A 115,343-nucleotide genomic window follows, 5' to 3' on the forward strand; every position below is an offset into this window, starting at 1 on the left:
GGTGTGGCGCTTTTGCCGCCGCCTATTTATTTCTTCACAGGAGAACGTTAATATAGACATACCCAAATCCATTCAGAAGGATGTTCAACAAGTGATGCCCAAGCTGAAGAAATATATGCCTTTCACCTACAAAATGATGATTCCCTATCTGCTGCTGGTGCTCCTGACCGATGTAATCATCGGCTATATCTCTTATTCCATGCTGACCGATTCGCGGACGGAGATGGCCGAGTCGAACATCCGGACGGGAATGGGGCAGGCCAGGAACAATATCCGCTACCAAATGGATGAAATTCAGCGGATGTCGGATAATTTGTTTAGCAGCCAGCCTTTTCAGCGCGCCCTTGAGCTGAAGGGGACGCCGTTTGAAATATATCTGGCCATGCTGGATGAGATCGTTCCCCAGATTACCGCGCCGCTGCAGCTGTTCGGGAACAAGATCCGCTTCATGCTCTATACGCCGAACAGTGACCTCAACATTGTATCCGGAGACAATCTGGATGAGCCGATCCACGACAGCGACTATTACATTCTGCCGCTTGCGGATATTGCGGGCAGCGAGTGGTATCATTCCCTTAAGGATTCGAAACGGGACAACCTGTGGCTGCAGATTGATACAGACCAGAAGCTGGATAACCTTTCGCATGTCCGCAGACTGGTCAACTTCAGCGATTACAAAACCGTGATTGGCTATGTGCGTATTACGGTATCCCTTGAGGATCTGTTCGGCGGATTTGACACCTTTCCTCTTGAAGAGGGAATAACGCTCCGGCTTGTCGAAGAGACTACGGGCAATATTCTGTTTCAGCGCGGCAGGGTGAATGATGCTGCTGCAGACGGTGATTTTCTCAGTCTTCATGAGAAGATCCCCGGCAGCAGCTTTGTCATCGAATCGTTGGTGCCCTATACCTATCTGACAAAGGACGCCGGCAGGCTGCGCCGTGTGATTGTTGCGGTATGTGCGCTCAGCTTCCTGGTAATGACGGTTATCGGTTTTGTCGTAGCACGGTTGTCCGGGCGCAAAATGAGCCGGATCGTGGGGCTGGTGCGTTCCTTCCAGGAGGGGAATTTTCAGAAGCGCATCCGTTTCTCCGGCAATGATGAATTCGTGCAGATTGCGGATTCGTTCAATGTGATGGCAACCCATATCCAGGAGCTGATCAACAGCGTGTATGTGCAGGGCATCCAGAAAAAGCAGGCGGAGCTGGAAGCGCTGCAGGCGCAGATTAATCCGCACTTTCTGTATAATACACTTTCAACGATAAGCAGCCTGGCCAATCTAGGGGAGATCGAGAAGGTCACCGGCATGGTGCAGGGACTTTCACGTTTCTACCGGTTGACCCTGAATCAGGGCAACGTCTACATTGAGCTTGAAAAGGAGCTGGAGCAGGTCGCCACATACCTTGAAATCCAGCGGGTGAAATATGCCGATGCGTTCACGGTATATGTGGATGTGGAGCAGGAAATTCTCCACATGCAGGTCATCAAGCTGGTTCTTCAGCCTTTTGTGGAAAATGTGTTCAAGCATGCCTGGTTTGGCGAGACCATTGCCATCCGTCTGACCGGCAGGCAGGTGGGCAACAATATTGAGCTGAAGATCATCGACAACGGAATCGGCATGCGGCCTGAGGACATGAAGCGAATGATGCAAGGACCAAGCCAGGCCGGGGGTTATGGAGTGAAGAATGTGAACGAGCGGATTAAGCTCAGATACGGGGACGACTACGGAGTAACTATTGCGAGCTTTTTTGGGGCAGGCACAACCGTGCAGCTCCTGCTCCCCGCCGGGATGAAGGACAACGAAGAAATGGATGAAGGGTTTGCCCCGTAATCTGCAACCCGCAAGGACACAGGAGGAACATTACGATATGAGCATCAATGTATTGCTGGTAGACGATGAAGCAGTGGATCTGGAGTGGATGCGCCGAAGAGTGCTGGCCAGCGGACTAAATATTGCTGTAGTGGGCACGGCGAGCAGCGGGTTTGGTGCGCTGAAAATTATGGAGGAAGCGCAGGTTGATCTTATATTATCCGACATCCGGATGCCGATCATGACCGGAACCGAATTTGCGCGCAGGGCGAAGGTGCTGAGTCCGAAGACCAAAATTGTGTTTATCAGCGGCCATGAGGATTTCAGCTACGCCAAGGAGGCGATTGAGATCAATGCCTCCGGCTATTTGCTGAAGCCCGTTCAGGATAAGGACTTATATGAAATGCTGGGCTCACTCTGCGCCCAAATGGAGCAGGACAGAGAGCAGGACCGCTCCTTCAGCGAAGCTCTGTCCCTGGTGAACAAGGAGCTCCTGCTCCGCTGGCTCGATGAAGCATCTCCGGATTCAGCGGAGCCGCATCTGCACAGCGTCCTGACCCCCCTGCTGCAGAACGGCGCGGCGGTAGCGATCGTGGAGATCGATGATCTGGAGTGGAAAATGCGCAATTTGTCCGGGGAAGACACCCGCAATATCACGCGGCAGATTGCCGGTGTGATTAAAGCCTTTGTCGAGGATGCCAAGCTGGGCACCTGGATTGCAGTTCACCATACCCGGTTTGTGATCCTGTCTCCCCTTCCGCAGGACAGCTTTCTGAGTCTGCTGGAGGAGCTGATCCGCAAGGTGGCGGATTCTTCTCCCTGCACGGTGACCATAGGTGTCGGAAGGTACGCAGCTGAAGAGTCAGGACTGCACGAGTCCTACCGGCAGGCACAGGCTGCGCTCAGCGCCAAATGGCTGCTCGGCAAGAACCGCCTGATCCGGGATACTACACAGTCGTCACCACGGGGCACACCCGGGGCGCAGATTGAACTAACGGTAGAGCGGCTGCTTGAGGCTATCATCCAGTATGATCTTGTATCGATCGACGACCATCTGCTGGAGCTGTTCACGAAGGATCTCCCGTCCGGGGGAAGAAAAGAGGTCTATGAGCTAATCATCCGCATTACCTCCAAGCTCCATGCGGATCTTCAGCAGCAGAACGAGAATCTGTATGAGCTGCTCCAATGGGAATCCCATCAGCCGGATATCCTGTTCCAGTTCGAGACGATCCATGACATCCTCTCCTGGCTGCGGCGCAGATTCTTTGAGCTTTCGGAGCTGCTCTATGTGAAGCGGCAGCGGCAGAAGCGCAAGCTGATCGATGAAATCATGCGTTATGTGGAGGAGCATCTGGAGCAGAAGATTACATTAAAAGAGGTGGCCGCCCACTTCGACTTCACACCGAATTATCTGGGCTATCTGTTCAAGGAAGAATACGGGCTGCCTTTCAGTGAATATGTGAATGAGCGCAAGACCAGCCGGGTATCGGAGCTGCTGAGGGACCCCACCCTCAAAATCTATGAGATTGCCGAGCGCATGGGCTACAAGAACATTATCTATTTCAACCGGCAGTTCAAGCAGAATACAGGCATGACCCCGGGAGAATACCGTAAAAAACACAAAATATAGCCAATCCAAACGTTGTCGGGCCGGTTTCCAGGCTGCAGGCAACGTTTTTTGCATTCCGGGGAAGCATATGTTTTAATCGATCGTTGAAAAAGTATTAGTTTTAGTTGATGGGCTGAATCCTCACCAAGGAAGCGCTTCTCTATAATAAAAACATAGAGAAATAGTGAGATGGAAAGGGGATTCGAGATGAAACAGAAACAACACGGATTCTGGGATGATGTTAAGAAGTATAGAACCCTGCTTTTTATGCTGACACCGGCAGTATTGTTTTTCCTGGTGTTTGCATACGTGCCGATGGCGGGAATTGTGCTGGCGTTTAAGCAATACAACTACACCGACGGTATTATTCACAGCCCATGGAACGGACTGGACAACTTTAGATTTTTCTTTGGTTCCGGTGACGCCTGGCGCGTAACCCGAAACACGGCGCTGTACAACATTGCTTTTATTATTGTGAACAACGTGCTTCAGATCTTTGCCGGCATTTTGCTGTTCGAGGTTGCCGGCAAATGGTTCCGGAAAATTACGCAAACGATACTGTTCCTGCCTTACTTTATTTCCTGGGTAGTGGTTGGGGCCATTGCCTATAACCTGTTCAACTTCGATGTGGGTACCGTCAATGTATTGCTGAAGGGGCTGGGCATGCAGCCGGTCGACATTTACAATACTTCAGCCTACTGGCCGGTTATTCTCGTGGTGGTGTCCGCCTGGAAGGCGCTGGGCTACGGAACGATCATGTATCTGGCGGCAATCACCAGCATTGATACCGAAATGTATGAAGCAGCCGAAATTGACGGTGCGAATATTTTCCAGCGCATTATGAAGATTACCGTTCCGAACCTGATCCCTACAGTGATCATTCTGGTTCTGCTGGCCATCGGCAACATCTTCCGCGGCGATTTCGGGATGTTCTACAATATGGTCGGCAACAACGGCCTGCTGTTCTCGTCCACCGACGTTATTGATACCTTTGTATTCCGGTCCCTCACAACCTCGAATGAGATCGGGATGTCCGCTGCGGCAGGCTTCTATCAATCACTGCTGGGCTTTGTAACAATCATGCTGGCCAACTACGCTGTACGCAAATACGATAAAGACCGTGCGCTGTTCTAGGAAAAGGAGGTAATGCCATGAGTACAACTACTGCAAAAATCCAAACCACAAAGGTGCGCAAGCGGGTTAACAAGGACCGTCTGACCCTGTCAATCATCGGATACGTGACCCTTATAGTGCTCGCTATATTCTGCATCGTACCCTTCCTGCTGGTGGTGTCCGCCTCACTAAGCGAGGAGAGCTCCATCATCGAGAAAGGCTTCCAGCTGATCCCGTCTACCTTTTCCACAGAAGCCTACGGCTTGTTGTTCAAGTATCCGGCTGATATGCTCAGAGCTTACGGTGTAACGATCACCGTTACCCTAATCGGCACCGTGCTTGGATTGTTCCTGACTTCCATGACGGCTTACGTGCTGTCCCGGAGAGACTTTAAATGGCGCGGACGTTTCTCGTTTTTCTTCTTCTTCACTACGCTGTTCAGCGGTGGTCTGGTACCTTCTTATCTGTTGATTATAAACTTCCTGCATCTCAAAGATACACTGCTTGTGCTGATTCTGCCCATGCTGATGAACGTGTTCTACATTATCGTCATGAAGTCGTTCATGAGCAGCATCCCGGATGCAATCACAGAATCCGCCAAGATTGACGGAGCAGGCGATTTCCGGATCTTTTTGCAGCTGATTGTGCCTTTGTCCAAGCCTGCACTGGCTACGATCGGCCTGTTCATAGCCTTGGCTTACTGGAACGACTGGTATAACGCGCTGCTCTATATTTCCAAGTCCGAATTGATGCCGCTTCAATACTATTTATATAAAATGCTTGGTAATATGGATGGTATGCGCAAGGCGATGATGGCCTCGGGTGCAGTGGTGAATACCGATCTGCCTACCGAAAGCCTGAAGATGGCCATGACCATCGTGGCTACAGGACCTATCCTGCTGGCTTATCCGTTTATTCAAAAGTATTTTGTGCAAGGTCTCACGATAGGCGCTGTCAAAGGATAAATCCGGGGAAACCCGGTTATCAATATATCACCCAACCAACTTTTCGATTAGGGGGAAACAAAGGTCATGACTAACAAGAAAAAGAAACTCACAGTTACGCTGGCAACGATGATGACACTGGGGACAATCCTCAGTGCATGCGGTGGCGGAAACAACAACAATACAGCTACAGAAGCAACGAACGCCGGAGCAACCGCGGCAACAGAAGGAGCAGCCACGAATTCCGGGGCTCCTGACACCTCCAAAGAGGTCAAGCTCAAAATGCTGCTGATCGGCGGCCAGCCGGGCGATTACGACAAGGTATTCGGAGAGCTCAACACCAAATTAAAAGAAAAAATCAATGCCACCGTGGAAACGGAATTTCTTGACTGGTCGGACTGGACCCAGAAGTATCCGCTGAAATTTGCCGCCAATGAGGATTTTGACCTCGTGTACACAGCTAACTGGGCTTTTTATAACGATCAGGCACTGAAAGGCGGATTTTTGGAGCTGACCGATGATATGCTGCAAAAATACATGCCAAAAACCTGGGAAGCTATGCCTAAGGTGAACTGGGAGCAAGCGAAAGTGGACGGCAAGCTCTACATGGTCCCTAACAACAATGTTGAGGTTACCGACAAGGTAGTGCTGTACCGCGAGGATCTGCGCAAAAAGTATAATCTTCCAGAAATCAACAGTCCTGAAACCTATGCCAATTACTTGAAAACGGTTGCTAAAGAAGAAAAAGGCCTTACCGCTTACGGGGCCAAACCTGCCGACGGCTGGAAATGGCATGAGCTTGATCAAACCTTGCTGGAGCAGAACAACGACTTCAACCTGGTGGATGCCAACCTGCTGCCGCTGGCTTACAAGCTAGATGATGCTTCAGGCAAAATATTCAACATCTATGACACTCCTGAGTTCACATCGCTGCTGAAATATTATAAGGATCTGGCCGACAATGGCGCCTGGTCCAAAAACGTAGTCAGCAACAAAAATGATGTATGGCAGGATATCAAAGCCGAGAAGGTGTCCTCTTATGCCCATAACCTGGGTACGGTAGCGGCTAACCTTGCCGAAATGCGCCGCGACAAACCGGATGTGGAGCTGGGGATTGCCGACCTCACACCGGATCACAAAAAAATCGCCGCGATCGCGACACAAAACGGGATGTCCATTCATGCAACTTCAAAGAACGCTGAACGTTCCCTGATGTTGATTGATCTGCTGCAGAACGATAAGGAAATTCACGATCTGACCATGTACGGCATTGCCGGAACCAACTATAACCCTGAGGGGGACGACAAGTACACTGCCGGTCCTGCGGCGGCTAATTACACGGGTTTCTCGAACTGGGGCTGGAATTCCCCGCTGAACCGCCAGGATGCGGCTTATCCGAAGGAAGCAGACGATATGTTCAACAGCTGGCAGGCCAGCATCTACCATTTCCCGCTGGAAACCTTTGTTTTCGACTCCGCCAAAGTGAAGAATGAAGTGGCTAATATCGGAAACGTAATGCTGCGTTATGCTATCCCGCTGGAATACGGATTGATCGATGATATTGGGAAAGGCCAGGCTGACCTGATCAAGCAGCTGAAAGCAGCCGGCATTGACAAAGTCCAGACTGAAATGCAAGCCCAAATCGATGCCTTCCTGGCAGCACAAAAAAAATAGCTGAAAAGAGAGAAGCTTCTGTAACGGCTTCCGGGCTGCTCCAAAGCATAAGCTTTGGGGCTGCTTTTTTACTGTAGAGGAAATTAGCCCTTGCGAAGACGCAGGCGAGCAATGCTAAGTGGAAAAAGGGAGCTTAATTGGATCATATTACTCCGGTAAGAGCGAAATGGGCTGAATTAGTTAACCTTTTTCCACTTAGCCTGCGGAGAACAGAGTGCTGGGGCAAATTAGTTAACCTTTTTCCACTTAGAATCGCCGAAGGATGGATAAAGGGTTCTCCAGGCGTAGCAAAACTATAAATCTATTCAGTCAAGGATGGCATAGCTGTTTTGTTCCTGTAAATCAAGGAGGAATTAATTATGACATACATTGTTCATGCGGGCATTGCCCCAAAAGATATCTATCCGGCATCCCTGAAGCTGGGCGGAACCAATCCGCAGGGAGACCGGATCAGCTTCACCAATTACTATATGGAGCTGAACGGCAAGCCGTATTTTGCCGTCTGCGGGGAATTCCACTATTCCCGTTACCCGGAAGACTGCTGGGAAACCGAAATCCGCAAGATAAGATATCCGGGATCAATATTGTAGCCACTTATATTTTCTGGAATCATCATGAGGAAATCGAAGGGGAATTTGAATGGCAGGGTAACCGCAATCTGCGGAGATTCGTAGATGTGTGCGCACGGAATGGGATGTATGTCATCCTGCGCGTGGGTCCCTTCTGCCACGGTGAGGTCCGCAACGGCGGACTGCCGGACTGGCTGTTCGGGCGTACTTTCGATGTGCGTTCCAATGACGAAGGTTACCTGCGGTATGTCCGCCGGCTGTTCCGCGAGATTGGAGCGCAGACAGCGGGACAGATGTTCAAGGATGGAGGCCCCGTGATCGGCATTCAGCTGGAGAACGAATTCAATGCCGCTGCTGCTCTGTGGGAACTGACTGCGAAGCAAGGGGACGAGTACCTGGGCGGCGGAACCGGGGGCGAGGCAGGGACCGAGCATATGCGTCTGCTTAAGCAGTATGCTGTAGAGGCTGGAATGGTTGCCCCCATATACACCAGTACTGGCTGGGGTGCTGCGCCACTTTTGGAAGATGAGGTGCTTCCGCTGTACGGCGGATACGCCTATACGCCTTGGAGCATCAGCGAGCAGAATCCTGACCAGAAGCCGACCCCGGAATATGTATTCGTGAATTATCACAATGAAACGGCCCAAAGCGGCGAATTTAATCCCCCATATGCCAAAACCAAATATCCCTTTGCCTGCTGTGAGATGGGCGGAGGCATGCAGACCTGGTATCTGTCGCGGTTCCAGGTTGAGCCGGAGAGCGTGATGGCGATGAGCCTGATGAAGATTGCGGGCGGGTGCAATTTTGTCGGCTACTATATGTTCCATGGCGGTACGAATCCAGTGGGGAAAACAGGCTATCTGAATGAGAGCACCACGCCCAGAATTACCTACGATTTTCAGGCTCCTCTCGGTGAATTTGGCCAGATCCGTGATTCGGCCCACCTGCTGCGGCCGCTGCATTATTTCCTCCGCCGGTTCGGGGAGCGGCTGGCGCCGATGGCAACAGTCCTGCCGCAAGGCGCGGAGGCCATCACTCCTGAAGATGCCCATACGCTGCGGTATGCGGTCCGCACAGACGGCAGCGCGGGGTTCCTGTTCGTCAATAACTACCAGGACCACGTAGAGATGGATAGGCATGAGGATGTCCGGTTTGCCGTCCGGCTGGCTGAGGAAACGATTGAATTCCCAACAAAAAGCGGACTTACCGTCCACAGAAATGCCTCGTTCATTCTGCCATTCAATTTTGCGCTGGACGGGCTGAACCTGCGCTATGCTACGGCCCAGCCGGTGACACGGGTGGAGTCTGCGGAGGCGGCCACCTACTTCTTCTCCATGCCGAAGGGTGTGGACGGGGAGTTTCGGATTGATGCCCATGAGGGCATTGCCAGAGTGTCCGCAGACGCCGGAACGGTGGAGAGGGATACCGGGAACCATTACACGGTTCTGATCCCGCATGACCGCTCGGGAATGATCCGGATCACACAGAAAGGAGCGCGGGAAATCCGCATTTATGCTATGAATGCCCAAGAAGCCTCCATGCTGTGGGAGATGGACGATGAAGGGCTGCCGCGGATGATGTTCTCGGAAATTCCGCCTGTACAGACCGGGGAAGGCATCGAATTCTTCAGCAGCGGCCAGAGCAGCTTCTCTTTCCGGGAATATGCCGGAGGTCCGGCAGCTCCGGCCAAGTGGAGAACCGCGCATACGGCATGCTCCATTGCGCAGCACCGGGGCGGATGGTTCCACAGCTATGACCTGGAGCTTCCCGCGAAGGAGGTCCGGCTGGAGACACGGAAGATCCACGACCACAAACTGGCGCTTAAGTTTGCTTCAAGGATGCTGGAAGGTGTGGAAGAGGTACTGCTGAGCATCGATTACACAGGAAATGTAGGGTATGCGTTTGCCGGAGGCCGGCTCTTCCATGATCATTTCCATAACGGCGCGCCATGGGAGATCGGCTTGTCCCGCTTCCGGGATACGCTGCTGAGCGGGGAGATTATCCTCGAGACCACACCGCTGCGCCGGGGTGTAATGACCGTAACCGCAGATGCAGCCATGGCGGTCGAGAAGCAGTTTACCGGAGAAGCGGCGGCTGTGTTCCACAGCGTTACAGCGGTTCCGGTGTACCGGGTGGCGTTGATCCGGCAGGCGGACTGATAGAGGATGCTTAAGTCATCTGAGTCCGCATCACCGCGGCAAAACGGCCTGAGGAGTTGAAGGATGAAGCTGAGGAACGATTGGCGGCTGAAGTGTAGCCCTATCGAATCCCAAAAAGCACGGTCCAAGCAGAAAACTGCTCCGGCCGTGCTTTTTTCTGAAATATAAGACCTTAGATCAGCCTTTCACCGCTCCGGCCACTACGCCTTTGACGATATACTTCTGCAGGAAGATGAACACGATAATGGAAGGCAGTACGGCCATTACCATTGCGGTCATCGCATACTGCCAGTCGGAGGTGTATTGCCCGACGAAAGTATAGGCAGCCAAAGTCAGCGTTTTGGTATCCGGTGATCCGTTGACCATTAAGAGCGGGAGCAGGAAGTCGTTCCAGATCCACATGACGTCGATGATGACAATGGTCGTCGTGACCGATTTCAGCAGCGGGAAAATAACACTGAAGAACAGCCGGAAGCTTGAAGCCCCGTCGATTGTGGCGCTCTCGTCGATCTCTGTCGGGATGCCTTTTACAAATCCATGATAGATGAACACAGCCAGCGGTGCGCCGAATCCCCAATACAGCAGCCCCAGTCCCCAGGTGCTCTCGGAGAGGTTCAAGTTCTTGGCCGTTTGCAGCACGGTCAGCATGATCGATTGGAACGGAATCAGCATCGGCATAATGCACAGGAAGTAGATGATTCCGCTTAGTCTGGATTTGGTCCGAGCCAGCTTATAGGCGGCAATGGACGAGATGAACACGATGCCCAGCAGTCCAAGGCCGGTAATGATGAAGTTGTTCAGGAACAATCTCGGATAGTTGATGAATTTCCACACATACGAGTAGTTGCTGAGCGCCAGATGTTTTGGCAGAGCGATGACATCCGTCATGACCTCGCTGAAGCTTTTTAACGAGTTGATGATCGTCAGGAACAGCGGATAGAGAAACAGAAGAGAGAGGATAACCAGAACCACTTCGAGAATGATCCGGCCTGCTTTGTTGTTGTTTGTTTTCATTATGCCTCGACCTCTCTTCGTTTGAAGACTGTCAGCTGGATGATCGTTACGACCAGCACAGCCACGAACAGGATAAGCGCTTTCGCGGTTCCGTATCCGTATAGATTATTCTGGAAGGTATCCCGGTAGATATCATAAGCGATACTGTAGGTAGTTCCTCCGGGACCGCCGCCGGTCAGCGACAGAATCACGTCGAATACCTTGATCGAGTTGGTCAGTGCCATAAAGACCGAGATCGTAATGGATGGTGCAAGCAGCGGCAGCGTGATGCTGAAGAATCTTCTCATGGCTCCGGCACCGTCTACCGTGGCAGCTTCCTTAAGATCGTCAGGTACAGACTGCAGGCCCGCGATATAGATAACCAGGTAGAATCCGATTGACTGCCAGATGGAAACTCCCAGAATCGAGATGAATGCCAGCCCCGGCGTTCCCAGCCAGCTTAGTCCGAAGAACGACCAGCCTGTGCTTTCCCCGAGAGAGTTGAAGCCCTGCATGAAGATGAATTTCCAGATGAAGCCGACAATCACAAGGCTGAGAATGTAAGGGATGAAGAAGGCCGCTCTCAGCCAGGAGGTAGACTTCAGCTTCATATCGAGCAGGACGGCCAGCAGAATGGCCAGCACGTTGACGATTACAATGTAGAGCACCGCGTATTTGATCGTGAACCATGCGGAGCTGGAAAAGTTACTGTCTCCGGTAAAGATCTGCTGGAAATTATCCAGGCCGACGAATTTGGGATGTTTGGAGATTCCGTTCCACTTGGTCATGGAATACCGGATGGTCATGACAAAAGGAATGTAGAACGCAACAGCGATACAGATTAGAACGGGGAGTGTGAACAGCCCGAAATCTAATTTCTCGCGCCATCTTCTGCCGAGTGTTTTTAACATGGATGCACCTCTTTTGGATTTATAGGGTGGAATCTGGTACTGGCTTGCCACACATAACCATTCCGGTTAGTCTATATTGTGTATTATAGAGCAGGCCCCTATACTCAAAAATGGATTTAAGAGTACAGTTAGGGGTAAAAAGGTGAACTGAACATTTACGTGTAATTTTTTGCTATAAGGAGGCCGGCATCATCAAAAGAACCCTGTACAAGCTGTTTGAGCCTTTGCTGGAGCGGATTTCACGCCGTCTGGCGAACAAGCTGATTCTATTGTTCACGATCATTATTATTCTGGTCGTTGCCTCACTGACGTTCATTTCCTACGGGATGCTGCGCAAGGAATCGGTGAACAGCAGTATATCCAGCACACGCAGCAACCTGCTTTTGGTCGGCCGCAATCTGGAGAGTTATCTGGACGGGATCGCCCAGCTGTCGCTGCCGCAAATCTCGTATGACGAGTTCAATTACGCGATCCTGCATGAATCCGGGGACTATGCGTCCAAGATGTATGTGGAGGATTATTTGAAGAATCTCTATTATTCCCGCAAGGATCTGGAAGCGGTTTATCTGTATGTAATCAAGGAGCACAAATACTATTTTGTCACCAAGGAGAACTATAATATTACCGTCCGGGTGGCCGAGCATCCGCCGATTGAGAATTTACCGTGGTATAAGCGGGCATTGGCCAGTCCCTTCAGCCGCTCGTATCAATCCTTTGTGAAGGAGCGCACTCCTGAGGAGCGCCAAGGCGATTACCCTATCAATACCGGCAAAAGCTTCATGGGCTATCACCGGCTACTGCGTTCAATTGTGACCCGGGAGCCGCAGGCAGTACTGTCCCTATACTTTAATTCCAGTGTGACCGATGAGATTATGAAGGATATTCCCTTTAGTGACGGGGAGCATCTAATGTATATCAGTCCGGACAATGAGCCGTTTGCGGTCGATGACCGCGAATTTTACCGGAAGAGTGAAGAAGCGGGGCTGCTGGAGCAGCTGACCCCGGCCCAAGGCGGCCGCCTGACCTGGTCGGACAGTGAGCAGAAGTATCTGGTGATGTATGACATCAGCCAAAAAGAGGGCTGGAAACTTGTCAAGCCAATTCCCTACAAGCAGATTTATGAAGCGGCGACGACAACGCGCAAATGGAGCTATTCGGTCGGCCTGCTGTTCCTGATAGTGTCCGTGATTCTCGTCAGCTTCACCTCTAACCGAATTACCAGTCCCCTGAAGAATCTGTCGCTGCAGATGAAGCGCTTCAGTACCGGCAGCTTCGATGCCGAAGCCGCCGTAGAGGGCAATGACGAGATCGCCTACCTGTCCAGGCACTTCAACAAGATGGTAGAGAAGACGAACGAACTGATTAATGAACGGTACAAAATGAAGATTGTCGAGAAAAACGCTGTACTAAAAGCGCTGGAGGCGGAGATCAATCCGCATTTTCTCTATAATGCGCTGCAGGCGATTTCCACCAAAGCACTCAAAAACAACAATGATGATATTGTTGAGATGGTGGACAATCTGGCACTCACCCTGAGGTACTGCATCAGCGGGAGGGATGTGGTGCAGGCCCGGGAGGAGCTGAAGCATATCGAACGTTATCTGGCGCTGCAAAAAGCCCGCTTCGGCAGCCGTATGCAAGTGGAATACAACTGGAATGACAGTCTGCTGGAGCTGAGGATTCCCAAGCTGTCGATTCAGACCCTGGTGGAAAACTGCATCAAGCACGCGCTGGAGAAGGTGTCCAGTACGGTTACCATCCGGATTGAAGCTCATATTACGCCTGCACACAGCGTCATTTCCGTGCTGGATGACGGGCCGGGGATTACGGAGGAACGGCTTCAGCAGGTGCTCAGTTCACTTGAGATCCAGTGGGAGGACCGCGGCGGAGGGGAGGCGGAAGAAGGGGACAGCGAGAGCATTGGACTGAAGAATCTGAATACACGCCTGAAGCTTTTATACGGAGAAGAAGCGGGGCTTATGATAACCAGCAATGAGCATGGAACACAAATGGATATGCGGTTACCGCGGGGAGGGCTGGGACAACATGTATAAAGTACTGATCATTGACGATGAAGAGCCGCTGCGCGAGGCCATTAATATCTTAGGCGATTGGGAGGGCCTGGGCGTTGACCAGGTGCTGGAGGCGACAGACGGCAAGATGGGGCTGGAGATGCTCCGGAAGCATAAGATTGATCTGGCGCTGGTAGATATGAAGATGCCCGAGCTGAACGGAAGCCAGCTGCTGCAGATTGCGGAACGTGAATTTCCCGATCTGCTGCTGATTGTGATCAGCGGCTACAATGATTTTGAATATACCCGGCAGGCCATCCGCTCCAAGGTGGTGGATTATTTGCTGAAGCCGGTGAACCGGAGTGATCTTAACAGTGCGCTGCGCAAAGCAGTCGATGTGCTGGAGGCCAAACGCAAGCGGGAAAGCGAGTTCATCAACCGGAACATCACCCTGAACATGTCCCTTCCGAAGCTGAAGGAGAAGATGTACCTGTCGATTATTGAACGCAGCTTCAAGAATCAGTCCAATGAAGCATTCCTTCCGCTGATTGGTGCGGACAAGCCGGGGAACCATTTCGCGGTAGGCGTTCTGCGGATGCTTAATTTGGAGCAGGTTCGCCGGGACCGGTTTCATGAGGACCGGGACTTGCTGCATTTTGCCGTCACCAATGTGATCAACGAGAACAGCGACGGCCATTTTGAGTCGTTCAGCTTTGCCAGTCCGAGAAGCGAGCGGGAATTTATCGCTATTTTTACCTTGAAGGGCAGCTACGGGGAAGATGCGGCGTTTCTCTCGCTTCATCATATGAAGAAGACGGCCTCAACCCTGAAGGAGCTGTTCGGCATTCTTTGCGCGGGCGGTCTTGGACAACCGTACAGCGATGTTACGGAGATTGCGCAGTCCTACGAGCTGGCTACAGCCACATTGGACGGGATTGATCTGCTGAGCCTGAAGGGCAGCACGGTTTCGAACAGCGGATATACGAAATCCGCAGCCAAGGACAGCCCTACCCTGACAGGGCGGATGCCGCTGATCCGCAGCAGCCTGGAGAGCGGCAACGCAGGCCATGCCAAGAGCATTCTCAGTGATTTTACCCGCAAATGGAAATCCTCGGAGCATTTTAGCCTGGGTGAAGCAGACCGTACGATTCAGGAGTTTATTATTTTGCTGGGAGACATCGCTTTAGAGCTGGATGCGGTCCCGGAACGGCTGCGCCGCGGAAAAAGCAAAGGGCTGCGGGGGCTGGGCATCAGCAGTGATTTTGCCTCCTTTGGTGAGTTTGAGGCGGTGCTCAGCAGCATTCTGGATGTCTATGCGGGAGAAATCAGCAGATCGCTTGCCGGTGACCGGAGCAGTGTGCTGGAAAATATTAAAGCATACATTGATAACCATTATTTCGAGAATATTAAAATATCGATGTTCACGGATAAATATTTCCTGAGCAGAGAATACTTGATGAAGCTGTTCAAGGGCCAGTACGGGTATGGCATTCATGAGTATGTGCAAAAGGTTAGAATGGACAAGGCCAAGGAGCTGCTGTCGGACCCGGCCCTCAAAATCCAGGATATTTCCGAGAGGCTGGGATATAAGGACAAGAACTATTTCAGCAAGGCGTTCCGCAACTACTATGACTGTTCGCCTTCTGAATTTCGGCTGCTGCTGACAGAGGGAGGAAAGTGAAACGGTTACATCAGCCCACTTTTTTACCCTCAGAAGATCACTTATGTACATTCTTATCCTTTTTCTTTTTATTTAAAATAACACCAAGACCACAAGAAACATAAGGAAAAGGGGGCAACATCATGAAGGGAAAAAGAATTATGGCTCTATCCGCGAGCCTGCTGCTCGCAGGAGGGCTGCTGGCAGGATGTGGCGGGAATAACAGCAATAATGCCGCTAACAACGCAGGCGGAACAAATGGAGGGACCAATACAGCTGCTCCGGCTACTGATTCAACCAAACCTGTTACGATTAATATGTTCACGGCGTCTCCCGAGTACACCGATGCTTTTAACGCATATATTGCCGAATACAAAAAGGTTAAGCCGAATGTGACCATCAACCTGGAAATTATGCAGGCCGACTACAATACAGTGCTGAAATCCAAAATTGCGGCCGGCAGCACCCCTGATGTTTTTCAGACTACGGCCGGCGGAGATATTGACACCTTTGCCGAATACAGTGCCGACCTGACCAATGAGCCGCTGGCAGCAGCGATGACGGATGCGGTCCGTTCCAATATGAGCTCCTCCGACGGCAAGGTGCTTGGACTTCCGGTCAAAGGCAACCTGTTCGTATTGATGTACAACAAGAAGCTGCTTGCCGATGCGGGCATTACCAGCATTCCAAAAACCACAGCCGAAATGGACGATGCCATTACCAAGCTGGAAGCCAAGGGAATTACACCGTTCGCCAATGCCTATAAAGAGTGGTGGGTCTGGAAGCACATCTTCCAGCACTTCGTGGATGCAGCCGCTACGGACGCCGGAATTGACGCCAAGACACTTGTAGGCAAATTTATCGCCGGAGATACTACCTTCAAGGATCATCCGGTGCTGTACAACAATTTCTTCAACTTCATTGACACTACAGTAAAACACGGAACAGACAAGCCGCTGGAACGTGACAGCAATGCTGAAGTCAGCGACTTTGCCCTGGGCAAAGCGGCATTTATGACCGGTAAAGGCGCATGGGATGAAGAAGCCATCAAAAAAATCACCCCTGACTTCGATCTCGGCATCGCCGGATATCCGGTCAGCGACAAGCCGGAGCAATCGCAGATTATTACCGGTGCCGATCAGGCGCTGCGCATTAACAAGGATTCCGCTGTAGCCGCACAGACCATTGAATTCTTCAACTGGCTGTATACTTCCGAATACGGAAAAAACTGGTTCTCCACGGTGGCCAAAGTCATTCCGCCAATCAAGGATGCTCCAATGCCTGACCTGCAAATGCCTAAGGAAATGGAAGAAATCCTCAAAACCGAGAAATCCGGCGACCTGTCGGTCAACTATTCTCTGGATACCTTCCACCAGAAATTCGGCGAGCTGATGCAGGCATACATCGGCGGCAGCAAAACCAAGGATCAGGCCATCGACGAAATCCAAAAAGCCTGGATTCAATTCGGTTCCGCTGAACAATAAACCTGAATAGTTTCCATCCGGGACGGTCTCGAGGGTAAGATTCTTTTACCGGAGGGGCCGTCCTTTGTATGTAACTATGGTTTTAATGGCCGTTGGCTCGTGAATGGTCGTAACTGCGTGGAATGTTTGGATTTCCGGCCGCTGTTTCTGCAGATTTACTGATTATACCGCCGTCCGCGGTTGAAATCCGCAGACAGCTTATGCTTTCGATGCGAGCTTTCCTGCGGAAAGCTTTCCGGCGGACGTGTTCGCTCCTCCAATTCCAAACTTCCCCTCCATTACTTCTTCCATTACGCAAAAGCTTTAAAATGTTCAATTACGAATACAAAAGACGCCTTATAATCAGGAGAGACACCAACATTTGTCAGGAGGCCATAAAATGATGGACAGCAAGCTCATTGAAATTGCCGAAAATGGACTTTATCTTACAATTGAAATTACAGGGGAGCACGACGTCCGGCTGCTGCATTTTGGAGCAGCGCCTTTGCAGGACGGGGTGATCGCGGAGAAGAATAAACCGGGATTCCGGCTGCTGGAGCTGCAGCTCTCGGGAGAGGACCGGGATGAATATCACGGGCGTACGCACCGGGCCTCCTATCCGGGGCTGCGGATGGAATATGCAGGCCATAAGGACAGCAGAAATGCCCTTGGCCGCAAGCTGGAGATCTGTCTGGTTGATCCGGTCACCGGAATAAGAGCAGAGCAGCATCTGCAGTTCTATACGGGTGTGCAGACGGTCCGCTGCTGGACGGTGCTGAAGAATACAGGCACTGACGAAGCTGCCGTGGAATATGTATCGACCTTTGCGCTTACCGGAGTAGACAAAGAGGGCAGCGGCGGCCGCAACGACAAAATCGAGGTCACCATCGCCCACAGCGGCTGGCAAAGCGAGCTGCAATGGCGGACCTACCGACTGCCGGAGCTGGGCATGTCTCATCTGGCAGACCGCGGCTCCAAGCGTATCGCCGCCAGCAACACCGGCTCCTGGTCGGCGGCAGAGCTGCTGCCGATGGCGGTGCTGCACAACAAGGAGAGCGGGACAAGCTTATTCTGGCAGATTGAGCACAACGGCTCCTGGCACTGGGAGCTGACGGATCAGTATGACCAGCTTACCCTGTTGGTTAGCGGGCCGACAGAGCATGACAACCACTGGTGGCTGAAGCTGGCGCCTGGAGAGGAGTTCACCACGGTTCCGGTGGCTGTCGGCGCCGTGCAGGGCGGCTTCCAGGGCGCGGCTGAGCAGCTTACGGCCTACCGGCGGCTGATCCGCCGTCCTAATGAGGATAATGAGCTGCTGCGGATTATTTTCAACGACTATATGAACTGTCTGTGGGGCAGTCCCACGACCGGGAAGCTGCTGCCCCTGATTGATGCCGCCGCCGATGTGGGCTGCGAATATTTCTGCATCGACGCCGGCTGGTATGCGCCTGGAGAGTGGTGGGACGGCGTAGGGCAGTGGGAGCCATCTGCCGAGCGTTTCCCCGAGGGAATTAAATATGTGCTGGATTATATCCGCAGCAAAGGGATGATTCCCGGGCTCTGGCTGGAGCTGGAGGTCATGGGGATCAACAGTCCGAAGCTGGCCGAGACCGATGACAGCTGGTTCTTCATGCGCCACGGCAAGCGGGTCAAGGACCGCAGCCGCTATCAGCTGGATTACCGCAATCCCCGGGTGATCGCCCATGCGGACGGAGTGATTTCAAGATTGGTGGAGCAGTATGGTGTGGGCTATATTAAAATGGACTACAACATCAACGCGGGCATCGGGACGGAAACGGATGCAGATAGTTTCGGAGACGGGCTGCTGCAGCATAACCGGGCATATCTGGCCTGGCTGGACAGTATTTTTGCCCGTTACCCGAATCTCGTAATCGAGAACTGCTCCAGCGGCGGCATGCGCATGGACTATGCCATGCTCAGCCGGCACAGCATCCAGTCCACCAGCGACCAGGAGGATTACGTGCAGTATGCGGCGATTGCCGCAGCTTCTCCGGCGGCTCTGACGCCGGAGCAATCGGCGGTGTGGTCCTACCCGCTGCGCGAGGGTGATGATGAAGAGGTTATCTTCAACATGGTCAATGCGCTGCTGCTCCGTGTGCACCAGAGCGGCCATCTCGCCGAGCTTGAGCCCCGGCGCAGGGAACTGGTGAAGGAAGCGCTGGATTATTACAAATCTATTCGTGCACATATCCCGCAGGCAACCGCCTTCTGGCCCTTGGGCCTGCCGGACAGTGAAGGCGAGTGGGTGAGCTTTGGCCTACGCCATGGCAATACCCGCTACCTGGCGGTCTGGCGGATTTCCGGAGAAGCAGCAGCAGTCAAGCTGCCGATTCCTGAGCTGCAAGGCCAGGGAGCAGAAGTGAGCTGCGCATATCCACAGCAGCATCATTCGGAATGGAGCTGGAGCCCGTCCGAGGGTGTGCTGACCGTCTCGATCCCGCAGGGCAAGACGGCCCGGCTGTTTGAGCTTCACGCTTAACATGCTGCTGGCAGGGCCAAACCAAATATTGAATTGCCGAATCCCCCCTCCATCAGCAGAGAGATAGTCTTTGCTGATGGAGGGGTTTCTTATTCTGTAAATATGTCTATTTAGCTTTGTAACCTCAATATTAATTTTATAAAAATAAAAACTGTTAATTGAAGCGGATTTTGGATAAAATAATGGTTGAATTTAATAATTTGTCGAATTTGCTCTAATCATCGTCGAATATTTTGTCGATAAATATCAAAAGATGTAGAAATAAAATTGACAGGAAAGAACTAGCACTTTACAATGCAGATATAGGTTAATCATTTCTACTAATTAGAAGCATTGATAGCTTTTAACACCAAAGATTATTTAAGGGTTATTTCAAGGGAGGATGCATAGTGATGAAAGCAACAGGAATAGTAAGAAAAGTGGATGAACTGGGACGTATCGTGATTCCGATTGAACTGCGCAGAACGATGGGAATTGACATAAAAGACCCTCTCGAAATTTTTGTCGACGGTGAAAAAATTATTCTCAGAAAATATGAGCCTACCTGCATCTTCTCCGGCAGTGCAGAAAATCTCATTAACTTCAAAGGCAAAATGGTCAGCAAAGACGTGCTGGACGAATTGATTGCCAGCTTCGATCACGTATAATCTCACCGGCATCCAGCGTTTTCTGACAGCGGGGACCCGAGGACGGACACCTTAACGGTGCTGCTCTCTGGTCCCTTTTATGTTTTGCCGTAAAAGACGGTACATAGACAATACCTGCCAAAATCCTATATCATAGGGCTTATGATCAACGCATGCTGCCGGCAAGGCAGACATACAGAACACTACAGAAGGGCTGGGTCATTCCATGAGCATGAAATTGAAGAAGCCGGAAGCGATTATATTTGATATGGACGGAACGTTGTTTCAGACAGAAAGTCTGCTGTTGCCCGCTTATCATAAAATGTTTGACATTTTGCGGGCGGAGGGCCTGTACACGGGACCAACTCCGCCAGAGGAGCGGATTCTAAGCAGTCTGGGTATGCTGCTGTCTCAAATCTGGAAGAATGTAATGCCGGATGCCGATGAGGCTGTCCACCGCCGCGCTGATGAGCTGCTGCTGCAGCTGGAAGTCGAGGGATTGGAGGCAGGCGGCACACTGCTGTACCCTAAGGTGACCGAGACACTTGCTGCGCTTCATGAGCGTGGAGTCAAGCTGTTCGTAGCAAGCAACGGGCTGGAAGACTACATTCACAGCATTGTAGTGGTGCATGAGCTGAAAGAGCTGTTCGCTGGCCTGTACAGCGCAGGCGGGCAGGGCACTGCCACCAAAACCGAACTGCTGCGCATCCTGCTGGATGAGCACGGCATCAAGGAGGCTTGGATGGTCGGTGACCGTTCGTCCGATGTGGAGGCCGGCAAAGGCAACGGGCAGACGGTAATCGGCTGTGCCTATGCAGGCTTTGGACGCCAGGATGAGCTGAAAGGGTCGGATGTCATCATTTCCGCTTTTGATGAGCTCATTGGGCTCTACGACAACAGCACGGTGTAAGAGCGTACAGCAATCGAAACGCTCTCCGTAATTCCTGCTAGGCTCTAGTCCAGGTTGAATTGTCCATATATTCAAAAGCAAGTCCACACGGGTGCCACTACCGCCGCATAATCCGGCGTTAAGGGCACCCGTGTTGGCGTCTGGGTATAGAGCCAGGGATAATTCAGGAGCGGATAGTGAAAACTGAGGTTATGGTATTTAACTATCTGGAAAAGGGGTGACAAGCTTGAGTTCCTCTAATGATCAGCATATCTGTCTCCGAATGAAGGAAGAATCAGGATATATTGTGAGCGCTGCTGCTCCTCCCATCTATGAAACTGCGCCTTTCTTCTTCAATAGTTACGATCATTATTCCGAGGCAGCCAATGATGAAAAGACCCATTATGTCTATTCGCGGGGGAAAAATCCCACCGTTCAGATCGTAGAAGAAATGCTCGCCGGACTGGAAGGGGGGGAAGCCTGTAAATGTTTTGCCTCTGGAATGGCCGCTGTCAGTGCCGCTTTAATGTGCAGCTTGGCTGCAGGGGACCATGTTATTCTGGTCGGGCATATTTATGAAACCACCGTAAGTCTGATCAAATACTTGACTAAGTTCAATATAAGTTACACCATCGTGCATTCCACGTCCATATCATCAGTTGCCGGTGCTTTGAAACCTCAGACACGGGTTATCCTTATGGAATCCCCTACCTCATTTACATTCGACATTGTGAATATTCCGGAAGTAGCAGAGCTTGCAAAGTCCAAAGGGATTCGTACCATAATAGATAATTCATGGGCCACTCCGCTTTTCCTAAAGCCTTTGGAATATGGGGTCGATATCGTTGTTCATTCTGCCTCCAAGTACTTGGGTGGACATAATGATTTGGTTGCCGGGGCAGTGATTTCTTCCCAACACATTATGGATCGTATATATGAAGAAGAATATGAATTAATTGGCGGGTCGTTGGGGCCCTTCGAAGCCTGGCTCCTGATAAGGGGTCTTCGGACACTCCCTCTCCGCATGGACGCCCACCAAAAAAACGGTCTGGCAGCAGCCCGGTTTCTATCCGAGCATCCGGCGGTTGCCAAAGTCAATCATCCCGGACTTCCTTCGCATCCACAACATGAATTGGCAAGCACACAGTTCAAAGGCTATTCCGGCCTGTTCAGCTTCGAACTGAAGGATTCGGGGTACGAGGAAATCCGTCAAATGGTCAACAAATTGCAATTGATCCGGATCGGCGTATCCTGGGGAAGCGCAGAAAGTCAAATTATCTCTCCAAACTATGGCTATAATCAGCAGGATCTGAAAAAGCAGCACATGCCTGAGTCACTGATCCGTTTGGCTGTAGGCCATGAGCCTGCCGAGTTGCTGATTCAAGATTTGAATAACGCATTGAGTTAACCCGAGCCGTTACAGGATCTGAAGCATTTATTATAAAAATGGAATATTTTAATACTTGCTGCTCCTGTGGTTACAGTGTAAAGTAATAAATCTAGCAAGCAGAACTTAAGAGTTCAAATGAGTTCAAAGCTAGCTGGAAAATATTATGACTTGTTTGATAGAGTCAAACATGATATATTATTATTCCGGCCAAGTTGAATGGCTGGTAAGCTTGATCTTTGAAAACTGAACAACGAGTGAGTGGGATTTCACGCAAGTGAGATCCAAAAATAGAGAATATTTTATTCTCGTCAGATGTTTCAAAATGAGCAATCGCTCTTTTCAATATCTTTTTCGGATGGTTATTTTCTCGGAGTAATTCGGGTGAAGCAACCGCTCGAAAAAACCTATTTGGAGAGTTTGATCCTGGCTCAGGACGAACGCTGGCGGCGTGCCTAATACATGCAAGTCGAGCGGATTTACTGGAGTGCTTGCACTCCAGTAGGTTAGCGGCGGACGGGTGAGTAACACGTAGGCAACCTACCCTCTAGACTGGGATAACTACCGGAAACGGTAGCTAATACCGGATAATTCCCTGACCCCCCTGGGCTAGGGATGAAAGGCGGAGCAATCTGCTGCTAGAGGATGGGCCTGCGGCGCATTAGCTAGTTGGTGGGGTAACGGCCTACCAAGGCGACGATGCGTAGCCGACCTGAGAGGGTGAACGGCCACACTGGGACTGAGACACGGCCCAGACTCCTACGGGAGGCAGCAGTAGGGAATCTTCCGCAATGGGCGAAAGCCTGACGGAGCAACGCCGCGTGAGTGATGAAGGTTTTCGGATCGTAAAGCTCTGTTGCCAGGGAAGAACGTCCGGTAGAGTAACTGCTGCCGGAGTGACGGTACCTGAGAAGAAAGCCCCGGCTAACTACGTGCCAGCAGCCGCGGTAATACGTAGGGGGCAAGCGTTGTCCGGAATTATTGGGCGTAAAGCGCGCGCAGGCGGCTATTTAAGTCTGGTGTTTAAACCTTGGGCTCAACCTGGGGTCGCACTGGAAACTGGGTGGCTTGAGTACAGAAGAGGAAAGTGGAATTCCACGTGTAGCGGTGAAATGCGTAGAGATGTGGAGGAACACCAGTGGCGAAGGCGACTTTCTGGGCTGTAACTGACGCTGAGGCGCGAAAGCGTGGGGAGCAAACAGGATTAGATACCCTGGTAGTCCACGCCGTAAACGATGAGTGCTAGGTGTTAGGGGTTTCGATACCCTTGGTGCCGAAGTTAACACAGTAAGCACTCCGCCTGGGGAGTACGGTCGCAAGACTGAAACTCAAAGGAATTGACGGGGACCCGCACAAGCAGTGGAGTATGTGGTTTAATTCGAAGCAACGCGAAGAACCTTACCAGGTCTTGACATCCAACTAACGAAGCAGAGATGCATTAGGTGCCCTTCGGGGAAAGTTGAGACAGGTGGTGCATGGTTGTCGTCAGCTCGTGTCGTGAGATGTTGGGTTAAGTCCCGCAACGAGCGCAACCCTTGACTTTAGTTGCCAGCAGGTAAGGCTGGGCACTCTAGAGTGACTGCCGGTGACAAACCGGAGGAAGGTGGGGATGACGTCAAATCATCATGCCCCTTATGACCTGGGCTACACACGTACTACAATGGCCGGTACAACGGGAAGCGAAGCCGCGAGGTGGAGCCAATCCCAGCAAAGCCGGTCTCAGTTCGGATTGCAGGCTGCAACTCGCCTGCATGAAGTCGGAATTGCTAGTAATCGCGGATCAGCATGCCGCGGTGAATACGTTCCCGGGTCTTGTACACACCGCCCGTCACACCACGAGAGTTTACAACACCCGAAGTCGGTGGGGTAACCCGCAAGGGGGCCAGCCGCCGAAGGTGGGGTAGATGATTGGGGTGAAGTCGTAACAAGGTAGCCGTATCGGAAGGTGCGGCTGGATCACCTCCTTTCTATGGAGAATCGTTTCCTGCAATGGAAACATTCAAATCGGAAGCTTGACTTCCATTAGAACCCTTGGGTTCGAACACTCACTCGTTGCTCAGTTTTGAGAGTCCAAACTCTCAAGCAAGTCCCTTGATCCTTGAAAACTGGATACCGAAACGAAAATGCGTTTTAGAACATCTTTTAGCTGAAACTTGTGGAAGCAAGTTGAAATAGTTATTAGTTGATACAGCGGTTTCCCCTACGGGAAAACGCATGGTTAAGCTAATAAGAGCACACGGAGGATGCCTAGGCGCCAGGAGCCGACGAAGGACGTGGCGAACAACGAAACTGCCTCGGGGAGCTGTAAGCAAGCTTTGATCCGGGGGTGTCCGAATGGGGAAACCCAGCTGTGGTAATTCGCAGTTACTCATACCTGAATACATAGGGTATGCAGAGGCAGACCAGGGGAACTGAAACATCTAAGTACCCTGAGGAAGAGAAAACAATAGTGATTCCGTCAGTAGCGGCGAGCGAACGCGGAACAGCCTAAACCAGGAGGCTTGCCTCCTGGGGTTGTGGGACGTCTCACATGGAGTTACAAAGGAATAGGGTAGGTGAAGAGGTCTGGAAAGGCCCGCGATAGAGGTAAAAGCCCTGTAACCTAAACCCTGTTCCCTCCGAGACGGATCCCGAGTAGTGCGGGGCACGTGAAACCCCGTATGAATCCGGCAGGACCATCTGCTAAGGCTAAATACTACCTGGCGACCGATAGTGAAACAGTACCGTGAGGGAAAGGTGAAAAGCACCCCGGAAGGGGAGTGAAATAGAACCTGAAACCGTGTGCTTACAAAAAGTCAGAGCCCGATCTATGGGTGATGGCGTGCCTTTTGTAGAATGAACCGGCGAGTTACGTTTAACATGCAAGGTTAAGGTGAGAAGCCGGAGCCGCAGCGAAAGCGAGTCTGAATAGGGCGACTGAGTATGTGGACGTAGACCCGAAACCGTGTGATCTACCCCTGTCCAGGGTGAAGGTGCGGTAACACGCACTGGAGGCCCGAACCCACGTATGTTGAAAAATGCGGGGATGAGGTGGGGGTAGCGGAGAAATTCCAATCGAACTCGGAGATAGCTGGTTCTCCCCGAAATAGCTTTAGGGCTAGCCTCGGTGAATGGAGTCGTGGAGGTAGAGCACTGATTGGGTGCGGGGCCCGCAAGGGTTACCAAGCTCAGTCAAACTCCGAATGCCATGGACTTCTTGCCGGGAGTCAGACAGTGAGTGCTAAGATCCATTGTCAAAAGGGAAACAGCCCAGACCATCAGCTAAGGTCCCCAAGTGTGTGTTAAGTGGGAAAGGATGTGGAGTTGCACAGACAACCAGGATGTTGGCTTAGAAGCAGCCACCATTGAAAGAGTGCGTAATAGCTCACTGGTCGAGTGACTCTGCGCCGAAAATGTAACGGGGCTAAACACACCACCGAAGCTATGGCTAGATACGTATGTATCTGGGGTAGGGGAGCGTTGTATGTAGATTGAAGGTGTACCGTAAGGAGCGCTGGACCGCATACAAGTGAGAATGCCGGTATGAGTAACGAAAAGATCAGTGAGAATCTGATCCGCCGAAAGCCCAAGGTTTCCTGAGGAAGGCTCGTCCGCTCAGGGTAAGTCGGGACCTAAGGCGAGGCCGACAGGCGTAGTCGAAGGACAACAGTTTGAAATTACTGTACCACCGTAATCCGCTATGAGCGATGGGGTGACGCAGGAGGGTAGTGACGCGGACTGATGGATGTCCGTCTAAGCAGTGAGGCTGGTGTGCAGGCAAATCCGCACACCGTAAGGCTGGGCTGTGATGGGGAGCGAAAATTACAGTAGCGAAGGTCATGATCTCACACTGCCAAGAAAAGCCTCTAGCCAGGAGAAGGTGCCCGTACCGCAAACCGACACAGGTAGGCGAGAAGAGAATTCTAAGGCGCGCGGAAGAACTCTCGTTAAGGAACTCGGCAAAATGACCCCGTAACTTCGGGAGAAGGGGTGCCTCGGTAGGGTGAATAGCCCGAGGGGGCCGCAGTGAAAAGGCCCAAGCGACTGTTTAGCAAAAACACAGGTCTGTGCGAAGCCGCAAGGCGAAGTATACGGGCTGACGCCTGCCCGGTGCTGGAAGGTTAAGGGGAGCGGTTAGGGGCAACCCGAAGCTGTGAACCGAAGCCCCAGTAAACGGCGGCCGTAACTATAACGGTCCTAAGGTAGCGAAATTCCTTGTCAGGTAAATTCTGACCCGCACGAATGGCGTAACGACTTGGGCGCTGTCTCAACGAGAGATCCGGTGAAATTTTAATACCTGTGAAGATGCAGGTTACCCGCGACAAGACGGAAAGACCCCATGGAGCTTTACTGCAGCTTGATATTGAATTTGGGTACGATCTGTACAGGATAGGTGGGAGCCGTAGAAGCCGGAGCGCAAGCTTCGGTGGAGGCGCCGTTGGGATACCACCCTGATCGTATCTAGGTTCTAACCTGGTACCCTAAGCGGGTACGGGGACCGTGTCAGGCGGGCAGTTTGACTGGGGCGGTCGCCTCCTAAAGAGTAACGGAGGCGTTCAAAGGTTCCCTCAGAATGGTTGGAAATCATTCGAAGAGTGCAAAGGCAGAAGGGAGCTTGACTGCGAGACCTACAAGTCGAGCAGGGACGAAAGTCGGACTTAGTGATCCGGTGGTACCGCATGGAAGGGCCATCGCTCAACGGATAAAAGCTACCCTGGGGATAACAGGCTTATCTCCCCCAAGAGTCCACATCGACGGGGAGGTTTGGCACCTCGATGTCGGCTCATCGCATCCTGGGGCTGAAGTAGGTCCCAAGGGTTGGGCTGTTCGCCCATTAAAGCGGTACGCGAGCTGGGTTCAGAACGTCGTGAGACAGTTCGGTCCCTATCTGTCGTGGGCGCAGGAAATTTGAGAGGAGCTGTCCTTAGTACGAGAGGACCGGGATGGACGTACCGCTGGTGCACCAGTTGTTCCGCCAGGAGCATGGCTGGGTAGCTACGTACGGACGGGATAAGCGCTGAAAGCATCTAAGCGTGAAGCCCCCCTCAAGATGAGATTTCCCAATTAGTAAGACCCCTTGAAGACGACGAGGTAGATAGGTTGGAGGTGGAAGTGCAGCAATGCATGGAGCTGACCAATACTAATCGGTCGAGGGCTTATCCAAAAAGTAAAACGCAGATTCGTTTCGGATTCAGTTTTCAGGCGATCAAGACCTGAACGATTTTAAGCTGCATGTCCTTTATAAGGACGGATATTTTGCGGAAGCGAATACGCGGAAGTGAAATCAGCGCAAAAATCATGTTTGGTGGCGATAGCGGAGGGGTTCCACGCGTACCCATCCCGAACACGACCGTTAAGCCCTCCAGCGCCGATGGTACTTGGACCGAAGGGTCCTGGGAGAGTAGGACGCCGCCAAGCACACTAGAAGTATGGTCAAATCGGACCATACTTTTTTTAATGCCATTTAGAAGCACAAAGACATCTTCCGCACAGACGCACGTGGAGGATGTCTTTTTGATTTCTTATGCAATAGTTATTGATTAGAATTGAAGAGAATGATCACCCACTACTCCTCAACCACCTTCGCCGCACTCGGTGTATTCTTGTTCTTATACACCCACATCGCATACTCCAGCGGGCGCATCAGCGCCTTGCGGTAGGTGCCGCTGTCGCCGGAGCGGGCGAAGACCTCGCGGGCGGGCTTGGGGTTGACCTCCAGCACGTAGATCTGGCCCTCGCGGTTAATGGCGAGGTCCAGGGCCAGCTCGCAGAGGGTACCGAAGCTGTCCTCCAGATAGGCTGCGGCATCGAGGCCCAGCTTCTCGGCCGTCTTCATGGCTTTCGCAGCCTTCTCCTGGCTGCCGAGCCATTGCTTCAGAAGAATCTCTGCGCGGATGGCGTGGCCGCCGCCGTGCAGATTAGAGGTGACGCTGCGGGCGGCGCCTACGCGGCCGGCCATGCCGGTCAGCTCCCACACGCCCTGACCGTTTTTTTGCACAAGCATACGGTAGTCGTGGTAGCGTCCGCTGGGCAGGCGCAGCGGGATGCCCTGCTGTACCAGGAACCGCCCGCCGAGGCACCACTGGCGCACAATGGACTCTAGGCGGGTGAGCGAAACCTTACGGGGGGCGATGATCTGCCGGCTCTGACGGCGTCCCTGGATATCGTAGAGGGACTTGCCTTCCTTCAGCCGCTCAATCCGCAGGATGCCGCGCCCGCCTGTTCCGCTGGCCGGCTTGACATAGACGACCGGACTGGATTTCAGTATCCGGTGCAGATCAGCGGAAGACTGATATAACAAGGTTTCCGGCATATGCTGCCGGAACCGGCTTTTTTGCGAGAAGGTCTGGTACACGGTCCATTTATTGCGCAGCGGCCGGTTCAGGAAGGTCAGGTGGCCGTACCGCGCGCGGAAGCGCAGCAGCTGCTCGAACCGCTTGCTGCGCTGAATCCGGCAGCGGTCATAGATCATATTTGGAAAAGGGCGCCATTTGCGCGACCATGTTCCGCTTTTAACGTCATACACAAGTGCATGAATCTGATCTTTGCTGACGTGCACATCGGCGGGGGTAAATACAATAACACATTCGTCATAGACGTGCGTGCAGGAACAGCATTTCCACAAGTCTTATTTCAGGATTCCTCAGTTTGTAGGCCTTCGTAGGATATTAGTTTGAACTAAATATTATCTTTTCTGTATAATTTCGTTTTATTTTCTTCAATTGTATACGCTCCCATCTTTCTTTGCCAATTCATAGTTATAAACTTTTTAATACGGTTGTTCAAAACGCTGTCGATTGGTGCCCACTCCAGATTTGTTTTACTGCATAGTTTATTGTATTCCTGGTCTTTTATCCTGTGGAGCAACTAAATCACAAGTTCGGATGAAGTTACACATTCCTCCTTTAAAAGAAATGAACTCATAAATATTCACGGATTTATCTGAAGTAAAAGCTGGAGGGGATTACTTTTGTATGAAAAAGCCGTTCCGAAAAGTAGAAAGTTAACCATCGCACAAGTGATTTCGAATTATCCAAAGGCACAGCCGGTGCCTTCCATCAAAGGAGGGACTGAAAAAATTGTTTATGAGCTGACGGAAGAACTGGTTAGGCGAGGGCATAAGGTCTATTTATTTGCAGCTCTAGGGAGCAGGAGCAGGGCAAAGCTTATCCCCTATCCTAAAGGACTCCGCCACGAAAGCATAGCAAGATTTGTGTTGAAAAAATTACCTGAGCGGGTTGATATTATCCATGACCATACTTTTCGTTCCGCGCTCGGCGTAACTAATCCTAAGATTCCAACGGTATGCACTGTGCATATCCCGGTTAAACGGCGGGTTAAATACCCTGTATACGTAAGTAAACGTGCCCGCCGGCTGATGGGGAACAACAAAGGTTTCTGCGTTTACAATGGGATTAATACGCATGAATATGAATTCAGTGCGGAGAAACATTTATATCTGTTGTATATAGGCAGGATTATCCGGAATAAGGGTATTATGCAAGCTATACAAGTTGCCGAAAGGACTGGTAAGAGGCTCATTATCGCGGGTCCCGTGAAAGCCTCCAGATTTTTTGAGAGAGAGGTTAAGCCGCGCATCCGGAACAATCCCAATATCCGTTATGTTGGACCTGTGGGCGGGAAAATGAAGCAGCAACTAATCAAGCATGCGGAATGTGTGCTGTTCCCGGCATTATGGGAAGAGCCATTCGGTCTGGTCTTGGTTGAAAGTTTAGTTTGCGGTACTCCGGTGCTGGCGCTCAGAAACGGTGCAGTACCGGAAGTATTATCCGGATTTCCTAACCTGATTTGTAATAATGTAAGTGAGATGGCAGTTAAGGTCCGGCAGAAGAAATATCCTTCGCCGCACATATTGAGAGCGTATGTTCAGAAACACTTCACCAATAAGAAGATGACTGACAGTTATTTAAGAATCTACCATGAAGTTATTCAAAGAGAATCCGGTATGACGAAATTCTAAGCTGCCAAAGGCTGCGTTGAACGGGGAGAAGTTTAGATTTTTTTTGCACGGGAGGCAGACAATCTATGGGACAAAAAAAGCGTGCCTCCCTTGAGGAGCCACGCTTCTTTAGTGCCCTTACGGTAATTTCTGTGATATTACTTACTGCTGCTTGGCGTACCATGCTGAAAATTGTTTCTGATATTCAGCGATGTATTTATCAATCCCCGCTGCTTTAAGCCTGTCCAGCGCTTTGGGGAAGGCGGTGTCATAGTCGCTGAAGCCGCTGCCGATGGGTGCGAGGTATTCCGTGAACACGCCGTTCAGTTTCGTTTCTTCATTCTTGACGGGTGTATTGTCAAAGTTGAAGCCGGCACCCTTGGAAATGATGGCCCCATCGTCCCAAGCCTTGTATTCAGCGATGAATTCGTCCGGAACGGTGTTGTCAAAACGGATGAAGTTTTTGTTCATCAGCAGCCAGTCCGGGATCAGTGAATCGGTGTTTATTCGGGTCAGACGCCCGTTTTCGTCCAGCGTATAATCGGTTCCTTTTATCCCGTAGGCAAATAAGTCGTACAGCTCCTGGTTTTTTTGCAGCAGATTGAAGAACATGACATAGCGTTCAGGGTCTTTGGCTGCGGTAGAGACGAAGAAGGCGGTGCTGTACGTGCCGCGGCTGATTTTTGGCCGGCCGCTGCCGAGGAAATAATTGACCAGCTTGGCCTCAGGCACTGCTTGTGAGATCGTTGCCGCCCCTTCAAAAGGGCGTGCCGCTGTGCCGGCCCAGAACATCGCTTTGCCGGAGTTCCAGTCAGACTGCAGCTGCGGCACATTGGTGGCGGCATATTTCGGGATGATTCCTTTTTCATACCAGCCGCGCATCAGGTTCGCATACTTCTTGAACTCTTCGGTTTCAAACCAGCTGATGATTTTATCATCTTTAGCAGACTCGTCCAGGGCAATAAAATCATTTTGCCAATACAGGTTTTTGTCTGTGTAATCATACTGCAGGATCCGGCGGGCATCGGTGTTGGCGTACCCGATCAGTTCGGGATGAATGGCATGCACCTTATCATAGAACTGCTCCAGTTCCTTCAGCGAGGTGACCTGCGTCATACCGGCTTCCTCCAGCAAATCCTGTCTGACCAGCGCGCTGTAGAATTCCGCAGAATTCGGCTTGTTGCCGACTGGAATGGCATACTGCTTGCCATCTAGTTGAAAGGCCTTGAAGGAGGCCTCGTCTACATTTTTACTCAAATCAGCTGCAACACTGACATATGGGGTAAGGTCGGCATAAAGCCCTTTAGCCACAGATTTCACCATGTAATTGGCATCGGTATAGGTGGCGAAGTCCTCTCCCGTAGACAGCATCAGGTCGGTTTTACCGCCGCCATATTCTGTCCAGGGAAGAAACTGAAATTCAACCTCAGCGTTGATTTCTTTCTTGATTACGTTGTAGAACTCCGTCTTCGCCAGTTCCTTCATCCGGTTTGACTCATCCCCGTACAGCACAATTTTCAGTTTGGCGGGAGCCAAGGTGCTGCCGTCTTTACTGCCGTTATCCGTAACAGAAGCTGTACCTTCATTTCCGTTTCCGGAACTAGGGGCAGCGCTTTCATTGTTGCCCTGAGCACAGCCGCTTACCAAGAACACTGCTGCAAGGAGCAAGCTTAACCAACCTTTTTTCTTTTTCATGATGAACCCTCCTGTAATGTAATAGAATCATAATGTTGAGGCATCTATTGCAAAGGTCGTGCTCCCTTAAGTCTTATTGTACATCAAGAAGCAGGGGAGCATAAACCCGGTGCAACCGGACATAACAGGGCATTTTGCTGGGAACTAGCCTTTGACCGAACCCACGATAATGCCTTTGACAAAAAAGCGCTGGAGAAAAGGATATAAGATGGCGATTGGCAAAACAGTCAGGCAGGTCATCGCCATTTTGGCTGTCTCCAGTGGTGGTGCGATGATCGCTCCGCCGACCTGAGCCGCATTGCCGGAGGCCAGGAACTGAATGTTCGCCATCATGTTGTACATTAAATATTGGATCGTATAGAGATTCTGATCCGATACCAGCATTAGCGGCAAGTAGAAATCATTCCAGAACTGCAGGGCGTAAAAAAGCGAGATTGTGACCAGTCCGACCCGGCCCAGCGGAATCATAATGCTGAAGAAGATCCGCAGATGCCCGGCGCCGTCGATTTGCGCAGATTCTACAATTTCATGCGGGATGCTGCGGAAATAGTTGGCCATAAGAAACATCAGAAAAACACTTAGCACATAAGGGATGAACAGGCCGATAAGCGTATCGCCCAAATGATAGTATTTGGTGCTGAGCAGATACCATGGCAGTGTCCCCCCGCTGAACAACATCGTGAAATAGGCAAAGAAAGCGAAGAAATTTTTGAGGCGGAAGCTTTTAACGGATATGACATAGGCGTAAGCGGTGGTCACCAGTACGGCTGACACGGTACCCAGCATCGTAACGATCACGGACATGGAATACGCCCGCAGAATCTGCTGCGCCTTGGAGCCAAACAGGAATTCATACGTTTCAAAGGTGAAGCCTCTGGGCCAGAACGAATATCCTTCCGCAGCGATCCGGGATTCGGTGGATAATGAGCCGGATACGGCCAGTATAAAAGGCACTAGACAGATGATTGAAAATACGGCTATACAGCAATAAAAGAAAATGAGCAGGCCTTTGTTTTCGGTGGTTTGCATCTTATCAGTCTCCTAGAATAGTTTGCTGTCTTTGTCATACCAGCCGGCCAGTTTGTTGGCTACCAGTACCAGAATGAAGCCAAAGACGGATTGATAGAGCGTGATGGCTGAAGCAAAGCCGAATTCTCCGGAACGGATGGCTGTGCGGTATACATACACATCGATAATATCGGTAGTAGGCAGAAGCAGCGGATTCAGAAAGGTTACTCCCATAATCATGCTGAGATCGCCTTTCAGCATGCCCCCAATGCCCAGCAGCGTCATTAGAATGATCGACGGAATAAGCATGGGCACGGTAATCTTAGTAATAATCTGCCACCTGGAGGCACCATCGATTTTTGCGGCTTCATAATAGGAAGTGTCGATGCCCTGCAGGACCGCATAATAGATGATGGCGCCGTAGCCGGCGCTTTTCCAGATATTCGCCAGCACCAGAATGATTACGAACAGCCAGGGGCTGGAATACCAGTCGACCTGGGAGAAGCCAAGCGTCTGGAGCAGCTGGTTCATAATGCCTTTGTCGTAATCCAGCAGGGAGAACAGAATGGCTCCGATAATAATCCAAGAAATAAAATACGGGAAAAACATGACGCTCTGCGTGATTTTGATAAACCATTTGCTGCGCAGCTCATTCAGGATAATGGCGATGGCTACTGAAAAAAAAGTGCCGGTCAGCATATAAAGCGCATTTAGCATCACTGTGTTGCGTGTAGCCCTAAGAGAGTCTTCCATACTGGAGAAGAAAAACTCGAAATTGGAGAAACCGGCCCACGGGCTGCCGAAGATTCCGTCGTTGAAGTTGTAATTCTTAAAAACAAGAATCAGACCGCTCATCGGCAGATAAGCAAAAAGAATTAGAATGATGATTCCCGGAAGAGCGAGCAGGTATAGGGTGCTGTCCTTCCTTAGGGATTTACGGAAGCTTTTGGCTCTGGCCGTCCTGATCCCCGGACTTAGCCGTCCCTGTGTCTCCGGTGTAGCCTCTTGCATCATTAACAGTCCACTCCTTTATACTAGCGTTGTCATTGCTGTCCCTTGTTTCAGGAAAACGCTTTACATGGAAAATCATAAATCGGCCAAGGATGTAAACGCTATCATAATAAACGGAAAAAAGTTAAAAAAGCGGGAAAGAGCAGGTTAAAAAAACGAAAAAGATATCACTTTTTTGTTCTTTAGGCATGTAAAAGCCCTCTTTATGGGGGAATTCCACAGAATATGCGAGGTGAAGGTGTAACATTAAAAGTGACAAAAGGGGATGTCCCCGGCTGTAAAAATGCTGCCGGGACATCCCCTTCGTTCCTTGCTTATGGGTCAATCAGGACGATTCCTGTTGCTGCAGAATATGATTCATTCTCCATTTGGAGGGTGTAACCCCAAAACGCTTCTTAAACTGGGTTGTAAAATAGGTACTGCTATTGTAGCCTACTTTCTCGGCAATTTCCCGGATATCTAAGCCAAGCTCAGTGACTAATAACATCTGTGCCTGCTCCAGGCGCAGCAGGTTGACGAAATCGGGAAAGCTGCAGTTTACTTCGTCGGCAATCAGCCTGCTGAGATAAGCGGGGCTTAGCGACAGCTTGTCGGCAAGCGCATTAAGGGATAGCCTGGAGTCGTCATAATGATCTCTGATATAACAAATGGCTTCTACAGCAATGCTCTTGGTCTGTACAGCCCTCATCCCCGCAATTCGCTCAAGGGCGGTGTAACAGCTATCGACAATCCAATGCAGCAGCTTGTCATAGCTTTGGATCTGCCAGATGCGCTGGTAATTATCGAGAAAGCCGGATTGCTGAACGTCCGCATTAAGCTCGGCCGTGCGGCTGAGCTCAAAGGCCAGTCTCGACAAGGCGATAGTGGCAGACTCGGCGCGGTAACTGCAGGCTACTGCCAGCAATCGTTCCACCGCCTGCGGAATATGGCCCGAAAGCTCCGTCTGCCTAACGGCTTGCAGCACCGGTTCAAGGGCGCTGTCAGGCATGGGGCTGCTGTTGAGATGAATGGTATCATCCGCAAAGATGATGTTCTGCTGCACATGGAATTTAATATACTGCAGGCTGTCCGCAGCTTCATTATATTTAGCCCTCAGCAGGTTCAAATCATCCGTCAGCCCGCTGATGCCTAAGGCGCAGCAGACACCCGAATCCTGAAGCTGGGCTGCAATGCCTTCCCATTTGCCGCGGAACAAGGCGTAATCGTCGAAGCTGCCGCTTCTCAGCTCGCTTAGAATAAGCACGGCAGTTCCCTGATGCGGACGGAAGGATTGAACCGCCGCAAGTTCGAAGAAGGCAAGTTCAACCTGCTTAATGCCCTCCCCGAAGGTCTGCCCGGAGCCTTCAGATTGTTCGGACTCCAGCAAAGTCAGTACGCATACACAAAACGCTCCTCCGGAGGCGGCTATGCTCATCAGCGGCGTACTGCTGTTCTCCGGTGCTCCCCGGGGGGACAGCAGCCACCGCATCAAGGCGCTGTCATCGCTTTCTTTCTTGAGCTGTTCCAGCTTCACGCCAATCTGCTCCAGTTCCTGGCTCACGGTATCGAAATCACCGCCTGTCTTCAGCACCTCTTCATTGCCGGATAGGTGAATGATATTGCCGAACAGCCGGCCAATCGGCTTATACATCTGCCGCGAGATTAGGTTAGCGGTTATGGAAGCGGCGATAATCAATGCTAAGCACAGACCGGTCATCAGATTGCGGGCATTGGAGATATCGCGGATGCTGTCCTTGTAGGAAGTCTCTGACACAAACCACAGCTTGTCCGCAGCAGAATATACATAGGTAATCAGCTGCGGCTCTCCGCTTCCCCTATAGACAAAGGAGCCTCTTTCCGAGGAGGAAGCTGCCACCTGCTTCAGCATGCCCTCTTCCAGCGGGGTGCCGGACAGTGCACTGTGCATGAGCACGGATGCGCTCCCGTCCAGCACCGCGTAACGGGTGGCTTCTCCTTCTTTTTGCGTGAACAGATTGTTCTGCAGCTTGCCCAGATTGACGGTCAGTGCTACCGCCCCGTTATATTCACTGTCTGCAAACGCCCGGTCATTATAGAACACGGTGAGCAGGGTGATTGGGGTACCGTTATTTAAGGTTGCTTCCCACAGAAACGGAGATTCAACAATCACATTATTCCGCATCCGCGAGAACAGCTCCAGCTTAGATTCCGGGCTTAGCGGCAGGTTCTCAAACATCGCAACGGGTTCTTTTACCCCCATGATGTAGGCGTTCTCCATATACTGGTTAACAACCAGCGCTCCGCGGATTTGGCTTAAGGCACTGTACAGCTGGTCGCTCCAGCTCGTGTCTCCGTTCATCATGAGGGCGTTGATGTTCGGGTTCCTATAGAAATCCATAGCGTAATTCTGGACAATCTCTTTATAGTTAATAAAAACGGTTTCAGTATTCACCAGCACATTCTGATTCGCCTTGTTGACATTATCTATCGTAATATTCCGGTACCAATAAAAGATCACAACGGCCAGTACAAGAATGCAGCAGACGGATATTGCGGTCAGGCTCATAAAAAAGCGGGTGTATAATCTCTTTCTTTTTCCCAAGCTGCTCACCCCTTAAAGGAAAATCCTATTACCCCCATTCTAGAGGGAAAAGCCATTCGCTGACAAGGAGTGAAATATCGGCAATATAGCATGAAAGTATAAAAACGAAGAAATAGAACATAGAAAATACAAGAAAGTTAAACTTATACAAACTATAATTGGTGGTGCTTACATTTGAATTGTTTTGAGGAGGATTACTGTAATGAGAACATTCCGCAATCCGGTGCTGCCGGGATTTTATCCTGACCCTTCCGCGATCCGCGTAGGCGAAGATTATTACCTTGTGACTTCAAGCTTTGAGTTTTTTCCGGGCGTTCCTATCTTCCACAGCAAGGATCTGGTCAACTGGCGCCAGCTCGGCCATGTCCTGGACCGTCCGTCCCAGCTCAATCTGGATCACGCTATCCCCTCCATGGGTATTTGGGCACCGACGCTCCGCTACCATGAAGGAGTCTTTTATATGATTACTACTTATGTTGATAATGACAAAAACCAGCACAATTTCTATGTGACAGCAACCGATCCGGCCGGAGACTGGTCTGACCCCGTATGGCTGGAAGATGCACCAGGCATTGATTCCTCGTTGTTCTTCGATGATGACGGTAAGGTGTATTATACTGGCAACCGGGTTCCGCCGGAAGGACAGGATTATCCGAAGCATATGGATATTTGGCTGCAGGAGATCGATCTTAGCCAAGGCAGGCTGATTGGTCCGAAGCATAGCATATGGCAAGGCGCCCTTAAGGTGGCTCATGCCCAGGAGGGCCCCCATATTTATAAAATCGGCGCCTGGTATTACGTCCTGATTGCCGAAGGCGGCACTGGGCATACTCATGCGATAACGATTGCCAGAAGCAAGAGTGTGACGGGTCCTTATGAGGGCCATAAAGCCAATCCGATTTTGACCCACCGACATCTCGGCAGAGCTTATCCCATCGTCAATGTTGGACATGGGGAGCTTGTGGAGACCCAGCACGGTGACTGGTGGATGTTCTGTCTGGCTTCGCGGACCTGCGGCGGCTATTACCGCAATTTGGGACGCGAAACCTTCCTGACACCGGTCATATGGGAGAATGAATGGCCGGTGGTCAACCCCGGCAAAGGCGTGCTCGAATGGGAGACGGCGGCTCCCGATTTGCCGGAGACCAAGTGGCCGGAGCTGCCTGCACGCGATGAGTTTACGGGCAGTGAGCTTGCGCTGATCTGGAATTTCCTGCGGACACCGCGGGGGGAATTCTGGAGTCTCACCGAGAAGCCTGGATTCCTCCGGCTTCATTTGAAGGCAGAGCGGCTCTCGGAGATTGCCAATCCATCCTATCTCGGCAGACGCCAGCAGCATTTGAGCTTCAGGGCGGCGGCTGACCTGACGTTTCGTCCCGCTGCTGAAGGGGAAGTTGCCGGACTGGTCCTCCTCCAGAATGCAGATTACCACTTCCGGTATGAATTGGGGCTGGAGGCAGGTCAACGTGTGCTGCAGTTGATCCAACGAATGGGCGGCAGCGAACAACTGCTGGTATCTGTTCCATATCCGCAGGATCAGGTGCAGCTTAAGGTGGAAGCCAGAGGACAAGAATACAGCTTCTATTACAGATCCTCTGAAGCCGCCAAGTGGACAGCCTACCTCGAACAGGCTGATGGCAGAGTGCTCAGCACCGATCTGGCCGGAGGTTTTACAGGAGCTTATATCGGGATGTACACAAGCTCCCAAGGCGCGAAGAGCGAAAACTATGCCGATTTTGACTGGTTCAGCTATGAAGGACTTGAATAACAGGGGAGGTAAAGTTCAATGAGCAGCAATCCGGTAACAATAACTTATCCGGTTCCAGAGCTTCCCCGGATTCCGGAACGGACTTTTGTAATCACGGACTATGGGGCAGAAGAAGGAGGACTTGCCCTGTGCACCCCCGCTATTCAGGCTGCACTGGACGCTTGCGCTGCCATGGGGGGCGGAAAGGTTGTCATTCCAACCGGTATCTGGCGCACGGGACCGCTTACTCTGCACAGCAGGATTCATCTGAGTGTAGACAAGGGGGCATTGGTGCAGTTTGACCCGGACTACACCTTATATCCGCTGCTCTCTTCCCATTACGAGGGGAATGCGGGCTGGCGCTGTCAGGCTCCGCTCGATGGTGAAGGCCTAAGCGATGTGGCAATCACCGGAGAGGGCATATTCGACGGCAGCGGCGAAGGCTGGCGTCCGGTCAAGCGGTTCAAGATGACGGAGAAGCAGTGGAACCACCTGACCGGATCCGGAGGTGTGCTTGATCCGCAGGGTGAAGCATGGTGGCCTTCCCGGGAAGCCATGGAGGGAGAAGACTTCTGCCGGAAGCTGCGGGACGAGGGAGAAACCGGCATGGAGGCGTTTCTTCCCGCCCGTGCATATCTGCGGCCAACGCTGCTTAGCCTCCGCAACTGCCGGCGGGTGCTGCTGGACGGGCCAACCTTTCAAAATTCACCTGCCTGGTGTCTTCATCCTATGGGCTGCGAGCAGATTACCGTGCGGAATGTTCAGGTACGTAATCCCTGGTATTCGCAGAACGGGGATGGCCTCGATTTGGAATCCTGCACTCATGCTCTAGTTGAGCACAGCAGCTTCGATGTAGGGGATGACGCCATCTGTCTCAAGTCGGGCAAGGATGAGGAAGGCCGTAAGCGGGGGATGCCCTGCCGGTATATTACCATCCGGAATTGCACGGTATATCACGGACATGGAGGAGTGGTGATCGGCAGCGAGATGTCCGGAGGGGTGCATGCAGTTCGGGTAAGCGACTGTCTGTTCATCGGCACGGACATTGGCCTGCGGTTCAAAAGCACCCGGGGAAGAGGCGGGGTGGTGGAGGATATTCTAATGGAGAACATCAACATGACCGGAATCATCCACGAGGCCGTATCCTTTCATATGTTCTATGCAGGGGTTGAAGGATCGGAAGGGTATGACGAGCAGGTATTTTCGGTTACAGAGGAAACTCCCCAGTTCCGGAAGATTACACTGAGGAACATTGTGTGCCATGGAGCGGCAACCGCGCTGCTCGTGAATGGGCTGCCGGAGATGCCGCTCGCTGATCTCACCATTGAGAAATTCCACGCAGTGAGTGAACGGGGAATTGTCCTGCGGTATGCCACGGGACTATCGCTGGACCGCATCTGGTTACAGAACGCGGAAATGCCGAAGATAACAGCGCATAGATGCAGCCGAGTCACACTCACCCATTCCGAAGATTTGAGCATTACTGAGAAATAAATTAATGGCTATTGATGATAAAAGTCCGTCTTGACCTTCCGCGAAGGATGTGACCTTGCTTCTTTCCGATATTGGAGCGGGGTCAGACCGGTTGACTTTTTGAATGTTTTATTGAAATGGGAGAGATGTTCAAATCCGACAGCGGAGGCGATCTCTTGAATTTTGCCTGCAGACCCGGCAAGCAGGCGTTCGGCTTCCCTTACGCGGACATGAACGATGTATTCCCGGAAGTGAAAACCTGTCAGCCTGTGAAATACCCGGCTCAAGTATGAAGGGCTAATGTAAAAATTATTCGCAGTCTCCTCCAGGGTAAGGGCTTCACGGTAGTGTTCGCGGATATAGGTGGCGACATCGGTTACCAGATGATGAAGCGGATGTCTGGTCCCGCCGGCCTGTGAGATGTTCTCTGAACGCTGGAGGAGAATCATCAGCTCGGTGAATAAAGTGATTACGCTGGTTTCGTAATAGGACCGCTGCAGCCGGCATTCTTCCAGTATCCGGTTCATCAGGCTTTCCGCTTCGTCCTGCTCGCGCAGGGTCAGCTTGAACAAACGGTACCCGCGGTCTTGAAACCAGATGGCTTCATTCCGCAGGGAAGGCGGCAGAAGGGCGGGATCATAATTAATCAGAATCCGTTCAAATTCGGCGACTTCAGAGCTTGCTGTGGAATGAATTTCCCGGCCGGGAATAAGAATAAGCTCTCCCTTATGAACCGTAATGACCCGGTCGTCCACAAAGTATACGCGCTCCCCCTGCATCAGATAGTACAGCTCGGTTAAATCGTGGCTGTGGGGACGCGGCATTGCGGTGATGCCTTTACGTTTCATATGCTGGATGCTGTAGCGGCCTTCTTCAATATGATATTTGTGATTGGGGCTGGTCAGGCTGGTCATAATTCTCCTCTTCTCTTACGAAGCGTTACGGTTATTATAGAATAAATACAGGTTCATAGGAAAGGAGCCGCAGATGTTAATTACAGTCTCTAAGAGTGTCGATGAAGGATTCAGCAGTCTACAGGCAGCGCTGGATTCCATTCCGCAGGAATATAAGGAAGCAGTAACGATTCGCATCAAACCCGGCATTTACGAGGAAAAGATTACAGTGAAACAGGGAACGCCTCCGGTTCTCCTGCTGGGGGAGGACACGAATTCCACCATCATCACCTGGTCAGACAACGCCCACACTTTAGGTCCGGACGGAGAGCCGCTTGGCACGTTCAAATCCGGCACCCTGAATGTATTTGCTGAGCATTTCACGGCTGAGAATCTGACCATCCGGAATGCATCCGGTCCCGGCACCGGTCAGGCGGTGGCTGCTTTTGTAGATGCAGGCTATGCCGTATTCCGGCGTGTACGCCTGCTGGGTGACCAGGATACTTTGTATACGGGGCAAGGGAAACAATATTATAACGAGTGCTGCATTGAAGGCGATGTGGATTATATTTTTGGCGCTGCTACGGCTTTGTTTGAACGCTGCCGGCTGCATAATAAGCGTTCCAGAGGATATATTACAGCCGCATCAACACCTGAAGGTGCACCGTTTGGGTATGTGTTCCTCGATTGTGAAATTACCAGCGGTGAAGGTGTAAGCGAAGTGTATCTTGGACGCCCTTGGCGGCCTTATGCCCATGTGGCCTTTATCCGCACTGTCATGGACAGTTCGATTATCGGGGAAGGCTGGCATAACTGGGGGCAGCCGGACAGGGAGGAGACCAGCCGCTATGAAGAGTATGGCAGCAGTGGCCCGGGGGCCAATCCTGAAGCCAGAGCTGCCTGGTCGCGGCAGCTGATTCCACAGGAAGCGGCGAAGTATAGGGTGCTGGCCGTGCTTGACGGCTGGCATCCCGAAGGCTATTAAGGGAAGGAGCACTTCGGATGGAGCCTCTGGAACAATACATGCAAAAACTGGCCGGCTCAACACAGCGCAATTCGGCTTTCAGCAAGGACCTCCCATTTCAGGAGTGGCGCGATGGACTTGCCGCAGCCTTTACGGAGCGGCTGGGCGGCTTTCCGGAAATAGCTGAGGAGCTGCAGCCGGTTCTTCTGGAACGTATAGTCTGCTCCGGGTATACCCGCGAACGTATAGAGATCACTACCTATGAAGGACTTCGCATGCCGCTGTATCTTCTGATCCCGGATCAGCCGCTAACTACCCCTGCCCCTGCCGTACTTGCCATTCATGGACATGGCTATGGAAGCCGGGAGATCGTCGGCTTGGATCCGGGCGGTGCGGAGCGGCTGGGAGATCCCGGGCTGCATAAGGACTTCGCCGTTTCACTGGCAGAACAGGGCTTTGTAGTAGCTGCACCGGAACTGCTCGGCTTTGGCGACAGACGTCTGGAAGAAGACCTGACCAGCGGCGAGCCTGGACGTAATTCCTGCTTCCGCCTGTCTTCGGCTCTGCTGATGGCCGGGAAGACGATGGCCGGTTACCGGATCTACGAAACCATGAGAGCTCTGGATTATTTGCAGACAAGGCATGAGGTGAAGGGCGAACGCATTGGAATTATGGGGATTTCCGGCGGCGGACTGGTGGCTGGCTTCACAGCTGCGCTTGACGAGCGGATCGCTTGTGCGGTCGTAAGCGGGTATGCCAATACCTTCGCGGACAGTATTCTGACGCGCAATCATTGCCTCGACAATTATATTCCGGGGATATTGCGGGAAGCGGAGATGCCTGATCTTCTAGGCCTCATTGCCCCGCGCGGCCTGTTCCTCGAATCGGGCGATGCCGATCATCTGTTTGGCCCGCGGGGAGCAAAAATTGCTTTAGCCCGGCTGGAGACTATTTACGGGGCAGCACATCATTCCGGGCAGGTTGAGGCGGACTTCTTCACCGGAGGTCATGAGATTCATGGTGAACCGGCCTTTGCCTGGCTGCGTAAGCAGCTTGCCTGAGCTTGAGATTGACTTAGATGGATGATTAACGAAGGAGGAATAAAAGTGTCTATAACTGAAGCAACAACCGTTCGCTGGTCCGGTAAAATCGCGGATACGATTCTTGGCAGATGCAATAAGCAGGGAGAGGATGAATATGTGCTGGAACGGTGGGCTTATGTTCCGGGCATGCTGCTGATGGCAATGGCCCGCGCGGGTGTCCAGCTCGGCCAGCCTGAGTATGTCTCCTATATGGAGCGGCATATGGACACATTCATTGGCGAAGACGGGTCCATTCGTACCTACAGGCTTGAAGAATACAACCTGGACCAGATTAATGAGGGGAAAAACCTGTTCTTGCTGTACCAGAAAACGGGAGAAGAACGGTATGCTAAAGCAGCCGATCTGCTGGCCGCACAGCTTATTGGGCATCCCCGCACCTCCGAAGGGGGATTGTGGCATAAGAAGGTGTATCCTTTCCAGATGTGGCTGGACGGGCTGTACATGGCATCGCCATTCCTGGCGGAATACGGCAAGGTCTTTCAGCGTCCTGAACTGATCGATGAAGCAGCGCATCAGCTGCTGCTGGTCGAGCGGCGGACCCGCGATCCGCGTACCGGTCTGCTCTACCATGGCTGGGATGAATCCAAAGAGCAGGAATGGGCTGACTCGTCTACCGGATTGTCCTCCCATTTCTGGAGCCGGGCGATGGGCTGGTATGCAATGGCTATGGTTGACTGTTTGGAGCATTTTCCGCTCACCCATCCGAAGCGGGGGACGGTCATCGGTATTTTTCAGCGGATGTGCGGTGCGCTTCTGGAGGTTCAAGACAAGGAGACCGGCCTTTGGTACCAGGTGCTGGATCAAGCGGGGCGAAAAGGCAATTATCTGGAAGCCTCCGGCTCCTGCATGTTTGTATATGCGATGGCCAAAGGGCTAAGACTGGGTTATCTGGAACCGTCTTTTAGCGAGGCGATGCTGAAAGGTTATGCAGGCATTATAGAGCATTTGACTAAAGAGGACGAACATGGTGTTCACTTGCATCACATCTGTCATGGGGCGGGTTTGAGCAAAGACCGTAATGGTTCATATGATTACTATATCTCTGAGGAGGTGCAGTCGGATGTGCCTATGGGAGTAGCTCCATTATTATTAGCTTCCCTTGAAGTGGAACGGTACCAGGCTGCCGGATAACGGTGGGCTGAAGCAAAAAAACAAGATCTGCTCAGAAGACAGACCGCCGGTTCTCAGCCAGCGGTCTGTCTTTATAAGAGAAAGTATGCCATTACAGACGCGGATACAAGAATACCTCAAATTGCTCTTTATACTGGCCAGTTCCCTTTTTATAAACGACTTTGTTCAGTACGGATTTCAATAACGCATTTCTGCTCATGGGATTGTCTGTCTGATAGTACGATTTAACCACTGATTCTGCAATAGGGATGATTTTGCTTCTTGCTTCTTTCCGGGTCAATTCCAGATCCAGCTCTCTTTGTACTTTGTTAATTCCCCAGGTTGTGGCTGTTATCCGCGTTGAGATATCCTGAGACCGTTCCATAAACACCTCTTCGGTATAAATTCCTCTTTCCAGAAAATCGAATAATTTTCCTCTCTGGTTCTCCAGCTCTTTTAATTCGTTTTGCAGTGAGGCCAGTGCCCGTTCTTTTAACCTGAGCCCGTTAAGTGGAGCCGGATGGTTTCTCTTTCCCCATTTAATCTTATAGTCGCTTAACCAAACCTCCAGCCCTTCGATAATCCGGGCCTCAACGGTATCATATCTGCTGCTGCGCGTAGAACAGCCGACTGTGCTGCAGCGAAAATGAGCCGGCTGTTTGGTGTACGACCGGTAAACCATGGTCATTCCGCACTCGGAGCACTTTACAAGTCCGGCCAGTGCCGAGGTCATGCGTGGTTTGCCATTCATATTGAATTGGTATGGGGAATGATGATGCTCTGAGAGCCTCCGGTTTGCCTTCAGAAAGGTTTCGCTGTCAATAATGGGTTCATGCTTTCCTTTGACATCAATCCATTCATCGCGGTTCCTATGGCGTGCAGAGCGGTGTGTGCTTCCGTCCTTGCTCTTCTTAACCTCTTTCTTCCCCCATTGAATTCTTCCAATATACACTTCATTTTTTAAAATAGTTAAGACAGAAGAAGCTGACCAGCTGCCGCCTTTATAAGAGGGGACCTTGAGCCGTTCCAATTCAGCTGCGATTTTATTTCCGCCTTTTTGTTGTCCGGGATCTTCATGGGTATACCAGGCGAAAATTTGTTTTACGATTTCAGCTTGTTCCGGATGGGGCTTCAAAGTACGGCCGCGGCCCTCCGGGAGATTCTCAATCAAGTATCCGAATGGTGGACGGGTACCTATAAAGTTACCTTCTTCCGCAGCACGCTTCCGGCCCCCCTGCATCCGGCGGGTAATGATTTTGAGTTCCTTACGGGCCATAAAGGCTTCAAATTCACTGTATTCCTCATCAAATTCATCCATCAGGTCATAGGTCTTACGCGGAGTTATAATCTTGGTCTTGGCTGAGCGGAACGTCTCCAGGATCAATCCTTGCTCCTGCATGTTGCCGCGTCCAAAACGGTCAATATCCATTACCAGGACAGCATCGTATTCACCGGATTCGACCTCTTGTAACAGCTGCAGCATTTCCGGGCGGTGGACTAAGGTTTCACCACTGACGATCTCTTCGCGGATACGAATGATATTTAATTGTAATTGCTTGGCAAGCTTGAGCAGGGCAGTCTTGTGCTTGGCCAGGGTTTCACCTTCACCGCGGCGTTCCGCATCTTCATCTGCTCTGGATTTTCGCAAGTATAGAGCTACATCCAACATGTACATCCCCTTTGGGTTAAAGGAAAATATTTATGGATGTATTATATGGGGCTGGGTATTAAAAAAACACTACATACTAACTTTCGAATAGGTTAAATTATGGTTGTTTTAGGAGTTGTTGTGACTAAATTCAAGGAGGTGCTTCTGAAAAAGGTTGAGTCGGGTGACGTTACTGCTCGCCGCTGTTTCATGTTAAAGCCAGTCAACTATATCGTGAGTGCCATCTACACGATATTCTCCGTTCTCGCCAGTTCTATCGCTTCTTCGCGGTTGTTGACGTTGAGCTTTGAGTAGAGAATCGAGCAGTAATTGCGGATCGTGCCCTCCGATAAAAATAACTTGGCGGCGATCGACTTGTAGCGCAGTCCGCCCGACAGATGTTCCAGAATCTCCATCTCGCGTTTCGTTAGGCCATACGGGTAGTTTTCCTGACTTGAACCTATCTTTTCCAACTGCTCACGTTGACGTTTCATCTCTTCGAAAACCCGTGTAGCAACCGATTGGTCGATCCAGGTTCCACCGTTATAAATAAGTTTCAAGGCTTCCTTCATCTCCCGCGGATGAATCGACTTTAGCATGTATCCTTCTGCTCCGCGCTCTAATGCAGATGCTGCCTGTAAGGAATCCTCAAACGTCGTCATGAACACAACCTTCATATCAGGCCAGCGTTGTTTTATCTCGAGTAATGTCTCAAGCCCGTCAATTCCCTGCATACGAAAATCCATTAGCACAATATCCGGCCGGGAACGCTCACAATGCTCTAATGCTTCCCGTCCGTTCCCTGCCGTACCAATGACGTTAAAATCAACATGCTGATCCAAAATTTGCTTCAAACTGTCGGTAATGATGACCTGATCATCAGCGATCAGCAAGCGGATCGCGTCATGTACAGGCTCGGTCAGCAACGGAATATTACATATGACGAAAGTACCTTGTCCTGGTCCGGAATGCATGGACAGCGTGCCGTGAAGTAGTTCAATCCTTTCCTTCATCCCATTCAGCTCAAATCCAAATTGGGTTTCTTCCATTCCGATGCCGTTATCTTCGATCTGTAACCGGATCTGCTGACTATCGAAAAGCAGCTGAACGGATATCATGCTCGCCTGTCCGTACCGAACCGCGTTGGTTAGAGACTCTTGAAGGCAGCGATGTAAGCAAAAGTTTATTTTTTGCATCACAAGTGTCTCACTGCCGATCATACGGAATTTAACCGTTGTTCCCGTCGATTTCATGAATTCTTCAGTTAATTGCCGCAGCGACTCACTTAACGAATGGCTGAGCGGAACTTGAGAGAGCTGGTGCAGATGCTTACGGATATCATCCATACTGTGCTGGGCGATACCGACAAGCGAATCGATCTTCTCGATCTGCGAATGCGGTACGGACGATCGCAGCGATTCGACACCGACGATGAGCGAGGTAAGCGAATGGCCAATCGTGTCATGCAGCTCATGTGACATCCGGCTGCGCTCCTCCAGAAGCGTAAGCTCCTCTATCCGCTTAATATGCTGCTCCAGTAATTGCTTCTGCTCTTGAATAATTCGGGCTTGCTGATGGGACTGAATTAAGATATTGAACGCAAAGCCGATAGCAAAACCTAGGCTGCAGCTAAAGATAAACTCAAACGGGAGACGATCTGCGATCCAACCGTTCATTACCGGGAATACGATTCCGCAGAGGATCCCTGTCCACACATAAGTTGTTCGGCTGCTCGACAAGCCGATCGTTATCACAAGCAAAACAAAAGACCATAGCAGTTCCGGAGCTGTGTAGGCTATATAAAGATAAAAAGACCCCGTTGCCGTGACTTCGACAGCGAGATACCTAGCTTCTTTTCGATAGCGGACGATGAATGGAACGAGGTAAACGACGAGAGCAAAAGAAATTACAATCCAAAGCGACCCAGCGATCAAGGACGAATCGACAAAACCAGCGCTTGCGATAATGAACAGCCAAATTGTTCGAGTGGCCACAAGTATCCAATCATACCAGAACCATTTTTTCATGATAGAGAACACGGATTATGTTCACCTGCTTGTATGTTTATGATAATCAATTTCCGATTGATTCAGACCCTTATCATGCACCATTACCTCCTTATTCGTCAAGCGAGAGAGGGGGGACGGTTAGAACTTGGCTGTAGCAAGAATGTCATATGAGACATTGACAATTTGTCATACGGTATATGTGGCAGGTCCAGGCACGATGTCATCAAAAGTTTGGCGGTTTCATCAATATCCGATTTAACAACTTCGGGGGTAGTGTGAAGGAGTGAACCAACACACCATTCCAAAATAATAGGAGCGATGCATTATGAAATTATTTACCATGCAAAGAGGAGTTGCACTTACGTTAACAGCTATATTGGCGGTTACACCGGTATTCCCTGCTTATGGAACACTACACGCAGCGGGTCACACCGCAATCTATCAAGCGATTGATAAAGCTGCTAATAGCGACAATATTCCAGGCGTGATCGTAACCGTTAAGAAAGGAGATGCAAGTTGGTCCTATGCTTCCGGAGAAGGGAATATTGAAAGAAATCATATGGTGGATGCCGACTCTGCTTTCCGGATCGGAAGTACAACGAAGACGTTTGTCGCTACGGTTGCCTTGCAGCTTGCAGGCGAGAAGAAACTGTCCCTTGATGATACGGTGGAGAAGTGGCTGCCAGGACTCGTACAAGGCAATGGGTACGACGGCAATAAAGTTAAGATTCGTCAATTGTTGAATCAAACAAGCGGACTTCCAGACTACTTGACGCCAGAACTTAGAACGAAGTTACTGGCGAATCCAGCTGGGAATTATACAGCCGAGCAGTTAATCGCCATGAGTTTGGAGCAAAAGCCGGTAACGGGGTGGGCATACTCGAACACAAATTACACGATTATGGGTCTCATTATCCAGAAAGCTACCGGGGAAACCTATGCGGAGCAGATTAAGAAACGAATTATTGAACCGCTTCAGCTGAAAGAAACCTTCCTCCCCGGCAATTCGATGGATATTCCGAAAAAAAATGCCCGCGGCTACTTGGACACAGGAAATAAATTAGTAGATGTTACAGTGCTTAACCCATCGTTTGCTAATTCCGGCGGAGAGATGATCTCGACAGGGGAAGACCTGACGACGTTTTTCCGCGCCTTATTGGGCGGAAAGCTGTTGACGCCAGAGATGAAGAAGGAGATGTTGACTAGCACAAGTGATTCCCCATTTGGAAAGTATGGACTTGGCATACATCAAACAAAGCTACCTGACGGCACCATTGTATGGGGACATGGCGGCGGTATTCCCGGATTTACCAACTTTGCGGGCGGAACGGAAGACGGTCAACATGTCATCTCGATCAATATTAATGTACTGGGAGATGCGGCTGGACATATCAACAATATTATAGAGACGGAATTCACAAAAGAACCCAAAAAAGAACTCAACGAGAAGGAAAAGAAAATCAAGCATCGGGAAGACGTCAAACACGTTATGGATGAGGTGATAACGAACAAAAGAGTCCCTAGTGTTATAGCCGGCGGACTACAGGATGGCGAACGCTGGTCCTATGCTACAGGCACAGCTAGCTACGAAGTTCCACGCTCAGTGGAGCCGGATTTTTCATTCCGTATTGGAAGCATCACGAAGACGTTCACTGCTTCCGTTATATTACAATTGGCTGAGGAGAAACAATTGAGTCTGGATGATTCGGTCGAAAAATGGCTGCCAGGGATCATAAAGGGGAACGGGTATGACGGCAACAATATTAAGATTCGTCAATTATTGAACCATACAAGCGGGCTTGCGAGCTATACGGATCCAGATATGCGAGACATTATCTTGCCTCACAATCCATTCCGTTACTATTCCGTCGACGATCTTATCGGCTTGGCCCTTGCAAAGCCGCCTGTATATGCGCCAGGGCAGGGTTGGAACTATTCCAACGTCAATACGATACTCGCCGGCAAAATTATTCAGAAGGTAACCGGGGATACGTATGCGGAACAGATCAGGAAGCGGTTCATCAAACCGCTCGGGCTGACGGAGACATTCGTCATGGAGAATAGTTCTCATATTCCGGGGAAGCATGCCACAGGATACAATATGGACAGATCGGGCCATTTGTATGATTTGACTGAAATGAATCAATCCTGGGCAAATGCAGCCGGAGATATGGTGTCAAACGTCAAAGATTTGACCACCTTCTTCAGTGCGCTTTTAGGTGGAAAGCTACTAAATCAAGAGATGATGGACCAGATGCTCACAACAGTAGATTCACCTTTGGGTAAAGTCGGACTAGGGATTTTTGAAGGGAGAACGCCGGACGGGCAATCCTACTGGGGGCATGCCGGCGGTACTTTCGGATTTGAGACAAGAGCCTTCGGAACTCTAGGTGGGAAGCATATTCTGGTAACGGCCATCAACTCGGTAGGACCGGAAGCCACAGAGGCTCACGATAAATTACTCAACAAGGAGTTTAACCGTTAAGTTTAAAGCCGACATCGCTCTCTTTATTTGAGAGGGGTGTCGGCTTCTGTAACACCAAGCGGTTTTTAATTGGGTAAGCCAATATCCAATAACATCTAAAACTAAAAATAGGAGGTGGAAATCATGGTTGTCCCCCGATCATTCCGGCATACACATAATGCCAGGGGGTGCTGGCATGATTGTTGCAACCTACACATTTGGTGAGACAAAGGTTCATATCTGTGATGAACATCTTGTTACAGACCCGGATGAACGGGAGAGAGTGGAGATTGCTATTGCTGATGCCGCCTGGGCATGCCTGCAAGACAAAGCAGAGCAGGAATGAAGCAAACATTATCATTATCAGAACATTCAACATCAAATAATCCGATTGCTCACTGGGCCGAGGGGAGAAGAACATGAACAAAACATAGCCCCATAAGAGCCCGCGAGGTATTTGATTCAAAGCTTGGCTATGACGTTAGGTCCTAGCCCTTGTGTGTTACATAATAATGAAATTGTGCAATTACTTAAGCGAACGGGCAGGATAACGCGATGATTTCAGGAATATTGAAAGTAGAAACATCAAAGTTGTATGAATAAATATTACAAAGGAGCTAATCCGAATGGAAATTACAATTATAGAATACGACCCTTCCTATGCGTTTCAAACGGTTAAGATGTGGAGAGAGAGCAAGGAACAAGCGATTGAGCAAAAAGCGATGCATTCTTTTGAAGATCATGTATTCTTTCTGAATAACATTTTGCTCAAAAATAATAAGGTGACCCTTGCAATCGAGGCTTCTGGGGAGCAAGTAGTGGGCATACTTGCTTGTAACGAGAATTGGGTTAATCAGTTATACGTTCATACGCAGTATCAAGGGAGAGGAATAGGGAATAGGCTCCTGAACCTCGCCAAACAGCAATCTGAAGGCAGACTATTTTTATACACTTTTGAAGTCAATAAGAAGGCACAGAAATTTTATGAGAGAAACGGATTTAGGATTGTTGGCAGAGGGAATGACAATGAAGAGCAGCTTGAAGATATAAAGTATGAATGGACCAAGCCTTGAAGAAATTGGTGGACACTTACAGTTATCGAGAGGTAGCATGTCTCAACGGGTCAAAGCTTTTTTTGTTCAAACTCTAAATTCATTCAAGCGCGGTTTTGTGGATACCGGAAAAGTTCAATTCTACTTTGAGTAAGTTTCCTATGCGAGGTTTGGTCTTTTATAAGTCTTTTCGTAAGGGAATATCTCTACTCAATAATGCCGGTATCTACAATTTTAACCTCCACTTTAGGATGGAATTGTACTTTACGATAATCTTTTGACCAATTTTTGTCCCTCCAGACATTGTGATGATAAGCAATGAGTTTTCTCCCCACACCAAAGATATCACAGTTCGCCTTTTGAACTTCTTTTATAACCGATTCAGCCTCTTTTGTGAGGATTTCCGAAAATGCTTGATTTACCTTTTGAAGATCTTCCTCTTTTAGCAAATGCTTCCCAGGAAACTCTTCTACGACGGCTCGTAGCTTTAACTCCAAATGGACTTCAACACTTCCGTCAGCAGAAACCGATACCTTGAATTTCCGCTTCACTTTTTTTAAACCTGCATTAATGGTAATGTACTCCTGTATATGATCCGGATAGCCCAGATCAATTTTCTTTGTGAATCTCGCATTTTTGCCCTTTTGCCCCTTTAGCAGGACCAGTAATATGGACTGATCCGGGTTCAGCATCCCGCTATAATACTGATCATGAAAGAGGGCCAATCCTCTTGTGATAATCTCATCTTTATCTAAAGCTATATAGGGAAGAGCAAAGTCCTGCCCGGGATCTTTCAGGAACCGGAACACGGTATCTAACGTTTCTTTTGGAAATAGACTCATTTCCTCAAGGCTTTCAATCTTTTGTGTGATGAATTCGCCAATCTTTAACTCCCCAACCGTTTTTTGTTGAAGAATGTCGGAGGCACTTCCTTCCGCAATAATTACCCTAACGTTGGATGTCGGGTTGCTTGGATCCCTGAAGTTCACATCCAAATTAGAATAAAGGCCTTGCTCTGCCACTGACTTTCCAAGTAACTGAAAACCATTTTTAAGAAATCTGATGTTTCCCCTCACGCGGTTACGCATCTGATTGCTGGAACTGCGCAGGTTATGTCCATAACTTGTATGAATTTCGCTCGTAGTCGATTTTTGCTCAACTTCAGGTGGAATGATTAATTCCACGGTTTCTTTTATCATTCCATTTTCACTTATATCAAACCCCACGCCGTAGGCTAGATGCAAGTCCTTCAAGTATTCCCGGTCCCAGCATCCGGTGAGACTGAGGGAGGAAAGCGTAATCAGCACCGACAATCCAATCGTTCCTAACTTCATGCGGCATCTCATGCAGGGCCACTTCCTTTTCTCTTAATAAATAGAGAAATGATTAACAGTACCAGCGGAAGCCCGCCAATAAAGAGATAGGCAGCATATGTAGAGGCTGTATCCAGTAGATGAATGCCGACAGAGGTTACTGGCGCAAGCGCGATCATGAATGTAGTGATTTTCACAAACGGAGTAAAATTCCGATGGCTTTTTCGTTTCAGTAAAACACTGAGCCCAATGGACGCTGCATAGCAATAGCTTACGATAGAACATACAAGGGTTATGGCCCAGATCGGCAAAAACAAGATATCTGCACGGTCTACAATGAAAAAACTTAGAGATTTCATTAAGTAAATAACCGGTTCGGGTATCATTTTGATTTGCTCGGAGTTAAAGAACATCAGGCAGGTAGAGACCACGAAGACATAGAACAGGGTCACAAACAGGTTAGAGAGACTGACGGTTATCAACTTTTGTTTATCTGTACCTTCAGATAGCGGGTAGATGATCAGCATTAATTCGAAACCGTACATAGATATCGTTGTGTCTTTTGCTCCCTTTACGATATTCCAGACCCCTTTTTCCAATAGGGGTAACATATTTTCCAGATGGGCTTGAGTTAATCCATAGCAGATAAATAAAAATAATGGAATAAAAAGCACGGAGGCCAGTGTATAAAATCTTGCCAATACCGTTAGCTTTTCTCTTGCAAGGTAGAGAGTCATGATAGAAAAAAGAGCCAATACAGCCCATCTTGGCGTAGTTTGCAGCATCCACCTCTGAAGAACTTCTACGGCACTAAGCATAATATTGGAGCCAAGCAGAATAAAGTAACCAATGTACACAATAATCAATAGACTGCCAATAATCGGGCCTCCGAGCTTTATGCAAATATTGTACAGGTTAAGCCCGGGAAATTTCTTCAGCAGGAGCCACAGAAGAATGATGACAAGTTGGGTAATAACCCCTGCAACTAAAACGGAAAGGGCACCTCCGCCTTTGGCGGTTTCGTTAAGTTTGAAGGGGAGAGACAGAATTCCAACACCGATTTGGGCTTGAATAATAAACAGGAAGAGTTGTCCCCTCGTTAGCATTTTTTCCTTTTGAGCCACCGTATCAACTCCTGTAAGTACAGTATAGATTAATGTTCATTTATTCGTTTTTGGGTTGCTTGTCCTCTTTCGGATAGACCAAATTGGAAAGCGTACGAAGGTATCTTTCAGGCCTTGAGAGTTTAACGGACTTAATGGTCTGAAGTAGGGCTGCCCAAAAGACTCTAGCTTGCACAAATGAATAAAAATGAGTGTTAACCCAAAGGATATCCCAATATAGCCGAATAAAGAGGCAGCAATCATCAGGGGAAACCGCATAAACCGGATAGCAGAGCTCATTTCGTTGGAAGGGATAAGAAAAGATGAAATAGCAGTCAACGCTACAACAATAATCATCGTATAAGAAACCAATCCTGCCTTAACAATTGCATCCCCGATGACTAGCCCCCCAACAATCCCGATAGTTTGACCTACACGGCTGGGCAGACGAAGTCCTGCTTCCCGCAGCAGTTCGAAAATAAGCTCCAGCAGCATCGCTTCAATCAGCGGAGGAAAAGGGACCCGGGTCAATGAACCTTGAATCGTAAAGAACAATTGCAAGGGAAGGACATTGGAGTGAAAAGACACGGTGGCAATATAAAGCGCCGGCAACTGAAATGCTGTTACAAAGCCGATTAGACGGATAAAACGGACAAAAGAAGCGATCATCCACCGATTATTGTAGTCGTCCGGTGTCCGATAAAAGCTGAAGAAGCTCGCGGGCACAATCAGAGCTGTGGGGTCCCCGTCCAGCAGGATTACGACATATCCGTCCAGCAAGTAGTTAGAGGTATGGTCCGGACGCTCTGTATTGATTAGTTGTGGAAATATGGAGAAGGGGTTATCCTCCGTTAATTCCTGAATAAAACCTGTGGAGAGTATCCAATCGAGTGAAATCTTCTGGATTCTTGCTTCTACGATTTTCACCAATTCAGGATTGGCGATATTCTCCATATATACTAAGCTAACCTGTTTGGGGACGGTTTTTCCAAGTGTGAAGTAGCGGACCTTAAGGTTTGGGGAAGCTATTTGTTTCCGAATCAAATATAAGTTAACCTTCATCTGTTCAATAAAACCGTTATGAGGTCCCCGAATGACCCCTTCATTCTCAGGTTCGCTAATGCTTCGTTCGTACTTGGCAGGAGTGAGAAGGACATAGAATTCAGACATTCCTTCTAAAAAATAAAGGCAGCTCCCTTCAAGAAGCCCCTGAATGCCTTGGTTTAATTCTGTTTCCAAACTGAAAGTAAGGGTGGTGAAAAGCTCGGAAAGGTCTTTATCCTGATTACGGCTAAAAGGAATAATCACATTTCGTTCAATCAATTCTGTGTCAGTGATGGACTCCAGATAAAGGACCACTCCTTTCCTTCCCTGAAAGGAAATGCTTCTTTTTTTGAGGTCATTTGTATTGAACAATGCCGCTTCGATGTAATCGGAATTTTGATCTACAGAAGGGAATGAGGTCTGAGTTTGGTTTGACATAATAAGGCGCTCGACTTTCGGTTAGTTTTGCTGTTAACCTTCCCGAATGATATGCAGAATATTCCTGACGGGACTAATATAAAAGAGTGAAACTTAAAGCAAAGCTACTAAATATGTGAGAATAACCTGACATGGGTAAAATTCCTTCAACCTTAAGGGGCGGAAATGTTTGACATTTGGGTAATAACTATTATTAAGATGAGGAGGTATATAATGAAAAAAACGCTTTTTACTACAGCTGCTTGCATTCTTCTGTCCGCCTCAATTCTCGGTGCATGCAGTAACAATGAAACAGCAAACGAGGCAAAGCCTGCAGTGTCAAGTACAGCGACTATGCCTGTTATTGAAGCTACAGCCACTCCTGAACCTTCTGCTGCTGCTCCCGCAGCCACGGAGGCACAGGAGCCAGCCAGTCCGGACGATTCTGGTCCTCTGGCATCCGAACGTCCGAAGACCCAGGCATTCGGTGAACAGGAGGGTGGAGTCTCAGGGCAAGAAGGTACACTTGAGCAAGGTGATGGATATTCCCTGTATGTCTTTAAGGATTTCACATTAGATGCACAGTCTGGCCGTTTATCACTCACTGATGACCCTGCCTATTATGCCCAAATTGAACACTTGCCATCCGGTTACGATCTCACTGCCCTGAAGCAGCAGGGACAAACTGAACTTTCTGCAATTGGTAAAGTTAGCGACCATAGCGGGGAACTGTTTGAACATCCTCTGGGTTTTGCAGAATTATATCTGCAGGCTACCGGTGATAAGGGAATAGAAGATTATATGGTGTGGAAGAATCAGGCGGGGGAAGCATTCCTTTTCCGGATACACAATTCTAAGGGTGAACTGTCAAATCAATTTTCTCCGTGGGTAATGGTTTCACTGGCAACGCTTGAAAAGAATTAAGCGTTGAAAGTGATCTGAAAAATACGTCTATAGTAGACGTGGATGCAGGAACAGCTCAAACTGCTCTTTATACTGACCGGGACCTTTTTTATAAACCACTTTGTTCAGCACGGATTTCATTAACGTATTTCTGCTCATCGGATTGTCTGTCTGGCAGTACAACATCCCTACTGATTCTGCAGTAGGGATGATTTTGCTTCTTGCTTCTTTCCTGATCAATTCCAGATATAATCTTAAAGATTTCATTGACCCGTTCGGTTAATAAGGTATGAAATCTAAAACAGGACAAAAGATCATGCTTATGCATAATTTATTGTCCTGTTTTGGTTGAGTTGTATGTGAAAAATATTTCGCTGTATACGTGAGGTGGTTTGGAACAACTGTAAGGGCATGCAGGAATAAACTACCAACCCGTATTGTAACGAGAGGAGTGGCTTATGTGGTGGAAGATCCGGGACGCGGCGAGATCGCTTTTGCCTGGGTGACTCGCTAAGACTGAACCATTCGAGAATGAAGGAGGAGCACTCCACGAAACCAGACAGATGTGTGGCAAATCCCTCGAATTCCATTCAGACTATATGATGATGCGTATCATTGAGAATAGTAGGAAGGGAGGGGAATAAACAGAACGAGCAAAGTGATTGAGGTTTTAGCGAACAGGTTGGTGCTTCTCATAGAGACCTTAGCTTGAACCTTCAATGCAATATAAAATTTATAGACGTCCATAATCAACGTGTAAACACAAAGACATCCAGGCCAATCCGGCTGCCTTCAATAATCATTCTCCGGTATACGCTTTTCTCTTCAAGCTGTTTCGCATCGTTCATATAGAGCGTAAGGATGCCTAAGACGGGTTCTGGCACAGGAGTTCACCTCCTTGTAGAAGATTTGCGGGCAGGCTGGCTGGGTGCTGCGGTGAACGGAGCAGCAGTGTCGGCTTGCCGGTAGGCCCCTCGCTCAATGCCACCGCCACAAGCCCTGTGTTGAAGCACATTTTCAGGCTGGCGGCATTGTCGCTCGCCACGGTGCATTCTAGAGTGCCGAGGCGTTCCAGCTGTGCGGTCAATAGCGCTGTCCCGGTATGCCGATTCCGGTATAAGGGATGGACGGCGACAAGGCAGGCTTCCTTGCCGAAGCCGGACACGAAGCTGACGCCTGCAAGCTGGCGCCCGTTCTGGCCGCGTACAGTGGCGACCAGAAGAGATACGCCGGGCTGTGACAGCTGCTCCGGCGTCAGCCGGGCCAGCACTCTGCATCCGCGAAGTGTAATCCGCTTTTCTCCATATTCCCTCAAGAACTCCAGCAGACCAGCCAGCCTGATTTTCCACCGTTCCGGGTTGCTGTCAAAGAGGGAGGATATCTGCATGGGTGTCACTTCCTTTACTGGGTTTCATGGGCTATTTGCGGTGACGGGACAGATGCTGGCCGAACTGGAAAATCCGTTCCAGCGACAGCTTGCGGATTGCCGGCTCATCAAATTTCATCGGACGGGAGTTGGCCTCAAAAAACCACAGTCCGCCTTCCTCATCCACACCCAGATCCATCGACATCTCTCCAAGCATGGTTTCGGATGCCCGTTCGATCTGCCGGGCGATCAGCAGGGCGGTCATGGGCACATTCTTCAGAATGGCCGCCGCCCGCTCTGCCCCGAAGGTGCCTTCCAGCATGCTGGAAGGCTCTTCGATGCTGCCGCCGCGCGGCACATGGGTCGTTATGCTCCGTGCCCCGGCCAGCCGTGCCCCGATGCCGGTTACCGCCCAGGCCCCCTTGCCGTTCTTCTGCAGCAGCACGCGCAGATCGAAAGGGCGGCCGTGGTGTGCAGCAAGCTCAATCGCTTGCTGCACAATATAACGTGAAGATCCTCTTTCCTTACCGATCCGTGCCCACACACGGTCAAGGGATGCCGCTTTATACGTCACATTTTTTTTGCCGCTCTGAATTTGCAGCCGGTAAGGGAGGCTGGCATCGATGCGGTATCTCAGCCGCATAATCCCTTTGCCCGCCTTGCCGTCCTCCGGCTTGAGGTAGAGGCTGTTATGATTTTTGAGCATCGCAACCAGTGTGTTGACACTGCGCAGACGCCTAGTTTTGGGCACGTGCTTCGAAGTGGCCCGTGACTCCTTTAACCATTCAAACAGATTCCATTTGTTAAAAAAGCTAGGGTTGTAAAGATGGATTTCCGGATGCTCCAGACATTCTGCTATTTTGCGGGCGACCGAGGCTCTTTCCTCTTCTTCGCGGTTGGGAATCCGGTTATAAACGACCTGAGGCAGCGGCATGGGTGTGCTGTACCAAATCCTGCCGCTTGCGGAGGGAACGTAGCCATTTACCACCCGCTCATCCAGCTTCAGATCGCGGACGGTGACGACATACACCAGGTATCCCATTTCCTTGCCGGTACGGATGATATCACGGAAGTTTTCGCGGTTTCCGCGGAACTGCCGCAGTCTGTCACTGGTTGTCAGAATGGCAATCACAGGTTTGCCAGGGTCCGGGATTCGGCTGTTCACAGTTCATCCCTCCTGCGGAATTTGCTGAGGTATAGACAATGCTCCAGGATATGCTCGATGGAAGCTTTGCCCTCAGCGCGCAGGGATGGATGGCGGAAGATCGAGCGTCCCGGTTTGGCATTCGCCTCGAACATCCAGATGTCCTCATCCTGGTCAATTCCAAGGTCAAAGCCAATTTCGCCGAGCAGATGCCGGTGCTGAAGCTCCAGGGATTCGGCCAGTTTCACGGCAGTCGTTTTGGCCCGCTGCAGCACATCGTCGGCTCTGGTCCCGAAGACGCGGCCAAGGGCCTGCTGAGGAGTGAGCAGCGCACCGCCGTTCTTGAGATGGGTGGTGACACTGCCCCGGCCGGCTTTTTTAGCTCCGATACCGACGACAACCCATTGATTGCTGCCGTTCTTGTGCATGTGAAAACGGAAGTCGATCGGGCAGCTGTCGATTTCAATGAGCCGTATGCCCTGCTGCACCACATAGCTCTGCAGGCTTTGGCCATGCCGGCCCCGCAGCATCCGCATCAGGCTGTCGAAGCTGGCAAAGCGCAGCAGCACATTTTTGCCGTTCTTCCGGTATCGGGCAAAGTAGCCCTTCTTCGGGAGATAGGTCAGCCGGTAGATCCCGTGTCCCAGGCTGCCGGCGGAAGGCTTGTAATATACGAAATGATGGCGGTCGAGCATATCGCGCATCTGTTCCGGGCTCGGATTGCTATGTGTTTCGGGGACAAAACGATTAGCCACGCCGTCATTCTCCAGCAGCCGGTATACATCTGATTTATTAAAAAAGCTCCAGTTGAAATAAGGGATCTTCTTCCGTGCGAACCGTTCGCGAAGCTGGTTGATGTAGGGGGAAGTCTCCGCTCTGCGGCTGGGAAGCCGGTTGTAAACGACATCCGGCAGCGGAACAAGCTTACGCTCGAATTTGCCGCTTGCATTCAGGAAATAACCGTTGACCTGCTCCTGCTGCCAGTCAATATCGCGCGGCATGAACGCAAAGATATAACATTTGTTGCTGCCCTCACGCAGCAGCTGCTTGATGAAGCCGGTACGGGAGCCAAAAGGGTTCCCCGACGAAGACGGCCCGTCGGATAACACGCCGACAAGCGGACCCAGCTGAACTTCATCATTCTGCAGGTTGCGGAGGTAGACGCCTCCGGACTTCGGAATTTTGATTGCGCTCTTCACCCCGGAAGCAAGGAACAGATGTTTCCCGGCACGTTTGATCGGCTTGATCATTGCCGGAATCGCATCTTTGCCAAGCCGCAGGCGGATGTTTTTCTTGCCGGACAGTTTGAGGCTTTTCATCAGTTCACCCGAAACGTAGACAACTCTTTGGGGCTGCTTGGTGAAATGCACATTGCAAAAAGTGAGACCCATTTATGAATCCTCCTTAGGAACCATTGATATATCATTCTCCCGTGTATAATGGAGCGGTCCAGCGGCGAACACTCGGGCCCGCCGCAGACGTGAGCAGCAGATGCCGGGCATAGCGCAGCGGATTCTCGGCAGCGAGTCTAGCAGCCCGGCGGTCGCCCGTCAGCCGGAACACTGTGCGCCCTGGCTTGGAATTGGCTTCAAGCAGAAAGATTCTACCGGCGGCATCAAGGCCGAAATCGAGACCCAGCTCTCCAAGTCTGCCGCAGGCTTCCTCCAGCAATGGAGGCAGATAAGCCGCTGCCCCGGCCAGTTCCTGCAGCAGTTCCCCTCCAGACTCCCCATATTCTGCAAGCAGGAAGGGCAGGGGGGCGACTGCGGTTCCTCCACCGTGCAGATTGGAAGTAAGGGAGCTGCGGCTGCCCAGTCGTACGGCCATGCCGGTCAGCGTCCAGACGCCGCGGCCGTTCTTCTGCATAAGCACGCGCACATCGAACGGCTGGCCGCAGCTGTCTGTGAGCTGCAAATAAGGCTGTATAATATAGCGGCGCAAGCCGATGAAGTCGCGGATCCAGTCCAGCCCTTCATCCACCGTGCCGAATACATGGTGAAAAGGGTGATTCGCCCCGTCCCGCCCGCGCAGGTTCATCCCTCCGCCTTGGCTTCGGGGCAATCTAACCGCATGAAGGGTGCGTTTGCCGTGCGAGCCGGCCCTGGGCTTCAGAAACACCCCATGTTCTCTTTCCGCAAGCATGGTTCCCAGCCCCCTGGTATTCTTGTAGAGCCGGGTTTCGGGCAGAATCCCCGCAGCATGGCGGCTTCGCCGGAGAATTTCATAGACCCTCCATTTATCGGGCAGTCCGCGCGACCAGGGAAGAGAGCGGGATAGAGCAGCCAAGGCGGAGGAAGCTGCTCTTTTTTCCTGCGGGCTGGTGAATAGACAGCGATTGTACAGGACGTCGGGGGCTGAGGCCCGGGTAGACTTCCACTCCCCATTCTCCCAGGCGTATCCGCTCACGGTTTGACCGTCGCTGGCTACGCCATCCGGGTGAAACACGATGACCTGGAGATTGTACAGCGGGGCTGCCCGGCATAGCTGGCTGCAGAACTCCCGTTCTGCGATAGGGGGATTCCCATGGCCCCGGCCTGTCATAATGCCCAGGAACCCCATTGCTGTCTCCGTCATGATGTCCTCCTTATAAACCGGCCAGATAACGGCAGTATAAAATCATTTGTTTCACAGATGGCCGGATTTTTTGGTCGTTCAGCGGGGTATTGTCATTCTTAGACGGCTTGGAGTTAACCTCCAGCAGCCAGATTCTGCCCGATTGATCCAGAGCGAGATCGATACCCAGCTCTCCGAAATGTGCGGGGATATACGTTTCCACACCCCTGGCAATGGCCAGCGCGGCCCGCGGAAGCAGAACCTGTGAGTTCTCCTTCACGCCAGAGGGCAAGCTGCTTTTCGCTATAGCCTCCCGTACGGTGCTAAGCGTCCCCCCGCGTGCCAGGTTCGAGACAAAATGGTTGCTGCCTGCAGTCCGGGCGACAATTGAAGTAACACCCCATTTTCCGGTGCCGTTCTTTTGCACAAGGGCCCGGAAATCAACTGGCCGCCGGCCCAGCTCCATCAGGGACAGACCCTGCTGAATCTGGTAGCGGGTAGTTTTCATTTTGGGAGCAACGGATTGGAACAGCTTTGCCAGACTGGGATAGGTTTGTTTGCGCGTGCCCATTGGCGTGGTGGACAACAGCCGGTAACCGCCGCTCTCATCCTTGGAAATGCGCAGAATGCCTTTGCCGAGACTGCCGCGAACCGGCTTGAGAAACACACTGTTATAGGTTCCGCACATTTTCTTAAGTATCGCGAAACCCTTCAGGGCATGGGATTCAGGCAAATACCGCTGCAGGGTGGCGTCTTGGGCGAGCGCTTCAAATACCTCCGTCTTATCAAGAAATTTTTCATTGAAAAAATGTGTCCCATAGCGGGATTTTACATCCGCCAGAAAATGCTGTACGCTAGGTTTGTTCTCCACCTTTCGTGTGGTAAGCCGATTGTTGATGACATCGGCAATAGGCAGACTCAGCTTACGCCAGCCTTCATCGTATACCCAGCCCTGTATGGAAGTGCTGTGCGATTCGAGCGCTTCCGGGGTAAAGAAATATACATAGGCTCCTTGTGCATGGCAGGCATTGGTCAGCTCCCGGCAGAACAGGGTAATCGGGCCGAACAGCCTGTCGGGTTGATCCGGATGGTCACGGCTCACCAGCACTCCGATGATCGGCCCAAGTCGCAAGGTGCGGCTTCCTGAGCTGTAGGAAACATTGAGCGCCAGCCGTTGCCGGAGCCCAAGCCGCCGCGCCAGTCCTTCGCTGACGCGGAGAATGTCGGATTTGGGCACCGGAATGACCGTGACCTCCTGCCGGAAAGATCCGAAGGTGAGCTGGATGGTTCCATGCACCGGTATTTTGAGCTTCTTCATGGATTTGTCGCCAAGCATTACAGCGTTTTCCTGCAGGATGCCCGAGTGGACCGTTTGGACCGGGATCTTGAACTTAGACATCGTGGATCTCCTTCCGGTAGGCAGCATGATGCCGGCTATTTGAATCTTAAGGGTTACATATCATTCATCATATGGAGACATCTGACCCTTGGTGATTGACCTATTTGCTAAAAAGCCGGACTGGGCGGAATTCATCCGCCGGCGGAGGGAACAGCATCAGCAGCAGAATAACTTTTAGGAGGAACTATTATGAACGTTATCGACAAGGCGCATGAATTGGCACGGGCCATTAAGGACAGCAGTGAGGTAGCCGATATCACAAGTGCGATGAGGGTGATTGAAGCAGACCAGGAGAGCAAACGGATGCTGGACAACTTCCGGCAGAGCCAGATCGAGCTGCAGCAGCGGATGATGAACGGAGAAATGCCTCCGCAAGAAGAAATGGAAAAGATGGAGAAGCTGTTCGAGGTGCTTAACCTGAATCTGGGCATCCGCCGTTTATTCGATGCGGAACGCCGCCTAAGCGTGGTTATTGAGGATGTGAACAAAATTATTACGGACAGCCTGTCACAAATGTATGGCGGTGCACAATAAGTTTTACAATCTTTACGGATCACTGGAAATACCCCCAAAAAAGAGGGGCCGTTCCACCAGCCACACGGCTGAAGGAACGGCCCCTCTTTCCTAGCTGCAACCATAACCGCAAGATCCAGCTTAGGCAGCGGATCACGGGTTTGCTTAGCACAATAAGGGTTGCCCGGCAACGCAGTAAAGCTTGCTGCAAGCGCCTTAGTCCTGCTTCCCCTCCACTGCGCAGAGCAGAATCCCGGCAGCCAGCGAAAGGCGGCGGTCTAGCAAACCTTTGCGGTCCTCAGAGAAGTCGGCGATAATCTTCGTGACGAAGGGATTGAAGTTCTGCCGGAAGGCTGGAATGGTGATGTCTCTCAGCTCTATATTATACTTTTGCGGAATAAGTGTAATGAAACGCCGCAGCAATGCCATAAAGGTGCTGTCTTCCTTGATCAGCCCGATCTCGTGATCCCGGCTGTCCAGCAGAACCCATTCATCCTTCACAATGGATTTAAGCCCTTTGCGGCGCAGTGCGCCGAGATGTTCACCGGTCTGGGAATCATGCACATCATAGGTGGCGCTGAAATCAATCACATTGCGCGCCTTAATGCGCAGCAGTTCTGTTTCCATACCCTCATCGGTGAACAAAGCAATGTCCTCCTTCAGCTTGAAGGCCTTCATTTGGGAATACATAACCAGCTCTTCCGAGCTGTTGTAGATATGCAGCTTGGCTCCCATGATGGAAAATACTTTTTTGCGGATTATGTACTCGGAATAGTTAAATGCGTTGTTCAATGGAAATCCCCCCCTGAAATGTTTCCATCATCTCATATCACGGCAGCCCTTTGCTATAAGAAAAAGCTCAGCCCGGCATATTTTTTCCGACTTGTCTCATATTTCAGGCAGCCTGTTCATAGAGTAGAGATATAGAGTCAACTGAACAACCTTGTGGAAGAAGGAGCTGTCTTCAATGAAAAAAAGAAACAAATTTAAGCATGTCATCTACATGCTGGTGGCACTGGCCATGCTGCTCTACGCGCTGCCGCAGCTGTCTTTTCAGAACGGCCCCGGCTGGGTGTTTGGCTTTGGTGTGGTCTGGTGCATTTTTGCTTTTCTGGTCATTGCTGCGCATCTGCATTTCATTATCGGCGTGGATGAAGAGAAGCACAAACAGCTGGAAGCCGTCCGCAGACACAAGCTGGAGCAGTGGCAGGGCAAGTGGAATGAAGAATCAGCCAGAGCGTCACAGAGATCTTAAAACCGGTGTCTTACATTTTGCATCCTCTAAGTCCGCTAGAAGCAGGCGGGAACGGGGGATTTTTTTCATGTAACATACTGAATCTGCTGATTTTTCTATGCCGCAGGGACCGGGAAATCAGAAAACGGAAGAGTAGGATGACAGGGAACCCCCAGGGTGATGTGGAATTAGCAGACTTAAGATTACCGGTTACTATGATCCAGAATGAAGACTACCGATTTCATGTTTTTTTCATGCTTAAAAAATGAGAGTCTACGAAACAAAGACAATCTGCCTGCAGGCCCGTTCATCCTGATCAAATTGCCCCGCAAAGCGGTTGTGCTCCTGCATTCGGACCGTGTATAATGGGTACAGAGTAGTACAGATCGGAGCATGGGGGTGTAACAGTTGGAAGGTCAAGGCGATAACATTACCAAGCATGAGCAACTGCTGCAGCACATCGAGAGCCTGAAGGTAGGGAGCAAAATTTCCGTCCGCAAACTGGCCAGGGAAATGGGGGTCAGCGAGGGCACGGCCTACCGTGCGGTGAAGGAGGCCGAGAATCTCGGCATCGTCATTACGAAGGAGCGCATCGGCACGGTCCGGGTGGAGAAGAAACCACGCAACATCTCCGAACAGCTGACCTTTGGTGATGTGGTGGATATCGTAGAGGGGCATGTGCTGGGCGGAGCGAACGGACTGAACAAGCATCTTCATAAGTATGTCATCGGGGCGATGAAGGTGGACGCCATGATCCGGTATATCGATGCGGACAGCCTGCTGATCGTGGGCAACCGCGAGGATGTACACTCGCTTGCGCTGGAGCAGGGGGCAGGTGTGCTGGTGACCGGGGGCTTTGGGACAAGCCGTGAAGTCAAAATGCTGGCGGATGAACTGGATCTGCCCGTAATCTCCTCCAGGCATGATACGTTTACTGTGGCTTCGATGATTAACCGGGCGATATTTGACCGGCTGATCAAGAAGAAAATTATGCTCGTTGAGGATATTGTGGACAGCAAGCCGCGCCTGAACACACTCAAAATTTCGAGTACGGTTGCCGAACTGCGGCAGCTGTCGCTGGACAGCGGGGAGCAGCGTTTCCCGGTGACGGATGAATGGAACCGGGTCATCGGCATCGTGGGCCGCAGGGACGTGGAGGAGCTGGCCGAAGGCCAGAGCATTGAGAAGGTCATGGTCCGCAGCCCGGTTACTGCTGCGCTTCAGACCTCACTGGCCTCGGCGGCGCAGATTATGATGTGGGAAGGGATTGATTTCCTGCCGATCGTTGACCGCAACCGCAAGCTGGTCGGTTCGCTGACCCGGAGAGAGGTACTGCAAAGCCTGCGGGATGTCAGCAATCAGCCGCAGCTCGGGGAAACCTTTGACCATCTGATCTGGAACGGCTTTGCCGATGAGAGGGACGAAGAGGGGAGACTGTTTTTCCATGGCTTCATTACCCCGCAGATGGCGACGGACCTCGGGACCATTTCCGAAGGCGTATTGTCTACCCTGATGACTCTTTCCGCCTTCAAGGCAGCCAAGGATATCACGGGGAATGATTATGTGCTGGACAATATGTCCACCTATTTCATCCGTCCGGTACAGATCGAGCACGCTATTATTGTGATGCCGAAGCTGCTGGAAATCAGCCGCCGGACCTGCAAGCTGGAGATCGAAATCAGCCACATGGACATTCTGGTCGCCAAAGCGGTGCTGATGCTGCAGTCAATTGACCACGGCTGACGGGGATTCCGGCCGGGAGGCACACCAGTGCGGCAGAAAGCTGCAACCAGCCGGTGCCGTTCAGCTGCCTCTGGGACATTTTCTAAACGGCACCGCTGCTGTCAAATACCAATAAGACTATCCTGCGCTTCTGTACAAGCCCGGGATAGTCTTTTTGCGGTACACCGTATTACAAATATACGATACAGCCGTTGTCCTCCAACTGGTGCAGCCACCCCGGAAGGTTCAGCTTATGATTCCAACGCAGGTCTAAACGCTCCAGCCCTTTGATTTCCAGCAGGGATTCGGGGATTTCCAGGAGATGGTTGCTTCTTAGATCCAGTTCCAATAAATTTGTCAAACTTCCGATCCCCTCGGGAAGCACGGACAGCCGGTTATTCCGCAGATTCAGCCTCCGCAGTCTGGTACACTCGCTTAAAGATTCAGGCACCTGAAGCAGTTCATTATCTTCAGCATCCAGCACGCGGAGCAGCGGCAGTCCGCCAAATATCTCCGGGAGTCCGGAGAGGCGGTTGTTTTTCAAATGAAGCTCTCTAAGATTCCCGAGACCGCCGAAAGCTTCGGGTAAGCCGGTTAATTGATTGTTCATGATCCGCAGTTCGACCATTCCGGCAAGACCGCCAAGCTCGTCCGGCAATTCCGTCAGTGAATTATCGCTGAGATTCAAATATTTCAGCTTCGATAGCTGTCCTATTTCGGGAGGGATGGTATAGAGACGATTGTTGTGGAGATAGAGGTAGTCCTCCAGCTGTGCCAGCTTTCCGATCTCTGCGGGTACCGATTCGATTTGATTATGGCCGAAGTCTATCATTTTGAGTTTGTGGAGTGCTGTGATTCCGGGTGAAATAGTATGCAGCATATTGACCGAGAGATTCAGAATCTCCAGATTATGCATCTGGAGCACCTCTTCAGGGATGCTGCCGAACTGGTTGTCGTAGAGATTCAGTTCTGTCAATTCATGCAAGGGCTGATCATCCAGATCAGGCATTGCTGCCAGCTTACTGTGGGACCAATCAAGGTTCACGGTGTTTCCTCCAGTGTATTTAATGTCGCATATTCTATTCAATGTGTAGTGTTCAATGAAGCGGCGTTTCGTTTTTCCGGTTCCGGCTGTAAAATCCATAGCTGCGCAGCCCGGAGAAGATGTTGAACGACCCGATCAGCAGGAACACCGCCTCGATGATCACATTCACCGTGGAGCCGCGGAACACAAACATGCAGATCAGGGAGAGCGAGACCAGCATGGCGCCTAGCAGAATGTTCATGATGGAGCGTTTGGCTCCTTTTTCGAGCGGGTTCTGCGCTCTGCGGGAAGTGTAGCTGTAGACGGCGGCGCCAATCAAACAGGCCATCATCAGAACGAACAGCACATACTTGATGAACAGAATCATGGACAGGCAGCTCCTTTATAGCCAATTATTATAAAAAGCCGTGTGCCCACTATTGTACCATGATTGTCCTCAACTGCGTCTATAGGGGCTGATTTCAACCCAAATTTGCAGCACACCCTCCATAACAAGCATGGTGCGGATCCGGACAGCGTATTCCTTCTCGCGCACAATGTAGATCTTGCCGTCCAGAAGCAGCCGGGCCAGCTTGCCGTCAGCGTCGATATCGAACATGCTGCGGCCGCGCATCGGCTCCAGGTCTGTGCTCATTTTGCGGATAATTTCCTTTACGGTTACGGGATCGAGTGCGGCAGCGCCTTCCTTTGCTTTGCTGTCTTCCGTGCGCAGTTTGATTTCCCGGATCACGGTAGAGGTATTGTTGTATTTTTTTAGCGTCTGGATATCTTTGCGGTACTGCTCAATCTGGACCCGCAGATCCTGATTGTTCAGCCAGAGCACATTATAGCCCATATGAAAAACGGCATTGTACATGATGCTTCCGACCACCATTCCCAGTACAAATATGGCAGAAAGCTGCGAAAACCGGCGGTATTGCCGAAAAGGAGGAACCCTCATGGCCGGCTCACCCCTTGCCGCACACCCATTTGACCAGCTCGCTGCCCATATGAGCGCCCAGAAACGCAAAGACTAAATAGAGGATTTGCTTGATGGCAGGGGAGAGATTGCCGCCCAGCATATTGCTCTCAATGACCCGCATCGGGTCAATGGTTCCCCCGACGGCGGCGGCAAGCGCCCAGATTTTGATCCGGTCCGCCACATCCAGCATGGTCTGCGTCGGCGGCTGCAGCGAGACTACGGCCCCGATGCCCCCCAGCATGGCGCCTCCCAGCACAATCCCGCAGGCAATGAAAAAATCGAGGACGGCTTTGCTCAGAAAAACGTTCATAACAAGGCTCCTTTCCGAACCAGGCCGTTTTGGACTCAGCCTGTCCTTGTGCTCTTTCTTCATTCTATGGGCGGCTCCCCCTTGAATATGATAAAATAGTTTCATCTTATGTTTTGATTTTGGAACCTGAAGGGAAGTGGGGATATGAGCCCTTTCGTGCATTTGCATGTGCACAGCGAATACAGTTTACTGGACGGGGCGGCGCGCATTACTGATCTTGTGCGCCGGGCCGGCGAATACGGCATGACGACGCTTGCGCTTACGGATCATGGAGTGATGTACGGGGCAATCCCCTTTTATAAAGCATGCATGGCCAGCGGCATCAAGCCGATTATCGGCTGTGAAGCCTATTTGACTGCAGGCTCCCGCCGGGAGCGGGGCAGCCGCAAGGATCAGCCCATCTACCATCTGATCCTGCTCGCGAAGAATGAGACCGGATACAGGAATCTGATGCGCCTGGTGACCATCGGCCATCTGGAGGGCCAGCACTACAAGCCCCGGATCGATATGGAATCCCTGGCTGCGCATGCCGAGGGTATTATCTGCCTCAGCGCCTGTCTTGGCGGCGAGGTGCCGCAGCATCTGCTTCACGGGCGGGAAGAAGAGGCACGCAAGGCTGCGCTGCGTTATAAGGAGATTTTTGGCGGGGACTTCTACCTGGAGCTGCAGGATCACGGCATTCCGGAGCAAAAGCGGGTTAATCCGCAGCTCATCGCCCTCGCCGCCGAATGCGGCATCCCGCTGGTGGCCACGAATGATGTCCATTATCTGGCCAAGGAAGATGCCGAGGTCCAGGATGTGCTGATCTGCATTGGCACCGGCAAGACAGTGGATGACGAGGAACGCCTGAAGATTGGCACAGACCAGCTGTTCCTCAAAAGCGGGGAGCAAATGGCCGCGCTGTTCCCGCATGTGCCCGAGGCTATAGCGAATACGCTGAAGATTGCCGAGAAATGCAATCTGGAGCTGACCTTCGGCGAGCATATCCTGCCTGCCTATTCTCCGCTCCCTGAGGGGATGGATGCAGCCGCTTATCTCCGGGAGCTGTGCTGGAGCGGGCTGGAAGCCCGCTATGCGGATACACCCCGCTGGGCTTCGCCCGACGAGAAGGATGCCGCAGGGAAGCGGCTGGCCTATGAGCTGGGCGTTATCGAGAGCATGGGGTTCAGCGATTATTTTCTGATCGTCTGGGACTTCATCGCCTTCTGCCACCGGCAGGGCATCGTTACCGGTCCGGGAAGAGGCTCCTCCGCAGGCAGCTTGACTGCTTACTGCCTGCGGATCACCGATGTGGACCCGTTGAAATATAATCTGCTCTTTGAACGGTTTCTCAATCCTGAACGCATCACGATGCCGGATATCGACATCGATTTCAGTGATGAACGGCGCGATGAGGTCATCGCCTATGTGGTGGATAAATACGGCAAGCAGCATGTAGCGCAGATCATCACCTTCGGAACCATGGCCGCGAGAGCGGCAGTGCGGGACGTAGGACGTGTGCTGAATCTGCCTTATAACGAGGTGGACAAAGCGGCGAAGCTCATCCCGGGGCAGCTCGGCATCAGCATAAGCCGGGCACTGGAGGGCACTCCGGAGCTGAAGGCGCTGTACGACGGCAATCCGAAGATCAAAGGACTGCTCGACATGGCGATGAAGGTCGAGGGCATGCCCCGCCATGCTTCCACCCACGCGGCAGGTGTCGTGATCTCCAAGGGGCCTCTGACCGATGCTGTGCCGCTGCAGGCGGGCAATGAAAGCACGGCGCTGACCCAGTATTCCATGGAGCATCTGGAGAGCATCGGACTGCTGAAAATGGATTTTCTCGGACTGCGCACGCTGTCCATTATTGAACGCAGCATGAACTGGATCACGGAGATGACCGGGAGCACTCCTGATTTCCGCAGCATTCCGGATGATGATCCGCTCACCTATGAAATGCTGGGCGCAGGCGAAACTACAGGAGTATTCCAGATGGAGTCCGCAGGCGTACGCCGCATCCTTAAGGATATGAAGCCTTCCGGCTTCGAGGATATCGTATCTGTGGTGGCGCTGTACCGTCCGGGTCCGATGGAATTTATTCCTAAATATATTGCAGGCAAACACGGCCAGATCGAAGTGGAGTATCCCCATGCCGATCTGAAGCAGATTCTGGACGATACCTATGGCATTATCGTCTATCAGGAGCAGATCATGCAGATCGCCTCGCTGATGGCCGGTTTCTCGCTCGGTGAAGCGGATCTGCTGCGCCGGGCCGTCTCGAAGAAGAAGCGGGAGACGCTGGACAAGGAACGCGGCCATTTCGTGCAGGGCAGCCTTCAGCAGGGCTACACCGAGACGGATGCCAACGCTGTCTATGACATGATCGTGCGGTTCGCCAACTATGGCTTCCCGCGCGCCCATGCGGCGGCTTATGGTGTGCTGGCTTTCCAGACGGCCTATCTCAAGGCCCATTACCCCGTCCAATTCATGGCAGCCATGCTGACGGCTGTGATGGGCACCCACCGCAAGGTGGCGGAGTATGTGCTGGAATGCCGCCGCAGCGGCATCGGCGTACTGCCGCCGGATGTCAATGAGAGCGGCGTGCTGTTCACTCCTGTTCCGGGTGAAGGCACAGGAGCCATCCGTTTTGGACTGGCAGCAGTCAAGAATGTCGGGACTCTCGCAGTAGAGAACATAATTGAGGTCCGCAAGGAACGCCCGTTTGACAGCCTGCTTGACTTCTGCCGCCGCGTGGATCTCCGTGTCTGCAACAAGCGGGTGGTGGAGTCTCTGCTGCAGGCTGGTGCCTTCGACCAGCTGCCGGGCCACCGCGCGCAGCTGCTTGCGATGCTGGACGAGACGGTGGATGCCGCGCTGAAGTGGCGGAAGGAACGCGATGAGCTGCAGATTCAGCTTTTCGATGATCTGATCGAGACACCCAACTGGGAGATCCGCTACCCGGATATCCCAAACTTCACGGTTACCCAGCAGCTGGAGCTGGAGCGCGAGCTGCTGGGGCTCTATCTGTCCGGGCATCCGCTTGACGATGCCGCCGCGCTGCTGGAGGAGCCGGGCATCCAGCGGCTCATGGACCTGGGCGAAGCGGCGGATGAGAGCCAGACCGTGACCGCGGGCATGGTCGTGTCTGTGAAGGAGATTACGACGAAGGCCGGGAAGGCAATGGCCTTCGTCGAATGGGAAGACCAGATTGAGCGCTGCGAGGTGGTACTCTTCCCCGAGGTCTGGAAACGCAGCCGCACCCAGATCGTGAAGGGTGCGCTGCTGGCCCTGCGCGCCAAGGTGCAGCAGGAGGATGAGGGCTTCAAGCTGCTGGCCGAAGAGGTCGCGCCGCTTGGCGCGGACGCGCTCCGCGGCCTGCTGCAGCGCCGCAGCGCAGCCGCCGCCCGGGCCGGCGGACCGGGCCGGGCTGCTCCAGCCGGAGCCGCCGGCACCGGCGCCTCCCGCAGCGGCGCAGCCGGCGGAGCTGCTGCGCCTGCCTCTGCGCCGCGCGCTGCTGCGCACGCAGCCGCGCCAGCGCCGGAGGCGGCGCGGGCAACCGCCCCGCGCCCGGCCCAGGGAACCGGCGGCCAGCCTGGCCAGGCCGCCGCAGAAGCTGCTGCCCGGGACTCCGGGGCAGCGGACAGCGGGCAGCGTGTCTTCATCAAGATCACGCCGTCCGCCGAGAATCCGGCGCTGTTGTCCCGCCTGCAGGCGCTGCTGCAGCGCCATCCCGGCCCTGCCGCCACATTGCTGTTCTATGAGCGGAACCAGAAGCTGCTGGCGCTTAGCGACGGCTACCGGATCAAGCCCTCGGAGGAACTGGTCACAGCCATTGAGGCTATGCTGGGAAACGGAACGGTAAGAATAAAATAAGAACATTTCCGCCCTTTTCCGCATACATTAGGAAACCACAGGGCAAGGCCCGTGCGGAAAGGGGAATTCCATCATGTCCTATCAAATGGCAGCAGAACTGCTGGAGCGCAGGGGAGTATCGCTGGAGTCCATTGCTGAGATCGTATATATTTTGCAATCGGCTTATTATGCGGATTTAACGGAAGAAGAGTGCCTGTCCAGTGTGAAGGCGGTACTAGGCAAAAGAGAGGTCCAGTACACACTGATGACCGGGGTCGCGCTGGATGAGCTGGCAGAGAAGCGGCTGCTTCCCCAGCCGCTGCAGGCGGTTCTTGAAGCGGACGAATCACTTTACGGCGCAGATGAGACGCTGGCACTCGGCATCACAGGGGTATACGGGATGATCGGACTTACAGGTTTCGGTTATCTCGATAAAATAAAGCTGGGAATTATCGGCAAATTGAACGATGATAGAGGGAGAATTCATGTGTTTCTGGACGATCTGGTTGCCGGAATTGCGGCTGCGGCGTCGGCCAGAATCGCACACCGGCATGAAGGGGCAAAGGTATATCCCCACGTGACCGGAACGGAATAATGGCCTGCCCGGGAATATATGAATGCGTCCCCCTGGTCTGAATTCCTTCACTCTGCTCCTGTTGCGGGAAAAAAGAAAACTGTGTTATCATGATTCCATTATACGGGATACGGCTGGGAATTTAGATTAGGGAGGCTTTGCAGGGCATGTGGACGGTAATCTATATAGCGCCGACCGCCAGAGTGGCGGATATGATTCAGAGCAAGCTTACGGAAGAAGGATTTCTGATAAAATGCCGTCCGGTCAATATGTCCAAGCAGCAGTTTGAGATTCTGGTTCCTTCGGGTGAGCTTGAGGAAGTACAGGAAGTCCTTAATCTGATTCTGCATCCCTAGATAAACATTTAGATGGCATACGCAAATAAACGGCTGAAGAGGTGCGACCCTTGTTCAAAGATTTATTTCAGAAAAAACGGAAGTACGCGACCATTCCTTCAGAACGTGTGGAGCGGACCGGCGGACCGGGTGAAGGCGAACGGCCCAAACGGGAGATTCCCGAAGGGCTCATGAGCAAGTGCACCAAATGCGGAACGATCCAGTACAGCAAGGAGCTGGAGAAGAACCTGAAGGTATGCCCTTCCTGCGGCTACCATATGCGCCTGAACGCTTCTGAACGGATCGCGATGACGCTGGACCCTGAAGGGTTTATTGAATTTGACAGTGAGATGGCCTCGGTGGACCCGCTGCAGTTTCCGGGCTATGCGTCCAAGCTGGAACAGCAGCAGTCCAAAACAGGACAGGTTGAAGCTGTGATCACAGGCCAGGGTACCATTGGCGGACATCCGGTGATTGTTGCCGTGATGAACTTTGAATTTTTTACCGGCAGCATGGGCTCGGTTGTGGGGGAGAAAATTACACGAGCGGTGGAAGAAGCCACTGAGAAGAGACTGCCGCTGCTGATCTTTTCGACTTCGGGCGGAGCCCGGATGCAGGAGAGCATTCTCAGTCTGATGCAGATGGCCAAGACCAGCGCCGCGCTTGCCAGATTTGGCGAGGTTGGCGGGCTGTATATCTCTGTCATTACCGATCCGACCACGGGCGGCGTATCGGCGAGCTTTGCCAGTCTCGGGGATATTATCATCGCCGAGCCGGGAGCCGTCTTTGGTTTTGCCGGACGGATTGTGATTGAGCAGACGATCCGCCAGAAGCTTCCGGAGGATTTCCAGACCGCTGAATTTAACCTTCAGCATGGACAGCTGGATCTGGTGGTGCACCGCAAGGAAATGCGGGCAACCCTTGCCAAGCTGCTGGATCTGCATGATTCGAAAGGGGGATTTTAGGTTGGCGGGAGAGTTGCCTTTTGAAATGCCTCTGTTAGAGATGCGCAAGAAAATCGCCGAGCTAAAACAGTTCGGTGAAGAAAAAGGGATTGATTTCAGCGATGAAACTGCCCGGCTTGAGGAACGATACCGTGTGCTGGAAGATGAAATATATTCCAACATATCGCCGTCCCAGAAGATGCATCTGGCCCGGCATCACGGCCGTCCAACCTCACTCGATCTGATAAGCCTGATGTTTACCGACTTTATCGAGCTGCATGGCGACCGCCATTTCGGGGATGATCTGGCTGTGGTTGGCGGAATTGCCAAGCTAAACGGGACGCCCGTCACAGTGATCGGCCAGCAGCGGGGCAAAGATACGAAGGAAAACATCCTCCGTTTCTTCGGCAGCGCCCATCCGGAAGGATTCCGCAAGGCCCTGCGTCTGATGAAGCAGGCGGAGAAGTTTGGCCGTCCGATCATTACTTTTGTCGATACCAAGGGAGCCTACCCCGGCAATACGGCAGAGGAAAGAGGCCAATCAGAAGCTATTGCCAGAAATCTGTATGAAATGTCGCAGCTGGCCGTACCTGTGGTTTGCGTGATCATAGGCGAAGGCGGCAGCGGCGGTGCGCTGGCTATGGCAGTGGGTAACCGCGTCCTGATGCTGGAGCATGCCATTTATTCGGCCATCTCCCCGAACGGGGCGGCGTCGATTTTGTGGAAGGATGCCACCAAGGCAGAGCAGGCAGCGGAAGCGATGAAGATTACAGCCGCCGATCTGCTGGAGATGGAGGTCATTGAAGAGATCGTTCCGGAACCCCGGGGCGGCGCTCACCGTGACTACGAAGAGACCGCAGCGGCGGTTAAGGCTGCCGTGTGGCACCATTTGCAGGAGTTGTCGGAGCTGGACTCTGCCGAGCTCAAAGAGGACCGCTATCGTAAATTCCGCAAAATTGGCGTTTTTGCCGAAGCTGAGGCTGAACTGGTCAGCGCTGAGGCGGAAGTGCACAGCGTCGACTAAAGACTGTTTTTCATTTGCACTTTCAGACATAAGTATATATTTGGAAGCCTTCGATCCGGACGGGCTCCGTTATACATTTATTACCAATAAAACAGTCCTGCAACAGCTGCAGGGCTGTTTTTGTTTTGCCGGCTTTTTTTGAAAATCCAAAGTAAATTTACTGTAAAAGGTCGCTGCAACATTGATTTTATGTCCAAGTTGCAGTAATATTCATTAGGGTGCAGTAAAAGGTACATGTGACAAAGTTCCTATGCAAATTGCATGCCTTATAGTAGATTTTGTAGTTGGAAAAAGTGAGACAGAGAGAACGAAAAAACGGAGGAAAACCTAATGCGGAAAAGTAAAATTGTATGTACGATTGGTCCTGCTAGTGAATCGTTGGAGAATATCAAAAAATTGATTTTGGCCGGTATGAATGTAGCCCGTCTGAACTTCTCCCACGGCGATTTTGAAGAGCACGGCAACCGGATCAAAACGATCCGTCAGGCTTCCCAGGAACTTGGCAAAACTGTTGCTATCCTGCTCGACACCAAAGGACCAGAGATTCGCACAGGCAAACTGGAAGTAGAACCGATTGAACTGGTTCAGGATGAGTATCTGACACTGACTACGGAAGAAATCCTTGGTGACCAAAACCGTATCTCCATCACTTACGCCGACCTTCCTAACGATGTTCAAGTAGGATCTACCATCCTGATCGACGACGGCCTTATCGGACTTACCGTTGTTGACATTCAAGGCACAGAAATCAAGACCCGCATTGTTAACGGCGGTACGATCAAGAGCAAGAAGGGTGTTAACGTACCTGGAGTTGCTATTTCCCTGCCGGGCATTACGGAAAAAGACACCAATGATATCATTTTTGGGATCGAACAGGACATCGATTTTATCGCCGCTTCCTTCGTCCGCAAAGCCAGCGACGTTCAGGAAATCCGTGCATTGCTTGAGAAGCACAACGCTTCCCACATCCAAATCATTTCCAAAATCGAAAACCAGCAAGGTGTTGACAACCTTGATGAAATTCTGGCAGCTTCCGACGGCCTGATGGTTGCCCGCGGCGACCTTGGTGTGGAAATTCCGGCTGAAGATGTGCCTTTGGCTCAGAAATTGATGATTCAAAAATGTAACATTGCCGGCAAACCGGTAATTACTGCAACACAAATGCTGGATTCCATGCAGCGCAACCCGCGTCCTACCCGTGCTGAAGCGAGTGACGTAGCGAACGCAATCTTCGATGGAACCGATGCAATCATGCTGTCCGGTGAAACAGCTGCCGGGAAATATCCGGTAGAATCCGTGCTGACCATGTCCCGCATTGCTGAGAAGGCTGAATCCGCACTGAACCACCGCGAAATCTTCATGAAGCAGCAGATCGCTCAAGAAACTACTGTAACTGAAGCAATCAGCCAATCCGTAGCGATCTCCGCTCTGGACCTGAATGCCAAAGCTATTATTTCTTCGACAGTAACAGGCCACACTGCACGCGTGGTTTCCAAATACCGTCCTAAATCACAGATTATCGCTGTGACTACACAAGAAAGAACGATGCGTCAGCTCGCTCTTGTCTGGGGCGTAACTCCGGTTCACGGACTTGAAGCTACTTCTACCGATGAATTGCTGGAAACAGCTCTTAAAGGCGGCAAAGCATCGGGTCTCGTCAAAGCCGGCGATCTGGTTGTCATTACAGCCGGTATTCCGCTTGGACGTTCCGGTTCCACGAACCTGGTAAAAGTTGACACGATTCCAGCTGACTAGGCTTCTGGACATCTGTTCTTTGCCACGATGATTGAATGCCAAAAAAGCAATGGTGCAAGACGCCATTGCTTTTTTTTGCTAAAATCAATGCTTGTGTACCGAAGTGGGCGCTATGAGGAAAAAAATATCATTAAGAGCGGACAATAATGGGGCTTCTGGAGTGAACCAGAGGTTTCCCTTTACGATAGACTCGTTTGACTATAAAAGCATCGCCGCTTGCATTGGGACTCCCGGGTACAGCTACTGTAATTTTCTTCTGCACCATAATTCCGCCGTCAGCAGGTGTCAGCCTTGGGCTTTTCCCGTTGACACGGCAGCGGGAGAAGCGGACAGTTGATATCTTGGCCAGCGCTGTGATGATTCCGCCCACTTGGGGCGCTTCCATGATCCATTCGGCGGAGGTTTGAGGCCCGGTGTAACGCTGAAATGTGCGAAAGGTCCATGATTTGCAGAGATTGGAGAGCGTGATGCACCATTTGCCGCTGCCCAGCTTAACGATAGAAGCCTTCATGTGATCCCCCGGAGATACGGGAAAAGGAATAACGGTCTCAGCGGCAGGGAGAATCTCCCACCAGGCATAATAGCGGACAACCCCGCCTATAGATTCATGGCCGGTGCCAGTCTGGATCAGGCTGCTGTTTTTGAAGCCGTCGATCCCGATCCACGCTGAGGAATAGGTGGGACTGGAAGTGGGTTTGACCAAAGGGACAATCCATTCGCCGGATATCTGCCGGAACGCGCCTTTTTTTCCGGAGATGGCATACCCGCTCCAGTTGCCGGAGCTCCAGCCAAAACCGGTGCTTTGCGCTTTGCCCGAATGGGATTTGTCCGTAGCGCAGGGCCGGGTGCGTTTCGAAAGCTCAGTTCTGTTCACATATCCACCACCTTTTATCGATATAGAAGTTAAGACTTGCTGCTCTATTAGATGCGGCGCAAAGTTATAAAGTATGGGTATTCCGTTAAAAAGGAATAGAGAGGACTTATTGCACAAATGAAAAAACTGCTCAAGCTGCGCGGATTTTATCTGTTCTTGGGACTTGCCGGCGGCTCATTCGGCTCATATCTTACATTGCTGCTGAAGCAGGGTGGACTGGACAGCGGCCGGATCGGAATGCTCATGGCGACAGGCACGCTGATTGCCATCTGTATTCAGCCTCTCTGGGGCGTAATCTCTGACCGCTATAATCAAGCCCGGCTCGTGCTGATTTTAAGTGTGGGGGTTCCGGCGGTATTAGCGGTTTTTTACCAGTCGGAGTATTTCATTGTTTTGCTGGTGGTTTATACGCTTTCGACCATCTTCTCCTCTACACAGGCGCCTATTGCCGATTCCTACGCCATTGTAGCGGCGAACAAGGCCGGCTCCACTTACGGGAGCATCCGGATGATGCTGAGCATAGGAGCGGCCGTAGGGGCCTATGCGGGGTCGCAGTATGTTTCGCATTTTTCCGTATCCACCATCTGGGTGCCGTTTCTGCTGCTGAGCAGTGTGGCTGTTGTGTTTGCGCTGACCCTGCCCAAGCAGGCGGAAGAGAACCGGATGATGAGCCAGTCGTTCTCCAAGGGCATCAAAACGCTGCTGGGCAACAAAATATTTTTGGCATTTTTGGGCGGGAGTTTTCTTGTAAACCAGACGATGACAGCCTTCGGTACTTATTTTGTACTTGCCTTTCAATCTGTGGGAGGCTCGACCAGCCATGCCGGGATTGCGCTGTTCATCGCTTCGTTTACGAACTTTCCCTCGATGCTGTATGCCTCGAAGGTCATCAAGAAGCTGGGCAGGGAGCGTACGCTGCTGCTGGGTGCGCTCATCTATGTGCTGCGGTGGGGAATTCAGTTCGCTTTTCCGACCCCGGGGGTGATGATTGGCGTCCAGGTGCTGCATGGCCTGTCTTTTGGGCTTTTTTATATCGCCGCCGTGGAGTATGTATCGCATATTACGCTGCCGGAAATGCAGGCTACAGGCCAAAGTGTGTTCAACATCGTCTTCTCCGGTTTTGCGGGGATTCTGGGCAATCTGCTTAACGGGATTTTGCTTAGGGAGGGTGGAGTATGGCTGATGAATTTATCCTGCATGCTCAGCTCTGCAGCGGGAGTGCTGCTGATCTTTTACGTCTCCCGGAGCACGCGGAAGCGCATTCTAATACCGGCAGCGTCCGAAAGAGCGAGCCTTTAGGGGAGCTGCGGATATGAGGATCTCTGACTTTTACGTTATAATTAAATCCTTCACTTCTTGCTGTAACGGATAACATTCCCTTGTGGATAGCTAAGATTGGCGGAACTGTTTCTGCCTGGAAAGGGGCATTGAACTTATGAAATCACGCAATCCGGTATGGACCAGCCGCTGGCATGGCACAACATTCCGCGTACGCTATCAGGAGACAGACCAGATGGGAGTGGTCTATCACGCCAATTATTTGAGCTGGTTCGAGAGCGGGCGTACAGAGATGTTCCGGGAGCTTGGTTTTGCCTACCGTTCGCTGGAAAATATGGGGGTGCTTCTCCCGGTGACCACCGCAGATTTGCAATTTAAAAGTCCGGCGCGATATGATGATCTTGTCGCTGTGTATGCACGGCTTACCACTTTTGGGGCACTCCGGGTTGTATATGAATATGAAATTCGGCGCTTGGCCGGGACGGATACGGGTGAACCGGAAGCAACCGTGCTTGCGGAGCTATCTGCACCTGCTGATCTCGGGCAATTGCCCGGCGAGCTGCTGGTTACCGGCTCAACGAGCCATGTGTGGCTGAATACGGATTGGAAGCCTGTAAGGCTGGACCGGGTGCTGCCGGAATTGTTTTTGGCCATGACCATGGCGCTGAGGGAAGAAGGAGGAGCAGTATGATCAGGAACAAATGGCTGTGGGCTGCATTGTTTGTTATCCCGGCCGTGGAATTATTCGGGTTTATTTACGTGGCAGGTTTTCTCGGAGCCCCCAAGACGCTGCTGCTCATGCTGGCCAGTTCCGTGATCGGGTTCTTGATGATGCGTTTCGAGGGCAAGAAGGTGCTGCTGGACAGCAGAACGCATATGCAGGAAGGCCGGGTGCCGGGGAAGACCATGCTGGACGGCTTGTGCATCTTTTTTGGCGGTCTGCTGCTGATTCTCCCAGGTTTTGTGACGGATATCGTCGGCTTTTCGCTGGTATTTCCGCTGACCCGGCCGTTGTACCGGGTTTTTCTGTTGAAATGGATTGAGAAAAAGATGAAAAACGGCACCTTCACCTTTTACCGCAGATAAGCTGGTAAGAGGAGGGGCCGGCCGGGACTGCGCGGGCGTCAAATGGGAAAAATGAGAGGTAAAAATACCTCTGGCTTGTCCGGATATGCGCCAAATGAAGAAAAGAGAGGTAAAAATACCTCTGAATGGCTTCGGATATGCGCCAAATGAAGAAAAAGAGGTAAAAGTACCTCTGAATTCGCCGGATATGCGATTTAAGGGCAATCCTGCAAGGCGTGGTATAGTAATGTAGTCCCTCACTGGTAGGGATGATTTTGTTTGTCTTGGTTTGCCGGAGCGTTTCTATTGCAGATTCTGCAGTAGAAACGCTTTTTTGTGTTGATTTCTGCTTTTCCCTGTGACGGATAGCTGTCGTAGAGTGTTGAGCAGGAATCACCGCTGCTCCGATACGCGGCGGCTCTAACGGCTGCGACGGCTGCTGGCCCGCCTGCGTCTAATGCAGCCTCCCGCTCACAATATAACTGTGCAGGGCACGGAACACACCGGCCCGGTGAAAGGCATCGAGCACAACCAGGATGACGGGGCCGAGGAGCAGACCGAGCATGCCGAACAGCTGAAGGCCGGCGAACACGCCGATCAGCATGGCAAGCGGGTCCAGGCCAATGCTGCTCGCAAGGACTTTCGGCTCGAGAATCTGGCGGGTGATGAGGATCACGGCGTAGAGCACCGACAGCCCGATGCCGAACGCCAGATTGCCGGTCATGTAGGAGTAGAGGGCCCATGGCAGCAGCACTATTCCTACGCCGAGATAGGGCACCAGATCAACCAGACCGATCGTCAGTCCGATGGCAAAGGCGGAATTCACGCCAAGCAGCAGCAGACCGGCGATGACAATAACGGCTGTGATTGAAATCAGCACCAGCTGTGCCCGCAGGTAGCCAAACAGCGCATTGCGCAGATCCTGCCAGATCTCTGATACCGGTCTGCGCAGCGGTGCAGGCACCAGTGCCCTCAGCTTGGCGTTGTGCCGCTCCCAGCCCGTGCTAAGGAAGAAGGCGGATAACATGATGACGATAAGAATGGAGCCCATGCTGGGCAGCGCGGAGATCAGCTTCAGGACCATATTGAAGAAGCCGGTGATGAGCTCTGTCATAGCCTGGCCTACCGTTTCCGTGGTCCTGCTGATATTGCTATCGATTGTGGCGTGATAGTTCGGGTTATCCTGGTAAAACTGGTTGATTTGATTAATGATATTTTGAATGCTGGCATTCCGGCTGATCGACAGCAGCAGCTCCCGCCACTGGTCGGTGTGCAGATCGAATGTCTGAAGCAGCCCAATCAATTCTTTGACAAGGCGGGTAATCAGCGCGGTTAGTACCAGTGCGGTGCCACCGACATAAAAGAGCAGTGAAAGCGACACGGCCAGCCAGCGCGGAAGCTTAAATCCTCTCAAAATCAGCACCAGCGGATGCATCAGATAGGCGAGCAGGTAGGCAAGCAGCAGAGGGTACACGAGCGGCAGCAGCACATAGACCCCCAGCAGCAGCAATGCGGCGGCCAGCACAACCCAGAGGCCGCGCAGCACTCTTTTTAATACCAGCGAATCCATGCTTCATCCCTCCTGATCAGGCTCTCCGGACACAACAGCGGCTCGTCTAATATATATTCAGAGATTGATTTTTGAGACTACCCGGAAACATTTATCCCGCTGATAGAAGCCAAGCACTAAACTGAAAGCGCAAACATGAAACAGGGAAATCGGAAGTTTTTTTCTATCTGTGCGATAAAATCATTTGATCTTCTCCAAAGCTTCCATGTTGTTCACATAACCGTCAAAATCCGTTATGATAAATAAAGGTTACACGCGAAAAGTTCGTTGCATTCTCTGCAGGAGGTTAAACTGCCTGGTTATTAAAGATTGGAATACATCAAAATGTAAATGTTTTCATGAGCGTAAAAACAGCTTTTATACCCTTGTTGGCAAAGGAGAGAGATACTATGACAGCTACTAAAGGCTTGGAAGGCATTGTTGCCACTACCTCCTCGATCAGTTCGATTGTAGACGGCGTACTCACTTACCGCGGTTATGATATTGATGATCTTGCGGAGAACGCCACCTTCGAAGAGACCGCTTATTTGCTGTGGTTCGGCAATTTGCCGACGACTCCTGAGCTGCAGGCTCTGCAGCGTGATCTCAGCGCTTTTGCCCCGATCCCTGAACAGGTGATTGCACAAATGAAGCTGTATCCCAAAGAGGCCAACACCATGGCTGCGCTGCGCTCGGCTGTATCCAGCCTTGCCCTGTACGATGAAGCAGCGGACGATATGAGCCGTGAGGCCAATGAGATCAAGGCTGTGAAGCTGCAGGCGCAGATTCCGACGGTGGTGGCTGCGCTGGCCCGCATCCGCAAGGGACTGGAGCCTGTTGCTCCCAAAGAAGGCTTGTCGCTTGCCGAGAATTTCCTCTATATGCTCTGGGGCAAACAGCCGGATATCATATCCGTCAAAGCACTCGATGCTGCGCTGGTGCTGCATGCCGACCATGAGCTGAATGCCTCCACATTTGCCAGTCGGGTAACGGTAGCAACATTGTCGGACATTTATTCGGGTGTCACTTCGGCCATCGGCGCTTTAAAGGGACCGCTGCACGGCGGTGCGAATGAGGCAGTGATGAAGATGCTGGAGGAAATTGGCAGCCTGGATGCAGTGGAGCCGTATATCCAGGGCAAGCTGGAGCGCCGTGAGAAGATTATGGGCTTTGGCCACCGGGTCTACAAAAATGGCGATCCGCGCGCCAAGCATCTGATGAAAATGTCCCACGAGCTGGGAGTAATGAAGAATGACACCACGCTCTACGATATGTCGGTCAAAGTCGAGGAGCTGATCACATCACAGAAAGGCCTCAAACCCAACGTGGACTTTTATTCGGCCTCGGTTTATACGCAGCTTGGCATTGAGCGGGAGCTGTTCACGCCGATTTTTGCCATCAGCCGTACCTCCGGATGGACTGCACATATTCTGGAGCAATACGAGGACAACCGCATCATCCGCCCGCGTGCGGAATACACAGGCATGTCCGAGCAAAAGTACGTTCCGGTGGACGAGAGATAAAGCGGCCCTTGCGGGCCGCTACACCCCTTTAGTAGAATGAACTATAAACCAAACTAAAGTCTATGCTGCCGAAGGAGCGTTTTGTGCGAAGACGAATCAAGGGAGTGTAGGCTCACAAAACTTTTAGGAGGACTACCCACTAATGTTGAAACTGGAAAAATACGATCTGCCGACAGAAGGCGAACAAATTACAATCGAAGATGGCAAGCTGCTCGTTCCGGATCATCCGATCATCCCGTTTATCGAGGGTGACGGTACAGGCCGCGACATTTGGAAAGCCTCCAAACGGGTGCTGGATGCTGCAGTAGCCAAAGCCTACGGCGGCAAGAAGCAGATTGCCTGGTACGAAGTATTTGCCGGCGAGAAAGCCTTCAATACATATGGTGAATGGCTGCCGAATGATACGCTGGAAGCAATCCGTGAATACATTGTAGCCATCAAGGGACCGCTGACTACTCCTATCGGTGGCGGTATCCGTTCATTGAATGTGGCGCTGCGCCAGGAACTGGATCTGTATGTCTGCCTGCGTCCGGTACGCTATTTCGATGGAGTGCCTTCTCCGGTGAAGCATCCCGAGCTGGTGGATATGGTGATTTTCCGTGAAAATACAGAGGATATCTATGCCGGTATCGAATACAAGGAAGGCTCGGCGGAAGTGAAAAAGGTCATCGAGTTCCTGCAGAACGAGATGGGCGTGAACAAAATCCGTTTCCCGGAAACATCCGGAATCGGCATCAAGCCGGTATCCTCCGAAGGCTCGAAGCGCCTGGTGCGCTCTGCGGTTGAATATGCAATCAAGCATGGCCGCAAGAGTGTGACGCTGGTGCACAAGGGCAACATCATGAAGTTCACTGAAGGCGCATTTAAGAACTGGGGTTATGAAGTGGCGGAGCAGGAATTCGGCGACCATGTCTTCACCTGGAACCAATATGATGCCATCAAGGAGAAGAGCGGCGAGGCTGCTGCAAATGCTGCCCAGAAGGAAGCGGAAGCGTCCGGCAAAATCATTATCAAGGATGCTATTGCGGATATCGCCCTCCAGCAGGTGTTGACCCGTCCAACCGATTTCGATGTGATCGCCACGCTCAACCTGAACGGGGACTATCTGTCCGATGCGCTCGCTGCGCAAATCGGCGGCATCGGCATCGCACCTGGAGCGAATATTAACTATGTTACAGGACACGCTATTTTTGAAGCTACACACGGCACTGCACCGAAATATGCCGATAAAGACGTAGTCAATCCGGGTTCGGTGATCCTGTCCGGCGTAATGCTGCTTGAGCATCTGGGCTGGCAGGAAGCAGCAGATCTGATCTACAAAGGCATGAGCACGGCTATCAATAATAAGACCGTTACCTACGATTTCGCCCGCCAGATGGAAGGCGCGACAGAGCTGAAATGCTCGGCCTTTGCTGACGAAATCATCAGTCATCTATAAGACCAACCCTCCTCAGCTTATGCTGCGAAGCCAGTTTGCCGAAGCTGTGTCAAGGCTGGATATGCTCACAAAACTCTTAGGAGGATAAACGTGGCTATCAAACGTAATAAAATTACAGTCGTAGGTGCCGGTTTTACCGGCGCCACCACAGCGTTAATGCTTGCCCAAAAGGAGCTTGGCGATGTGGTGCTTCTGGATATTCCCCAGCTGGAGAACCCGACCAAGGGCAAGGTGCTGGATATGCTGGAGGCCGGTCCGGTACTGAAATTTGATGCGCGGATTACGGGTACCTCCAGCTACGGGGATGCGGAAGATTCAGATATTGTTATCATCACGGCGGGGATTGCGCGCAAGCCGGGAATGAGCCGCGATGATCTGGTGAATACGAATGCGGGCATTGTGAAATCGGTGTGCGAGAATGTGAAACGTGTGGCGCCTGAATCCATTGTCATCATCCTGAGCAACCCGGTAGATGCCATGACTTACGTGGCCTTCAAAACGCTGGGCTTTCCCAAAAACCGCGTCATCGGCCAATCCGGCGTGCTGGATACCGCGCGTTACTGTACTTTTATCGCCGAGGAGCTTAACGTTTCGGTGGAGGATGTACGCGGCTTTGTTCTGGGCGGCCACGGGGACGACATGGTTCCGCTGGTGCGGTATTCCAGTGTCGGCGGCATTCCGATCGAAACACTGATGCCGGCAGAGCGGATTGCGGAGATCGTGCAGCGTACACGGGTTGGCGGCGGTGAGATTGTCAGCCTGCTTGGCAACGGCAGTGCTTACTATGCCCCTGCGGCATCTCTTGTGCAGATGACCGAAGCGGTTCTGAAGGATAAGAAGCGGATACTTCCTGTCATTGCCCTTCTCGAAGGAGAATACGGATACGACGGTCTGTTCATGGGCATCCCGGCTCTGCTGGGTGCGGATGGCATTGAGAAGATCTTCGAGCTGGAGCTGACAGCGGAAGAGAAAGCGGCTCTCGATAAGTCTGCGGATTCAGTACGTGCAGTAACTTCAGTGGTTACGGTCTAGGTTCATACGGATATAAGCCCTCATTTCCATTCAAGAAATGAGGGCTTTCTTTTCATAAGCGATGCGGTTGGGTATAATAAGAATGTAACATATATCACAGCGAAAAATGAGGAGGCTAATCATGGATCGGATTTTCTTTTTCTTACATATGATCGGGACATTGGCGCTCGGCTTCTATCTGGTGCTGCCGTTTATTTTGAACGGTACGGCCAAGCTCTCTGCTTCAGCCAAAGAGGGGACGTTAAGCGCTATCGGCGGATTTAACCGGTTCGCCCAGTATGGTCTGGTCATTCAACTGCTGACAGGGGGCTATATGATTTCACAAGGGGATTATACCGTAGCCTGGATGGTTGTGGTTATAGTTCTCCTGCTGGCGATGTTTGCCTTAGGCGGCATTATGGGCAAGCCGCTGCGTCTGGCAGCTGCCGGAATGCGCGAGAACCGCGATGTGTCTGACCATACCGCGAAGCTGCGCACCCTGAGCCTGCTGCTGATGGTCCTGCTGATCGTGATGATGTTTTTTATGGTGTACAGACATATTATCTAAGTTGAACTCACGTAAAATGGCTCCGGCTGCGAGGGCTTTTTTCTGTGGAAATGCGGGTATAGGTGATGATGACGAGGTGCCGTCCCCAGCAAAAGCGGCTGGATTTTTTGTTTGGATTACCTGGAAGTGTGGTAAGTAACATAACGTAAAGCGATTGTATAATTGATGATGCATAAGCCATCCTAATACGATGTGGTTACTTCCCAAAAAAGTTGCACAGCGAAAGGAGAATGGATCATGCCAGACAACAAACAATCCACCAAAACTTTGCCGCCTCAGGTGCAGGACCGGCAGCCCGGAATCGAGAGCGAGATGAAGCCGCGTCCGGAATTTGAAACCTCAAGCTATAAAGCGGCAGGCAAGCTGCTGGGCAAGGCGGCTCTGATTACGGGAGGCGACAGCGGTATTGGGCGTGCGGTTGCCGTTCATTTTGCCAAGGAAGGTGCGGATGTGGTCATTTCCTATCTGAATGAGCATTCCGATGCCGAAGAAACGAAACGCCAGGTCGAGCAGGAGGGCCGGAAGTGTATTCTGGTCGCCGGTGACATTGGGGTAGAAGCATTCTGCCAGGACCTGATCAACAAAACAGTAGAAGGCCTGGGCAAACTAGACATCCTGATCAACAACGCCGCCGAGCAGCATCCGCAGGACAAGATTGAGGATATCACCTCGGAGCAGCTGGAGCGGACGTTCCGTACGAATATTTTTTCCATGTTCTATTTGACCAAGGCCGCTATGCCGCATCTGAAAAAAGGTTCTACGATCATCAACACGACGTCGATCACAGCCTACCGGGGAAGCCCGCAGCTGCTGGACTATTCGTCTACCAAAGGCGCAATTCTCAGCTTCACCCGCTCACTGTCGATGAATCTGGCGGAAAAAGGCATCCGTGTCAATGCCGTAGCTCCGGGTCCGATCTGGACACCGCTGATTCCATCCACTTTTGATGCCAAAAAGGTCAGCGAGTTCGGCGGCACACAGCCGATGAAACGTCCGGGACAGCCGGAAGAGCTGGCTCCAGCCTATGTCTATCTGGCCTCGGATGATTCATCCTATGTCAGCGGGCAGGTCATGCATGTTAATGGCGGAGAAGTGGTCAACGGCTAAGAGTTGTGGTGCAGACCAGGTTTACTTGGAAATACAGCAGCAGTTTAAGAGCGTGCCTTCGCGGCCCGCTCTTTTTGCTGCACCTGCCAAGGAAGCAGTTTTTCAGCGAAAGGGATAGCTTTTCCGAGGAATTATATGTTAATATGAACCACGTCAGCAACTGAATAATGGAATTGTCCCTAGGGGTGCCGCGAGGCTGAGACGAACGTTCCGTTCGGACCCTTTGAACCTGATCTGGTTAAACCCAGCGTAGGAAAGCGGAGAATGAATGAACTGCAGCGGGGTTGTATCCATACGCCCGTATTCCTGTACACATTTATGACTGCCTCCTACCGCGGGGGCGGTTTTTTTGTTGTCTGGAAATTATGTGTTTTTTCTGTTTTGGATAAGGTGTGTAAGGGGAGAAGGGATTTTTTACTTGGTTCGTTTAAAGAACAAATTTGGATCTGAACGCGGGTTGGCCTGGAAAGAACGGCAGAAATGCCTTTGTTGAAGAGTTGACGGCTGGTTTGTCCGGAAAGAACGGCAGAAATGCCTTTGTTGAAGGGTCGAAGGCTGGTTTGTTCTGTTCCCGGTCTGCTCAAAGAATATAGCGAATAGAAGGTGAAGCTGTGGCGGAGATTCATTTGATCTCGGACGGAAGGCTTGCGCCGGGAGAATTCATTAACCTTGCTGCGGCTGTATATCCGCTCGTGGACTACATCCATCTGCGGGAAAAGCACCGGTCTGCCCTGGAACTGCTGGACATGGCGAAGCAGCTGCTGCTTGCGGGGGTTCCCGCTTCCAGCCTAGTCATCAATGACCGGCTGGATGTTGCGCTGGCCGCTGGTGCAGGCGCTGTTCAGCTGGCCTGGAACAGCCTGCCGCCGGCTGCAGCCCGTGCCGCCGCTCCCCGCCTGCGGCTGGGCAGGTCGGTGCATTCCGCGGCGGAAGCTGCGGAAGCGGGCCTGCAGGGGGCCGACTATTGCCTGTTCGGCCATGTTTTTCCTACCGCCTGCAAACCCGGCCAGCAGGAGCGCGGTTTGGGGCTGCTGGGGGAAGCGGTGCGCTGCAGCCGTATTCCGCTGATTGCCATCGGCGGCATAGAGCCGGGCAATGCCGGTCAGGTGATCCGGCAAGGGGCAGCCGGGATTGCAGTCATGTCCGGCATTTGTGGTGCCGGAGACGCTGTATCCGCTGCGCGTGCTTACCGGTTGGCGGTCCAGGAGGCTTAAGACCGGAGTTGTTATGTGTTTAAGTTGTTATGCGTTTAGTGAGCTATGGATATGTCACGCAAAGGAGGTGAGAAGGCATGAATCTGATCATCAATGGCAAAGCCCTGGAGATTGCGGAAGACTGCCGGACGGTAGCTGACCTGCTCAGCCGGCCCGAATGGAGCGGACGGCTTGTGATCGTGGAGCGCAATGGTGAAATTGTGAACAGGGAGCATTACGGCGAGACATCGTTCTGTGAAGGTGACCGGCTGGAGCTGGTGCATTTTGTAGGCGGGGGCTGAAGCACTGCTTCCTGAGAGAGCACAATGCGGGGCGTTCGTTCCCATAGCATCTCTTCATTTTGCAACCACAGCAGATATTATCCGATTTCATACCAGGAGGCATGCTTATGTTAGATCCATTTGTGATTGGCGGTATTACGTTATCAAGCCGGCTGTTCATCGGCACCGGCAAATACAGCCGGAATACACTGATTCCCGAGGTGGTTGCGTCTTCAGGCTCACAAGTGATCACGGTTGCCCTTCGCCGCATAGATCCGGAGAGCCGCGACAATATTGTCAGCCATATTCCTCCCCATATGACCCTGCTGCCTAATACATCGGGGGCGCGCACCGCCGAGGAAGCCGTGCGGATCGCCAGACTGGCCAGAGCCGCAGGCCTTGGCAACTGGGTCAAGATTGAGGTCATTAACGATCAGAAATATCTGCTGCCGGATAATCTTGAGACCATCCGCGCTACGGAGATACTTGCCGCCGAAGGTTTTGTGGTGCTGCCGTATATGAGCCCGGACCTCTCCGCTGCAATTCGAATGAAAGAGGCTGGAGCTGCCGCGGTTATGCCGCTTGGCTCGCCTATCGGCTCCAACCGCGGCCTGCGGACCAAAGAGCTGCTCCGCATTCTCATCTCTGAGGTGGATCTTCCGGTTATTGTTGACGCCGGTATCGGCCGACCGTCCGAAGCGGCGGAAGCTATGGAGCTGGGGGCCTCCGCTGTGCTGCTCAATACGGCTATCGCTACTGCCCGTGATCCGCTGCTGATGGCCGAAGCCTTCCGCGAAGCCGTATCTTCAGGCCGCAAGGCCTATTTGGCCGGGCTCGGTCCGGTGGAAGAGACGGCGGTCGCGTCTTCGCCTTTGACCGGATTTCTGAAGTGATTCTGAGCCATACCGAAAGGAGGGAGAAACATGAGTTTTTATGAAACACTGACCCGTCTGGAGCAGCTTCCTTACGAGAGCCTATGGCAGCAGTTCCAGGTGGAGGATGTGAAGCGGGCACTATGCAAGGACCGCCTGGATGAAAGCGACCTGCTGGCCCTGCTGTCTCCGGCTGCGGAGCCATGCCTGGAGGAGATAGCCCAGCGTGCGCAGCGGCTGACCCGTACGCATTTCGGGCATGTGATGCAGCTGTTCACACCGATGTATCTGGCCGATTTTTGTGTGAATCACTGCACCTATTGCAGCTTCAGCTCCATTTATGATTTTCCGAGAAAAAAATTGACGCCGGAGGAGGTCAGGCAAGAGGCGATTGCGATCTCCTCCACAGGCCTGCGCCATCTTCTGGTGCTGACCGGCGAATCGCGCAGTGACAGCCCGGCTTCTTATGTGAAGGAATGCGTAGAAATTCTGCACGAGTACTTCCCTTCCGTAAGTATTGAGGTGAATCCGCTGTCCACGGAGGAATACCGGGAGCTTAGAGAGGCGGGAGTGGACGGCTTGACCCTGTATCAGGAGGTTTATCATCAGGAAACGTACCGGAAGCTGCATGTAAAAGGTCCCAAAAGAGTCTTCCGCAACCGGCTGGATGCCCCCGAGCGGGGCTGTCAGGCCGGCTTCCGCTCTGTCAACATCGGTGCGCTCCTTGGGATGTATGATTGGCGGCAGGAGGCATTCATGACCGCGATGCATGCGAGGTATCTGCAGGACAAGTATCCGGAATGCGAAATCGGCTTATCCGCCCCGCGTTTCCGGCCGTATTTGGGGGAATTCAATCCGGATAGCGATGTTACGGACCGGGCGCTGGTGCAGATTATTTTGGCGTACCGCCTGTTTCTGCCCCGTTCCGGCATTACCTTGTCTACCCGGGAGCCTGCCTCGCTGCGTAATCATCTGATCCACCTGGGCATCACCAAAATGTCCGCAGGCGTCTCCACTGAAGTGGGAGGACACACCCAGGATGGCGGAACTCCGCAGTTCGAAATTTCGGATGAACGGAGTGTAGAAGAAATTACGGACATGCTTCAGGCAAACGGCCTGCAGCCGGTCTTCAAGGATTGGGATCTGCTGAGGCTGCAAGCGTAATAGAAAGTTGACTGTGACAGCAGCTCATAGCCGGCAAATTTTATTCCATCTGACTCCGCCTGCTGAGAATTTTAAGAGAGTTTGTTCTCTGTGAGGGAAGGAACTTTAGTGGATAAAGTAGAACTAAAACGGGCAGTCTGCTTCCTTAAACACCTCTAGTGGGAATAAGTATATTTATTTCAGCGTTATGTGCGTCTTGACCCCGCTTTTAACTGGAATAGGTGGAGAAAATCCCACTATACAGCGAGAAAGGGCAAAATACAGCGGATTAGCTATACTAATTCCACCTAACTTTGCAGCAAGGGTCACCTCGCCTGCGATCCGGCGGGAACCTCTTTAGCCCGCATTAGTTTATACATCAATCACAGCATCCGAACCGCCCGTTTACTTGGAAAAGTGAAGGGGGACCCGCTCTTCTTCGCGGCCCCAAGCCCTGCATGAACTGTTCTTCCGTTCTCCACAGCTTGTCTCCTGCTCTTCATGGGGTGTCCCCGTCCTCCAAGGCCTGTCCGCCGTCAGTTCCGGCAGACAGCTCATCCAGGGACATCTCGAAGCCGGGGGCCATATGGGCCAGAAAATATTCCATTTCCGGCATCTCAAGCCCGCGCAGCTTCGCGGCGGTCTGCGCTTTGGCGGCGGCAAATTCGCGGTTGCCTGCGGCGACCTCCCAGACGCATTTCAAATAAGCGTCAAGATGGTCAGCCGCTTTGACATAACGCAGCAAATAGGCGTCTTCGGAGCCGGCGGGGCTGTCCTGCGGCTGCAGGAGCGGCGCATAGACGGAGGTAAGCTCCGGCGGAATCATCCCCTTCAGCCGCTCGGCGGCAATCCGTTCCATGTCGCGGAAGCTGGACAGGAGTTGCGGGTTGTTGTGTTTGACCGGCGTGGCGATATCGCCGGTGAAGACTTCGGTGGCGTCATGGAACAGCGCCATTGCAGCCGCCCGGTCGGCGTTCAGCGAACGGGCAAAATGGACGTTGCCGATGGAGCAGAGCATATGCGACAGCAGGGCTACCTGGAACGAGTGCTGTGCCACGTTCTCCGGTGCGGTGCTGCGCATCAGGCTCCAGCGCTGGATATACTGAAGCCGGTACAAATAGGCTGAAAAATGGTAATTCAATTTTAAAGTAACCCCTTTCATGCGTGGTGTAATATGTTATGATAAAACTAATTGTAACAGAGTTTGGACAACCACAAACGCATGGAGAGGAGCTGGACTGAAGATGCAGCATTTTGAAGACAGCGTTTATGATCTGATTGTTGAAACCTCCACCAATCTGCCGGGCGATGTGCGCCGGGCAGTAGCCAAAGGACGCGCCCTGGAGGACCGCGCTACCCGTTCCGGTCTCGCACTCACCACCATTGCGCAGAATATCGGCATGGCCGAGCTTCAGGTATCGCCAATCTGCCAGGATACGGGGATGCCGACTTTTATTATTCATACGCCGGTCGGTGTGAATCAGATTGAGATGAAGAAGGATATTCATAACGCCATCATCCGTGCAACCAAAAACGGCAAGCTGCGCCCCAACTCCGTAGACTCGCTGACTGGCGAGAATAGCGGAGATAATCTGGGTGCCGGCACACCGGTAATTCATTTTGAACAGTGGGAAGAAGCTGGGGTGGATGTCCGTCTGATCTTGAAGGGCGGGGGCTGTGAAAACAAGAATATCCAGTACAGCCTCCCGGCGGAACTGGAGGGCCTCGGCAAAGCGGGCCGCGATCTCGACGGTATCCGCAAATGCATCCTTCACTCCGTATATCAGGCACAGGGGCAGGGCTGCAGCGCAGGCTTCATCGGTGTGGGCATCGGCGGGGACCGGACTACAGGGTATGAGCTGGCCAAGAAACAGCTGTTCCGCAAAGTGGAGGATGTCAATCCAAATGAAGATCTCGCTAAGCTGGAAGAGTACATTATGGAGAATGCCAACAAGCTGGGGATCGGCACGATGGGCTTCGGCGGAGAAGTCACGCTCCTGGGCTGCAAAATCGGCGTAATGAACCGGCTTCCGGCCAGCTTTTTTGTCTCCGTGGCCTATAATTGCTGGGCGTTCCGCCGCCAGGGCATCCTGGTTGATCCGGCCACCGGCCATATTCAGGAATGGCTGTATGAGAGCGGCACGGGAATCTCCGTGGGGGCTGAAGACGGCAACACTGCACCTGCAGCTGTGCTTGAGGCAGTGGGCGCCGCTGCCGAAGGAGCAGACTGCGGAGTTATTTCCGAGGATGCGGCGATCCTTGCGGCACCTGCCGTGCTCTCGGCTGCTGAAGCTGAGGCGAAGCTTACCGTGAAGCCTGCGGAGGCTGCGGCGGGGGAATCCCGGGAGGTCCGGCTGACCACGCCGATCAGCGAGGAAGACATCCGCAGCCTGCGGGTGGGCGATGTAGTCATACTCTCTGGAGAAATGCACACCGGCCGCGATGCGCTGCATAAGTATCTGATGGACCATGACGCTCCGGTGGATCTGGACGGGGCGGTAATTTATCATTGCGGTCCGGTCATGCTGAAGGACGAGGAAGGCTGGCATGTAAAAGCGGCAGGTCCGACTACCAGCATCCGTGAAGAGCCGTATCAAGGCGACATTATCAAGAAATTCGGCATCCGTGCTGTCATCGGCAAAGGGGGCATGGGACCGAAGACGCTTAAGGCGCTGCAGGAGCATGGCGGTGTCTATCTCAACGCGATCGGCGGTGCTGCGCAGTATTATGCCGAATGCATCAAGAAGGTAAACAGTGTGGATTTCATGGAATTCGGCATTCCGGAGGCCATGTGGCATTTGCAGGTGGACGGCTTCGCGGCAATTGTGACCATGGATGCGCACGGCAACAGCCTCCATGCTGATGTGGAAAAGGATTCTGCCGCCAAACTGGCGCAGTTCCGGGAACCGGTGTTTAAATAAGCGCCCCAGATAAGCGCCAAAAGCTTGTCCATAGTCGCTTCACAGGCCCTCTTCCATTTCTGATGGAGGAGGCTTTTTTTTAACTATACTAAAATGCGCTGGCAGCTGAATGCTTGTGTGCCCCCACGCCAACGGACAGGCTTCAGCCCTCTGATTAGTTATGAACCGAGCAGTTGTCCCTGGTGGGAAAAGGTTCACTAATTGAACTCATTCGCTTATGGAGTATCCTATGTTGGAAAAAGTACCACTAATTCGGCTGAAAGCGGCCGTAAGGGATGAAAATGCCTGAATTAGGTGTCCAAAATCCAACTAATACCTTCTGTTTCCCGAATTTCAGCGAATTAGTTTTACTTTTTCCACTTAGCTTAGTCTTGCTGAGCTTCATTGCATCCTTAAGATTTCGAGTTATCCGGGCTCAACTAATATGGCAGATGCACGAGAGAAATCAGAGTGAAGTTTGTGTATGAATATACATAAAAACCATATATTGGACTTTCTGTTCGGTACTTGTAAAGCCCGTGGACCCTTTAATCCATAGGAATTCTCCATTCCGGTGAGGGATATTTATTATGCTTGACAACGCATACATATACATGGTAATTTTTATGAAGGAAACCGGTTTCCTTGTCCTGCAGCATAGTTTTGTAAGTTATGTAAGGGTATTCACAGGCAGTGAGGTTCGATATGCGCTCTTATGAGAGGGAGATGAGGAATGAAACGAAAACTATGGCTTGTTCCGGTTATGATTACGTCCATTATTCTGTCTATTACGGCTAATTTGTTTGTGCTTCCACCTACACAGGTTGAGGCAGCCAGCATTGGTACTGTTACTGAAAATGACACGATTTATCAAATTATGGTAGATCGCTTCAATGATGGGGATACCTCCAATAATGCTACGGGTGCCGCTATCCGCTACGGCGAAACCTCGGAGGAGGATTTCCGATATATGAAGGGCGGCGATTGGCAGGGGGTTATAGACAAGCTCCCCTATATTCATAACATGGGGTATACCGCGATTTGGATTTCACCGGTGGCAGAACCGCAGGTGACGAGCCGTGACAACAACGGCACAGGAAAAAACACAGCCTACCACGGTTACAATGTTAAGAACCCCAATGCGGCCAATCCTTACTTTGGAACCAAAGAAAAGCTTAAGGAACTTGTGGATTCCGCGCATGCGCTCGGTATAAAAGTCATTATCGACGTTGTGCCGAATCACATCGGGGACTATATGCTGGGAAATCAGGCTTATTACGATATCCCAGGACTGCAGCCCGCAGCACCGTTCAATAATCCGGCCTGGTATCACCATAATGGCGATATTAACTGGTCACTGGTTGACGGAAGATATGATCAATGGGCTCAGGATTATATGGAGAATCACGATCTTGGCGGGCTGGATGATATCGATCTTGATGTTCCTGCAGCCAAACAGGCAATATTCAGCTCCATTAAAGGGTGGTTTGACTACACGGGGGCGGACGGTGCGCGCGTGGATGCCGCCAAGCTGATCAAGCCGACGGATATTGGTGAACTCCAGAACCTCCTGGGAGTTAATACGTTTGGTGAGAATTTTGACGGCAATGCCGAATTTGTCTCCCGCTGGGTAGGCAACAACAAGGAGTGGGGCATGCTGGATTTCCCGCTGTTCTTCTCGGTGTTGAACAGTTTCGCTTATGGACAGTCCTTTGACTCCAACATTAAGAGCACACTTGCTCAGGATTCTTATTACAACGGAAATGCGAACCATATGGTTACCTTTATCGATAATCATGACCGCAACCGCTTCTTGACGGAAGCTGGAGGCAATGTAGACAAAATGCAGAACGCATTGTCCTTTATCTTTACAGTCCGTGGAACACCGGTAGTTTTTCAGGGTACTGAACAAAATAAAGGCAACGGCAACGGCCAGATTATGACAGGCGGAATCGCCGATACTTGGAACCGCTGGTCGATGGTGAAGCGGGATGCGGGCGGCAATGTTTTGGAGAACTATTTTAATGAGAATTCCAGCACTTATAAGCATATTGCCAAACTGAATGAAATCCGCAAAAATAACCCGGCGCTGCGCACAGGCACCCAGCGTGAAATGTGGTCAGCCCAGAATCTGTATGCCTTCTCGCGCCGTATAGACAGCGGAACCAATGTGGGACAGGAAGTCATTTCTGTGTTCAGCAATGCATCCGGCGGCTCACAGACGGTTACGCTTCCGCTGCGTGCAGAAAGCACCCTAACTGCAGGAACAGTCCTAGTTAACCAACTAAATACTTCCGACACGGTGACTGTGCAGTCAGGTGGTGCAACCGGCAAGCAAATTACCGTAACAGTGGGAGCGAATTCAGCTAAAATCTATTCCAAAACACAGCCGGTAGTAGATACCGTGGCTCCGTCTGTTCCAAGCAATGTAACAGCCGCCGTGCAGAACGCATCCAGTGTGCTTGTCAATTGGACAGCTTCTACTGATGCCGTCGGGGTTACCGGTTATGAAATTTTCCGTAATGGAGTCAAAATCGGCACATCTGCAACCACATCGTATACAGATAATGCTGTGGCATCGCAGACCAATTACAGCTATACGGTAAAAGCTTTTGACGCCGCAGGGAACCTGTCGGCTCTCAGCGCAGCGGCGCTGGTGACCACTCCTGCCGGAAATAATGTAACGATCTATTACAAGCAAGGCTACACTACACCTTACATTCACTACCGTCCTGTTGGCGGAACCTGGACGACAGCACCCGGACTGGCTATGCCAGCAGCCGAGGTGTCCGGCTATAACAAGATCACGATCAATATCGGCTCCGCCACCCAGTTGGAGGCCGCTTTTAACAATGGCAGCGGCACCTGGGACAGCAACGGCGGGAGCAACTATCTGTTTGGCACCGGCACCTGGACCTATACACCGACCGGAAATATCAAATCGGGCGGACCGGTGACACCAACGGCCACACCAACAGCCACGCCGACTGCGACAACCACACCAACGCCGACACCGACAGCAACGGCTACGCCAACGGCCACACCAACAGCCACGCCGACTGCGACAACCACACCAACGCCGACACCGACAGCAACGGCTACGCCAACAGCCACACCAACGGCAACGCCAACAGCGACGCCGACAGCCACACCAACGGCAACACCGACTGCTACACCTACAGCGACACCTGTTGGCAATTCAGTGACCATTTATTACAAGAACACAGCATTTACGAACTCCTATATTCATTATAAGCTGGACGGTTCGGCAGTATGGACCACTTCGCCGGGAGAGCAGATGCAGTCATCATCTTACACGGGCTATAAGGCAGCTACGATCCAACTGGGCAGTGCCGCAGGCCTGACCGCCGCCTTTAACAATGGCAGCGGGATCTGGGACAACAATGGCGGCAGCAATTATCACTTTGGAGCAGGCACGTGGAGCCTGGTGAACGGCAGCATTGCAGCAGGAGAACCGCAGGCGGACAGCGTGACTTTCCGGGTGAGCGTGCCGGGCACAACCCCTGCAAACGATCCGCTGTACTTAACCGGCAGCTTCAACAGCTGGAACGCAGCAGACCCTGCATACCAATTGACCAAAGGCAGCGACGGAGTCTATTCCGTCACATTGAGCCTGCCCGCAGGCACGGCGGTGCAATACAAGATCACACGCGGAAGCTGGGCTACAGTGGAGACCAGCTCAAGCGGTGCGGATATTGCGAACCGGACGCTGACACCAGCCGGAGGAGCGCAGACTGTAAACCTGACCGTACAGCGCTGGAAGGATCAATAACAGCATTAGGAATACTGCCGGTAAATCCTGGCGGCAATGCACAAAAACTTTAAACAAGGAGCGGCTCTGAGCGGGCTGCTCTTTGTTTTGCATATTGAAGGACTTAACTTCATGCTAAGGCTAGTCAGAATAACCGGATGTAAGCCCGGCGCATGAGCATCGCCGCCCATTTTACACTGCGTTGATAATTGCTGCGGGAACTGGTATTTTGGCCAAAATGAAGGTAGGATATTCTCAAGGACACATTGACGAGAAAGAGGATACCTCCCATGAGACCGTTTCGCATTCGTCTTACATTCATACTAATGGCCTTGATCGGCATATCCATGATCGGTGCCGGTATCACCATGGCCAAGCTGTTTAAGGATTCGCATATTTCCGCGCTGGAAGAGAACATGTCCCGGGAAATAAAGCTGCTCTCCGGCACCTTCCAGTTTACAGACACGGACAGTCCGGGGGCAGTCAGCTACTATACGGAGCAGGCAGAACATATTGCCAAGCTAACCAATTCACGGATTACTTTTATTACTAAGGACGGCAAGGTCATCGGAGACTCCGAGAAAAATCCGCTGGAGATGGACAACCATTCCACCCGCGAAGAGGAAGTGCTGGCGGCAAAAGAAGGAATCGGCCGTGCGATCCGGTACAGTGACACGCTTAACCGCGAGATGCTGTATGTAGCCGGCGCCGTTGTTTCCGATCAGGGCTTCGATGGTTATATCCGTCTTTCCATGGCTCTGAACGCGGTCACCGAGGGCTTGAACCGGGCGTGGATGATCATGGCGGGCGGACTGGTGCTGCTGTTCATTGCAGCTACCTTTGTAAGCTACAAGGTTGCCTCCAGCATGACCTCTCCGCTTGAGCAGATTACACGGGTAGCCCGGAGAATTACAGATCTGGACTATGATGCCAGAGTTCCAATGAACCGCAGGGACGAAATCGGGCAGCTTGCAACAGCGATTAATGCTATGGCTGACAGCCTGCAAGCTCAGCTCAAGACGATACGTGACAACGAAGACCTCCTGCAGAGCGTGCTGGATAATATGACAGGCGGCATCGTAATGATTAATGCAGAAGGTGAGATCGCGCTTTTGAACCGGGCTGCGGAGCGGCTGCTGGATGTGAAGAACAGCGAGATGGCCGGCCACTCCTTCAAGGAGCTTAAGCATCACTATGAGCTGACCCGGTTGATTGAGGAAGGGGTCTCCCGCAATGAGGCAGTTCATGAAGAGCGGAGTATCTATAATCCTACCGAACGGATCGTGCGGCTCGACGGTGTGCCCATGATTCAAGACGGCTCGAACAGGGGGATGCTGTTTCTGCTGCAGGAGGTGACGGAAATCCGCCGCCTGGAGAAAATGCGCAGCGAGTTTGTAGCCAACGTCTCCCATGAACTGAAGACTCCGGTCGCTGCCGTCAAGGGCTTTGCGGAGACGCTGCTTGGTGGCGGGGTCAAGGATGAGAAGACCGCGCGCTCTTTTCTGCAGATTATTTATGATGAGAATGAGCGGCTCAACCGGCTGATTGGTGACATTCTGGAGTTATCCAAAATAGAATCCAAACGGGCGCAGCTTGAATGCTCTCCTGTGCATCTCATTGAGTTCTTTGATTCTCTGCTGGAAACGCTTAGCAAGGTGGCTGAGAAGAAAAATATCAGCCTGAACGCAACAGTTCCCGAAGAGCTGTTCATGGAGGGGGATGAGGACAAGCTGCGCCAGATCTTCATCAATCTGATCTCCAATGCTATCAATTACACGCAGGATGGCGGAAGTGTGAATGTCAACGTGGTGAACGGCCAGAAGGCTGATGGTACGGAGACAGTCGTTTTTACCGTCAGAGATACCGGTATGGGGATACCGCGCAAGGATCTGCCGAGGATCTTTGAGAGATTCTACCGGGTGGACAAAGCCAGATCAAGAAGCTCCGGCGGAACCGGACTCGGACTGTCGATCGTCAAGCACCTGGTCGAACTGCATCACGGCTCGATTTCAGTAGAAAGCGACCTGGGAATCGGCAGCTCCTTTATCCTGGAGCTTCCTCTCCTGCAGGAAGGTTCACACTGAGCTTACAGGATTTATATGAATAGTTCGGGGCAACCTTCCCCTTTTAGACAGATTGCCAGCCAGGACCTGAAGCGCTAGTATTAGTGTGGAAAACCGGAAATATCATGAAACCTTTATTTTTTTACACCGGGTTAACATTCCGGTGATATGATGGGCTTGCCTGCAGTTTTGTAAAATTGAAAACATAGAAGACGGGGGAAACTATGGCACAACGATTGCTTGTCATTGAAGACGAACCGACACTGTCCCGGCTGCTGTCGTATAACTTGACGCAGGAAGGCTACGAAGTCACAGTGGAGGATCATGGAACAGCAGGGTACGACCGTGCGGCTAGAGAACCTTTTGACTTAATCGTACTGGATTTGATGCTGCCGGGGATGAACGGGATTGATATTCTGGATAAGCTGCGCGGCCAGGGCATCCGCACGCCGGTAATTGTACTGACGGCCAAAAATGCCGAAGAGGATGTAGTCAGAGGGCTGAAATCAGGAGCTGATGACTACATAACCAAGCCCTTTGGCGTATCGGAGCTGCTTGCCCGTGTCAGTGCGGTACTGCGGCGGATCTCCGGCCTTGCCGAGGAAGTTCAGCCGGAAACCGCAGTGTCCGCATCAACTATTATCCTGGGACAGCTGGAGATCTATCCCGAGCGGTATGAGGTCTCACTGGGCGGACAGAGCATCAATCTGCGGCCCAAGGAATTTGAGGTTCTGCTGTATCTGGCCCGCAAGCCGGGGGTAGTGCTGACGCGTGATGATCTAATGAATGCTGTCTGGGGTTTTGACTACATCGGCGGGCAGCGTACAGTGGATGTGCATGTCAGCTCCCTGCGCAAAAAGCTGGAGCTGGACCCGGAATCGGTGCATATCGATTCCATTCGCGGCGTAGGCTATAAACTCGTAGTGAACAAAAAAAGAACGCCAGTCATTTAAGATGACGGCGTTTTTTTCGAAATATAAGCATGTATCTGCTTCACGCAATAATTGTTCCTTACATTTCCCGCTGAAACGGTACCGTCCTTTAAAAGGACGGCGAAGCCGTTTCTACTTGTTAGACCTGACATGTGATTTTACACAGCGTTAACAATTCTCTTCAACTGCATTTACACTGAAAGCTTATCATGGGGTACGAAGATGATGAGAAGGAGACGCAAAAACTAATGAAATCCATCATTGACATAGAGAAGCTAGATCTCTACTATGAGTCATTTCACGCGCTGAAGAGCGTGGACCTGCAAGTTCCGGAGAAACAGGTGACTGCTTTTATCGGGCCCTCCGGCTGCGGAAAGTCCACTTTGCTGCGCACGCTTAACCGGATGAACGACATGATCCCGGGTACACGGATCGAAGGAAAGGTCAACATTGGCGGCAAAAATATTTACAGCGATGAGGTAGAAGTGGAAAGCCTGCGCAAGCAGGTGGGCATGGTGTTTCAGCAGCCGAATCCATTCCCCAAATCGATCTATGACAATGTGGCTTACGGGCCCCGCCTGCATGGAATCCGCGGCAAAGCCGAGCTGGATGTGCTGGTGGAACAAAGCCTGCGCCAATCGGCCCTGTGGGAGGAAGTCAAGGATTTTCTGAAGAAATCTGCTCTCAGCCTGTCAGGCGGCCAGCAGCAGCGTCTTTGTATTGCCCGTGCGCTCGCGGTTCAGCCGGATATTCTGCTGATGGACGAAGCGACTTCTGCACTCGACCCGGTTTCCACACTCAAAATCGAGGAACTGGTGCAGGAATTACGGGACAAGTATACGATTGTTATGGTCACACATAATATGCATCAGGCCGCACGGGTATCGGGCCGCACAGTATTTTTCCTGAACGGTGTGATTGTGGAGGCTGCGGATACCGAGATGCTGTTCTCGAATCCCAAAGACTCCCGCACCGAGGACTATATATCAGGACGTTTCGGCTGATCGGGGTGCAGTAAGCTCCTGGGAATGGCAAGCTGACCATATGTTTTTGAGGAGGAACGCTTTTATCATGATTCGCAGAAAAGAATTCGATAAAGATTTGGAAGAGCTGCGCAGCCTGCTGCAACAGATGGGCGAGCATGTGACGGATGCGCTGGAAGGCGCAATACTGGCTCTGCAGACTCTGGATACTGCCCGTGCACAGGAGATTGTGAAAGCGGATTTGCGGCTGAATGCCATGGAAGACAGAATCATGGAAATTGGCTCGCGGCTTATTATCACCCAGCAGCCGGTAGCGAAGGACCTGCGCCGTATCATTGTGGCCTTCAAAATATCCAGCGATCTGGAGCGTATGGGTGATCTGGCGCTTGATGTGGCGAAGGTCACTATGCGCGTCCAGGGTCAGCAGCTCATTAAACCGCTTGTGGATATTCCGCGTATGGCAGAGCTTGTAACAGGAATGATAACGGAAGCGATCCAGTCCTATCTGGACGAGAATACCGATCTGGCCTACAAAATGGCTCAGGACGACGATCAGGTCGATCAATTGTATAGCGGTATGATCAATGAGCTGTATGCTTTTATGGTTGAAAAACCGGAATCCCTGAATCAGGCAATGCTGCTGACGCTGGTCGGCCGTTATATCGAGCGGATAGCCGACCATGCCACCAACATTGGTGAGAGTGTAGTCTACCTGGTAACCGGCAAACGTCCGGATCTGAATCAATAGCAGATAACGGCAGTTCCAATCAAGAAATTCTTTCGACAACAGCGTGTGGAAGTCCAAACATTCCCCCGCAGTGACGACCCTACCCCACAATGTAAAACAAAAGTTCAACTTATATAGACGGGGCGGATATGGCTTTGTTCAATGCAAAAGGCAAGCTTTCTATAATGGAGGCTTGCTTTTTTGATGTGGAGATACTGTTACCGGTTTTAAAGCGGGAAACGGATGGACCTCCTGCAATCAAACAAAATGCCGGGTAATAGCGCTTGGCGTTTTTGCTTGAGCGGGGCATATGTTAAAATGTAAGGAGTATGCATGTAAAGGCGAGGTGCTAAAGTGGACAAGTTGATTCTTATAGATGGCAATAACATTATTTACCGCGCATTTTTTGCAATGCCGCCGCTGACGAATACCGCAGGGCAGCAGACGAACGCAGTGTATGGATTTACGACTATGCTGCTGCGGTTAATTGAAGAGCATAAGCCTACCCATATGATTGTTGCGTTTGATGCGGGGAAGATCACGTTCCGGCATGAGGGGTATGAAGACTATAAAGGCGGCCGCCAGAAGACGCCGCCTGAGCTCTCCGAACAATTCCCGATGCTGAAGGAGCTGCTGCGGAATCTGGGTGTGCCGCAGTTTGAAATTGACGGCTACGAAGCCGATGATATCATCGGCAGCATCTCCCGCGAGGCGGACGAGGCCGGACGGCAGGTCATGATCGTGTCCGGGGACAAGGATATGCTTCAGCTGGCTTCAGAGCATACTACGGTGGCTTTGGTGCGCAAAGGGGTTACCGAAGTCGAAATGTACGGACCCCAGCAGATCCGTGACAAGTATGATCTGACACCGCAGCAGATCATTGACCTTAAAGGTCTGATGGGCGATGCCAGCGACAATATCCCCGGTGTACCGGGCGTAGGTGAGAAAACAGCGCTGAAGCTGCTGCAGCAGTTCGGGTCGGTGGAGGGCGTATTGGCCGGAACGGATGAACTGAAGGGGAAGATGAAGGAGAAGCTCGAGGAGCATGCCGACAGTGCCATCATGAGCAAGAAGCTGGCAACGATTTACCGTGAGGTTCCACTGGAACACGCCTGGGAGGATATGGTCTTCACCGGAATCCGCAGCGATACTGCCGGTCCGGCGCTGGCTAAGCTGGAATTCAAATCCTTGCTGGAACGCCTGTCGCTGAACGCGTATGCTCCTGCAGGCGGGAACGGCGAAGCTGGCAACGAAACCGTGGAGGCTGCTGTGCTGGACATCACCATTGTCCACGAAGCAGAACTGCCGGACCTGATTGCCGCTTTGCCGGACATTTCTGCGCTGCATGTCGAGTCTAACGGCGAGAATCCGCACCGCGCTGAAGTGATCGGCATAGGCTTGTCCTCTCCAGAGCGGCACTACTTCGTGCCGTTTGAAGTACTTAAGAGTCCTGCAGCGGTGAAGCTGCGGGATTGGCTGGGAGATGAGAAGGCGCCGAAGAGCGGCTATGATCTGCACCGTGCAGATCTGGCGCTGCACTGGCAGGGGATTGCTTTTGCCGGAGCGGCTAATGATGTTCAACTGGCTGCATACCTGCTGGACCCGACGGAAGCCAACCAGAATCTGTACGACCTTACAGCCAAATATGGCCTGCCCCGCTTGTCTCCGGATGAAGAGGTGTTCGGCAAAGGCGCCAAATATAAAATACCTGAGCTTGAGATTCTGGGCAATCATGTCGCCCGCAAAAGCGCCACTGTGCTTGGCATCGTACAGAAGCAGCAGCAGGAGTTGACGGACACGGATATGACTGGCTTGTTCGTTGATCTGGAAATGCCGCTGTCGCGCATTCTGGCCGATATGGAGAAGCAGGGAATTGCCGTGAATAAAGAAGATTTGATCGACCTCGGCAAGGAATTTGAGGCGCAGATTTCTAAGCTCGTAGCGGATATTTATGCGATTTGCGGTACCGAGTTCAACCTCAACTCTCCGAAGCAGCTGGGGGAAATCCTGTTTGTGAAGCTGGGCCTTCCAGTGGTGAAGAAGACCAAAACAGGCTATTCCACGGATGCCGAGGTGCTGGAGAAGCTGGCTCCTTACCATGATGCAGTCCGGTTAATTCTGCAATACCGCACCATTGCCAAACTTCAGTCGACCTACGTGGAAGGCCTGCTCAAGGAAATTTCCCCGGATACCGGGAAGGTGCATACGTTCTACCGCCAGACCATTGCGGCAACCGGACGTCTCAGCAGCCAGTTTCCGAATTTGCAGAATATTCCGATCCGGCTGGAGGAAGGCCGCAAAATCCGCAAAATCTTTGTACCCTCCGAGCCCGGCTGGTCGATTCTGGCAGCGGATTATTCGCAGATTGAACTGCGGGTGCTGGCGCATATTTCCGGCGACGAGCGGATGAAGGAAGCTTTTGTGGAGGATATGGATATTCACACAAAGACTGCGATGGATGTATTCGGTGTCAGCGCCGATCAAGTGGACAGCAACATGCGCCGTTCTGCCAAAGCGGTCAACTTCGGGATTGTGTACGGCATCAGTGATTACGGCCTGTCGCAGAACCTGAATATTTCGCGTAAGGAAGCTTCGCAGTTCATTGAGCAGTATTTCGAAGTATTCAAGGGAGTACGCCGCTATATGGATGAGATTGTGGTGGAAGCACGCAAGCAGGGCTATGTCACTACATTGCTGGAGCGCCGCCGGTATTTGCCGGAGATCAACGCGAAGAACTTTAACTTGCGCTCTTTTGCCGAGCGGACAGCCATGAATACCCCGATCCAGGGAACGGCAGCGGATATTATTAAGCTGGCTATGGTCCACATGGACAAGGCGCTGTATGAACGCGGACTGAGAAGCCGGATGCTGCTGCAGGTGCATGATGAGCTGGTATTCGAGGTGCCGGAAGATGAGCTGGAGCTGATGAAAACACTGTTGCCGGAGGTTATGGCAGGCGCTTTGAAGCTTTCTGTACCGCTTAAGGCGGAGGTAAGTTATGGCAGCAACTGGTATGAAGCGAAATAGGCTCCCCGTAAGGAGGGCATATCCGGTATAATGGAGAGGAGGTGAGCCATAATGCCGGAATTACCGGAAGTAGAAACGGTCAAAAGAACACTAAATGCCTTGATTACAGGCAAGCAGATACAGAACGTCACCGTCCGGCTGCCGCGGATCATTCAGCGCCCGGATGATATTCAGGCTTTTGCCAACATGCTGGCAGGCCATACAGTAGTGCAAGTGGAACGAAGAGGGAAGTTTTTACGGTTTGTGCTGGATGGTCTGGTGATGGTGTCCCATCTGCGGATGGAAGGCCGGTACGGCCTTTATCAGGGGGAGGAGCCGCTGGACAAGCATACCCATGTGATTTTCCATTTTACTGACGGCACGGAGCTGCGGTACACGGATGTGCGCCAGTTCGGCACCATGCATCTGTTCCAGCCGGGAGAGGATCTGTTGCTTCCGCCGCTGAAGAAGCTGGGGGAGGAGCCGCTGGCACCTTCTTTTACACCGGAACGGTTCAAGGCAATTGTCTCGGGAAAAAGCACCAAAATCAAACCGCTGCTGCTCAACCAGGAATATGTCGTCGGCATCGGCAATATCTATGTAGATGAGGCGCTGCACCGTGCCCGCATTCATCCGGAAACAGGCGCCAAAGCGCTTACCGACAGTCAGCTGGATCTGCTGCATCATGCAATTGTCGCAACCTTGACAGAGGCTGTAAATGCAGGAGGCTCCTCCGTCAAATCGTATGTCAACGGCCAGGGAGAGAGCGGAAGCTACCAGCATCAGCTGCTTATTTACGGACGCAAGGATCAGCCTTGTGCCAGCTGTGGAACACTGATCGAGAAGAGCGTGGTGGGAGGCAGAGGCACGCATTATTGTCCAAGATGCCAGCCGCAAGCCAAAGCCGAAAAGTAAGCGTTGCATCGTAAGATTTGGCACTGCCGGACTGCCGGAATTAGGTTAAGGTTGTCCATGCAGCTATAAAAGTCAGGCACTCACTGCCCGTCCCGCCCATATACTGTGTGAAGAATGCTGATTAGAGCGAACGGAGCCTTGCCCGGAGTCATCCCGGCGGGCTGCCGGTTCTTCACGGGAGGGATTGCGGGTGCTCAGCCCATTTTTTTCACTGCTGCTGCTAGCGTTTGCCCTGAGTTTGGACGGTTTTGGTGTTGGTATTACATATGGGCTGCGAAAAATGAAAATTCCGCTGCTCTCGATCCTGATTATCTCGCTATGCTCGGGAATCGTCATTGGGGTCTCGATGCAGGTCGGTGTGCTGCTGGCCAAGGTGGTTTCTCCGCATGCCGCTTCCAGTATTGGAGCGGTTATTCTCGTCTTGATGGGCTGCTGGTCCTTATTTCAGATGCTTACGCAGAAGGAGAAAGATCATGACGGTGAAAGCCCAGAAGCACTGCACGGGCGGGCTGGCCACGACGCACGTCTGGAGACTGCTGCCAGTTTTACCAAGATTGGTGCGGCGGCGGAAATGCCCCTGGCAGAAGAGGGGAAATCTCAAAAGTCAGCGGTCTTCTCGCTGGAGCTGAGGCATCTGGGTGTAGTCATCCAGATTCTCCGTACCCCTTCATCCGCTGATATGGACGCCTCCGGCAGCATCTCCCCGGCGGAGGCGATGGTGCTCGGGATTGCATTGTCGCTGGATGCGTTCGGCGCGGGACTTGGAGCAGCCCTGCTCGGGTTCAGTCCGGTGTCCACATCGCTGATGATTGCCCTTTTCAGCGGCACCTTTTTGCTCCTGGGAATGAAGACAGGGCTGAAGCTGTCGGGAAGCTACTGGATGAAACATGCCGCTGCACTGCCTGCGTTATTATTAATTGCAATGGGAATAATGAAGCTGTTATGAGGTGAGTACATGATTATGGGCTTAACCGGAGGCATTGCCTCCGGAAAAAGCACCGTATCCGCAATGTTTGTGGATAAGGGAGCACGGCTGGTGGATGCGGATGTCATTGCCAGAGAAGTAATGCTCCCCGGTCACCCGGTGCTGGCCGCTGCCGTTCAGCAGTTCGGAGAAGGCATCCTGCAGCCGGATGGCACACTGAACCGGGCCAGGCTTGGAGAGATCGTTTTTAATGATTCCGAAGCCCGGCAGAAGCTGAATGCTCTGACCCATCCGGCGATCCGCCGGGAAATCAAGAATCGTATGCATGCCTTGGAGCAGGAAGACCCGCAGCGTTTGATCCTTGTAGATATTCCGCTGCTGTATGAGTCTGAGCTGGACAATCTGTTTCAGAAGATCACAGTAGTCTATGTTCCCCGTGAGCTGCAGCTGGCCCGCTTGATGGAACGCAACCATCTGACGCCTGAGCAGGCTGAGGGCAGACTGCAGGCGCAGATGGATATTGAGCAGAAGCGCAGCAGGGCCAACTATGTCATTGACAACAGCCGTGATCTGGCTCATGCGAAGCAGCAGGTTGATGTGTTGTGGGACAGGCTGGGTCTGTTATGAAATGGCTGCGTAAAAAACGGGTGCTGCTCCTGCTGTTTATAGGCTTTACAGCCATTTTATTTTTAAGTACAAACTGGATGTCCTGGTTTTATCCCATTTATTATAAGAATGAAATCCGCACGCACAGCACCACCTATGAGATAGACCCGTTCCTTGTAGCGGCGATCATCCGGGTGGAGACGAACTTCAAAACCGGCCGTGAGTCCAAAAAGGGAGCTATCGGCCTGATGCAGCTGATGCCGGATACCGCCAAGTGGGCGCTTGAAAAGGCCAAGCTGCCGGATGTATCTCTGGAGAGGCTAAAAGTAGAGCCTTCGGCCAATATTGAGCTGGGCACCTGGTATCTCTCCTCCCTCTCCCGGCAGTTCAAGGGCAACCGCGTAGCAGTTATAGCGGCTTACAATGCGGGCCCGGGCAAAGTACAGCGCTGGCTGAATGAAGGGGACTGGGACGGTACTGAGGCTGCAGTGAAGAATATCCCGATTGGCGAGACTCGTCACTATGTGCAGCGTGTAATTTATTATTACGACCAATATACGGAAATCTATAATGAGTTCTAGGACATGATGGAATCCTGCATATAAAAAGAAGTATCAAACGATCCGAAGACCGTTTAATACTTCTTAGGCAAGCTTATGGGGACAGGTTATTTGAACTGACCTGCCAGTGATTGTTCAGCCAGAGTTACAAGACGTTTGGTGATGAAACCACCGATCGAACCGTTTTCGTAAGAAGTTTTATTGCCTTGGTATCCGTCTGGGGAGAGGGTAATACCGAGTTCTTGGGCAACTTCATATTTCAGTTGTTCCAAGGCTCCGCGTGCATTTGGAGCTACAAGGTTATTGGAGCTGTTGTTTTGGCTCATTGCTGTTCACCTCCTATCGGTTGGTAACAGTATTATGCGCCGGACATGCCATCTTCATAACAACAAAAAAACGGTGATTTATGGAAATTAGAATGAACCTCAGGCGCCGGATACCTGCCGGACCGGGATGCTACCTATATTGTAAAAGGAAGTGATTAAGCTTATGAAATGCCCTTACTGCGATCACACCAATACCAAAGTGCTTGACTCGCGTCCGGCCAACGAGAATAAGTCAATCCGCCGCAGGCGGGAATGTGAATCATGCAGCCGGCGGTTTACAACCTTTGAGATGATCGAAGAAACGCCGCTGATCGTGATCAAAAAAGGCGGCAGCCGAGAGGAATTCAGCCGCGACAAAATTCTGCGCGGTCTCATCCGCGCCTGTGAGAAACGTCCCGTCTCCGTAGAACGCCTGGAGGTTATCGTCTCCGAGGTTGAGAAATCTTTGCGCGGCATCGCCTTAGCTGAAGTGGAGAGCCGCCAGATCGGCGAGCTTGTCATGGAACAGCTGTACCCTGTAGATGAAGTCGCTTACGTCCGCTTCGCCTCCGTCTACCGCCAGTTCAAGGACATTAACATGTTCATGAAGGAACTGAAGGGCCTGCTGTCCAAAGGGACAGGGGAGCTGGAGGGATTGTAGATTGTAGGGGCTTAGTCATCCTGCAAGCGGTCTACGGGTCTGCAGGGGATTCCTGGAAGTAGTCTACGGATTACTTTCGGGGATTATCCAGCGGACCTGCCAGACAGATTAGAGGTGCTTTTTCCTGTCTAAAAAACTTTTTTAATAAAAGTGTTGACACAGATCGCGATATTTTATATTATATAGAAGTCGCCTACGGAACAAATGAACAACAAAGCGACATGAAAGTTACACCTGAAGTCAGTTTTTAGAATACATATTGTAGTTCTAAAACGGGTCATGGGGCCATAGCTCAGCTGGGAGAGCGCATCGCTGGCAGCGATGAGGTCAGGGGTTCGATCCCCCTTGGCTCCACCAATAACATCATATGGACTCTTAGCTCAGTTGGTAGAGCAGTAGACTCTTAATCTATTTGTCCAGGGTTCGAGCCCCTGAGAGTCCATCACAGAAAGAACGGCAGAAATGCCGTTTTTTTGCTGTTTCGGAAATTTGTTCATCAGCAGGAGTTAACGGACGACAGGGAATCTTCTCTAATGTCCAATTGAACTACAGCGTAACACCTAGAGTGCCCGTCAAAATGGGCGTACACAATGGCTATTTAATTTGGTAAAAGCAGAGCACTATTCTATAAAATGGCTCATGCACCGGCCGCATATAGTTTAGTACCAAATGATAGAGGGGTACACCGAACGTAAAAAGGACCTGAAGCAGAGCTTCAGGTTTTTTTCTTAGGATCTAGCGGCAGCTCGGCCAGATACAGAACGTTCTAAAAATGAACATAGATTAAGTTATGGTGGTAGACTTGTGTCCTTCAACTTTTATAGGTTATTAGGATTCCAAATTATATTATCTTCACCCTCATTAATAGCTTGTTTATAATAATTAACTTTTTTTCGTAGCAACATAATTTGCTGTGTGACTTCTTGAAGGTAATCTTCTGCCAATAATTGTTGATCTCTTATGATGTTATAGCGTTCTTCCACGGTATCTGATCCCTGTTCGCATAAATCGATGTATCGTTTGATATTCCCAAGTGACATACCTGTCAAGCGCAGTGCTTTGACGATTTCAACATATTCCACGTCCTTTGAGGAAAAAAGACGTACATTCTGATGATTTCTTGTGATATTTGGAAATAGCTCTTTTTTTGCATAGAACCTTACAGTATGGGGCGATAATCCTGTTGAATTTGCTACCTCATTAATTGTGTACATGATATTTTCCTTTCTCTTGACTGAGAGTAACTCTCAGGTTCTATATTTATCTTAACTTATAAATACTTGATAGAGAAAGGATAATGATTAATGGAAAAGGTATGGTTTGTTACGGGAGCTTCGACTGGACTAGGGAAAGCCCTAGTTTTAGAACTAATAGCTAAAAAGTGCAAAGTTGTAGCAACATCGCGTAATCCGCTAGACATAGAACATTACCTGCCTAGCGTACAGGATAATGACAATCTTTTGGTTTTACCATTAGACGTCACAAACAGTCAGCACATTAAAAGTGTTGTTGAAGCAGCCAAACAAAAGTTTGGCGGAATTGATGTTCTTGTTAATAACGCAGGTTTTGCCTACTTCTCACCTATTGAAAATGCTGATGATCAGCAAATTGAAAATATGTTTGCTGTAAATTTCTGGGGAGTCAAGCACATGATAGATCATGTGCTGCCAATTATGAGAGAGCAAAAAAGTGGCACTATATTAAATATATCTTCTCTAGGCGGTTTACGTGCATTTGCAGGTTTTGGATACTATCATGCAACTAAGTTTGCTTTAGAGGGTTTTTCCGAAAGTTTAAGCCAAGAAGTTGAGCCACTAGGAATTAATATTTCTTTGGTAGAACCAGGTGATTTTAATACGGATTTTGCGAGCAGATCTGCAACTGAAAATGCAAATATTATAGAAGCATATCAAGCAACGGCAGGTGAAAATATCAAAAACCTTAGAGAATTATCTGGGCAACAGCCGGGAGACCCTAATAAAGCTGCAAAGGTAATATATGATCTGATGAATCGTGGTGATGTTCCTTTGCGAATGCTTTTAGGGAGTGATGCATATCAGCGGGCAATGGAAAAGTTAACGGGAATGCAAAAATTATTTTCGACCTACCATGATATTACAGTTAGCACCGATTATTAAAAAAAGTAAAGGGGGGAGTTCCAAAAGCCATGAATGGCTGGTTGGGATACCCTCATCGTATTGACTTTCGAAAATCAAGCAGATACAATGATACCTAAGGGAAACATTGTTACCGATCACTTAACTTTCATAAGAATTGAAAATTAACTCTGAGAAATGGTAACGGTGAGGGGCCTTCATCGCGTACTTTTAACAAAATAAGGTTGGAATCTGGGAGGGTACAAAATGGTTCTGGATGATTTGGAGCTATCTTGGCATGGGAAGGAGAGTCTGACCGGCAAGGTGGCCTTGGTGACAGGCGCTAGCAGCGGAATCGGGGCATCGATCGCCAGGAAACTGGTAAAGCGCGGCGCCCATGTGACTGTAGTGGCACGGCGGCGGGACCGATTGGATGAGCTGGTTCAGGAATTGCATAAAGAGGGATTGTACGAGGTTATAGCGGTACCTGCTGATATTCAAAAGGCTGAAGAAGTGCAGCATGTGGTCAATGAAACGATTCGTCGCTGGGGCCGTCTTGATATTATAGTTGCCAATGCCGGATTCGGGTACCGAAGTCCTTTGGTAGAAGTGGATCTGGACAGATGGGAGGAGCTGTACAGGACGAATGTACACGGTCTAGTGTTGACGCTGCGCTACGGGCTTCCGCCAATGCTGGGTCAGGGCAAGGGAGATGTCATCATCATTTCCTCCATTGCCGGCAAGGAAGTGATTGCCGGTGGAGGTCCATACAGCGCTACCAAATACGGCGTTAACGCCATAGCGTCTGCATTACGTTTGGAGACAATCGATCAGGGGATTCGCGTTACGACGATTCAGCCCGGGGCGGTGGCAACGGAATTTTCTCAGGTGGCCGGGTATTCCGAGGATGAAATACGCGCGTTTGCTTCGAAAGTCCTGCCGTTACATCCCGATGATGTTGCAGAGGCAGCACTCTATGCATTGGAGCAGCCGGAGCATGTCAGCATTCCGGAACTAACCATTATGCCTTCAAGGCAAGCCCAGCGGTTCAAATAAAACGGCGTTTAGATAGTAATAAAAGATCCGTCCCCGATTTGGTACGGATCTTTTGTTTTTCCTTCTGGGAAGCTCGTACTCATTCCATTTAGAGATCACTATTTGCTGCCGGCTTCCCATCTCAGATTCCAATGATAATACTGATCCAATTCCTGATGCCCGCTAAAATATTCTACGAGCCGCTCCACACTGAATGTCTCATCATTCTGATTACGGATCATGGCGATAGCACACATTCCTTTATTGTTGTTATGCTCATCCAGCCGAACCTTGATCTCCGGCCCGCCGTGCTGCTTGATGGTTACAAGGGCGTCAGCCTCCGACCAGTTCGTGATCCCCTCATAGATGAAAGCAAAGATAACAATTCTGCTAATTTCGGAAAGATAATGGCCATTAATCCGCAGATTCTCGCCAGTAGCTATAAATCCGGTGCGGTCATCCCCGTCCAGAGAGATGTAAGGCGGCCTGTTCAAGCTTCCGAAGGATTCACCGAGTGCTTGGACAGAGCCCTTAATGCCATTTTTTAATTCAAACAGACAACCAAGGTCAAGGTCGATACCTTTGCTTCCGAACCAGCCCGATGATTTTTTCTGATACCAGTTGAGGTTGATCAGTATCTCGCCCAGGGATTCCGTGCCTTTCTGGAGATTGATCCTCTCCCCGCGTTTCTTAAGCAGGATGGTATTGAGATTTAAAGGAGGGACTGGAGGTGTTGCTGGTGCTGGTGTTGAGGAGGGCAAATTGTCCGCCGCCTTAGGCCGTGACCGCAGCTCCGGGAGAACAAGTGGGGACCGCTGCGATTGAATGACTGGATTAGCAGGTAGAGCTGACGGCAGTATGCTATTGACCTTTATCCCGTAACTTTCGCATAGGGCGGCTAAGCCCCCGGCATAGCCGGAACCTACAGCGCTGAATTTCCATTCATTATGGTATCTATAGATTTCTCCGGCGACAATGGCAGTCTCAATCGAAAAAGCCTTTCCCAGCCTGTAGCGGAGAAGTTCCGTCCCATCAGCAGCGTTGGTGATCCGTAAATACACATTGTCCAATAGCGAGAAGTTTTGCAGCCGCTTTTCACCTTCATAAATCGTTAGTGCAAATGCAATCCGTTCGTAGTCTGCAGGGATTTGACGGAGCTCGACGGCGATTTGTGTGTTGTCTGTTAACCCTGTGTTGACTCTTTTATCGGACGGTAATATAGCTACGGATTGGTCCGGAGTAGAAGGGTTGCCATAAAAAATAAGATCCTCATCTTTAGCGACAATCTGGGCCGGCGTAAGCAAAAAAACAGAAAAATCAACCTCAACCTCAGGTCTAGTATTTTGCCAACCCATTCCTACTATAATACGGGTAAGGAGTGGATCGTCTTTTGTTAAGTTGCATTTTTGTCCTTTTATTAGCTCAAATGTCATTAGAACCAGCCTTTCAAAAGATTGTAGAGCCAGGACCCATACATGGAGGAGATTATCATCTGCCACGTCTCCCGGCGTCGAGATTCGGACCGTTTAGGCTGGATAGCATGTCCAAGGACTGCTCGTAAATACGGACAATATCCTGTACCTTCTGGAACTCCGGATCCGAGGGACCCAGATTGTCCATGAACATGCGCTGGAGGATTTCCTTATAAAAGGAGATGCGGTTTCCCACAAGACTACATTCGTAATCTATGACCTCTTCAACCGAATGCTGCTGAACAAATTCCATCAGGTCATCAGCCGGGTTATCGCGATACTCCCGCTCATTGCGTGCTGCAATCGGCGTGTTCACATTTTCGAGGTTAACGGTGGAACGTATATCGGAAAAGAGAATACCTTCTTTCGCCAGCATGACTTGAAAAGGCTTGTGTTTGAACAACTCTTGTACGACAAGAGCGCACATCGTCTGATTCCTCAGCAGGATGCCGTCAAAGGGGTGAAGAACCCATCCTCTGTCGTCCCGGTACAGGCTGAACGTGAAGTACTCACCTCCATACTCATATTTCAGATTGATAGCAGTCTCTGAAGTAAGCTCATATTGAAATGCATCCATTCAAATTTGCGCCTCCTGCTTCTTCTTTTGTGTTTATATTAGCATAGCAGAATATGGGGAATCTTGGGAGAGATGATTTTCTGAAGTTGATTATTTACAACGGATTTATTAATTTAGTAATGTATAAAGCATCCGTACTTTGTCTGAACTTCGGAACATTATGCAGTATCTGCTAGGAGAAAGTCAGATTAAATGAGGTGGAACGATAATGAATAATCAAGCCCAATCTTTCAAAGTAACCTTAAGCGATTGGAACGGAGCGGTTCGTGGACGGCCTTTTCGTAAAATGCAATTGCTGCCGATGCTTCCCTGTATGATCTTGCGGCAGTTACCATTGAATCCTTTGATTTTGATCTGGATCACGCCTTTGGTTTCTATGATAATATCAAAAACTGGACACGCTCTGAAAAAGGCTATGAGTTGTTTGCTGATATCGGTGAGAAGATGGAGTTTCCCGGTGTGAAAAGGGCGAAAATCAGTAAAGTTTTCCATACTTCAAAACAAAAGCTGCTGCTCTTATTCGATTATGGCGATGAATGGCATTTTATTGTTCAGTATCTGGGAGTTACAGAAGTGAAACCGGGTCAGAAATTACCCCTAATTATGGAGAGTAGCGGAGTTGTGCCTAATCAATATGGCGGGTTTGAAGAAGAGGAAGAATATGAGGATGAAGATTCCTAGAAAAGAGTTCGTACACCTGATAAGGTTGAGTAGGACACTCGGTTCTAATTCTAATGGACTGAAATAGACCGCATCCTTAGGACTGGCGCGGTCTATTACTTTTTGATATCCTTTCCTGAGCAACAGGACGAATCATATTGTTATCCGGACACACCTCCTGCATTCTCATAAATATTCATAACCACCTGCTGGATCGGCAACTCCTTGACCGAAATGTCAGAGAAGCGGTGCTTCCGGGAGATACCTTCGATGAAATCGCTGATTGAAATATGGGCCGTATCCACTTCAAGCGTAATCTGAAAGTCGGATACCCTATCGATTACCTTAGTATAGGCATTGTCGAAGACGGTGCCCTGCACAGACTCTGCAAAAGTAAAATTGACCCGTTTCTTCTCCCCCAAAAAAAGTTTCAATTGCTGAAGGGAATCATCAAAAACCTTGTCCCCATGGTTAATGACAATGACCCGGTGGGCAAGCTCCTCCACATCCTCAAGATCATGGGTGGTCAGAATACACGTCATATTCTGCTTTTTATTCATCTGATGGATGAATTCGCGGATTTTGACCTTGGCGATCACATCAAGCCCGATGGTCGGCTCATCCAGGAACAAAATATCCGGCCGATGCAGCATAGCCATGACGAACTCGCATTTCATGCGTTCACCAAGGGACAGGACTCGTGTCGGCTTTTCGATCACATGCGCAATATCCAGCAGCTCTGTCAGCTCTTCCAGACGGCT

The 115,343-nt window shown here is 51.4% G+C and carries 91 protein-coding genes, 2 tRNA genes, 3 rRNA genes, 1 pseudogene and 1 riboswitch (1 of these 98 running past the window's edge); of the genes and pseudogenes, 65 read left to right on the forward strand and 32 right to left on the reverse strand.

The features are described 5' to 3' along the window. Positions 1-94: 94 nt before the first annotated feature. The 7 genes from PGRAT_RS09985 (at position 95) to PGRAT_RS31155 (ending at position 9,878) form a co-directional block, all read left to right on the forward strand. Positions 95-1,831, forward strand: a complete 1,737-nt coding sequence (locus PGRAT_RS09985; RefSeq protein ID WP_036702864.1) for a sensor histidine kinase — start codon at positions 95-97, stop codon at positions 1,829-1,831. Between the two features lie 37 nt (positions 1,832-1,868). Continuing rightward, the gene (locus PGRAT_RS09990) at positions 1,869-3,440 is read left to right on the forward strand and encodes a response regulator (protein WP_025703334.1); all 1,572 of its coding nucleotides are present in this window, start codon (positions 1,869-1,871) and stop codon (positions 3,438-3,440) included. 186 nt (positions 3,441-3,626) lie between these two features. Continuing rightward, a complete protein-coding gene (locus PGRAT_RS09995) occupies positions 3,627-4,553 on the forward strand; it encodes an ABC transporter permease (protein WP_025703333.1) in 927 nt (308 codons plus the stop codon). A gap of 17 nt (positions 4,554-4,570) precedes the next feature. Continuing rightward, positions 4,571-5,497 (forward strand): carbohydrate ABC transporter permease, encoded by a 927-nt coding sequence (locus PGRAT_RS10000; protein ID WP_025703332.1) that lies wholly within the window; start codon positions 4,571-4,573, stop codon positions 5,495-5,497. Positions 5,498-5,563: 66 nt separating this feature from the next. Continuing rightward, positions 5,564-7,150 (forward strand): DUF3502 domain-containing protein, encoded by a 1,587-nt coding sequence (locus PGRAT_RS10005; protein WP_025703331.1) that lies wholly within the window; start codon positions 5,564-5,566, stop codon positions 7,148-7,150. Positions 7,151-7,509: 359 nt separating this feature from the next. Beyond that, complete coding sequence (locus tag PGRAT_RS34295) at positions 7,510-7,740, forward strand: beta-galactosidase (protein ID WP_238326729.1); 231 nt, start codon at positions 7,510-7,512, stop codon at positions 7,738-7,740. 32 nt (positions 7,741-7,772) lie between these two features. Then, positions 7,773-9,878 (forward strand): beta-galactosidase, encoded by a 2,106-nt coding sequence (locus tag PGRAT_RS31155; protein ID WP_244884085.1) that lies wholly within the window; start codon positions 7,773-7,775, stop codon positions 9,876-9,878. A 177-nt stretch (positions 9,879-10,055) separates the two neighbouring features. Here the strand turns inward: PGRAT_RS31155 and PGRAT_RS10015 are convergent, their stop codons facing one another. Both PGRAT_RS10015 and PGRAT_RS10020 read right to left on the reverse strand, forming a co-directional pair. After that, entirely contained in the window at positions 10,056-10,892 is an 837-nt protein-coding gene (locus PGRAT_RS10015; RefSeq protein ID WP_025704005.1) for a carbohydrate ABC transporter permease, read from the reverse strand. Next, positions 10,892-11,782 (reverse strand): carbohydrate ABC transporter permease, encoded by an 891-nt coding sequence (locus PGRAT_RS10020; protein WP_025704004.1) that lies wholly within the window; start codon positions 11,780-11,782, stop codon positions 10,892-10,894. The genes PGRAT_RS10015 and PGRAT_RS10020 overlap by 1 nt, the downstream gene beginning before the upstream one ends. 224 nt (positions 11,783-12,006) lie before the next feature. Between PGRAT_RS10020 and PGRAT_RS10025 the strand changes: the two genes are divergently transcribed. The 10 genes from PGRAT_RS10025 (at position 12,007) to rrf (ending at position 27,716) form a co-directional block, all read left to right on the forward strand. Continuing rightward, positions 12,007-13,836, forward strand: coding sequence for a cache domain-containing sensor histidine kinase (locus tag PGRAT_RS10025; RefSeq protein WP_244884059.1), 1,830 nt, complete (start codon positions 12,007-12,009; stop codon positions 13,834-13,836). After that, positions 13,829-15,475 (forward strand): response regulator transcription factor, encoded by a 1,647-nt coding sequence (locus tag PGRAT_RS10030; protein WP_025706410.1) that lies wholly within the window; start codon positions 13,829-13,831, stop codon positions 15,473-15,475. The genes PGRAT_RS10025 and PGRAT_RS10030 overlap by 8 nt, the downstream gene beginning before the upstream one ends. Before the next feature lie 122 nt (positions 15,476-15,597). Next, positions 15,598-16,938: an ABC transporter substrate-binding protein gene (locus PGRAT_RS10035; protein WP_025706409.1), complete on the forward strand. Its 1,341-nt coding sequence runs from the start codon at positions 15,598-15,600 to the stop codon at positions 16,936-16,938. 382 nt (positions 16,939-17,320) lie between these two features. Beyond that, on the forward strand, positions 17,321-19,417 hold the full coding sequence (locus PGRAT_RS10040; RefSeq protein WP_042267976.1) for a glycoside hydrolase family 36 protein: 2,097 nt from the start codon (positions 17,321-17,323) through the stop codon (positions 19,415-19,417). Between the two features lie 389 nt (positions 19,418-19,806). Continuing rightward, a complete protein-coding gene (locus PGRAT_RS10045; RefSeq protein ID WP_025708535.1) occupies positions 19,807-20,064 on the forward strand; it encodes an AbrB/MazE/SpoVT family DNA-binding domain-containing protein in 258 nt (85 codons plus the stop codon). A 211-nt stretch (positions 20,065-20,275) separates the two neighbouring features. Continuing rightward, positions 20,276-20,953, forward strand: a complete 678-nt coding sequence (locus PGRAT_RS10050) for an HAD family hydrolase (RefSeq protein ID WP_025708534.1) — start codon at positions 20,276-20,278, stop codon at positions 20,951-20,953. A 217-nt stretch (positions 20,954-21,170) separates the two neighbouring features. Beyond that, positions 21,171-22,340 carry a trans-sulfuration enzyme family protein gene (locus PGRAT_RS10055; RefSeq protein WP_244884060.1) on the forward strand — a complete coding sequence of 390 codons (1,170 nt, stop codon included), beginning with the start codon at positions 21,171-21,173 and terminating at the stop codon, positions 22,338-22,340. 387 nt (positions 22,341-22,727) lie between these two features. Next, a 16S ribosomal RNA gene (locus tag PGRAT_RS10060) occupies positions 22,728-24,286 on the forward strand. A 249-nt stretch (positions 24,287-24,535) separates the two neighbouring features. Then, a 23S ribosomal RNA gene (locus tag PGRAT_RS10065) occupies positions 24,536-27,462 on the forward strand. A 137-nt stretch (positions 27,463-27,599) separates the two neighbouring features. Next, positions 27,600-27,716, forward strand: a 5S ribosomal RNA gene (gene rrf / locus PGRAT_RS10070). Together the 16S, 23S and 5S rRNA genes form the textbook arrangement of a ribosomal RNA operon. Before the next feature lie 148 nt (positions 27,717-27,864). Here rrf and PGRAT_RS10075 read toward each other — a convergent pair. Continuing rightward, entirely contained in the window at positions 27,865-28,824 is a 960-nt protein-coding gene (locus PGRAT_RS10075) for a YheC/YheD family endospore coat-associated protein (protein ID WP_244884061.1), read from the reverse strand. 444 nt (positions 28,825-29,268) lie between these two features. On the opposite strand from PGRAT_RS10075, the gene PGRAT_RS10085 reads away from it, so the two are divergent. Then, positions 29,269-30,279: a glycosyltransferase gene (locus PGRAT_RS10085; protein ID WP_025706296.1), complete on the forward strand. Its 1,011-nt coding sequence runs from the start codon at positions 29,269-29,271 to the stop codon at positions 30,277-30,279. A gap of 141 nt (positions 30,280-30,420) precedes the next feature. On the opposite strand, the gene PGRAT_RS10090 is transcribed toward PGRAT_RS10085, so the two are convergent. The 4 genes from PGRAT_RS10090 to PGRAT_RS10105 form a co-directional block, all read right to left on the reverse strand. Next, complete coding sequence (locus PGRAT_RS10090) at positions 30,421-31,953, reverse strand: DUF3502 domain-containing protein (RefSeq protein WP_025706295.1); 1,533 nt, start codon at positions 31,951-31,953, stop codon at positions 30,421-30,423. A 144-nt stretch (positions 31,954-32,097) separates the two neighbouring features. Then, a complete protein-coding gene (locus tag PGRAT_RS10095) occupies positions 32,098-32,982 on the reverse strand; it encodes a carbohydrate ABC transporter permease (RefSeq protein ID WP_025706294.1) in 885 nt (294 codons plus the stop codon). 12 nt (positions 32,983-32,994) lie between these two features. Next, positions 32,995-33,975 carry an ABC transporter permease gene (locus PGRAT_RS10100; RefSeq protein ID WP_025706293.1) on the reverse strand — a complete coding sequence of 327 codons (981 nt, stop codon included), beginning with the start codon at positions 33,973-33,975 and terminating at the stop codon, positions 32,995-32,997. A 322-nt stretch (positions 33,976-34,297) separates the two neighbouring features. Continuing rightward, the gene (locus PGRAT_RS10105) at positions 34,298-36,532 is read right to left on the reverse strand and encodes a helix-turn-helix domain-containing protein (protein WP_025706292.1); all 2,235 of its coding nucleotides are present in this window, start codon (positions 36,530-36,532) and stop codon (positions 34,298-34,300) included. A 202-nt stretch (positions 36,533-36,734) separates the two neighbouring features. On the opposite strand from PGRAT_RS10105, the gene PGRAT_RS10110 reads away from it, so the two are divergent. Continuing rightward, on the forward strand, positions 36,735-38,300 hold the full coding sequence (locus PGRAT_RS10110; RefSeq protein WP_025706291.1) for a glycoside hydrolase family 43 protein: 1,566 nt from the start codon (positions 36,735-36,737) through the stop codon (positions 38,298-38,300). A gap of 18 nt (positions 38,301-38,318) precedes the next feature. Further along, on the forward strand, positions 38,319-39,773 hold the full coding sequence (locus tag PGRAT_RS10115; RefSeq protein ID WP_025706290.1) for a glycoside hydrolase family 28 protein: 1,455 nt from the start codon (positions 38,319-38,321) through the stop codon (positions 39,771-39,773). An 8-nt stretch (positions 39,774-39,781) separates the two neighbouring features. Here PGRAT_RS10115 and PGRAT_RS10120 read toward each other — a convergent pair whose 3' ends face one another. Beyond that, positions 39,782-40,666 carry a helix-turn-helix transcriptional regulator gene (locus PGRAT_RS10120; protein ID WP_025706289.1) on the reverse strand — a complete coding sequence of 295 codons (885 nt, stop codon included), beginning with the start codon at positions 40,664-40,666 and terminating at the stop codon, positions 39,782-39,784. 73 nt (positions 40,667-40,739) lie between these two features. On the opposite strand from PGRAT_RS10120, the gene PGRAT_RS10125 reads away from it, so the two are divergent. Genes PGRAT_RS10125 through PGRAT_RS10135 form a run of 3 tightly spaced genes read left to right on the forward strand, consistent with a single transcriptional unit; the run spans position 40,740 to position 43,843 of the window. Beyond that, entirely contained in the window at positions 40,740-41,630 is an 891-nt protein-coding gene (locus PGRAT_RS10125) for a pectinesterase family protein (protein WP_042266497.1), read from the forward strand. A 17-nt stretch (positions 41,631-41,647) separates the two neighbouring features. Beyond that, the gene (locus PGRAT_RS10130; RefSeq protein WP_025704526.1) at positions 41,648-42,670 is read left to right on the forward strand and encodes an alpha/beta hydrolase family protein; all 1,023 of its coding nucleotides are present in this window, start codon (positions 41,648-41,650) and stop codon (positions 42,668-42,670) included. A gap of 51 nt (positions 42,671-42,721) precedes the next feature. After that, positions 42,722-43,843, forward strand: a complete 1,122-nt coding sequence (locus tag PGRAT_RS10135) for a glycoside hydrolase family 88/105 protein (protein ID WP_025704525.1) — start codon at positions 42,722-42,724, stop codon at positions 43,841-43,843. 91 nt (positions 43,844-43,934) lie between these two features. Here the strand turns inward: PGRAT_RS10135 and PGRAT_RS10140 are convergent, their stop codons facing one another. Both PGRAT_RS10140 and PGRAT_RS10145 read right to left on the reverse strand, forming a co-directional pair. Further along, on the reverse strand, positions 43,935-45,491 hold the full coding sequence (locus PGRAT_RS10140; protein ID WP_025704524.1) for a recombinase family protein: 1,557 nt from the start codon (positions 45,489-45,491) through the stop codon (positions 43,935-43,937). Positions 45,492-45,715: 224 nt separating this feature from the next. Beyond that, positions 45,716-47,509: a hybrid sensor histidine kinase/response regulator transcription factor gene (locus PGRAT_RS10145; RefSeq protein ID WP_025704523.1), complete on the reverse strand. Its 1,794-nt coding sequence runs from the start codon at positions 47,507-47,509 to the stop codon at positions 45,716-45,718. A gap of 295 nt (positions 47,510-47,804) precedes the next feature. On the opposite strand from PGRAT_RS10145, the gene PGRAT_RS10150 reads away from it, so the two are divergent. From PGRAT_RS10150 to PGRAT_RS10155, 3 genes are all read left to right on the forward strand, one after another. Then, the gene (locus PGRAT_RS10150; RefSeq protein WP_025704522.1) at positions 47,805-49,964 is read left to right on the forward strand and encodes a serine hydrolase domain-containing protein; all 2,160 of its coding nucleotides are present in this window, start codon (positions 47,805-47,807) and stop codon (positions 49,962-49,964) included. Between the two features lie 175 nt (positions 49,965-50,139). Beyond that, on the forward strand, positions 50,140-50,289 hold the full coding sequence (locus tag PGRAT_RS33155) for a hypothetical protein (RefSeq protein WP_155990336.1): 150 nt from the start codon (positions 50,140-50,142) through the stop codon (positions 50,287-50,289). Positions 50,290-50,569: 280 nt separating this feature from the next. Then, on the forward strand, positions 50,570-51,016 hold the full coding sequence (locus PGRAT_RS10155; RefSeq protein ID WP_025704521.1) for a GNAT family N-acetyltransferase: 447 nt from the start codon (positions 50,570-50,572) through the stop codon (positions 51,014-51,016). Positions 51,017-51,201: 185 nt separating this feature from the next. On the opposite strand, the gene PGRAT_RS10160 is transcribed toward PGRAT_RS10155, so the two are convergent. Genes PGRAT_RS10160 through PGRAT_RS10170 form a run of 3 tightly spaced genes read right to left on the reverse strand, consistent with a single transcriptional unit; the run spans position 51,202 to position 54,893 of the window. After that, a complete protein-coding gene (locus PGRAT_RS10160) occupies positions 51,202-52,329 on the reverse strand; it encodes a Ger(x)C family spore germination protein (RefSeq protein ID WP_025704520.1) in 1,128 nt (375 codons plus the stop codon). Between the two features lie 8 nt (positions 52,330-52,337). Further along, on the reverse strand, positions 52,338-53,432 hold the full coding sequence (locus tag PGRAT_RS10165; protein ID WP_025704519.1) for a GerAB/ArcD/ProY family transporter: 1,095 nt from the start codon (positions 53,430-53,432) through the stop codon (positions 52,338-52,340). Between the two features lie 36 nt (positions 53,433-53,468). Next, the gene (locus PGRAT_RS10170) at positions 53,469-54,893 is read right to left on the reverse strand and encodes a spore germination protein (RefSeq protein WP_025704518.1); all 1,425 of its coding nucleotides are present in this window, start codon (positions 54,891-54,893) and stop codon (positions 53,469-53,471) included. A 213-nt stretch (positions 54,894-55,106) separates the two neighbouring features. Here PGRAT_RS10170 and PGRAT_RS10175 point away from each other — a divergent pair, with 213 nt between their 5' ends. Then, a complete protein-coding gene (locus PGRAT_RS10175; protein WP_025704517.1) occupies positions 55,107-55,796 on the forward strand; it encodes a DUF8580 domain-containing lipoprotein in 690 nt (229 codons plus the stop codon). A gap of 734 nt (positions 55,797-56,530) precedes the next feature. On the opposite strand, the pseudogene PGRAT_RS33160 reads toward PGRAT_RS10175, so the two are convergent. The 6 genes and pseudogenes from PGRAT_RS33160 to PGRAT_RS10200 form a co-directional block, all read right to left on the reverse strand. Beyond that, a pseudogene (locus PGRAT_RS33160) lies at positions 56,531-56,659 on the reverse strand (YheC/YheD family protein); the annotation flags it as partial. Next, entirely contained in the window at positions 56,641-57,162 is a 522-nt protein-coding gene (locus PGRAT_RS10180; protein ID WP_025704516.1) for a GNAT family N-acetyltransferase, read from the reverse strand. The gene PGRAT_RS10180 and the pseudogene PGRAT_RS33160, both read right to left, overlap by 19 nt. A 31-nt stretch (positions 57,163-57,193) precedes the next feature. Continuing rightward, positions 57,194-58,306 (reverse strand): YheC/YheD family endospore coat-associated protein, encoded by a 1,113-nt coding sequence (locus PGRAT_RS10185; protein WP_025704515.1) that lies wholly within the window; start codon positions 58,304-58,306, stop codon positions 57,194-57,196. Further along, a complete protein-coding gene (locus PGRAT_RS10190) occupies positions 58,303-59,676 on the reverse strand; it encodes a YheC/YheD family endospore coat-associated protein (protein ID WP_025704514.1) in 1,374 nt (457 codons plus the stop codon). Before PGRAT_RS10190 ends, PGRAT_RS10185 begins: the two co-directional genes overlap by 4 nt. 31 nt (positions 59,677-59,707) lie before the next feature. Continuing rightward, the gene (locus PGRAT_RS10195; protein ID WP_025704513.1) at positions 59,708-60,859 is read right to left on the reverse strand and encodes a YheC/YheD family endospore coat-associated protein; all 1,152 of its coding nucleotides are present in this window, start codon (positions 60,857-60,859) and stop codon (positions 59,708-59,710) included. Positions 60,860-60,869: 10 nt separating this feature from the next. After that, positions 60,870-62,237, reverse strand: a complete 1,368-nt coding sequence (locus PGRAT_RS10200; protein WP_025704512.1) for a YheC/YheD family protein — start codon at positions 62,235-62,237, stop codon at positions 60,870-60,872. Positions 62,238-62,426: 189 nt separating this feature from the next. On the opposite strand from PGRAT_RS10200, the gene PGRAT_RS10205 reads away from it, so the two are divergent. Beyond that, positions 62,427-62,771, forward strand: a complete 345-nt coding sequence (locus PGRAT_RS10205) for a YlbF family regulator (RefSeq protein WP_020429231.1) — start codon at positions 62,427-62,429, stop codon at positions 62,769-62,771. Positions 62,772-62,966: 195 nt separating this feature from the next. Here the strand turns inward: PGRAT_RS10205 and PGRAT_RS10210 are convergent, their stop codons facing one another. Further along, entirely contained in the window at positions 62,967-63,542 is a 576-nt protein-coding gene (locus tag PGRAT_RS10210) for an LURP-one-related family protein (protein WP_025704511.1), read from the reverse strand. Between the two features lie 175 nt (positions 63,543-63,717). On the opposite strand from PGRAT_RS10210, the gene PGRAT_RS10215 reads away from it, so the two are divergent. Together PGRAT_RS10215 and PGRAT_RS10220 are read left to right on the forward strand one after the other, a co-directional pair. Then, positions 63,718-64,005, forward strand: a complete 288-nt coding sequence (locus tag PGRAT_RS10215) for a hypothetical protein (RefSeq protein WP_025704510.1) — start codon at positions 63,718-63,720, stop codon at positions 64,003-64,005. 387 nt (positions 64,006-64,392) lie between these two features. Continuing rightward, the gene (locus tag PGRAT_RS10220) at positions 64,393-65,727 is read left to right on the forward strand and encodes a DRTGG domain-containing protein (RefSeq protein ID WP_025704509.1); all 1,335 of its coding nucleotides are present in this window, start codon (positions 64,393-64,395) and stop codon (positions 65,725-65,727) included. A 169-nt stretch (positions 65,728-65,896) separates the two neighbouring features. On the opposite strand, the gene PGRAT_RS10225 is transcribed toward PGRAT_RS10220, so the two are convergent. The 4 genes from PGRAT_RS10225 to PGRAT_RS10240 form a co-directional block, all read right to left on the reverse strand. After that, positions 65,897-66,751 carry a leucine-rich repeat domain-containing protein gene (locus PGRAT_RS10225; RefSeq protein WP_025704508.1) on the reverse strand — a complete coding sequence of 285 codons (855 nt, stop codon included), beginning with the start codon at positions 66,749-66,751 and terminating at the stop codon, positions 65,897-65,899. A gap of 52 nt (positions 66,752-66,803) precedes the next feature. Beyond that, positions 66,804-67,118, reverse strand: a complete 315-nt coding sequence (locus PGRAT_RS10230; RefSeq protein WP_025704507.1) for a YtpI family protein — start codon at positions 67,116-67,118, stop codon at positions 66,804-66,806. Between the two features lie 69 nt (positions 67,119-67,187). After that, positions 67,188-67,691, reverse strand: a complete 504-nt coding sequence (locus tag PGRAT_RS10235; RefSeq protein ID WP_025704506.1) for a sporulation membrane protein YtrI — start codon at positions 67,689-67,691, stop codon at positions 67,188-67,190. 7 nt (positions 67,692-67,698) lie between these two features. Continuing rightward, positions 67,699-68,022 carry a YtrH family sporulation protein gene (locus PGRAT_RS10240; RefSeq protein ID WP_020429552.1) on the reverse strand — a complete coding sequence of 108 codons (324 nt, stop codon included), beginning with the start codon at positions 68,020-68,022 and terminating at the stop codon, positions 67,699-67,701. Between the two features lie 144 nt (positions 68,023-68,166). On the opposite strand from PGRAT_RS10240, the gene PGRAT_RS10245 reads away from it, so the two are divergent. The 6 genes from PGRAT_RS10245 (at position 68,167) to pyk (ending at position 76,485) form a co-directional block, all read left to right on the forward strand. Beyond that, positions 68,167-71,874, forward strand: coding sequence for a DNA polymerase III subunit alpha (locus PGRAT_RS10245; protein ID WP_042266503.1), 3,708 nt, complete (start codon positions 68,167-68,169; stop codon positions 71,872-71,874). Between the two features lie 73 nt (positions 71,875-71,947). Beyond that, positions 71,948-72,448, forward strand: a complete 501-nt coding sequence (locus PGRAT_RS10250; protein ID WP_042266504.1) for a phosphatidylglycerophosphatase A family protein — start codon at positions 71,948-71,950, stop codon at positions 72,446-72,448. A 146-nt stretch (positions 72,449-72,594) separates the two neighbouring features. After that, the gene (locus PGRAT_RS10255; protein WP_025707770.1) at positions 72,595-72,783 is read left to right on the forward strand and encodes a hypothetical protein; all 189 of its coding nucleotides are present in this window, start codon (positions 72,595-72,597) and stop codon (positions 72,781-72,783) included. Between the two features lie 50 nt (positions 72,784-72,833). After that, positions 72,834-73,727, forward strand: a complete 894-nt coding sequence (gene accD / locus PGRAT_RS10260) for an acetyl-CoA carboxylase, carboxyltransferase subunit beta (protein ID WP_025707771.1) — start codon at positions 72,834-72,836, stop codon at positions 73,725-73,727. A gap of 1 nt (position 73,728) precedes the next feature. After that, positions 73,729-74,730 (forward strand): acetyl-CoA carboxylase carboxyltransferase subunit alpha, encoded by a 1,002-nt coding sequence (locus PGRAT_RS10265; RefSeq protein WP_025707772.1) that lies wholly within the window; start codon positions 73,729-73,731, stop codon positions 74,728-74,730. A gap of 330 nt (positions 74,731-75,060) precedes the next feature. Continuing rightward, positions 75,061-76,485, forward strand: coding sequence for a pyruvate kinase (gene pyk / locus PGRAT_RS10270; protein ID WP_025707773.1), 1,425 nt, complete (start codon positions 75,061-75,063; stop codon positions 76,483-76,485). Positions 76,486-76,615: 130 nt separating this feature from the next. On the opposite strand, the gene PGRAT_RS10275 is transcribed toward pyk, so the two are convergent. Further along, the gene (locus PGRAT_RS10275; RefSeq protein ID WP_025707774.1) at positions 76,616-77,359 is read right to left on the reverse strand and encodes a G1 family glutamic endopeptidase; all 744 of its coding nucleotides are present in this window, start codon (positions 77,357-77,359) and stop codon (positions 76,616-76,618) included. A 117-nt stretch (positions 77,360-77,476) separates the two neighbouring features. Here PGRAT_RS10275 and PGRAT_RS10280 point away from each other — a divergent pair, with 117 nt between their 5' ends. From PGRAT_RS10280 to PGRAT_RS10290, 3 genes are all read left to right on the forward strand, one after another. Beyond that, positions 77,477-78,658, forward strand: a complete 1,182-nt coding sequence (locus PGRAT_RS10280) for an MFS transporter (RefSeq protein WP_025707775.1) — start codon at positions 77,477-77,479, stop codon at positions 78,656-78,658. Between the two features lie 136 nt (positions 78,659-78,794). Next, positions 78,795-79,328, forward strand: coding sequence for an acyl-CoA thioesterase (locus PGRAT_RS10285; RefSeq protein ID WP_025707776.1), 534 nt, complete (start codon positions 78,795-78,797; stop codon positions 79,326-79,328). Further along, positions 79,325-79,723 carry an FxsA family protein gene (locus PGRAT_RS10290; protein ID WP_025707777.1) on the forward strand — a complete coding sequence of 133 codons (399 nt, stop codon included), beginning with the start codon at positions 79,325-79,327 and terminating at the stop codon, positions 79,721-79,723. The genes PGRAT_RS10285 and PGRAT_RS10290 overlap by 4 nt, the downstream gene beginning before the upstream one ends. A gap of 433 nt (positions 79,724-80,156) precedes the next feature. Here the strand turns inward: PGRAT_RS10290 and ytvI are convergent, their stop codons facing one another. Beyond that, positions 80,157-81,272, reverse strand: a complete 1,116-nt coding sequence (ytvI, locus tag PGRAT_RS10295; protein ID WP_025707778.1) for a sporulation integral membrane protein YtvI — start codon at positions 81,270-81,272, stop codon at positions 80,157-80,159. Positions 81,273-81,661: 389 nt separating this feature from the next. Between ytvI and citZ the strand changes: the two genes are divergently transcribed. The 9 genes from citZ (at position 81,662) to thiH (ending at position 90,408) form a co-directional block, all read left to right on the forward strand. Continuing rightward, positions 81,662-82,774: a citrate synthase gene (gene citZ / locus PGRAT_RS10300; RefSeq protein WP_025707779.1), complete on the forward strand. Its 1,113-nt coding sequence runs from the start codon at positions 81,662-81,664 to the stop codon at positions 82,772-82,774. 142 nt (positions 82,775-82,916) lie between these two features. After that, positions 82,917-84,212 carry an NADP-dependent isocitrate dehydrogenase gene (gene icd, locus PGRAT_RS10305; protein WP_025707780.1) on the forward strand — a complete coding sequence of 432 codons (1,296 nt, stop codon included), beginning with the start codon at positions 82,917-82,919 and terminating at the stop codon, positions 84,210-84,212. Between the two features lie 90 nt (positions 84,213-84,302). Continuing rightward, positions 84,303-85,244 (forward strand): malate dehydrogenase, encoded by a 942-nt coding sequence (gene mdh, locus PGRAT_RS10310; protein WP_025707781.1) that lies wholly within the window; start codon positions 84,303-84,305, stop codon positions 85,242-85,244. Between the two features lie 121 nt (positions 85,245-85,365). After that, positions 85,366-85,791 (forward strand): hypothetical protein, encoded by a 426-nt coding sequence (locus tag PGRAT_RS10315; RefSeq protein ID WP_025707782.1) that lies wholly within the window; start codon positions 85,366-85,368, stop codon positions 85,789-85,791. Positions 85,792-86,028: 237 nt separating this feature from the next. Next, positions 86,029-86,898, forward strand: coding sequence for an SDR family oxidoreductase (locus PGRAT_RS10320; RefSeq protein WP_025707783.1), 870 nt, complete (start codon positions 86,029-86,031; stop codon positions 86,896-86,898). A 171-nt stretch (positions 86,899-87,069) separates the two neighbouring features. Further along, positions 87,070-87,171: riboswitch (TPP riboswitch) on the forward strand. A 338-nt stretch (positions 87,172-87,509) separates the two neighbouring features. Further along, the gene (locus PGRAT_RS10330) at positions 87,510-88,112 is read left to right on the forward strand and encodes a thiamine phosphate synthase (RefSeq protein WP_042266509.1); all 603 of its coding nucleotides are present in this window, start codon (positions 87,510-87,512) and stop codon (positions 88,110-88,112) included. A gap of 77 nt (positions 88,113-88,189) precedes the next feature. Then, the gene (gene thiS / locus PGRAT_RS10335; RefSeq protein ID WP_025707058.1) at positions 88,190-88,393 is read left to right on the forward strand and encodes a sulfur carrier protein ThiS; all 204 of its coding nucleotides are present in this window, start codon (positions 88,190-88,192) and stop codon (positions 88,391-88,393) included. Positions 88,394-88,500: 107 nt separating this feature from the next. Next, complete coding sequence (locus tag PGRAT_RS10340) at positions 88,501-89,265, forward strand: thiazole synthase (RefSeq protein ID WP_042266512.1); 765 nt, start codon at positions 88,501-88,503, stop codon at positions 89,263-89,265. 30 nt (positions 89,266-89,295) lie between these two features. Continuing rightward, positions 89,296-90,408: a 2-iminoacetate synthase ThiH gene (gene thiH, locus PGRAT_RS10345; protein ID WP_025706710.1), complete on the forward strand. Its 1,113-nt coding sequence runs from the start codon at positions 89,296-89,298 to the stop codon at positions 90,406-90,408. A 478-nt stretch (positions 90,409-90,886) separates the two neighbouring features. Here thiH and yfbR read toward each other — a convergent pair whose 3' ends face one another. Further along, positions 90,887-91,528 (reverse strand): 5'-deoxynucleotidase, encoded by a 642-nt coding sequence (gene yfbR, locus PGRAT_RS10350; protein WP_025706709.1) that lies wholly within the window; start codon positions 91,526-91,528, stop codon positions 90,887-90,889. Positions 91,529-91,631: 103 nt separating this feature from the next. Between yfbR and PGRAT_RS10355 the strand changes: the two genes are divergently transcribed. The 11 genes from PGRAT_RS10355 (at position 91,632) to PGRAT_RS10405 (ending at position 107,797) form a co-directional block, all read left to right on the forward strand. Then, positions 91,632-93,308, forward strand: coding sequence for a fumarate hydratase (locus tag PGRAT_RS10355; protein WP_025706708.1), 1,677 nt, complete (start codon positions 91,632-91,634; stop codon positions 93,306-93,308). 712 nt (positions 93,309-94,020) lie between these two features. Further along, positions 94,021-97,080 (forward strand): alpha-amylase family glycosyl hydrolase, encoded by a 3,060-nt coding sequence (locus PGRAT_RS10360; protein WP_042266518.1) that lies wholly within the window; start codon positions 94,021-94,023, stop codon positions 97,078-97,080. Between the two features lie 269 nt (positions 97,081-97,349). Continuing rightward, entirely contained in the window at positions 97,350-99,143 is a 1,794-nt protein-coding gene (gene pnpS, locus PGRAT_RS10365; protein ID WP_025708183.1) for a two-component system histidine kinase PnpS, read from the forward strand. 203 nt (positions 99,144-99,346) lie between these two features. Then, positions 99,347-100,075 (forward strand): response regulator transcription factor, encoded by a 729-nt coding sequence (locus tag PGRAT_RS10370; protein WP_025708182.1) that lies wholly within the window; start codon positions 99,347-99,349, stop codon positions 100,073-100,075. A 227-nt stretch (positions 100,076-100,302) separates the two neighbouring features. Then, positions 100,303-101,058, forward strand: coding sequence for a phosphate ABC transporter ATP-binding protein PstB (gene pstB / locus PGRAT_RS10375; protein WP_020427951.1), 756 nt, complete (start codon positions 100,303-100,305; stop codon positions 101,056-101,058). 67 nt (positions 101,059-101,125) lie between these two features. After that, positions 101,126-101,785 carry a phosphate signaling complex protein PhoU gene (gene phoU, locus PGRAT_RS10380; RefSeq protein WP_042266521.1) on the forward strand — a complete coding sequence of 220 codons (660 nt, stop codon included), beginning with the start codon at positions 101,126-101,128 and terminating at the stop codon, positions 101,783-101,785. 333 nt (positions 101,786-102,118) lie between these two features. Next, entirely contained in the window at positions 102,119-104,791 is a 2,673-nt protein-coding gene (polA, locus tag PGRAT_RS10385) for a DNA polymerase I (protein ID WP_025703504.1), read from the forward strand. Positions 104,792-104,842: 51 nt separating this feature from the next. Then, a complete protein-coding gene (gene mutM / locus PGRAT_RS10390; RefSeq protein WP_025703503.1) occupies positions 104,843-105,685 on the forward strand; it encodes a DNA-formamidopyrimidine glycosylase in 843 nt (280 codons plus the stop codon). A 190-nt stretch (positions 105,686-105,875) separates the two neighbouring features. Then, positions 105,876-106,631 (forward strand): manganese efflux pump, encoded by a 756-nt coding sequence (locus PGRAT_RS10395; RefSeq protein WP_025703502.1) that lies wholly within the window; start codon positions 105,876-105,878, stop codon positions 106,629-106,631. A 9-nt stretch (positions 106,632-106,640) separates the two neighbouring features. Beyond that, positions 106,641-107,237 (forward strand): dephospho-CoA kinase, encoded by a 597-nt coding sequence (gene coaE / locus PGRAT_RS10400; protein WP_025703501.1) that lies wholly within the window; start codon positions 106,641-106,643, stop codon positions 107,235-107,237. Further along, positions 107,234-107,797 carry a lytic transglycosylase domain-containing protein gene (locus PGRAT_RS10405; RefSeq protein ID WP_025703500.1) on the forward strand — a complete coding sequence of 188 codons (564 nt, stop codon included), beginning with the start codon at positions 107,234-107,236 and terminating at the stop codon, positions 107,795-107,797. Before coaE ends, PGRAT_RS10405 begins: the two co-directional genes overlap by 4 nt. Positions 107,798-107,883: 86 nt before the next feature. Here the strand turns inward: PGRAT_RS10405 and PGRAT_RS10410 are convergent, their stop codons facing one another. Further along, positions 107,884-108,102, reverse strand: a complete 219-nt coding sequence (locus PGRAT_RS10410) for an alpha/beta-type small acid-soluble spore protein (protein WP_025703499.1) — start codon at positions 108,100-108,102, stop codon at positions 107,884-107,886. A 163-nt stretch (positions 108,103-108,265) separates the two neighbouring features. On the opposite strand from PGRAT_RS10410, the gene nrdR reads away from it, so the two are divergent. The 3 genes from nrdR (at position 108,266) to PGRAT_RS10425 (ending at position 109,184) form a co-directional block, all read left to right on the forward strand. Next, positions 108,266-108,742: a transcriptional regulator NrdR gene (gene nrdR, locus PGRAT_RS10415; RefSeq protein ID WP_025703498.1), complete on the forward strand. Its 477-nt coding sequence runs from the start codon at positions 108,266-108,268 to the stop codon at positions 108,740-108,742. A 281-nt stretch (positions 108,743-109,023) separates the two neighbouring features. Beyond that, a tRNA-Ala gene (locus PGRAT_RS10420) sits at positions 109,024-109,099 on the forward strand. A gap of 12 nt (positions 109,100-109,111) precedes the next feature. After that, a tRNA-Lys gene (locus tag PGRAT_RS10425) sits at positions 109,112-109,184 on the forward strand. Positions 109,185-109,560: 376 nt separating this feature from the next. Here PGRAT_RS10425 and PGRAT_RS10430 read toward each other — a convergent pair. Beyond that, on the reverse strand, positions 109,561-109,956 hold the full coding sequence (locus PGRAT_RS10430) for a MerR family transcriptional regulator (protein ID WP_025703497.1): 396 nt from the start codon (positions 109,954-109,956) through the stop codon (positions 109,561-109,563). 90 nt (positions 109,957-110,046) lie between these two features. Between PGRAT_RS10430 and PGRAT_RS10435 the strand changes: the two genes are divergently transcribed. Together PGRAT_RS10435 and PGRAT_RS10440 are read left to right on the forward strand one after the other, a co-directional pair. Beyond that, positions 110,047-110,880: an oxidoreductase gene (locus tag PGRAT_RS10435; RefSeq protein ID WP_036703000.1), complete on the forward strand. Its 834-nt coding sequence runs from the start codon at positions 110,047-110,049 to the stop codon at positions 110,878-110,880. Between the two features lie 225 nt (positions 110,881-111,105). Beyond that, positions 111,106-111,894: an SDR family oxidoreductase gene (locus PGRAT_RS10440; RefSeq protein WP_025703496.1), complete on the forward strand. Its 789-nt coding sequence runs from the start codon at positions 111,106-111,108 to the stop codon at positions 111,892-111,894. 98 nt (positions 111,895-111,992) lie between these two features. On the opposite strand, the gene PGRAT_RS10445 is transcribed toward PGRAT_RS10440, so the two are convergent. Then, entirely contained in the window at positions 111,993-113,306 is a 1,314-nt protein-coding gene (locus PGRAT_RS10445; protein WP_025703495.1) for a TerD family protein, read from the reverse strand. 55 nt (positions 113,307-113,361) lie between these two features. Beyond that, entirely contained in the window at positions 113,362-113,922 is a 561-nt protein-coding gene (locus PGRAT_RS10450; RefSeq protein WP_025703494.1) for a hypothetical protein, read from the reverse strand. Between the two features lie 291 nt (positions 113,923-114,213). Between PGRAT_RS10450 and PGRAT_RS10455 the strand changes: the two genes are divergently transcribed. Further along, complete coding sequence (locus PGRAT_RS10455; protein WP_081758558.1) at positions 114,214-114,603, forward strand: IS1096 element passenger TnpR family protein; 390 nt, start codon at positions 114,214-114,216, stop codon at positions 114,601-114,603. Between the two features lie 140 nt (positions 114,604-114,743). Here PGRAT_RS10455 and PGRAT_RS10460 read toward each other — a convergent pair whose 3' ends face one another. Further along, positions 114,744-115,343: the 3' portion of an ABC transporter ATP-binding protein gene (locus tag PGRAT_RS10460; protein WP_036702997.1), read on the reverse strand. The gene runs 405 nt beyond the window's last position; only the last 600 of its 1,005 coding nucleotides appear in the window; its start codon lies beyond the right edge, outside the window; its stop codon occupies positions 114,744-114,746.

Source organism: Paenibacillus graminis, from assembly GCF_000758705.1.
GTDB lineage: Bacteria > Bacillota > Bacilli > Paenibacillales > Paenibacillaceae > Paenibacillus_AQ > Paenibacillus_AQ graminis.

Excerpts from the sequence above, each read along its gene's own strand:
- PGRAT_RS09985 (WP_036702864.1), top strand. The coding sequence starts at position 95 with ATGCCCAAGCTGAAGAAATATATGCCTTTCACCTACAAAATGATGATT.
- PGRAT_RS09990 (WP_025703334.1), top strand. The coding sequence starts at position 1,869 with ATGAGCATCAATGTATTGCTGGTAGACGATGAAGCAGTGGATCTGGAG.
- PGRAT_RS09995 (WP_025703333.1), top strand. The coding sequence starts at position 3,627 with ATGAAACAGAAACAACACGGATTCTGGGATGATGTTAAGAAGTATAGA.
- PGRAT_RS10000 (WP_025703332.1), top strand. The coding sequence starts at position 4,571 with ATGAGTACAACTACTGCAAAAATCCAAACCACAAAGGTGCGCAAGCGG.
- PGRAT_RS10005 (WP_025703331.1), top strand. The coding sequence starts at position 5,564 with ATGACTAACAAGAAAAAGAAACTCACAGTTACGCTGGCAACGATGATG.
- PGRAT_RS34295 (WP_238326729.1), top strand. The coding sequence starts at position 7,510 with ATGACATACATTGTTCATGCGGGCATTGCCCCAAAAGATATCTATCCG.
- PGRAT_RS10015 (WP_025704005.1), bottom strand. The coding sequence starts at position 10,892 with ATGAAAACAAACAACAACAAAGCAGGCCGGATCATTCTCGAAGTGGTT.
- PGRAT_RS10020 (WP_025704004.1), bottom strand. The coding sequence starts at position 11,782 with ATGTTAAAAACACTCGGCAGAAGATGGCGCGAGAAATTAGATTTCGGG.
- PGRAT_RS10030 (WP_025706410.1), top strand. The coding sequence starts at position 13,829 with ATGTATAAAGTACTGATCATTGACGATGAAGAGCCGCTGCGCGAGGCC.
- PGRAT_RS10035 (WP_025706409.1), top strand. The coding sequence starts at position 15,598 with ATGAAGGGAAAAAGAATTATGGCTCTATCCGCGAGCCTGCTGCTCGCA.
- PGRAT_RS10040 (WP_042267976.1), top strand. The coding sequence starts at position 17,321 with ATGGACAGCAAGCTCATTGAAATTGCCGAAAATGGACTTTATCTTACA.
- PGRAT_RS10050 (WP_025708534.1), top strand. The coding sequence starts at position 20,276 with ATGAAATTGAAGAAGCCGGAAGCGATTATATTTGATATGGACGGAACG.
- PGRAT_RS10090 (WP_025706295.1), bottom strand. The coding sequence starts at position 31,953 with ATGAAAAAGAAAAAAGGTTGGTTAAGCTTGCTCCTTGCAGCAGTGTTC.
- PGRAT_RS10095 (WP_025706294.1), bottom strand. The coding sequence starts at position 32,982 with ATGCAAACCACCGAAAACAAAGGCCTGCTCATTTTCTTTTATTGCTGT.
- PGRAT_RS10100 (WP_025706293.1), bottom strand. The coding sequence starts at position 33,975 with ATGATGCAAGAGGCTACACCGGAGACACAGGGACGGCTAAGTCCGGGG.
- PGRAT_RS10110 (WP_025706291.1), top strand. The coding sequence starts at position 36,735 with ATGAGAACATTCCGCAATCCGGTGCTGCCGGGATTTTATCCTGACCCT.
- PGRAT_RS10115 (WP_025706290.1), top strand. The coding sequence starts at position 38,319 with ATGAGCAGCAATCCGGTAACAATAACTTATCCGGTTCCAGAGCTTCCC.
- PGRAT_RS10120 (WP_025706289.1), bottom strand. The coding sequence starts at position 40,666 with ATGACCAGCCTGACCAGCCCCAATCACAAATATCATATTGAAGAAGGC.
- PGRAT_RS10125 (WP_042266497.1), top strand. The coding sequence starts at position 40,740 with ATGTTAATTACAGTCTCTAAGAGTGTCGATGAAGGATTCAGCAGTCTA.
- PGRAT_RS10130 (WP_025704526.1), top strand. The coding sequence starts at position 41,648 with ATGGAGCCTCTGGAACAATACATGCAAAAACTGGCCGGCTCAACACAG.
- PGRAT_RS10140 (WP_025704524.1), bottom strand. The coding sequence starts at position 45,491 with ATGTTGGATGTAGCTCTATACTTGCGAAAATCCAGAGCAGATGAAGAT.
- PGRAT_RS10150 (WP_025704522.1), top strand. The coding sequence starts at position 47,805 with ATGAAATTATTTACCATGCAAAGAGGAGTTGCACTTACGTTAACAGCT.
- PGRAT_RS33155 (WP_155990336.1), top strand. The coding sequence starts at position 50,140 with ATGATTGTTGCAACCTACACATTTGGTGAGACAAAGGTTCATATCTGT.
- PGRAT_RS10155 (WP_025704521.1), top strand. The coding sequence starts at position 50,570 with ATGGAAATTACAATTATAGAATACGACCCTTCCTATGCGTTTCAAACG.
- PGRAT_RS10160 (WP_025704520.1), bottom strand. The coding sequence starts at position 52,329 with ATGAAGTTAGGAACGATTGGATTGTCGGTGCTGATTACGCTTTCCTCC.
- PGRAT_RS10170 (WP_025704518.1), bottom strand. The coding sequence starts at position 54,893 with ATGTCAAACCAAACTCAGACCTCATTCCCTTCTGTAGATCAAAATTCC.
- PGRAT_RS10175 (WP_025704517.1), top strand. The coding sequence starts at position 55,107 with ATGAAAAAAACGCTTTTTACTACAGCTGCTTGCATTCTTCTGTCCGCC.
- PGRAT_RS10180 (WP_025704516.1), bottom strand. The coding sequence starts at position 57,162 with ATGCAGATATCCTCCCTCTTTGACAGCAACCCGGAACGGTGGAAAATC.
- PGRAT_RS10190 (WP_025704514.1), bottom strand. The coding sequence starts at position 59,676 with ATGGGTCTCACTTTTTGCAATGTGCATTTCACCAAGCAGCCCCAAAGA.
- PGRAT_RS10195 (WP_025704513.1), bottom strand. The coding sequence starts at position 60,859 with ATGACGGAGACAGCAATGGGGTTCCTGGGCATTATGACAGGCCGGGGC.
- PGRAT_RS10200 (WP_025704512.1), bottom strand. The coding sequence starts at position 62,237 with ATGTCTAAGTTCAAGATCCCGGTCCAAACGGTCCACTCGGGCATCCTG.
- PGRAT_RS10205 (WP_020429231.1), top strand. The coding sequence starts at position 62,427 with ATGAACGTTATCGACAAGGCGCATGAATTGGCACGGGCCATTAAGGAC.
- PGRAT_RS10215 (WP_025704510.1), top strand. The coding sequence starts at position 63,718 with ATGAAAAAAAGAAACAAATTTAAGCATGTCATCTACATGCTGGTGGCA.
- PGRAT_RS10230 (WP_025704507.1), bottom strand. The coding sequence starts at position 67,118 with ATGATTCTGTTCATCAAGTATGTGCTGTTCGTTCTGATGATGGCCTGT.
- PGRAT_RS10235 (WP_025704506.1), bottom strand. The coding sequence starts at position 67,691 with ATGAGGGTTCCTCCTTTTCGGCAATACCGCCGGTTTTCGCAGCTTTCT.
- PGRAT_RS10240 (WP_020429552.1), bottom strand. The coding sequence starts at position 68,022 with ATGAACGTTTTTCTGAGCAAAGCCGTCCTCGATTTTTTCATTGCCTGC.
- PGRAT_RS10245 (WP_042266503.1), top strand. The coding sequence starts at position 68,167 with ATGAGCCCTTTCGTGCATTTGCATGTGCACAGCGAATACAGTTTACTG.
- PGRAT_RS10250 (WP_042266504.1), top strand. The coding sequence starts at position 71,948 with ATGTCCTATCAAATGGCAGCAGAACTGCTGGAGCGCAGGGGAGTATCG.
- PGRAT_RS10255 (WP_025707770.1), top strand. The coding sequence starts at position 72,595 with ATGTGGACGGTAATCTATATAGCGCCGACCGCCAGAGTGGCGGATATG.
- pyk (WP_025707773.1), top strand. The coding sequence starts at position 75,061 with ATGCGGAAAAGTAAAATTGTATGTACGATTGGTCCTGCTAGTGAATCG.
- PGRAT_RS10280 (WP_025707775.1), top strand. The coding sequence starts at position 77,477 with ATGAAAAAACTGCTCAAGCTGCGCGGATTTTATCTGTTCTTGGGACTT.
- PGRAT_RS10285 (WP_025707776.1), top strand. The coding sequence starts at position 78,795 with ATGAAATCACGCAATCCGGTATGGACCAGCCGCTGGCATGGCACAACA.
- PGRAT_RS10290 (WP_025707777.1), top strand. The coding sequence starts at position 79,325 with ATGATCAGGAACAAATGGCTGTGGGCTGCATTGTTTGTTATCCCGGCC.
- ytvI (WP_025707778.1), bottom strand. The coding sequence starts at position 81,272 with ATGGATTCGCTGGTATTAAAAAGAGTGCTGCGCGGCCTCTGGGTTGTG.
- citZ (WP_025707779.1), top strand. The coding sequence starts at position 81,662 with ATGACAGCTACTAAAGGCTTGGAAGGCATTGTTGCCACTACCTCCTCG.
- icd (WP_025707780.1), top strand. The coding sequence starts at position 82,917 with ATGTTGAAACTGGAAAAATACGATCTGCCGACAGAAGGCGAACAAATT.
- PGRAT_RS10315 (WP_025707782.1), top strand. The coding sequence starts at position 85,366 with ATGGATCGGATTTTCTTTTTCTTACATATGATCGGGACATTGGCGCTC.
- PGRAT_RS10320 (WP_025707783.1), top strand. The coding sequence starts at position 86,029 with ATGCCAGACAACAAACAATCCACCAAAACTTTGCCGCCTCAGGTGCAG.
- thiS (WP_025707058.1), top strand. The coding sequence starts at position 88,190 with ATGAATCTGATCATCAATGGCAAAGCCCTGGAGATTGCGGAAGACTGC.
- PGRAT_RS10340 (WP_042266512.1), top strand. The coding sequence starts at position 88,501 with ATGTTAGATCCATTTGTGATTGGCGGTATTACGTTATCAAGCCGGCTG.
- thiH (WP_025706710.1), top strand. The coding sequence starts at position 89,296 with ATGAGTTTTTATGAAACACTGACCCGTCTGGAGCAGCTTCCTTACGAG.
- PGRAT_RS10355 (WP_025706708.1), top strand. The coding sequence starts at position 91,632 with ATGCAGCATTTTGAAGACAGCGTTTATGATCTGATTGTTGAAACCTCC.
- PGRAT_RS10360 (WP_042266518.1), top strand. The coding sequence starts at position 94,021 with ATGAAACGAAAACTATGGCTTGTTCCGGTTATGATTACGTCCATTATT.
- pnpS (WP_025708183.1), top strand. The coding sequence starts at position 97,350 with ATGAGACCGTTTCGCATTCGTCTTACATTCATACTAATGGCCTTGATC.
- PGRAT_RS10370 (WP_025708182.1), top strand. The coding sequence starts at position 99,347 with ATGGCACAACGATTGCTTGTCATTGAAGACGAACCGACACTGTCCCGG.
- pstB (WP_020427951.1), top strand. The coding sequence starts at position 100,303 with ATGAAATCCATCATTGACATAGAGAAGCTAGATCTCTACTATGAGTCA.
- phoU (WP_042266521.1), top strand. The coding sequence starts at position 101,126 with ATGATTCGCAGAAAAGAATTCGATAAAGATTTGGAAGAGCTGCGCAGC.
- mutM (WP_025703503.1), top strand. The coding sequence starts at position 104,843 with ATGCCGGAATTACCGGAAGTAGAAACGGTCAAAAGAACACTAAATGCC.
- coaE (WP_025703501.1), top strand. The coding sequence starts at position 106,641 with ATGATTATGGGCTTAACCGGAGGCATTGCCTCCGGAAAAAGCACCGTA.
- PGRAT_RS10405 (WP_025703500.1), top strand. The coding sequence starts at position 107,234 with ATGAAATGGCTGCGTAAAAAACGGGTGCTGCTCCTGCTGTTTATAGGC.
- PGRAT_RS10410 (WP_025703499.1), bottom strand. The coding sequence starts at position 108,102 with ATGAGCCAAAACAACAGCTCCAATAACCTTGTAGCTCCAAATGCACGC.
- nrdR (WP_025703498.1), top strand. The coding sequence starts at position 108,266 with ATGAAATGCCCTTACTGCGATCACACCAATACCAAAGTGCTTGACTCG.
- PGRAT_RS10430 (WP_025703497.1), bottom strand. The coding sequence starts at position 109,956 with ATGTACACAATTAATGAGGTAGCAAATTCAACAGGATTATCGCCCCAT.
- PGRAT_RS10435 (WP_036703000.1), top strand. The coding sequence starts at position 110,047 with ATGGAAAAGGTATGGTTTGTTACGGGAGCTTCGACTGGACTAGGGAAA.
- PGRAT_RS10440 (WP_025703496.1), top strand. The coding sequence starts at position 111,106 with ATGGTTCTGGATGATTTGGAGCTATCTTGGCATGGGAAGGAGAGTCTG.
- PGRAT_RS10445 (WP_025703495.1), bottom strand. The coding sequence starts at position 113,306 with ATGACATTTGAGCTAATAAAAGGACAAAAATGCAACTTAACAAAAGAC.
- PGRAT_RS10450 (WP_025703494.1), bottom strand. The coding sequence starts at position 113,922 with ATGGATGCATTTCAATATGAGCTTACTTCAGAGACTGCTATCAATCTG.